At 37.8% G+C, this 115343-nt stretch carries 89 protein-coding genes, 4 tRNA genes and 1 pseudogene (1 of these 94 running past the window's edge); 29 read left to right on the top strand and 65 right to left on the bottom strand.

Going from position 1 to position 115343, the window contains the following annotated elements; translation table 11 throughout:
• From H4J69_RS08400 to H4J69_RS08380, 5 genes are all read left to right on the top strand, one after another.
• Nucleotides 1-147: the end of an S-(hydroxymethyl)glutathione dehydrogenase/class III alcohol dehydrogenase gene (locus H4J69_RS08400; protein WP_220465933.1), read on the top strand. It extends 984 nt beyond the left edge of the window; 147 of the gene's 1131 nt are visible here — the last part of the coding sequence; its start codon lies beyond the left edge, outside the window; it ends in the stop codon at nucleotides 145-147.
• 56 nt (nucleotides 148-203) lie between these two features.
• Nucleotides 204-1043 carry an S-formylglutathione hydrolase gene (gene fghA / locus H4J69_RS08395; protein ID WP_182214263.1) on the top strand — a complete coding sequence of 280 codons (840 nt, stop codon included), beginning with the start codon at nucleotides 204-206 and terminating at the stop codon, nucleotides 1041-1043.
• A gap of 123 nt (nucleotides 1044-1166) precedes the next feature.
• Complete coding sequence (gene gshA / locus H4J69_RS08390; RefSeq protein ID WP_182214261.1) at nucleotides 1167-2732, top strand: glutamate--cysteine ligase; 1566 nt, start codon at nucleotides 1167-1169, stop codon at nucleotides 2730-2732.
• An 80-nt stretch (nucleotides 2733-2812) separates the two neighbouring features.
• A complete protein-coding gene (locus H4J69_RS08385; protein WP_182214260.1) occupies nucleotides 2813-3739 on the top strand; it encodes a bestrophin family protein in 927 nt (308 codons plus the stop codon).
• A 33-nt stretch (nucleotides 3740-3772) separates the two neighbouring features.
• Nucleotides 3773-4297: a YqhA family protein gene (locus tag H4J69_RS08380; RefSeq protein WP_182214258.1), complete on the top strand. Its 525-nt coding sequence runs from the start codon at nucleotides 3773-3775 to the stop codon at nucleotides 4295-4297.
• 830 nt (nucleotides 4298-5127) lie between these two features.
• Here H4J69_RS08380 and H4J69_RS08375 read toward each other — a convergent pair.
• Both H4J69_RS08375 and H4J69_RS08370 read right to left on the bottom strand, forming a co-directional pair.
• Nucleotides 5128-6345, bottom strand: a complete 1218-nt coding sequence (locus tag H4J69_RS08375) for an IS110 family transposase (protein WP_182214256.1) — start codon at nucleotides 6343-6345, stop codon at nucleotides 5128-5130.
• 486 nt (nucleotides 6346-6831) lie between these two features.
• On the bottom strand, nucleotides 6832-8019 hold the full coding sequence (locus H4J69_RS08370; protein ID WP_182244942.1) for a YbfB/YjiJ family MFS transporter: 1188 nt from the start codon (nucleotides 8017-8019) through the stop codon (nucleotides 6832-6834).
• A 385-nt stretch (nucleotides 8020-8404) separates the two neighbouring features.
• Here H4J69_RS08370 and H4J69_RS08365 point away from each other — a divergent pair, with 385 nt between their 5' ends.
• Nucleotides 8405-9178: a sulfite exporter TauE/SafE family protein gene (locus tag H4J69_RS08365; RefSeq protein WP_182214253.1), complete on the top strand. Its 774-nt coding sequence runs from the start codon at nucleotides 8405-8407 to the stop codon at nucleotides 9176-9178.
• A 202-nt stretch (nucleotides 9179-9380) separates the two neighbouring features.
• Here the strand turns inward: H4J69_RS08365 and H4J69_RS08360 are convergent, their stop codons facing one another.
• The 3 genes from H4J69_RS08360 to H4J69_RS08350 all read right to left on the bottom strand — a co-directional run bounded on the left by H4J69_RS08360 (nucleotide 9381) and on the right by H4J69_RS08350 (nucleotide 12139).
• Nucleotides 9381-10028 (bottom strand): DsbA family oxidoreductase, encoded by a 648-nt coding sequence (locus tag H4J69_RS08360; RefSeq protein WP_182214251.1) that lies wholly within the window; start codon nucleotides 10026-10028, stop codon nucleotides 9381-9383.
• A gap of 133 nt (nucleotides 10029-10161) precedes the next feature.
• Complete coding sequence (locus tag H4J69_RS08355) at nucleotides 10162-10668, bottom strand: DUF6436 domain-containing protein (protein ID WP_182214249.1); 507 nt, start codon at nucleotides 10666-10668, stop codon at nucleotides 10162-10164.
• A 4-nt stretch (nucleotides 10669-10672) separates the two neighbouring features.
• The gene (locus H4J69_RS08350) at nucleotides 10673-12139 is read right to left on the bottom strand and encodes a methyl-accepting chemotaxis protein (protein WP_182214247.1); all 1467 of its coding nucleotides are present in this window, start codon (nucleotides 12137-12139) and stop codon (nucleotides 10673-10675) included.
• A 389-nt stretch (nucleotides 12140-12528) separates the two neighbouring features.
• On the opposite strand from H4J69_RS08350, the gene H4J69_RS08345 reads away from it, so the two are divergent.
• Nucleotides 12529-13002: a DUF2947 domain-containing protein gene (locus tag H4J69_RS08345; RefSeq protein WP_182214246.1), complete on the top strand. Its 474-nt coding sequence runs from the start codon at nucleotides 12529-12531 to the stop codon at nucleotides 13000-13002.
• A gap of 28 nt (nucleotides 13003-13030) precedes the next feature.
• Here H4J69_RS08345 and H4J69_RS08340 read toward each other — a convergent pair whose 3' ends face one another.
• From H4J69_RS08340 to H4J69_RS08330, 3 genes are all read right to left on the bottom strand, one after another.
• Nucleotides 13031-14080, bottom strand: coding sequence for an AI-2E family transporter (locus H4J69_RS08340; RefSeq protein WP_070377248.1), 1050 nt, complete (start codon nucleotides 14078-14080; stop codon nucleotides 13031-13033).
• A 105-nt stretch (nucleotides 14081-14185) separates the two neighbouring features.
• Nucleotides 14186-16759, bottom strand: coding sequence for an ABC transporter permease (locus H4J69_RS08335; protein WP_182221723.1), 2574 nt, complete (start codon nucleotides 16757-16759; stop codon nucleotides 14186-14188).
• Nucleotides 16760-16761: 2 nt separating this feature from the next.
• Nucleotides 16762-17496: an ABC transporter ATP-binding protein gene (locus tag H4J69_RS08330; protein WP_182230382.1), complete on the bottom strand. Its 735-nt coding sequence runs from the start codon at nucleotides 17494-17496 to the stop codon at nucleotides 16762-16764.
• Between H4J69_RS08330 and H4J69_RS08325 the strand changes: the two genes are divergently transcribed.
• Both H4J69_RS08325 and H4J69_RS08320 read left to right on the top strand, forming a co-directional pair.
• Nucleotides 17495-18133: an arylesterase gene (locus H4J69_RS08325; protein WP_182214241.1), complete on the top strand. Its 639-nt coding sequence runs from the start codon at nucleotides 17495-17497 to the stop codon at nucleotides 18131-18133. The genes H4J69_RS08330 and H4J69_RS08325 overlap by 2 nt on opposite strands.
• Nucleotide 18134: 1 nt before the next feature.
• Nucleotides 18135-19709 (top strand): cation:proton antiporter family protein, encoded by a 1575-nt coding sequence (locus tag H4J69_RS08320; RefSeq protein ID WP_182245169.1) that lies wholly within the window; start codon nucleotides 18135-18137, stop codon nucleotides 19707-19709.
• Between the two features lie 423 nt (nucleotides 19710-20132).
• On the opposite strand, the gene H4J69_RS08315 is transcribed toward H4J69_RS08320, so the two are convergent.
• From H4J69_RS08315 to H4J69_RS08300, 4 genes are all read right to left on the bottom strand, one after another.
• Nucleotides 20133-20208: transfer RNA gene (locus tag H4J69_RS08315), tRNA-Glu, on the bottom strand.
• 185 nt (nucleotides 20209-20393) lie between these two features.
• Nucleotides 20394-20469 (bottom strand) — tRNA-Glu (locus H4J69_RS08310).
• A gap of 186 nt (nucleotides 20470-20655) precedes the next feature.
• A tRNA-Glu gene (locus H4J69_RS08305) sits at nucleotides 20656-20731 on the bottom strand.
• A 105-nt stretch (nucleotides 20732-20836) separates the two neighbouring features.
• A tRNA-Ala gene (locus H4J69_RS08300) sits at nucleotides 20837-20912 on the bottom strand.
• Between the two features lie 411 nt (nucleotides 20913-21323).
• On the opposite strand from H4J69_RS08300, the gene yvcK reads away from it, so the two are divergent.
• Nucleotides 21324-22232 (top strand): uridine diphosphate-N-acetylglucosamine-binding protein YvcK, encoded by a 909-nt coding sequence (yvcK, locus tag H4J69_RS08295; RefSeq protein ID WP_182214237.1) that lies wholly within the window; start codon nucleotides 21324-21326, stop codon nucleotides 22230-22232.
• An 87-nt stretch (nucleotides 22233-22319) separates the two neighbouring features.
• Here the strand turns inward: yvcK and dcd are convergent, their stop codons facing one another.
• Nucleotides 22320-22916, bottom strand: a complete 597-nt coding sequence (dcd, locus tag H4J69_RS08290; RefSeq protein ID WP_182251933.1) for a dCTP deaminase — start codon at nucleotides 22914-22916, stop codon at nucleotides 22320-22322.
• A gap of 51 nt (nucleotides 22917-22967) precedes the next feature.
• On the bottom strand, nucleotides 22968-24065 hold the full coding sequence (gene apbC, locus H4J69_RS08285) for an iron-sulfur cluster carrier protein ApbC (RefSeq protein ID WP_182214235.1): 1098 nt from the start codon (nucleotides 24063-24065) through the stop codon (nucleotides 22968-22970).
• Between the two features lie 105 nt (nucleotides 24066-24170).
• On the opposite strand from apbC, the gene metG reads away from it, so the two are divergent.
• The 4 genes from metG to tsaA all read left to right on the top strand — a co-directional run bounded on the left by metG (nucleotide 24171) and on the right by tsaA (nucleotide 29700).
• Entirely contained in the window at nucleotides 24171-26288 is a 2118-nt protein-coding gene (metG, locus tag H4J69_RS08280) for a methionine--tRNA ligase (protein ID WP_182214233.1), read from the top strand.
• 127 nt (nucleotides 26289-26415) lie between these two features.
• Nucleotides 26416-28542 carry a cation:dicarboxylate symporter family transporter gene (locus H4J69_RS08275; RefSeq protein WP_182214231.1) on the top strand — a complete coding sequence of 709 codons (2127 nt, stop codon included), beginning with the start codon at nucleotides 26416-26418 and terminating at the stop codon, nucleotides 28540-28542.
• 13 nt (nucleotides 28543-28555) lie between these two features.
• Complete coding sequence (gene rcsF, locus H4J69_RS08270) at nucleotides 28556-28972, top strand: Rcs stress response system protein RcsF (protein WP_182214230.1); 417 nt, start codon at nucleotides 28556-28558, stop codon at nucleotides 28970-28972.
• Nucleotides 28972-29700, top strand: a complete 729-nt coding sequence (tsaA, locus tag H4J69_RS08265; protein ID WP_182214228.1) for a tRNA (N6-threonylcarbamoyladenosine(37)-N6)-methyltransferase TrmO — start codon at nucleotides 28972-28974, stop codon at nucleotides 29698-29700. Before rcsF ends, tsaA begins: the two co-directional genes overlap by 1 nt.
• 91 nt (nucleotides 29701-29791) lie before the next feature.
• Here tsaA and H4J69_RS08260 read toward each other — a convergent pair whose 3' ends face one another.
• Nucleotides 29792-30283 carry a peptidylprolyl isomerase gene (locus H4J69_RS08260; protein ID WP_182170177.1) on the bottom strand — a complete coding sequence of 164 codons (492 nt, stop codon included), beginning with the start codon at nucleotides 30281-30283 and terminating at the stop codon, nucleotides 29792-29794.
• 66 nt (nucleotides 30284-30349) lie between these two features.
• Entirely contained in the window at nucleotides 30350-31258 is a 909-nt protein-coding gene (locus tag H4J69_RS08255; RefSeq protein ID WP_259364617.1) for a DMT family transporter, read from the bottom strand.
• Nucleotides 31259-31388: 130 nt separating this feature from the next.
• Between H4J69_RS08255 and H4J69_RS08250 the strand changes: the two genes are divergently transcribed.
• A complete protein-coding gene (locus H4J69_RS08250) occupies nucleotides 31389-31802 on the top strand; it encodes a hypothetical protein (protein ID WP_182214227.1) in 414 nt (137 codons plus the stop codon).
• A gap of 40 nt (nucleotides 31803-31842) precedes the next feature.
• Here the strand turns inward: H4J69_RS08250 and pyrD are convergent, their stop codons facing one another.
• The 20 genes from pyrD to H4J69_RS08150 all read right to left on the bottom strand — a co-directional run bounded on the left by pyrD (nucleotide 31843) and on the right by H4J69_RS08150 (nucleotide 59299).
• Nucleotides 31843-32853 (bottom strand): quinone-dependent dihydroorotate dehydrogenase, encoded by a 1011-nt coding sequence (gene pyrD, locus H4J69_RS08245; RefSeq protein ID WP_182214225.1) that lies wholly within the window; start codon nucleotides 32851-32853, stop codon nucleotides 31843-31845.
• Nucleotides 32854-32988: 135 nt separating this feature from the next.
• Nucleotides 32989-37839, bottom strand: a complete 4851-nt coding sequence (locus H4J69_RS08240; RefSeq protein WP_182214223.1) for an NAD-glutamate dehydrogenase — start codon at nucleotides 37837-37839, stop codon at nucleotides 32989-32991.
• A 310-nt stretch (nucleotides 37840-38149) separates the two neighbouring features.
• Nucleotides 38150-40459: an RND family transporter gene (locus H4J69_RS08235; RefSeq protein ID WP_182214221.1), complete on the bottom strand. Its 2310-nt coding sequence runs from the start codon at nucleotides 40457-40459 to the stop codon at nucleotides 38150-38152.
• Nucleotides 40460-40517: 58 nt separating this feature from the next.
• Nucleotides 40518-41528: a YCF48-related protein gene (locus tag H4J69_RS08230; protein WP_182214219.1), complete on the bottom strand. Its 1011-nt coding sequence runs from the start codon at nucleotides 41526-41528 to the stop codon at nucleotides 40518-40520.
• 134 nt (nucleotides 41529-41662) lie between these two features.
• The gene (locus tag H4J69_RS08225; RefSeq protein ID WP_182214217.1) at nucleotides 41663-43039 is read right to left on the bottom strand and encodes a DUF1329 domain-containing protein; all 1377 of its coding nucleotides are present in this window, start codon (nucleotides 43037-43039) and stop codon (nucleotides 41663-41665) included.
• A 23-nt stretch (nucleotides 43040-43062) separates the two neighbouring features.
• Nucleotides 43063-45111: a DUF1302 domain-containing protein gene (locus tag H4J69_RS08220; protein WP_182214216.1), complete on the bottom strand. Its 2049-nt coding sequence runs from the start codon at nucleotides 45109-45111 to the stop codon at nucleotides 43063-43065.
• Nucleotides 45112-45434: 323 nt separating this feature from the next.
• Nucleotides 45435-45650 (bottom strand): DUF2835 family protein, encoded by a 216-nt coding sequence (locus H4J69_RS08215; RefSeq protein WP_182244657.1) that lies wholly within the window; start codon nucleotides 45648-45650, stop codon nucleotides 45435-45437.
• Between the two features lie 7 nt (nucleotides 45651-45657).
• Nucleotides 45658-48222 (bottom strand): aminopeptidase N, encoded by a 2565-nt coding sequence (pepN, locus tag H4J69_RS08210; RefSeq protein ID WP_182244658.1) that lies wholly within the window; start codon nucleotides 48220-48222, stop codon nucleotides 45658-45660.
• A gap of 112 nt (nucleotides 48223-48334) precedes the next feature.
• Nucleotides 48335-49837 carry a Na+/H+ antiporter NhaC gene (gene nhaC, locus H4J69_RS08205; protein ID WP_182244659.1) on the bottom strand — a complete coding sequence of 501 codons (1503 nt, stop codon included), beginning with the start codon at nucleotides 49835-49837 and terminating at the stop codon, nucleotides 48335-48337.
• A 237-nt stretch (nucleotides 49838-50074) separates the two neighbouring features.
• Entirely contained in the window at nucleotides 50075-52111 is a 2037-nt protein-coding gene (prc, locus tag H4J69_RS08200; RefSeq protein ID WP_182214210.1) for a carboxy terminal-processing peptidase, read from the bottom strand.
• A 17-nt stretch (nucleotides 52112-52128) separates the two neighbouring features.
• Complete coding sequence (proQ, locus tag H4J69_RS08195) at nucleotides 52129-52932, bottom strand: RNA chaperone ProQ (RefSeq protein WP_259366774.1); 804 nt, start codon at nucleotides 52930-52932, stop codon at nucleotides 52129-52131.
• A 28-nt stretch (nucleotides 52933-52960) separates the two neighbouring features.
• On the bottom strand, nucleotides 52961-53251 hold the full coding sequence (locus H4J69_RS08190) for a hypothetical protein (RefSeq protein WP_070376584.1): 291 nt from the start codon (nucleotides 53249-53251) through the stop codon (nucleotides 52961-52963).
• A complete protein-coding gene (locus H4J69_RS08185) occupies nucleotides 53251-53727 on the bottom strand; it encodes a GAF domain-containing protein (RefSeq protein ID WP_070376583.1) in 477 nt (158 codons plus the stop codon). Before H4J69_RS08185 ends, H4J69_RS08190 begins: the two co-directional genes overlap by 1 nt.
• A gap of 145 nt (nucleotides 53728-53872) precedes the next feature.
• The gene (locus H4J69_RS08180; RefSeq protein ID WP_182230375.1) at nucleotides 53873-54661 is read right to left on the bottom strand and encodes an SIMPL domain-containing protein; all 789 of its coding nucleotides are present in this window, start codon (nucleotides 54659-54661) and stop codon (nucleotides 53873-53875) included.
• Between the two features lie 46 nt (nucleotides 54662-54707).
• A complete protein-coding gene (locus H4J69_RS08175) occupies nucleotides 54708-55337 on the bottom strand; it encodes a DUF2057 family protein (RefSeq protein ID WP_182230374.1) in 630 nt (209 codons plus the stop codon).
• A gap of 111 nt (nucleotides 55338-55448) precedes the next feature.
• Nucleotides 55449-56345, bottom strand: coding sequence for an FAD:protein FMN transferase (locus H4J69_RS08170; RefSeq protein ID WP_259366382.1), 897 nt, complete (start codon nucleotides 56343-56345; stop codon nucleotides 55449-55451).
• Between the two features lie 79 nt (nucleotides 56346-56424).
• Nucleotides 56425-57750 (bottom strand): DUF3570 domain-containing protein, encoded by a 1326-nt coding sequence (locus H4J69_RS08165; RefSeq protein ID WP_182221713.1) that lies wholly within the window; start codon nucleotides 57748-57750, stop codon nucleotides 56425-56427.
• Nucleotides 57741-57965, bottom strand: coding sequence for a DUF4266 domain-containing protein (locus H4J69_RS08160; protein ID WP_070376578.1), 225 nt, complete (start codon nucleotides 57963-57965; stop codon nucleotides 57741-57743). The genes H4J69_RS08165 and H4J69_RS08160 overlap by 10 nt, the downstream gene beginning before the upstream one ends.
• A 32-nt stretch (nucleotides 57966-57997) precedes the next feature.
• Complete coding sequence (locus H4J69_RS08155; protein ID WP_310733598.1) at nucleotides 57998-58525, bottom strand: TlpA disulfide reductase family protein; 528 nt, start codon at nucleotides 58523-58525, stop codon at nucleotides 57998-58000.
• 93 nt (nucleotides 58526-58618) lie between these two features.
• Nucleotides 58619-59299: a glutathione S-transferase gene (locus H4J69_RS08150; RefSeq protein WP_182221712.1), complete on the bottom strand. Its 681-nt coding sequence runs from the start codon at nucleotides 59297-59299 to the stop codon at nucleotides 58619-58621.
• Nucleotides 59300-59410: 111 nt separating this feature from the next.
• Here H4J69_RS08150 and H4J69_RS08145 point away from each other — a divergent pair, with 111 nt between their 5' ends.
• On the top strand, nucleotides 59411-61723 hold the full coding sequence (locus tag H4J69_RS08145; RefSeq protein ID WP_182221711.1) for a peptidase U32 family protein: 2313 nt from the start codon (nucleotides 59411-59413) through the stop codon (nucleotides 61721-61723).
• 102 nt (nucleotides 61724-61825) lie between these two features.
• Here the strand turns inward: H4J69_RS08145 and H4J69_RS08140 are convergent, their stop codons facing one another.
• The 9 genes from H4J69_RS08140 to H4J69_RS08100 form a co-directional block, all read right to left on the bottom strand.
• On the bottom strand, nucleotides 61826-62467 hold the full coding sequence (locus H4J69_RS08140; protein ID WP_182221710.1) for an RDD family protein: 642 nt from the start codon (nucleotides 62465-62467) through the stop codon (nucleotides 61826-61828).
• An 18-nt stretch (nucleotides 62468-62485) separates the two neighbouring features.
• On the bottom strand, nucleotides 62486-63025 hold the full coding sequence (locus H4J69_RS08135) for a DUF924 family protein (protein ID WP_182221709.1): 540 nt from the start codon (nucleotides 63023-63025) through the stop codon (nucleotides 62486-62488).
• Between the two features lie 45 nt (nucleotides 63026-63070).
• Nucleotides 63071-63322 (bottom strand): hypothetical protein, encoded by a 252-nt coding sequence (locus H4J69_RS08130; RefSeq protein WP_182221708.1) that lies wholly within the window; start codon nucleotides 63320-63322, stop codon nucleotides 63071-63073.
• A gap of 20 nt (nucleotides 63323-63342) precedes the next feature.
• Nucleotides 63343-63600 carry a DUF2999 family protein gene (locus tag H4J69_RS08125; RefSeq protein WP_182170121.1) on the bottom strand — a complete coding sequence of 86 codons (258 nt, stop codon included), beginning with the start codon at nucleotides 63598-63600 and terminating at the stop codon, nucleotides 63343-63345.
• A 167-nt stretch (nucleotides 63601-63767) separates the two neighbouring features.
• Complete coding sequence (locus H4J69_RS08120) at nucleotides 63768-64682, bottom strand: hypothetical protein (RefSeq protein ID WP_182214193.1); 915 nt, start codon at nucleotides 64680-64682, stop codon at nucleotides 63768-63770.
• A 242-nt stretch (nucleotides 64683-64924) separates the two neighbouring features.
• Nucleotides 64925-65386, bottom strand: a complete 462-nt coding sequence (locus H4J69_RS08115; protein ID WP_182221707.1) for a nuclear transport factor 2 family protein — start codon at nucleotides 65384-65386, stop codon at nucleotides 64925-64927.
• 180 nt (nucleotides 65387-65566) lie between these two features.
• Nucleotides 65567-68155 (bottom strand): EAL domain-containing protein, encoded by a 2589-nt coding sequence (locus H4J69_RS08110; RefSeq protein ID WP_182244660.1) that lies wholly within the window; start codon nucleotides 68153-68155, stop codon nucleotides 65567-65569.
• Nucleotides 68156-68582: 427 nt separating this feature from the next.
• Nucleotides 68583-69911, bottom strand: a complete 1329-nt coding sequence (locus tag H4J69_RS08105) for a DEAD/DEAH box helicase (protein ID WP_182214188.1) — start codon at nucleotides 69909-69911, stop codon at nucleotides 68583-68585.
• 171 nt (nucleotides 69912-70082) lie between these two features.
• Nucleotides 70083-71357 (bottom strand): S8 family serine peptidase, encoded by a 1275-nt coding sequence (locus H4J69_RS08100; protein ID WP_182214186.1) that lies wholly within the window; start codon nucleotides 71355-71357, stop codon nucleotides 70083-70085.
• A gap of 543 nt (nucleotides 71358-71900) precedes the next feature.
• On the opposite strand from H4J69_RS08100, the gene H4J69_RS08095 reads away from it, so the two are divergent.
• The 4 genes from H4J69_RS08095 (at nucleotide 71901) to H4J69_RS08080 (ending at nucleotide 78643) form a co-directional block, all read left to right on the top strand.
• The gene (locus tag H4J69_RS08095; protein ID WP_182244661.1) at nucleotides 71901-72767 is read left to right on the top strand and encodes a putative selenate ABC transporter substrate-binding protein; all 867 of its coding nucleotides are present in this window, start codon (nucleotides 71901-71903) and stop codon (nucleotides 72765-72767) included.
• On the top strand, nucleotides 72767-73465 hold the full coding sequence (locus H4J69_RS08090; RefSeq protein ID WP_182244662.1) for an ATP-binding cassette domain-containing protein: 699 nt from the start codon (nucleotides 72767-72769) through the stop codon (nucleotides 73463-73465). The genes H4J69_RS08095 and H4J69_RS08090 overlap by 1 nt, the downstream gene beginning before the upstream one ends.
• A 9-nt stretch (nucleotides 73466-73474) precedes the next feature.
• The gene (locus tag H4J69_RS08085) at nucleotides 73475-74974 is read left to right on the top strand and encodes an ABC transporter permease (RefSeq protein ID WP_182214181.1); all 1500 of its coding nucleotides are present in this window, start codon (nucleotides 73475-73477) and stop codon (nucleotides 74972-74974) included.
• Between the two features lie 351 nt (nucleotides 74975-75325).
• Nucleotides 75326-78643 carry a DEAD/DEAH box helicase gene (locus tag H4J69_RS08080; protein ID WP_182244663.1) on the top strand — a complete coding sequence of 1106 codons (3318 nt, stop codon included), beginning with the start codon at nucleotides 75326-75328 and terminating at the stop codon, nucleotides 78641-78643.
• 201 nt (nucleotides 78644-78844) lie between these two features.
• Here the strand turns inward: H4J69_RS08080 and H4J69_RS08075 are convergent, their stop codons facing one another.
• Together H4J69_RS08075 and H4J69_RS08070 are read right to left on the bottom strand one after the other, a co-directional pair.
• Nucleotides 78845-79948, bottom strand: coding sequence for a GGDEF domain-containing protein (locus H4J69_RS08075; RefSeq protein ID WP_182214177.1), 1104 nt, complete (start codon nucleotides 79946-79948; stop codon nucleotides 78845-78847).
• A 159-nt stretch (nucleotides 79949-80107) separates the two neighbouring features.
• Nucleotides 80108-81517 carry a CorA family divalent cation transporter gene (locus H4J69_RS08070; RefSeq protein ID WP_182214176.1) on the bottom strand — a complete coding sequence of 470 codons (1410 nt, stop codon included), beginning with the start codon at nucleotides 81515-81517 and terminating at the stop codon, nucleotides 80108-80110.
• Between the two features lie 402 nt (nucleotides 81518-81919).
• Here H4J69_RS08070 and H4J69_RS08065 point away from each other — a divergent pair, with 402 nt between their 5' ends.
• Nucleotides 81920-86290 (top strand): PAS domain S-box protein, encoded by a 4371-nt coding sequence (locus tag H4J69_RS08065; RefSeq protein ID WP_182214174.1) that lies wholly within the window; start codon nucleotides 81920-81922, stop codon nucleotides 86288-86290.
• Between the two features lie 174 nt (nucleotides 86291-86464).
• Here the strand turns inward: H4J69_RS08065 and H4J69_RS08060 are convergent, their stop codons facing one another.
• The gene (locus tag H4J69_RS08060; protein ID WP_070376559.1) at nucleotides 86465-87703 is read right to left on the bottom strand and encodes a response regulator; all 1239 of its coding nucleotides are present in this window, start codon (nucleotides 87701-87703) and stop codon (nucleotides 86465-86467) included.
• A 248-nt stretch (nucleotides 87704-87951) separates the two neighbouring features.
• The gene (locus H4J69_RS08055; protein WP_182244664.1) at nucleotides 87952-88608 is read right to left on the bottom strand and encodes a PilZ domain-containing protein; all 657 of its coding nucleotides are present in this window, start codon (nucleotides 88606-88608) and stop codon (nucleotides 87952-87954) included.
• A gap of 423 nt (nucleotides 88609-89031) precedes the next feature.
• Here H4J69_RS08055 and H4J69_RS08050 point away from each other — a divergent pair, with 423 nt between their 5' ends.
• On the top strand, nucleotides 89032-90612 hold the full coding sequence (locus H4J69_RS08050) for an MCP four helix bundle domain-containing protein (protein WP_259367732.1): 1581 nt from the start codon (nucleotides 89032-89034) through the stop codon (nucleotides 90610-90612).
• 98 nt (nucleotides 90613-90710) lie between these two features.
• Here H4J69_RS08050 and H4J69_RS08045 read toward each other — a convergent pair whose 3' ends face one another.
• The 6 genes and pseudogenes from H4J69_RS08045 to H4J69_RS08020 all read right to left on the bottom strand — a co-directional run bounded on the left by H4J69_RS08045 (nucleotide 90711) and on the right by H4J69_RS08020 (nucleotide 96986).
• Nucleotides 90711-92312 carry a diguanylate cyclase domain-containing protein gene (locus tag H4J69_RS08045; RefSeq protein ID WP_182244968.1) on the bottom strand — a complete coding sequence of 534 codons (1602 nt, stop codon included), beginning with the start codon at nucleotides 92310-92312 and terminating at the stop codon, nucleotides 90711-90713.
• Nucleotides 92302-92733, bottom strand: coding sequence for a hypothetical protein (locus H4J69_RS08040; protein ID WP_259364614.1), 432 nt, complete (start codon nucleotides 92731-92733; stop codon nucleotides 92302-92304). Before H4J69_RS08040 ends, H4J69_RS08045 begins: the two co-directional genes overlap by 11 nt.
• A complete protein-coding gene (locus tag H4J69_RS08035) occupies nucleotides 92733-93992 on the bottom strand; it encodes a hypothetical protein (RefSeq protein ID WP_220467907.1) in 1260 nt (419 codons plus the stop codon). Before H4J69_RS08035 ends, H4J69_RS08040 begins: the two co-directional genes overlap by 1 nt.
• A gap of 367 nt (nucleotides 93993-94359) precedes the next feature.
• Complete coding sequence (fghA, locus tag H4J69_RS08030; RefSeq protein WP_220467906.1) at nucleotides 94360-95211, bottom strand: S-formylglutathione hydrolase; 852 nt, start codon at nucleotides 95209-95211, stop codon at nucleotides 94360-94362.
• A gap of 110 nt (nucleotides 95212-95321) precedes the next feature.
• A complete protein-coding gene (locus H4J69_RS08025) occupies nucleotides 95322-96452 on the bottom strand; it encodes an S-(hydroxymethyl)glutathione dehydrogenase/class III alcohol dehydrogenase (RefSeq protein ID WP_220465253.1) in 1131 nt (376 codons plus the stop codon).
• Between the two features lie 208 nt (nucleotides 96453-96660).
• Nucleotides 96661-96986: pseudogene (locus tag H4J69_RS08020) on the bottom strand (DMT family transporter).
• Nucleotides 96987-97157: 171 nt separating this feature from the next.
• On the opposite strand from H4J69_RS08020, the gene H4J69_RS08015 reads away from it, so the two are divergent.
• The gene (locus tag H4J69_RS08015; RefSeq protein WP_182214163.1) at nucleotides 97158-98024 is read left to right on the top strand and encodes a LysR family transcriptional regulator; all 867 of its coding nucleotides are present in this window, start codon (nucleotides 97158-97160) and stop codon (nucleotides 98022-98024) included.
• 183 nt (nucleotides 98025-98207) lie between these two features.
• On the opposite strand, the gene H4J69_RS08010 is transcribed toward H4J69_RS08015, so the two are convergent.
• Both H4J69_RS08010 and H4J69_RS08005 read right to left on the bottom strand, forming a co-directional pair.
• Nucleotides 98208-99260, bottom strand: a complete 1053-nt coding sequence (locus H4J69_RS08010; RefSeq protein WP_182244967.1) for an NAD(P)/FAD-dependent oxidoreductase — start codon at nucleotides 99258-99260, stop codon at nucleotides 98208-98210.
• Nucleotides 99261-99478: 218 nt separating this feature from the next.
• Nucleotides 99479-101434, bottom strand: coding sequence for an FTR1 family protein (locus H4J69_RS08005; RefSeq protein WP_182244966.1), 1956 nt, complete (start codon nucleotides 101432-101434; stop codon nucleotides 99479-99481).
• A gap of 391 nt (nucleotides 101435-101825) precedes the next feature.
• Here H4J69_RS08005 and H4J69_RS08000 point away from each other — a divergent pair, with 391 nt between their 5' ends.
• Nucleotides 101826-102335: a regulatory protein RecX gene (locus H4J69_RS08000; protein ID WP_182244965.1), complete on the top strand. Its 510-nt coding sequence runs from the start codon at nucleotides 101826-101828 to the stop codon at nucleotides 102333-102335.
• 129 nt (nucleotides 102336-102464) lie between these two features.
• On the opposite strand, the gene H4J69_RS07995 is transcribed toward H4J69_RS08000, so the two are convergent.
• Together H4J69_RS07995 and H4J69_RS07990 are read right to left on the bottom strand one after the other, a co-directional pair.
• Nucleotides 102465-103232, bottom strand: a complete 768-nt coding sequence (locus H4J69_RS07995; protein WP_182244964.1) for an ABC transporter substrate-binding protein — start codon at nucleotides 103230-103232, stop codon at nucleotides 102465-102467.
• Between the two features lie 461 nt (nucleotides 103233-103693).
• Nucleotides 103694-104596: a LysR substrate-binding domain-containing protein gene (locus H4J69_RS07990; protein ID WP_310733596.1), complete on the bottom strand. Its 903-nt coding sequence runs from the start codon at nucleotides 104594-104596 to the stop codon at nucleotides 103694-103696.
• 236 nt (nucleotides 104597-104832) lie between these two features.
• Here H4J69_RS07990 and H4J69_RS07985 point away from each other — a divergent pair, with 236 nt between their 5' ends.
• Both H4J69_RS07985 and H4J69_RS07980 read left to right on the top strand, forming a co-directional pair.
• Nucleotides 104833-105528, top strand: coding sequence for an SDR family oxidoreductase (locus tag H4J69_RS07985; protein WP_182244963.1), 696 nt, complete (start codon nucleotides 104833-104835; stop codon nucleotides 105526-105528).
• A gap of 160 nt (nucleotides 105529-105688) precedes the next feature.
• A complete protein-coding gene (locus tag H4J69_RS07980; RefSeq protein ID WP_182244962.1) occupies nucleotides 105689-106672 on the top strand; it encodes a Gfo/Idh/MocA family protein in 984 nt (327 codons plus the stop codon).
• A 157-nt stretch (nucleotides 106673-106829) separates the two neighbouring features.
• On the opposite strand, the gene H4J69_RS07975 is transcribed toward H4J69_RS07980, so the two are convergent.
• The gene (locus H4J69_RS07975; RefSeq protein ID WP_070376549.1) at nucleotides 106830-107498 is read right to left on the bottom strand and encodes an OmpA family protein; all 669 of its coding nucleotides are present in this window, start codon (nucleotides 107496-107498) and stop codon (nucleotides 106830-106832) included.
• A 309-nt stretch (nucleotides 107499-107807) separates the two neighbouring features.
• Between H4J69_RS07975 and H4J69_RS07970 the strand changes: the two genes are divergently transcribed.
• Nucleotides 107808-108125, top strand: coding sequence for a hypothetical protein (locus H4J69_RS07970; RefSeq protein WP_182244961.1), 318 nt, complete (start codon nucleotides 107808-107810; stop codon nucleotides 108123-108125).
• Between the two features lie 127 nt (nucleotides 108126-108252).
• Here H4J69_RS07970 and H4J69_RS07965 read toward each other — a convergent pair whose 3' ends face one another.
• The 3 genes from H4J69_RS07965 to H4J69_RS07955 all read right to left on the bottom strand — a co-directional run bounded on the left by H4J69_RS07965 (nucleotide 108253) and on the right by H4J69_RS07955 (nucleotide 110504).
• Entirely contained in the window at nucleotides 108253-108960 is a 708-nt protein-coding gene (locus tag H4J69_RS07965; RefSeq protein ID WP_182221691.1) for a pirin-like bicupin family protein, read from the bottom strand.
• A 64-nt stretch (nucleotides 108961-109024) separates the two neighbouring features.
• Nucleotides 109025-109975: a glutathione S-transferase family protein gene (locus H4J69_RS07960; protein WP_182244960.1), complete on the bottom strand. Its 951-nt coding sequence runs from the start codon at nucleotides 109973-109975 to the stop codon at nucleotides 109025-109027.
• Nucleotides 109976-110039: 64 nt separating this feature from the next.
• Entirely contained in the window at nucleotides 110040-110504 is a 465-nt protein-coding gene (locus H4J69_RS07955; protein WP_182244959.1) for a DoxX family protein, read from the bottom strand.
• A 129-nt stretch (nucleotides 110505-110633) separates the two neighbouring features.
• Here H4J69_RS07955 and H4J69_RS07950 point away from each other — a divergent pair, with 129 nt between their 5' ends.
• Together H4J69_RS07950 and H4J69_RS07945 are read left to right on the top strand one after the other, a co-directional pair.
• Nucleotides 110634-111521: a LysR substrate-binding domain-containing protein gene (locus H4J69_RS07950; RefSeq protein ID WP_182216423.1), complete on the top strand. Its 888-nt coding sequence runs from the start codon at nucleotides 110634-110636 to the stop codon at nucleotides 111519-111521.
• A gap of 173 nt (nucleotides 111522-111694) precedes the next feature.
• Entirely contained in the window at nucleotides 111695-111901 is a 207-nt protein-coding gene (locus H4J69_RS07945) for a hypothetical protein (RefSeq protein ID WP_182216421.1), read from the top strand.
• A 109-nt stretch (nucleotides 111902-112010) separates the two neighbouring features.
• On the opposite strand, the gene H4J69_RS07940 is transcribed toward H4J69_RS07945, so the two are convergent.
• Together H4J69_RS07940 and H4J69_RS07935 are read right to left on the bottom strand one after the other, a co-directional pair.
• Entirely contained in the window at nucleotides 112011-112880 is an 870-nt protein-coding gene (locus tag H4J69_RS07940; RefSeq protein ID WP_182244958.1) for a toll/interleukin-1 receptor domain-containing protein, read from the bottom strand.
• 66 nt (nucleotides 112881-112946) lie between these two features.
• Nucleotides 112947-115319 (bottom strand): hypothetical protein, encoded by a 2373-nt coding sequence (locus H4J69_RS07935; protein WP_182244957.1) that lies wholly within the window; start codon nucleotides 115317-115319, stop codon nucleotides 112947-112949.
• Nucleotides 115320-115343: the final 24 nt, after the last annotated feature.

Here is a 115343-nt window from a genome sequence, read left to right as displayed (position 1 = left end):
CCTGATTACGTTGAACGTTATTTAGCCGGTGAATTCAAATTAAGCGACTTTATTACCCATACCATGGGTCTTGAAGATATTAATGAAGCGTTTGAGCTAATGCATAAAGGCGAAAGTATCCGTACTGTAATTCATTTTGATAAGTAATAGTTAGTTTTGCTGCCCCACCACTTTGTAACGGGGCAGCATTTTGAGGTTCAAACATGACAATTGAAAATTTAAGTGCAAGCAAAAATTTTGGTGGCTGGCACAAGCAATATAGCCACCAATCTAAAACGCTAAATTGCCCAATGCGATTTGCTATTTACTTGCCGCCACAAGTCTCCAATGGAGAAAAAGTGCCAGTGCTATATTGGCTTTCGGGTCTTACTTGCACCGATGAAAACTTTATGCAAAAGGCAGGAGCACTGCGCATGGCTGCCGAATTAGGTATTGCCATTGTTGCGCCTGATACTAGTCCGCGTGGTGAATACGTAGCTAATGATGATGGTTATGATTTAGGTCAAGGCGCTGGCTTTTATGTAAACGCAACCCAAGCTCCTTGGAATCGCCATTACCACATGTACGATTACGTGGTGAATGAGTTACCTCAGATAATTGAAGCGACGTTTCCTGTATCTGATAAACGCGCCATTAGCGGTCATTCAATGGGCGGACATGGCGCATTGACTATTGCGATGCTAAACCCGGAACGTTATCGCTCAATGTCAGCCTTTAGCCCCATTTGCAATCCAGTGAATGCCCCTTGGGGGAAAAAGGCTTTTACCGCTTACCTGGGTAAAGACAAAGCAACTTGGCACAATCATGATGCCAGTAACTTAATGCGTCGAGCGACCACGCTTATCCCGGCCAAAGTTGATCAAGGTGGAGCTGATGACTTTCTGAAAGAGCAGTTAAAGCCTGAAACACTAGAAGCGGCAGCAAACGTCAATAATTATCCATTAGAGCTGTCAATTCATGAAGGTTATGATCACAGCTACTATTTTATTTCGAGCTTCATTGAAGAACACTTGCGCTTCCATGCAAAGCACTTAAATAAGTAGTTATCAGACTGTCTTAGATAAAACTGCCGTGTCATGGATGACATCGCAGGAGTTTTTATCCGTTATATTTTTCATCAGTCATATTGAGCTACATCAATCCTCCCTATTTTAAGGAAAACTGTCTTGTCCGATTTATACCAGACTCGTCTTCAACGACTATCAGCCTCAGAAAACTTACCCCTGTTAATTCGTATCCAGCGTGGTATTGAAAAGGAAGGTTTAAGGGTTACGTCGCAGGCAACAGTGGCTCAAACCGGACACCCACAGGCACTCGGCTCACCGTTGACTCATGGCAGCATCACCACAGATTATTCTGAAGCCTTGCTGGAATTCATTACGCCAGTGTCTCAACAAGTTAATGACAGCATCGATTACCTGACTGATTTGCATAAATTTACCTTGAGCCAGCTTGAGGGGGAATACATTTGGCCTGCGAGTATGCCATGCCAACTGGCAGGGGATGAAAGCATTCCTATTGCTGAGTATGGCAGCTCTAATATTGCTCAGATGAAAAATGTATATCGGCAGGGCTTGGGGCATCGTTATGGGCGCACCATGCAATCTATTGCTGGTATACACTATAATTTTTCTATGCCGGATGACTTTTGGCCTTACTATCAGCATCTTTGGGGCGATAAAGGTGATATTCAGACATTTAAATCACAACGTTATTTTGGTCTTATCCGTAACTTTCGCCGCCACTCTTGGTTATTAATTTATTTATTTGGCGCTTCTCCAGCACTAGACAGTAGCTTTATCGGCGATAATAAATCCGACAAATTAAGCAAGCTAGGTAAACATACCCTAGGATTACCTTTTGCCACCTCCTTGAGAATGAGTGACCTTGGATATCAAAGTAAGGCGCAGAGCGAACTAAATATCAGCTATAGCAATCTAGAAAGTTATATTGAAGGTATGGAACAGGCAATGAACCGCCATTATCCAGAATATGAAAATATAGGTGTTAAAGTTGACGACGCGTATCGCCAACTCAATGCAAACATTCTGCAAATCGAAAATGAATATTACAGTGAAGTACGCCCCAAACGTATAACTCTGCCGGGAGAAAAACCCGTGGCAGCACTGAGCAAAAGAGGCGTTGAATATATTGAAGTTCGTATTCTTGATACCAACCCCTTGTTACCTGTTGGTATTGATGAACAGCAGATCCGTTTTCTTGATACTTTTTTACTGTATTGCCTGTTATCAGATAGCCCTGAATTATCTACAGTGGAGCAGGAAGACATTAAATTTAATCAACAACAAGTTATTCTACAAGGGCGTAAACCATCATTGTCGTTGAAGAAAAACGGCGAGCTTACTGGTTTTGATATCAGCGCTAATAGGCTATTGGTTGAGATGACAGCTATTGCAAAATTACTCGATAATGCACATGGGAATGAGTCATACAGTAAAGCGCTCACTGTCCAAGTTAATAAGGTGGAAAATAGCGAATTAACACCGTCAGCTATCCTCATGCAAGCTATCGAAAAAGGTAATGAGTTTACTGATTCAATGTTATCTCAAGCTAAAGAACATCATGCTCACTTCACCAATAGTGGCTTATCGGCTAAAAAGGTTGCTCATTTACAACTTGCCGCGAAAAAATCATTAAGGCTGCAAAAGCAGCTGGAAGCGAGTGATGAAAGTTCATTTGATGTCTTTCTACAGAGTCACAATGCGTCATAAAATTATTTATAGAGGGCTGACTTGTATCGGCAAACTATACTCAACCTAACTAATTCGGAAACATCGACTTCGAGGCAATAATGATTGTTAGAAATAAACCCAATGCATTCCAGCTGTTTTTTATTATACGCGGCTCTGTTGTACCACTTATTTTTCCACAAATAGCTTTTATGACTATTCTAGGAGCAATGGTAGCGGCGACTCAATATTATTATCCAGCAGTATTTCCAAATTTTACCTTGGCTCCGTTAGCGCTCTTGGGCATAGCATTGTCATTGTTCCTTGGTTTTAGAAACAATGCCTGTTATGACCGTTGGTGGGAAGCACGCAAGCAATGGGGACAACTCATCGTTGATTCTCGTAGCTTATCCCGTCAGGTGACTTCATATATCGATGGGGAAGCTAAAGGCGGAGTAGAAGTACAAAAACGCATGATACATTTAACTATCGCTTTTAATCATGCCTTACGACATCAACTTCGACAATCAGATCCTTGGCATGATATAGAAAAATATCTTGAACCAGAGGATATTGAACCGCTACGTCAGTCGAAAAATTTACCTGATGCTTTGCTACGTTTGATGGGGAAAAAACTAGGAACCTGCGGCCATAAAAAATTACTCTCAGACTTTTTAATGCAAAGTCTCGATGATCATATTACCTCAATGGCCTCAGTTCAGGCAGCATGTGAGCGTATTCAGAACACACCACTGCCGTTTGCTTATATGCTGCTAGTTCAGCGTACCGCTTATCTTTATTGTTTAATATTACCTTTTGGTATTGTTGCTTCACAGGGGTTAGTTACGCCGTTATTTTGCGCAATAGTGGCTTATACGTTTTTTGGTTTAGATGCCTTAAGTGAAGAGTTAGAAGATCCATTTGGCCTTTCTGCTAACGATTTAGCGTTAAGCGCAATGTCTCGTACTATTGAAATTAACCTATTAGAAACTTTGGGTGAAACCGATTTACCCACTCCTATTCAACCCGTAAAACACCGACTTGAATGATCTATATGAAAAAGCTATTGAAGGATTTAAAAAATGAAAGAAACATTTAATGTATTTAGATTTATTAGTTGGATAGCGATTATCTGTTCGCTATTGGGATCTGTTTTATTGTTTATCGTTGGGGCAATGAAGACTTATTCGGCCTATACGACGGTGTTGTTTGGGCAAGTGGCCAATGAAAGCTTGACCCACCTTGATACATCGGAAGTAGCAACGACTTATTTAATTAAATCGTTAGACACATTCCTCATTGCGCTTGTCTTGTTTATCTTCGCTCATGGTGTATTTACCTTATTTATTTGTGATAAGAAAGTTACAAATAAAACCTCTGTTCTCAGGTGGATAAGCACACCAAATATTGGTCGTTTAAAGAACATTCTGGGTGAGGTTATTGTTATCATCTTGTTTGTTAAGTTTCTTGAAATCATTTTGATTAACTTAAATAGCCTCACATGGGAGATATTAATACTCCCTGTTTCTATTCTCTTACTTGCTTTGAGTTTAAAGTTTTTAGGATTAGGTCGTGAAGAGAGAAAAATTGAAAATAACAGTGATTAAGTAATACTCAGTGAATCTTATCGATAAAATAGTACCCTATGAGAATGTATAAGGTGACTTGTACGTTCTCATAGCAGTTTGTTAATTGTGATCTTGTGATAGTTATACCTCTTTGAAATATAAATTCACCATCGGATCTATAATCCCCTCATCCCCCCAGCAAATTAAATTTTCCATTTCATTTAAATATAACTTTGTCCTTATCTTTTTAACCTGCACTAAAACTCAATTACCCATGCGCTTGGTTGTTACAGTTTAGTAATTATGTTTTGCAAATAATGCTATTTATCCCCTTTGGGTAATTGTGTATTATGCTACCAACAAATAAACTTCTGAGTAAAAACAACATATATATGCTAGTGACTACCCAGCAGTATCACCTTTTATGGTAATCGACATTAAAAATATTGAGGTATAAAACATGATGGAAGCTACTTTACTTAGCATGGGAGTAATAGGAAAAGATGATCTTATGACAATAGAGACAACACAGAAACTCCTCAAAAGAATGTTAGTTTGGTCAGCTTCACTTATGAATAAGAAATGCAGAACAAGTAGCAGTCAATTTGATTAAAAATGAAGGAACAAGAAAGGCCGTTGTCTCAGTTATTGTAATAGCTAATAGTTTGGCCACTCTTTTGTGTTTTTCTACGACGGAATAGAGGTAAAACGTCATAGAATCAATATTATATTTCATCTGAATCTTCAAAATATCAGTGACCCCTAAGGTTGCTTAGTTATCTGTCAAGATAAGATAGTTCTACGCTTTTAACACTACAAATAGCTCAAAAATCTATCGATGCTAATGTCAGCTCTACGCCCTGAGACCTTTAACAAGCTTTTTCTTTAAAAAGTAATGGCGAATTTCTGTCGCTCAACGCTTTTAAATACTTGGCTTCATTGTATGGCTCTTTAGTTTTCCAGCATCGAAATACGATCCGTATCCACTTAAATGCTAATGAACGCACAGCTGCCTGGTGGGTATTACCTTTTTCCCTTTGTTGCTGATAATAAATTTCCGCCCAATAAGATTGCCTTATGCTTTTAGTAGCCCATTCTATAAATGATTGGCGAGTAAATTTAGAACACTGATATCGCCAATGAATCCAGCTCTTTTGACCACTACGCACTGTTACGGGTGCTATCCCTGCATACATTTGAATTTCCGATGCGCTATTGAATCGACTACGGTTTTCCCCAATAGCCACTAGTAACCTAGGAGCTAAACACGGGCCAGTACCCGGTAATGAGTTGTAAAGCTCTGCATCGGGCAAGGCATTAAACAACTCACTAATTTCTCTATCAAAGACCTTAATAACCTTCACAGCAACAAGTAGTTGGTGTGACTCGATAACTGCGTTATCGAGAGTGAGCGGCTCTGCTTCACTAATAGATTGAATTCGCTTAACGCTATATGCCGCAGTACGTCCAGGGTATGAGCAAAAAAACTTTTTCAACGTATCCGGTCTGGCTCTTTTAAGTTTTTGTAGGTTGGGCCAACGTGTAATGAAATCACAAAATATCCCCGATCCTCGGTGTGAAAACCAATCGAGTAAGTGAGGGTAATATTCTTTAAGAGTAATGATTAGTCGGTTGCTAAACCGCCTTTTATCATCGACTAACTTACGACGCTTTTCGACTAGATACGTCAATTTCCTAACCGATTCACTTTCCATTTTTAATGCTTTAATTTTATTCGGATATCTCAGCATTAAATCTAAAGCAAGCTCTGCGTCCGTTGGGTCGTCTTTTGCACCGCTGGGTGAAAAAGCTTTACGGTATTGAGCTAACATTGAAGTGTTAACTGGGTGAATAGTGACAAAATCAAACTTTTGAAGTGCGTAAACTATAGGCCCTTTGGATAGTTCAATAGCAACAGCTATTTGTCCTTTGTATTGCTTATGAAGACTGCTTATCCATTCGTTGATCGACTTAGGTGAGTGCTTAATTACTTCAAACTTTCGTGTACTTGAATTAGCCACTTGAACGCAGACATCGTGTTTATCATTTGCCCAATCAATACCAATATAAACTGAAAACTTAGTCATAATTACCTCCAATTGTCATTGTCAGCATGTATGCCAAAGCTTTTCGAAAGCGATATAGATAGCGTTTATGCGCAAGCCCTGAGTATTCGTTTTTAAGCTAAGGCGTACCTATGACATCGAAAGTAAAGCGGTAACCATCGAAATGATATCGTATCAATATTCGTATGAAATAGGCACATGGTCTGAACACCCTAATTATAGGTTTATTCAGACTGAAAGGACTATATCGTATCTAAGAAGACCTTAAGTTTTTCAACTCGTTATGTAAAGCGCACAAAGTGATCCTAAATATTCCGGTTGAATCTCAAGTATTATGATTGAAAAGTCGTTTTTCAAAAAAGCCACCTTAACTGCATCCCTTTAAAAAACCACCAACCGTAAATGAGACTAATATCAATCGTTATGCGCAGTAACACTTGATAATAAACTTACCGTTAACCTACAGTGCGCTTTATCTGTGCCTGCAGATAAAGCATAAACTAAAATCTACAGCATGGTTTGATTGGCTTCTTTGAAGTTTAGCTTGGCATAAGTCAATAACAAAATACCACCCGCAACGATAATAGCCGTTAAATATAAGGCATAGTTATAAGTAGTAAATTGTTCAATAAGTGCCACACAATACAAGGGGGCAATAATTTGGCCAAGGCCGTAAGCTGATGTGATTGCGCCCATGATAAAAACTGGGTTTTTATTGGACAGTTGGCCAGCAAAATTCATAAACAAAGCAACTAAACCTATAAATGTTGCGCCAAAAAAAAAACCACTAATAAGGTTCATAATAATATTATTCGAAAAAGTAGGAATTAAAATACCAACAATCTGCAACAACATAGCGGCCATCATAATATTAATACTGCCAAAGCGATGTGCTAAACGCATCCATATAATGCAAGAAGGGATGCCAGCAACACCAACGGCTAACCATACATAGCCGCCATATCCTGCTAATCCGTCTAATGAATTGACGATATCAGGCAGAAATGTTGCTTGTACCACCATACCGATACCTTCGGTAAAGTAAGCCAAAATTAAGACAATAACCATAGGTGAAAAAAGCGTTTTATCAAACTTGTGTTTCACCACTTCACTGCTTGGTTGCCTATCAAACCTTAAGATATAAGCCGAATAGCAAGATAAAAAAGCGCCAAGGATAGCGAGTACTAGCCATGCATCTTTCCAATCGCCACCAAAATAAAATACCGCTCTCATAACTAAATCAGTAATGACAATTGAAAAACCTAAACCGCTAAAGTGGATACCCATCGCCTTAGTCTTATTGGTGTCTTTTAGCTTTAACATAACAACAGCAGAGCCAACAACGAGCGCCATTGCCGCACCAAATCCCGCCAATAATCGCGCAATAATCCATAGAGTATTATTTTCGGTAATGCCTAAAACAAAAGAAGAAAGCACACAAAGGCACAAACCAAATCTAAAATACCTAACCTTGGCATGTATATCTTTAATAAAAATAGAAAAAACAGAGCCCATCAAATAGCCAAGATAATTGATTGAGGCAAGTACACCAGCGAAGGCGATGCTGATTGACTCCTCTAGCATAGTCGGTAACAGCGACGTAAAAACAAAACGAGCGACACCTACCCCAACCACAAGGGCTAAGATACCTGCTAATAAAATTGAGTAGTTACTGTCTCGGTGAAATTGTGGCATATTTGTCCAAAAAACATTTCTTCGCTATATCTTACACTGTATAACTAAAGGGGTAGATAGGTAAATCACCAATAATGATAAATGCTATACAAGATAGTCATATAAATAATAATGACCAGAGACTTTATCTTTATAGATTATTTGGCACAAAAAAAATGAGTGCCAAGGCAATGATAATATTTAGTGCAATGAACAATTTTTCACGTAGGTAAATATTATCTCAATGTGCAACGTAATAGCCCCTTTTTATATAGCTTTACAGCGCTCCCGCCCCTTTATAACCCCCTTTAACTTTTAGATTATCAGTAAACTATATGTTGCTATTGGACTCAATTTAAATATGTTATCGTCTAGCTAATTTAATCGCTCAGGTTTATTATTTTTAATGTCATTTGAATTGATTTTTCTGTTCTTTGCCGGTTTTTTTGGTGGTGTGCTTAACTCAGTTGCTGGTGGCGGGAGCTTTATTACCTTCCCCGCACTTATTTTTGTTGGCCTTCCTCCCATTATCGCAAATGCGACCAACACTTTTGCCTCATGTGCCGGCTATATGAGCGGTACTTATGCTTTTCGAAAAGAGATTGCTGCTAATAAAGCTCAACTGCCACTTATTATAACAATCAGCGTGATCGGCGGTATTATCGGTGCATGGTTATTACTAAAAACACCTGAAGTGTTGTTTCGTGAGGCTATCCCTTGGTTACTGTTATTTGCGAGTGTATTGTTTGTTTTTGGCGGCAAGATTAATGCTGGACTTAAAAAATTGGCAGTCAATCACCAACATGCCTCATCAATAGGTAGTTTATTACTGGTCATTGTTCTGTTAGGTATCGCTATTTATGGTGGTTTTTTTAATGCCGGTTTAGGCATAATTACCCTTAGCTATCTGGCATTAGCTGGTCACACTAATATCAATACAATGAATGGCTTAAAGCTATTGATATCCTCAGCAGTATCAATAATTGCTATCACAGTGTTTATTTACAATGATGTGATTGCCTGGTATCAAGGAACTATTGTGCTATGTGGCACATTAGCTGGAGGTTATATTGCTGCAAATGTTTCACGCAAATTGCCACAAGCTAAGGTCAGGTATTTTGTTATTTTCGCGAGTATTATAACCACTCTGTATTTCTTTTATGATAGTTATGCGAGCTAACGTTTAGATAAGCTTTCGCCCCGCAACAGCCGGTGATATCAATGAGATGGTAAGTTAAGTGGCAGCGTTTATTGGTTAAAAATGTAACCAAAGCGCATTCGAATAAGAACCTTGTAAAACTAATAGCAGTTTATGTAAGGCCGATTAAATCCACTTAAATACCATTTGAACGTTTATTTATAAAGGGTTGTTAGGCCGTTTCTTAACTTTCTTTAGCTATTTCACGTAATGCTTGTTCAAAAACATCCGCTGGCTGACCACCACTAATCAAATGCTTATCATTGACTATCACGGCAGGCACTGAGCTTATGCCCATTGATTGATAATGGCGTTGCAAAGTACGCACCTCTTCTTCGTATTCATCAGACGCTAATATTTGTTGAGCCTTTTCTTTATCTAAACCAACACTTTGCGCTACATCGAGTAGCTTTTGATGATCACTGGGATCGCCACTCTCTTTAAAATACAGATCAAACAAGGCGAGTTTAAGTTCAGTCTGCTTATTATATTCTTTTGCCCAATGAAGCAGCCGATGTGCGTCAAATGTATTATATATTCGACCACCACCACGGTTACCAAATTCATAACCAAGCGCTAAACCTCGTTGCTTGATCATCAGTCTATTTTGCTCACTTTGTTCAACACTAATGCCGTATTTTTCGGTAATGTGTTCGGTAATATCCTGACCTTCTTTTGGCATATCAGGATTGAGCTCAAACGGTTGCCAGGTGATATCAACTGAAATATCATCCGCAAGTTTGGTTAATGCTTGATTTAAAGACTGGTAACCAATAATACACCAAGGGCAGGAAACGTCGGAGACAATGTCTAATTTAAGGTGTTTACTCATATTTTTTCACTTGAAATTTGTTGGTAAAATAACTTAAATTATTTGCAGCGTTTAAGCCGAGTAAAAAATAAGCTAAGTAAAGAAAACTAACCATGACAGTAAATGGTTAGCGATAGATTAACATAAAGTAGTTTTATACATTGCAATAACAACCTTTCGCTTCTTTAACAACAAGATTAGCGGCATAACCTTTTAAGTAGTTATTTAACATAGTCTGGGCATAGCCTGACGTTTGCGAGCAAGCTAAACCTTGCCCATAAGGACCAAAATAGACAACCTCTCCTGATTCATCTATTAGTGCTACAGAGGGCGTGGAGGGAATAACATTGTGCTCATTAATGACAACATTCTTTATTAAAAAATCATTAGCACCCGCCAGTTTATTGAGATCTTTAATATGTTTTTCACTGTACTGTTGGCATTTACAACTCGGTGTAGAGAAATGGAGTAGTGTTTTTTGACCCGTCATATTGGCCGGCTTGGCATAAGGTAACAAATAACCAGATAGCTCCTGATTTCCTACACCCGCTAACTTATTACTCTCATCAAACTCGACAAGCCTATCTTTTATCAGGTAACCAAATGCAGATAGCGTAAAAGCTATCCACACGGTAAGTACTCCCCACTGAAGTTTCGACATTAGTTTATTTAAAACGAGCAATATTAAGTGCCATTGCATTCGAGGTAACACTAACACTATCGGCCTCTGAAGCTAATGCTTGGACTCTTTCTCTGTCGACTAAAGCTGTATCTCTTAACGTTTCGGCACTTTTTGCTATATCTGCAGTGGTTACTGATTGTTGCTCAACCGCTGCGGCGACATTAATCGATATAGCACTGGCATGCTCCACGAGTGCTGACGCTTGAGCTATTTGTTTTTGAGCTTTATCAGCACTTTCAATGACCGATTGAACAATCCCAATACTATGGGTCATTGAATCTGTTGTTAACTTAGAGTAACTTTTTAACAGGGAAAGCGTTTGACCTATTTTGTCAGTACTTTCTTTAGTGCGAGTTGCTAACGCACGGACTTCATCGGCAACAACAGCAAACCCTCGACCTTGCTCTCCTGCTCTCGCTGCTTCTATTGCCGCGTTTAACGCTAATAAATTTGTTTGCTCAGCAATACCACTTATTTCAGATAATACCTTCGAAATAGCTTCTGTAGAGTTAGCGAGATCGTTCACTTGTTCGCTGGTCTTTTCAAGTGCAGATGTTAAGTTTTTGTTTTGATTATTAATGCTAATAATTTCTTCATTGGATGCCTTCGTAAAGTCAGTAGCTTCTTTCATCTGATCACTTAACTGAGTCGTTTCTTGCGCGATAGATGCTACTGTTACTGCCATTTCTTCTGCCGATGTCGCAATCACTTCAGTTTCTTGTTGACGCTGTGCTGTCGAGCTTTCAAGTTCTTCTTTGGTTCTATTTAAATTTTGTGAGTTAGCATTTAATTCGACAACTTGCTCTTTTACCCCTTGAATAACCTTTGATAATAAGTCTAATAATTCATTAAAAGACAATAAGGTTGTATTATTATTTGCTCTTGCCTTGATGCTCAAGTCAATCGCATTGACATCAACCGTTAATGAAGTCGCCACTAACGATAATTCTTTACCTGCTTCACTTTCTACTTTCATGGAATGTGCTATGTAGCCAGCAATAATAGACTCAGTAATAGCATAAACAGCATGTATTATAACGGTTGAGAAGAGCAATCTATCTTCGTCAAAGATATAAACACCCGTATCATTTACCTGCAAGTAGTAAAAAGAAAAATGGTGTACGGCAACAACAAGAATAGCCGTAATGAATACCCGCCAATCTTGAAAAATAATTAAAAACGCTAAAAGGATAAAAATTTCGAAATGAACTTCAATTAAGCCCTGTGCTTGATGAATATGCAAGGCTGCAAATATCATGACTGCGAGCGCTGAAACATGACCTGAAATAGCACCATCTCCGGCTGTTTTGTAGAAGTATATCGGCACAAGTAATGCAGGTAGGCCAATAATAAGTGCTGATAGGTATGAATCATAGATGAAAGCCAAGAGCAAACTTTCAGCAAATAAAATACATAAAAGGTATGTAAATAGTGTGTTATTTTTATTCATTTTTATCCCGTTATACAGACATAATTAACATCAATTTCACTATGGTTAAAGTTCGACATATTAGGGTTCAATTGCTACCATCGCAAATAAAACCTAGCCCTGTAAATCTCTGAAATCCCTGTAAATCGCGCTTTAAATCAAGATACCATAACTTTAGTTCAATAAAATTGACAAATCAATATCATAAGTATTTAAGTCAGTTAATTTAATAGCTATTGGCTTAGTTAGATAATACCTAAGCGGTTAAATATTTATAAAAATATGTTTTATTTAGCTTGGCTATACAGGCGATATAAAAAATAACCCAGGTTCAAGATAAAAAACTCAATCATAATGGTGTATCATCTGCCTACTTCTGCTTATAACATTAAACCAATACTAGTGAATTCATGAATTATATTCCTTTAGATGACCTTAAAAATGCTTGGATTTTTAGACATAAAAGCCTGCCGATCAATGATAAAGATAAAACAAAAATAAAACCTATGGTTCAAGCACGAGCACAAGTTGTTTGGGATACCTTTATTAGTCGACAAGTCGACCATCCTGATTTTTTCAAAAAGGGTGATTGGCCATTTGAAGAAACAACTTGGCAGAAAACATTGGCATGGGAAAGTATTTGGGATAGTGAACAAGCAGAATTGCCTGCAGAAGTTGTTGCTCATTTAGCGTGGGACAATAATACCGTGGTTTATTTTTGTAGTGCAAAAAACAATGTTATTGAAACAACTTGGGCTGTTTTCCAGCGTTGTTGGAAGAACTTTCTTTTTATGGATGATGGACCACTTCTTATCGGCAAAAAGCGTAAAGAAGCGGTGCAATTTTTATCTAATGGTCAATGTAAGCTTGGTTTAAAAAAGTAAAGACAGATACAGCCAATTAAATTTAGGCTTAGCGCTTAACATGTTCAAGTTCGTTAATATCGTCTTCACCTGACAATAGCACAGCAAACCAACGACCTTCTTCTGCGTTCTCTAAGCCTATTTTAATGATCATGGTTAATGGCACCGAAAGTAACATCCCTACTGAGCCGAGTAACCATCCCCAAAAGATTAATGACAGAAAAATCACTAAGGTTGACAACCCTAAGCCTTTTCCTAAATAACGAGGTTCAACAATATTTCCCATCACCATATTAATAGTGATATAGCCTAAACCGATAAGACCGGCCTCAGGCAAACTCAATTGTAATACGGCCAGTGACATCGCCGGAACCGCTGCGATAATAGAGCCAATATTAGGAATATAATTAAGCAGAAAAGCAAGCACACCCCAAAGCAAGTAAAAGTCTAAACCAAACGCCCAGAGCATTATTGACACTATAATACCGGTAGCAATACTCACTAAGGTTTTAATCGCTAAATAGTTATTTACCGAGGTAAGAAAACGGTCTATTTGCTTTAAGCGCATTTCGGGATCCGCTAAAGCAAAATGTAACTTTTTAGGTAAAGACGAGGCTTCAAAAAGCATAAATATAACCGTGATGATAATAAGAAATAAATTGGCCATCACACTGCCTAATCCGCTAAGCATATCGGCTGCTAAGCCCATGGCTGCAGCGGGGTCAAAATATTCCATTAATAACGCTGACGATATAATAATATTTTTATCGGCTAACTGCTCAGTTATCCAAATAAACTGTACTCTTAATTGCTCGCGATATTCAGGTAATTTAAGGGATAGTTCGGTGAGTGATTTTCCAACTAACCCCGCAAGAGATAAAGCAACAATAACGAACAAGGCTATGACTAAAAGTACCGCTATTACTTTTGGTATTTTATAACGGCTAGCGCGGGCAATAAGCGGGTTACAAATAATAGCGATGAAAACAGAAAGTAAAAAAGGTACTAAAATATTAGCAGCCGTTTTTATCCCTGCAAAAACAATAAACAGTGCTGCGGTTACTACTAGCATTTTTACTGCACCGCCTGATTTTTCCATTAATCCCATAGTGTTAACTTTATCATTTAAAAAACCTTACTATACCCGAAACTTAAATCTAGTGTTAATAAACTTAAGTTTCGATTGTTAACAAGCAAGCGCGGTTTACATTGTTCGACGGATCAAGGTCAAACTTGACATATTCAATAATCGCCAACAACTTAGCATGCCCATGATACCAACAAATCCAGCGCCAGCAGCGATACCCACTAACCAGTAATTGAAATGAAAGCTCGCCGACATTTCAAAGACTTGCGTTTGCAAGAAAAACACCGCTATTTCCATCGCAATACTCGCCATTAACCCCGCAACAGCGCCAAGTGCAACAAACTCAAACAATACGCTATTTCGCAGTAGTGAACCTTTCGCGCCTAAGGTACGCAATATCGCTAACTCTCGCTCACGCTCTTCCATACTTGCTTGCACTTGTGCAACCAACACTAAACTACCCGCTAAAATAACTAACACTAAAATAAGTTCAATCGCGATTGAAACTTGCTCTATCATGCTGGTCAGTTGTTTCATAATTGCACCAAAATCCATAATTGAGATGGTAGGATATTGGCTTAAAAAGCGATAAACTTCATTTTTTTGTTGATCTGATATCATCCACGCCGAAATAGAAGTGGACTCTATATCGATAACGGCAGCTTCATTGAAAATCATAATAAAATTTAACTGTCGACTCTTCCAGTTAACGTCGCGAATACTAGTAACCGGCACAGTGAATTCGTCAGTACCAATAGTAAAAGTGAGCTCATCGCCAAGTTTAACATCTAAACGTTCAGCCATACCTTTTTCCATAGAGACTTGTGGTAAAGTATCCTCTATTTGCCACCATTGCCCTTCGATAACTTCATTGGTCAAAGGTAATTGCTCTTGCCATGTTAAGCTTAATTCACGGCCAGCACCTTTTCGCTCTTTTGGCTTTTCTTTATCCTCTACCTTGGGTTTGTCTGTGTCGGTCGTTGCTGAATCTTTATTCTCATCCTCGTCAATTTTGACTGTTTTTTCACCATTAATCGCTGATAAACGTCCTCGAAAAATAGGATAAAACCCCTGATTATCGAGATTGAGCTGCTCGGTAAAAGCTTGCAGTGGTGCAACTTCTTCATTGGCAATATTAAGTAAATAATGATTAGGCGTGTTTTCCGGGAACTGTGCTTGCCACTCATCAATAATTGAACTTTTCATTACCGTTATTAGTAGTAATAACTGAATAGCGATAGTAAAACTGACTAATTGCACACTATTTTCATTGGCGCGGCGCTTTAAGTTTGCTAAAGCCAGATGCCAAGCTTTACCGGCTTTAGCACCAGCACTTCGCCCTGCCCCCATGATTAATCGCCCTAAAAGCAATAAAACACCAGAAACTAATATACCACCTAACAACAATGACAAACTCATAACGAGATCGCGACTAAATAACATCAGTAGCGCAAAGAGTGCCAGTAGTGGGATCACTTGATGCCAACCAAACCTTGGTAATTCATTTTTGCTAAAACCGCGAATAACATCGAGTGGTTTCGTTGAAATTAATTCAGTAATAGGATGAATGGCAAAGGCAACCGCACAAAGCACTCCCGTTATCACAGCAGTGATAAATGGTTTAAACGTTAGTTGGCTTTCATCTAATGACAAGTAGCTTTCTATAGCACTCACACCGGCGAGCATCAGCATATAACCAACAACAAGCCCTACTATGATACTTATTAAGCTAAGTAAGCCCCAGTGCAGCATATACAATTTTTTTACATGAGACGTTGAAGCGCCTAACGCTTTAAATACTGCAACCATAGGTTGATGACGTTGCCCATACCGTCGACTGGCAACCGCAACAGCAACAGCAGCAAGCACAATACCTAACATACTGGCTAACGATAAAAACTTCTCTGAGCTGTCTAAGACCTTTGATAGACGGTTTTTTGCTGATTTAGCATCGTACCAATTTTGAGTTTCATTGAGTTGTGGCTTTATCCAGGTTTCAAATGTTTCAATATCGTCACGCTCCCCCGCAAACATATATTGATAATAAACGCGACTGCCGGGCTTTATCAACTGGGTTTTCTCAATATCTTTAATATTAAGAAATATAGTGGGTCCGGCAACAAACATACGGTATGAACGGTCAGGAATTTCTACAATAACACCGGCAACAGTCAGCGGGAGAACCCCGACTTCTATTGTGCCACCGATTTTAACATCTAGACGGCTAAGAATACTTTCTTCTACATAAGCCGTTCCTTGTTGTGGCGCGCCAACCGAGCTGGGTATTTCTTGATCTAGCGACGTTTTAACAAGAAGCTCGCCGCGCAAAGGATATTTTTCTGAAACAACATCAAGTTCAGATAACAGCATGTTATCACCTGAAAACACCATAGAATCGAGTAATATTTTCGAGGCGACATTGAGCGATAAACTATCACTTTTATCAAGGTATTCGGTCGGTATTACTCGGTTAGAGCCCAGCACACGATCGGCTGCTATGGTGTTAGCGCTGTTGGTGATGATAGCTTGCTTAATTTGCTCTGAAAAACCCGTTAATGAAAATACTGTGCCGACTGCGAGAACAATCGCTAAAAATATAATGGTTAAGTCACCGCGGCGAAACTCATGATGTAACAGTCGTAATGATTGTTTAACCCAAGTCTTTGATGGTTTTACCCTTAATTCAGTCATCGTTAACCTACTTTCATATGAGCAGGAAGTTCATCTTGATTGGCGTTGTTGAGATTAACCTCTTGTAAAACGCCGCTGTCCATTTCAACTTGACGTTGACAGCGCTGGGCTAATTTTGGATCGTGAGTGACCAATATTAAGGTGGTGCCATGTTTTTCATTTAATTGAAAAAGTAAATCGGCGATATGAACGCCTGTTTTGGTATCTAAATTGCCGGTAGGTTCATCGGCGAATAATACGTCGGGCTTGGTAATAAAAGCGCGAGCAATAGCGACCCGTTGTTGTTCACCACCCGATAATTGTGACGGATAGTGTTCAGCACGTTCACCAAGGCCTACAGCATCAAGTAACGCCAGTCCTTGTTGTTTTGCATCAGGTAAATTTGCTAATTCAGCCGGCAACATAACATTTTCAAGTGCAGTTAAACTGCTAATTAATAAAAATTGCTGGAAGATAAATCCAACGTGATCTGCTCGTACTTGACTACGTTGCTCTTCATTAAACTGGTGCAATGGGTGGTTTTTAAGATAAACTTCACCTGATGTAGGTAAATCTAAGCCCGCTAAAATAGCTAACAAGGTTGTTTTTCCTGAGCCTGATGAACCTACTATTGCTAATGTTTCACCTGTATTGACCGTTAGGTCAACAGGTTGAAGTAGATCAAGAGTTTTCTCTTCTAACTGCACAGACTTAGTTAACGCACTTACTTTTAATATGGCTTCGGAATTTGACTTCATGAATAAACATCCCATTTATATTTTGTTTTTAAGCTTAATAGCTTTAATTTCTATATCTTTTTCGACATTGGCTAACCCTTCAGCCAAGCATTCTATTTTACTACTAGGTGATAGTGTTAGTGCAAGCTATGGAATGAAAGAAAACCAAGGCTGGGTTCACCTGCTAAATACACAATTAACTACGCAAAAAAGTCCTTATAAGATCACTAATGCTAGCATTAGTGGTGAGACTACAACAGGCGGTTTATCAAGGTTACCTGGGATATTAGCCAAAGAAAAAGTTGACCATTTAGTGATAGAACTTGGTGGCAATGATGGTCTTAGAGGCTACTCACCAAAGAAAATTAAAAATAATTTGTTACAAATGATAAAGCTCGCTCAAGATAAAAACATTCCTGTGTCACTCTATCAAATCAAAATCACACCAAATTATGGGCCTCGTTATAATAAAATGTTCGAACAAGTATTTATTGATGTTGCCGCTGAAACTAACATTAACTTGTTACCTTTTTTTGTTGAGCCCTTAGTCACCGACGCCAGTTTAATGCAAAAAGATGGCATTCACCCAAATGTTAAAGCTCAGCCAATTATTGCTGAATTTGTTGCTAGTCAGTTTACAGAAATCATGGAAGAATAATATGGATTTTATTTGGATTCTATTTGCCTTTGGTTGCGGGATGGCAGCAAAGTCATTTTCATTACCACCATCAATTGGTTATCTCTTTGCAGGGTTTTTACTAAATTTTCTCGGTTTTCAAGCCGACGACAGTATCAATACATTAGCAAACCTAGGCATCACCTTAATGTTATTTACTATTGGCTTAAAACTCAATGTTAAAGACTTATTAAAAAAAGAAGTTTGGTTAGGTAGTTTGTCTCATAGTGTCACTTGGGTGTTAATCGGTGCTTTGCTGCTAAAATTACTCGCCCTTGCTGCTATTGGCTACTTTGCTGACTTGTCTTTCTACACCTTAGGGTTAATTATTTTTGCCTTGAGCTTTAGTAGTACGGTTTGTGTCGTTAAGCTGATGGAAGATCACGGCGAAATGCGCACGCGCCACGGTAAATTAGCCGTGGGAATTTTAGTGATACAAGATATTGTCGCGGTAATATTTTTAGTGGTGGCGACCGGTAAGTCTCCAACATTATGGGCTTTACTGTTGTTGAGTGCCTTTTTTATAAAGCCGTTAATCAATAAACTTATTGACCAAGTAGGTCACGGTGAGCTTATTCCGCTAACCGGATTTTTCTTAGCCTTTGGTGCCTATGAACTTTTCGAGTTAGTGAGCATTAAAGGTGATTTAGGCGCCCTGCTCGTCGGGATGTATTTGGCTTCGCACAGTAAAGCCAGTGAAATTAATAAATCATTGATGGGCTTTAAAGATCTCTTTTTAATTGGTTTTTTCTTATCTATTGGTTTTACCGCATTACCCACAGTAGAAATGCTTGCTATGGCAGGCTTACTAACTTTACTTATCCCTGTAAAATTTTTCTTATTCTTTTTCTTATTCACACAATTTAAATTACGTGGCAGAACCTCTTATTTAACGGCACTAGCATTAAGCAATTTTAGTGAGTTTGGTTTGATCATCGCTTCGCTATCAACAAAAAATGGCTGGTTAACAAATGATTGGTTGGTCATTTTGTCCTTGGCCGTTTCCTTATCGTTTATTATTACTAATATCACTTATAACTTTGCTCATCGGATTTTCACCCGACATAAATTGTTTATTTGTAAATACGAAAGAAAAAGTAAACTCAGTGAAGATAACTTTATACAACCTTGTGATGCACCGATTGTTGTAATTGGTATGGGTCGCGTTGGTATGGGCGCTTATAAAGCTTTAGACAGCCAGGCTACGGGTCAAGTATGGGGATTAGATGCCGACCAAGGTAAGATAGCTTGGTTGAATGATAATGACGTGCAAGCATTTTGTGGTGACGCGGAAAATATTGATTTTTGGGAAAATATAGAAATAGAGAAACTAGAGTTAATCTTGCTCGCCCTGCCAAAAATTCAAGATATTAAAAATATAACCTTACAATTAAGACATGCAAATTATCAAGGTCAAATAGCGGCTATTGCTCGGTTTGATGATGAGCGCCAAGAAATTGAAACCTTTGGCGTAGATAAAGTGTTTAACTTCTATACTGAGGCTGGCGTTGGTTTTGCTGAGGAAAGCTTAGCGATGATCAAACCGAATAAGCAGTAATATAATGACTTCAACCAGTACTCTGGCCACTAAAGATTGATTGCTAATAAGTAACAGATCATCCTGTTACTTTGCTTTTACTATCGCCTTTAGGCTGCTCAGTAAACTCATAAGACTGTCAGATGGTGAACCCAGCGACTAAAGATCACTGGGTTTGATCGACGATGTTCGATAAAATAGTGGTACCACGACGTAAAAGCTAAAGCATCTTAGCAGACAAACTCGAAAAAGGTGATCCTACGTCACTTTGTATGTTACAAGCTTAGCAATGTAACACAGGATTGCTTAAATGCTTAAAATAGACTTAAGGTAATATTCTTATTGAAACATCAAATTTCAGGCATAAAAAAACCGACAATAAGTCGGTTTTTTTATATCACTTATAGCACTGACTCTTTAGTAACTGGTTACATAAAAAATAAGTGGCATCCCTAAGGGGATTCGAACCCCTGTTACCGCCGTGAAAGGGCGGTGTCCTAGGCCTCTAGACGATAGGGACACTAAAACTATTGAGTAAGTAAACATTGAATAAACAAGGTTTAGCTACTTAGAAAAGCATCAAACAAGATTTTCATCTCGCTTTTATGATTGAAACATTCTTCAATCAAAGGAAACAACAAGACCTAGTTTGTTATACCCTTTTTACCTATTCATTAACTTCCAATAAAGGAAATAAAAAATAAGTGGCATCCCTAAGGGGATTCGAACCCCTGTTACCGCCGTGAAAGGGCGGTGTCCTAGGCCTCTAGACGATAGGGACACTAAAACTATTGAGTAACTGAATATTGAATAAACAATTTTCAATTACTTAGAAAAGCATCGGACAAGATTTACATCTTGTTTTTATCATTGAAAACATTCTTCAATCAAAGGAGATAACAAGACCTAGTTTGTTATACCCTGTTTACTTATTTAATTACGGCCAATATGGCGATAAAAAAATAAGTGGCATCCCTAAGGGGATTCGAACCCCTGTTACCGCCGTGAAAGGGCGGTGTCCTAGGCCTCTAGACGATAGGGACACAAATACTATCGTGAAAAGTAAACTTTTCTATTTTAAGTGATAAAAAAAACTTAAAACCAATATTATTTAAATAAAGATTAACTTAATTAAATAACTTAAAACTTGGTGGAGCTATGCGGGATCGAACCGCAGACCTCTTCGCTGCCAGCGAAGCGCTCTCCCAGCTGAGCTATAGCCCCGCTACAAATTAATAACATGGCCTAATATGCTATAAATTCATTGCCTAACAAATGATTAATCACTCGTTGAAAGCGAGGCGCATTCTAAGCACCCGTCCTAAAACTGTCAACTATTATTTTAGATAAAAAGGTGTTTTTTGCAAAGTTTTTAGTTAAGTGTTTACTTAAACATCAACTTGACTATTTTTTGTTTAATCAGTGATTTATCAATATCAACTTTTCGAAAGCGCTTTTATTTATCTGCAATTAAGCGATGTCACTAATGTTAAACGATTATTTATCTACAAGGTGCTATTTTTTCCCAATTTCAAAAAATACATCTAGGCAAGCTCAATGAAATAAGGGTTTATAGTTTCTTTATGACAAAATTGGGGTTAAAGTTGTACTAAGATATAATAATAAGAATTTTTCATGCAGCTAGAAAAGCTAAATGTTGTCGCTATTGGTGGCGGACACGGTTTAGGTCGTGTGTTATCTACTCTCTCTTTTTTAAAAAAGCAGTTAACGGGTATAGTAACCACAACCGATAATGGAGGCTCTACTGGCCGTTTACGCAGGCGCAGTAGTTCTATTGCTTGGGGTGATTTACGTAATTGCTTAACATTGCTTGTTGATGAGGACTCTGTTGGCAGCCAGTTATTTGACTTTAGATTTGATGGGCAAGATGAACTCGGTGGTCACAATCTAGGTAATCTTATTTTATATGCCTTGGGGAAATTGCAATCTCGGCCACTTGATTCGATAAAGCTTGTAAGACGTTTATTAGGGGTTAGAACGCCTTTATATCCGATGTCAGAGACACCAACCGATCTAATGGCCTTCTACCCTAAGGGACGTTGTAAAATAGGTGAACTCTCGGTTGATAAAATGCCGATAATGCCAGAAAAATTATTATTGGCCCCGTTGGTTAAAACCTTGCCTTTGTGCATTGAGTCAATAAGGTCTGCTGATTTGATTATTTTAGGCCCTGGGAGCTTTCTTACCAGCGTTATTCCACCCTTGTTAGTGCGAGATATTACTAAAGCGATTCAGGCAAGCTCAGCTCATTGTGTGTTTATTGAGAACTTAGCTCCAGAAGACAGTCCTGCCGCAGCACTATCATTAGATGAGAAACTTAATTGGATCAAAGAAAATATTGGCTGCTTACCTATTGATAGTGTTATTTGTCAAAATGAAACGGTTACATCTACTATTTTGCCCGTTATTCATTGCGATCTTTCTAATGGTTCAGACAGTCATAACCATGATAAAGAGAAACTGTTACAGGCATTAAAACTTTGCATAAGTGGTATTGATAAACAAAATAGTATTTCTGCCTAGTTTCTAGACTGCTGATAAAAAGCCGTAAAATGATCGTTCATTTTACGGCTTTTTTGTTTTTAGTTTTGAGTTTTTAGTTTTTTATTTTTAGTTTTTAAAAGCTTCGTCTTGACTATTACGGCAAGCAACAGCACCTGTTTGATTTTTATATTTTGCATCTTCACGTTTATTATAAGGACGTGCAGCGCTTGAAGACATAGTTTCAAAGTTTAGTGCCGCTATCTTCATTTTAGGGCGAAGTGCCAAGGGAAGCTTACCACTATTATAAAACTCTAAAACAATCTGCCCAGACCAACCAGGATCGATGCGATGTGCGGTAACATGGACCATTAAGCCCAAGCGCGCTAATGATGAACGACCATCCAACCAACCAACGATATTATCAGGTAGAGTGACCGACTCATAGGTAACCGCTAGCGCTAATTCACCTGGATGTAAAAAGAAAGCCTCGCCATCAGCGATAACAATTTCATCACTCATCACTGAGTCCATCGCTTTTTGCATTTCAGCTTTGGGACCACTTAAGTCGATATAAGGTGCGGTATGATCTTGAAAAACGCGAAATTCGTTACCTAAACGAATATCAACACTTACCCCTGAAATCATACTGCTATCGGGTGCAGGGGTAATAATAATTTCACCTCTTTCAAGCGATGTTTCTATGTCTTTGTCGGACAATCTCATGTTAGTTCTTCTTACGTTATTACTTTAAGGTTAGGGAATTAGCTATAAAGGCTAATCTTCAATCAATAGTTTTGCGGTATTTGGACTGCGTGAATCCAACTGCAGATATAACTGTGCAGCGATAGTTCGCGCTATCTTACGGTATTGCTCACTGATGTTACTAGTGTTATCTGTTAATAATGGCGAAACCCCTTGGTCTGCATCACGACGAATACTGACATCAAGCGGCAGTTGTCCTAAAAGTTGCGTATCATATTTATTGGCAACCCGTTGACCTCCACCTTCACCAAACAAGTGTGATTGATGACCACAATTTTCGCATTGGTGATAACTCATATTTTCAATAATACCGAGCACAGGTACTTTTACTTGTTCAAACATCGCAATACCCTTTATCGCATCAGCCAGTGCTATATCTTGTGGTGTGGTAATAACCACAGAAGCTGCCACGGGTACTTGTTGTGATAACGTTAATTGAATATCACCGGTGCCTGGGGGCATATCAACAATTAAATAATCTATACCTTGCCAATCAGTTTCGTTAAGTAATTGACTAAAAGCTCTGCTTGCCATTGGACCTCGCCAAACAGTTGCATCATCTTCATCGACTAAAAAACCCAGCGACATTGCGCTTAAACCATTAGCATTTATTGGCGTGAGTAACTTACCATCATCAGAGCTAGGCTTTGCTCCTTTTAAACCCAGTAATGTAGGAACTGATGGGCCATAAATGTCAGCGTCTAAAATGCCAACCGAGGCTCCTTCTGCGATTAACGCATAGGCAAGATTAACCGCTGTCGTCGACTTCCCTACTCCACCTTTTCCAGAGGCAATAGCAATAATATTCTTTATACCTAAGAGTTCATGGCGGCGAACCGGCTTAACATTGTACTTAACATCAAAACGAACGGTCTGCTTAACTTCTTTAGTAAGCATTTCAGTTAATAATTGTATTTCACTATTGCAAGGGAAAGGTAAAGACAATTTAATGACAATATCATTACCTTTTTCTAAGGTAATTTCAGGGTCAATATCAGGATATAAAATTCCTTGAGGAAAATTTTCACTTCGATAACGATTTAAGCTATCAACAAGCGTTTGTTTAGCGTCACTGGGGAGTGTTTTTGACGAAAATATCTTTGAGAACATTTTAAAAGGCACTTTATCGCGTTTAGGCAATAATTATTAATGAAAAGTAATTACAAATTCTGTACCATTCCCCTCATAATTACCACCAATAAATGTAAACTTTATATGTCGTTATCAGAGTCATCATCAACTGCTAAAAATAAACGTAAAATTCTTGTAACTTGTGCGCTGCCTTATGCCAATGGCTCTATTCATTTAGGTCATTTACTCGAACATATTCAGACCGATATTTGGGTGCGTTTTCAACGTATGCGCGGCCATGAAACTTATTTTGTTTGTGCTGATGATGCCCATGGCACGCCTATTATGCTTAAAGCGCATGAGTTAGGGGTAACACCTGAAGAAATGATCAATGGTGTCCGTGAAGAGCATATGAGCGACTTTGCAGACTTTCATATTAGTTTCGATAACTATCATTCAACGCATAGTCCAGAGAATGAAGCGTTTGCTCACGAAATTTATAATCGTTTGCATGCTAAAGGTCATATTAAAACTAGAGTCATCTCTCAACTATACGATCCAGAAAAAGGGATGTTCTTACCTGACCGCTTTGTAAAGGGCACTTGTCCTAAGTGTCAGGCAGCCGATCAAAACGGCGATAGCTGTGACGAGTGTGGCGCGACGTATTCGCCCACTGAAGTGCTAAACCCGCGTTCAGTTGTTTCTGGCGCAACACCAGTATTAAAAGATTCAGAGCACTACTTCTTTGACTTGCCTGCTTTTAGTGAGATGTTGCAAGATTGGACACGAAGTGGCGCATTGCAAGATGAAATGGCTAATAAGTTAGCTGAATGGTTTGAGTCTGGTTTACAACAATGGGATATTAGCCGCGACGCTCCTTATTTTGGCTTTGAAATACCCAATGCTCCGGGCAAATACTTTTATGTCTGGCTAGACGCTCCTATTGGTTACATGGGCAGTTTCAAAAACTTATGTGATAAAACCGGTATCGATTTTGATGCATTTTGGGCGCTTGACTCGGAAGCTGAGCTCTACCATTTTATTGGTAAAGACATTATATATTTTCATAGTTTATTCTGGCCAGCTATGCTCGAAGGTGCAGGTTTTAGAAAACCAACGGCAGTGCATGCTCATGGTTTTGTTACTGTTAATGGCGCAAAAATGTCTAAGTCTAAAGGTACCTTTATTAAAGGTCGTACTTATTTAGATCATTTAAACCCTGAATATTTACGTTATTACTATGCCGCTAAATTAACCCATAAAATTGATGATTTAGACTTAAATCTTGAAGATTTTGCGCAACGAGTCAATTCAGACTTAGTGGGTAAAGTGGTTAATATTGCCTCACGTTGTGCCAGTTTTATCACTAAACGCTTTGACGGTATGTTGTCAGAAAACATCGACAACCCAGCTCTCGCTGAAGAGGTCATGGCGGCAGGTGACTCTATTGCCGCTCACTATGAAGCGCGTGATTTTGCCCGTGGTATGCGTGAAATAATGGCATTGGCCGACAAAGTTAACGAATATATAGCCGTAAAAGAACCATGGCAGTTAGTGAAAGATGAAACTAAGCAGCAAGAAGTGCAAGACATCTGTTCGCTAGGTATCAATATGTTTCGTACCTTAATGATTTATTTAAAGCCGGTATTACCCGTATTAGCCGATAGCACAGCAACGTTTTTAAATGATGAATTAACCTGGGAAGGACATAAGAAATTATTGACGAGCCACAAGATCAATAAATTTAAAGCCTTACTACAGCGTGTCGACATGGATAAAGTTAACGCAATGACAGATGCATCGAAAGACAATTTACTTGTTAAAGATGACGCTGAAAAACCGGTAAAAAAAGCGAAAAAAGAAAAAATCGTCGATAATAGTGCGGCTCTTAATGACCCATTAGGGTGTGATCCTATTAGCGAAGAAATTCAATTTGACGATTTTGCTAAAATTGATTTGCGTATAGTAAAAATCATTAATGCCGAGCATGTAGAAAAAGCTGATAAACTGTTACGTTTGACCCTTGCTCTTGATTCAAAAGAAGAAGGTGGTGAAACACGCCAAGTGTTTGCCGGTATTAAGTCAGCGTATCAACCAGAAGATTTAATTGGTAAACATACCGTGATGGTTGCTAATTTGGCGCCAAGAAAAATGCGTTTTGGTATGTCTGAAGGCATGGTGCTTGCGGCAGGCCCTGGTGGTAAAGATTTATGGATATTAAATCCTGACGACGGCGCACAACCGGGTATGCGGGTGAAATAACAACCCTCAGTCAGCTGTTAATACCAAAGAAATAAAAGCAGTGAACGTTCACTGCTTTTTTGTATTATAATTTTCAAATAGTTCGTTACAATCATTATGGCAAAATACTTATGAGTACAATATTTTAATGTTGTTTGTTAAACCACCGTTATTAGTACAAATTATCTTAGCGATGTTTCTTGGGTTGTTGATGGGGTATTACTTTTCAACCGAATATTCAGTGATTGATAACACCGCCAATGCTTTTGTTACTGCCCTGCAAATGACCGTACTGCCTTATATTGTGCTGTCACTGGTTGTTGGTATAGGTGGGCTTACCCCGAGTAAAGCCAAAAAGGTCTCTAAACAAAGTTTATTGATTATCTTAATGATGATAGCGGTCGTACTATTTTTTATTTTTAGCACCCCTTTGTCCTTTCCTCAATGGCAACATGCCGAGTTTTATTCTAATAACACCATACAATCTGTGCCAGAATTTAGCTTGGTTGACTTATTTATCTCGGCAAACCCTTTTAATGCCTTAGCAAATACTTTAATCCCTGCGGTAGTCTTTTTTAGTATCTGCATGGGGCTTGGTTTAATGAAGATTAAATCTAAAAGACAAACCTTGTTAATGCTTTCAAACTTACAACAAGCAACCGCAAACATTAATGGTTTTATTATGAAATTTGCCCCCTTGGGTATATTTTGTATCGGTTGGCGTGCCGCTGTTACTCTTGATGCAAGCCAACTCGATGGTTTAGTTGTTTACATGCTTAGTGCAATAGTTTTGGTAACTCTGCTTTGTTTTGTGGTATTCCCCGCCATTGTTGCAACGGTCACCCCTTTTGGTTATCGAGAAATAGTTAGTGTGTCTCGCGAGCCAATGATCACTGCTTTCGCTACGGGCAGCTTCTTTTCAGTATTGCCCGTGATTGTTGAAAACACTAAAAAATTACTTAAGCAAAAATATCCTCAAGATAGCGATCTTGAAAAAATATCAGAGATTATTGTGCCAATATCTTTTAGTTTACCCGTCGGTGGTAAGCTACTTGCTTTACTTTTTGTGCTCTTTGCCGCTTGGTTCTCTGGTGCCCATATTTCTTTTACTGATCATATCAATCTAGTCGTTGCTGGCTTGCCACAGTTATTTGGTAGCACAACATTAGCGATGCAAAATTTACTAGAATTGTTTAATGTTTCCGGTGCTATGTTCGACTTTTATTTAGTGGCAGAGAACCTTATTGGCGCTCGGTTAAGTGCTATTTTTTCAGTGGTATTTTCTAGCTGTTTACCGCTATTAATTGCCACGGCAATGTTAAAGCGCTTTACTATAAAATGGCGTGTACTGCTGCGTAACTTAGCGATAATTCCGCTTGTTTCTGTATTGGCATTTATCTCCTTACGTTTCAGTTTTGACACTATAAGTCACCAGTATCAAGGCTATACCAAATTTATAGAGCGAGACTTTTTGTTCACTGGTGTTGAAAGCAACTACCTCGAAAACAGCCCTGCGAATGTTGTTACCAAACCTACATTTTCTCCTGTGCTAAAACGAATTCAACAACGTGGTTTTATTAGGGTTGGCTATTTCAGAGATGACTTACCTTACGCCTTTCATAACAATAACGGTAAGTTGGTCGGTTTTGATATTGAAATAATGAATCAACTCGCCATTGACCTCAACGTAAATGTTGAATTTGTAAAAATATTTCATCATCAAGCAGAAGCACTCTTACAATCAGGCTATTTGGATATCACGACAGGTATTCCAGTTATCCCAGATAATATGACTAAATTCACCCTTACGGTGCCTTATTCTCAGCAATCACTAGCCTTTATTGTAAAAGATGAAAGACGTGTAGAGTTTAAGCAATGGTCTAAAATTATTGAAAATAAAGCGCTGATTATCGGTATACCTGAAACTTTCTTTTACCAAACAGCTGTTGAACGCAACTTTATTCATAATAAGGCCTGGAAAATATCAACACCCAGATTATTCTTTAAAGAAAAGCACCAACATTTTGATGGTATGCTATTTGGTGCTGCAGCAGCTTCTGCCTGGACATTATTATATCCTGAGTACACAGTTATTGTGCCTAAACCTGTCTTAGCACCTATATCTATGGCATTCCCGATTAATCATAACGATCAAGCTTTTGAACTGTTTATGCGTAATTGGATAAATATGAAACAACAAAGTAACGTTATTGATAAATTATTTAATTATTGGATCAGTAATAAAGCCCCTGTTAAAGCAAATATAAGTAAGTAACCTAGTGATAAAAATGAAGACAATAAGTAAAACCAACAATAAATTAATACTAATGCTGACTTTAATCGGATTATCAGCATGCTCATCTCAATATACTGTTTCAACAAATTTGGACAAAGAAAATTTTCAAACATACTTTAGCCATGCACAGGTAAAAGTTTTTCAAGATGAAAGTGAATTTCCTGGCCGCTACAAACTTATTGGCTTAGTTGAGGGTGAAGATTGCCAGGCAAAAAGTCATCATGCCTTACCAGATAAAATAGCGGCAAGAACTGAAGCACGTAGACAAGCAGCTCAACAACAAGCGAATGCGATAATTTTTAGTGGTTGTGCGTTGATTGATGACGACCAAGCAAATAAGCAATGTATTGCAACGCTTGTCTGCTATGGTATGTCTTATCAAGTTGAACCGCTTAAAAAGATTAACTAATGACTGTATCACCTGAAAACCAGGTAACCTTCAACTATATTGGTCGCGTTAATTCTCCCTACAAAGAAAAATTCGCTATTCCTCGTCAACCGGGTCTAGTGAGTGCAGCACAAGGCTCAATTTTATTACTTGATGATGCCAATAACCAAGAGTTGCTTCGTGGCATTGAGCAATTTAGTCACCTGTGGGTATTGTTTATATTTCATGGGACGCAGCGCCAAGGTTGGAAACCGCTCGTGAGACCACCTCGCTTGGGAGGAAATAAAAAACTGGGGGTATTAGCCACTCGTTCTACATTCAGACCTAATCCGATTGGTATGTCGGTAGTAAAGTTAGAGGGTATTACGCAAAACAACAAACAAACTGTTATTAATATTTCTGGACTAGACCTGCTTGATCAAACGCCCGTAGTTGATATTAAACCTTATATTCCCTACTCTGATAGTATTGATGGTGCACAAGCCGGCTTTGCACAACAACCCTTGCACGCAGTAACCACCAAGTTTTCTCAGCAAGCACAAGATGATATGCAAAAGTATCAACGAGAGTATCCAGAGCTAGCACTTTTTATTGAACAAGTCTTAGCGCAGGACCCTAGGCCCGCTTATAAAAAGCGACAAGGCGATGATAAAATCTATGGCATGAAACTCTACAATTTAAATATATGCTGGCAAGCAAATTTAAATAATGAGATGTATGTGCTTTCAATAAATAAAGTTGATGATTAACTTTAAAACACACTCAGTATCTCAATATAAAAAAGGTCAGCAGAGCTGACCTTTAACATTCAAAATAAATGACCACTTTAACTAAAAAAATTTAGTGGTGATGACCGCCAGCGCCATGTGCGTGACCATGTTCAATTTCTTCATCTGTAGCAGCACGTACATCAATGACGTCTAAGTCAAAGGTTAATACCATACCAGCAAGGGGTGGGTTAATATCAACAGTGACCATAAACTTACCCGCTTTAACAATAGTCACTTGACGTTGACCTTGCTCGGTTTCAACAGAAGCTGTCATGCCAGCTTGCCATTTAGTGGTCCCTTGACCGTCTTGTAGATGTTTTGCTGGAACACGTTGGATCATATCTTCTTTACGCTCACCGTAAGTATCTTCTGGTTGTAGCGTGACTGAAAATTTGTTGCCTACTTCTTTACCCACTAAGGCATTTTCAACACCGACTAACATATTTTTATAGCCATGAAGATAGGCTAAAGGATCACCCGCGTATGATGATTCAATTTCATTGCCAGCTTCATCTTTTAAGGTGTAGTGAAATTGAACAACGGTTTTATCTGCAATTTTCATTTTAAATCCAATTTAATTAATACAATAATAATTTTCTGCGAGTGTAGCAAAAACAGACGCTAGCCACTATGCCCAAAGTAATAAAATAACCACACTAACAATAATTAATAACATACCTAGGTATTCAATTCGACTAATACGTTCCTTAAAAATTCGGTAAGTTAATAATAAAGTAATAAAAAACTCTACTTGTCCTAGTGCCTTCACATGAGCTGCATTTTGAAAGCTAGCGGCAGTAAACCAACCAATTGAACCAATAACGCTGGTTATGCCAACAAATAAACACATACGCCAATGTTTAGCCATTAAGGTAAGTTGCTTTCTATCTTTTAAACTAAGATAAATAATTGATATGACGGACTGTACACCAACCATAAACAACAAAGTAACAGCGGCACTAACCATTAAATCTGTGTTTAGGGCCAAGCTTGATTCTCTAATTAATAAGGTCGTAATGGCTAAGGCTAAGCCTGAAGATAAGCCAAAACCAGCGCCAGGGTTTTTAAATATATCAGTAACCGTAAATTTTACTTTTGAGACAATTAACACGCCTATCACACCAATAAAAACAGATAACCACGCTAGCAATGATAAAGAAACTGAAAAGAACAAGGCTCCCACGACAGCAACTTGAATAGCTTCAGTTTTAGCTAAACTTGTCGCTACCGCAAAATTACGATATTTAAAGGCCGCAACCAAACAAAAAGTCCCAATAATCTGCATCAGACAAGCGATAAGCGCGTACATAAGAAAATGACTGTTAAGCACAGGTAAAGTCACTGCTCGCTGTTCGGTAATAAAGAGCAAATATATAAAAGCAAAAGGCAGCGCATAGATATAGCGCACACCTGTCGTCGCCATGGCACTTAAATGTCCCGATAGCTTCTTTTGTCCAGCGGTGCGAATAGCCTGCATAACAGCGGCAAGTAAAGTGAAATAAACCCAGAGGTCTAAAGAAAAGAAAGAAAAGTCCAAAATCAATCCTAATGATGAAAACGACCAGCAAAATAATGTTAGGCAAAGGCAATAAAAAGCCTTTTATGCTTTATGTTACTAATTAATATTGATAATGTTTAAATTTGAAATTCAAAGTAACCTTAAAACTATGACAGAACAGCTACCGATCGCTATTATGCCGGGTAACGATTTAATAGAACAGTTTACTCAGATAAAGTCAGTGTGTAATAAGCTTGAAGCACAATTTAATTTTCAAACATTGACCGCAAATTGGTATGGTGATGAAAAAAATATTTTATTAATCAATCTCTATCTAGAAACTCAGCAATTTGTTGATGAAGAGATAACTAAAGATCATCAGGGAGAGATTAGCTATTTTGCTGATGATGTTTTCAGTGTTTACCAAAAAGAACATCAGCAGGTAAAATGTTTTATTGCGATAACGCCAGCTGAGTTAACTCTGTTAGCGCAAGAGAAAAAATTATTACCTCGCTATATTCAAGTAAAACTGCACAAGGTACTGAATTTAATTGCCAATAAGTTAACGCTACCCCATATATAAACAAGTGTAAGAAATAGCGTTAAACCATTGAACTCGTCAGTTAAAGGCTATTCACTATGTCTTTAACCAATTCAGGACCTTGGTATATAAAGCCAGTATAAACTTGTACTAATTTAGCACCCGCCGCTATTTTCTCTTGTGCATCACGGCCACTCGAAATACCGCCAACACCGATTATAGGTAATTTATTATCTAGGGCTATTGCCAATAAACGAATAACCTCGGTACTTTTGTCTTTTACTGGCTCACCACTGAGACCACCCTGCTCTTCTCCATGCTCTAAGCCAACCACACCTTCACGTGAAAGTGTGGTGTTAGTGGCAATAACGCCATCAATATTATTGCTGATCAAACATTGGGCAATCGATTCAATCTCTTCTTTGCTTAAATCTGGTGCTATTTTTACGGCTAACGGTACATATTTACTATGCAGTTCGGTCAGTACTTTTTGTTCCGCTTTAAGCGCGGCTAATAGCTCATTTAATGCATCACCATATTGTAATGAACGTAAACCTGGCGTATTAGGTGATGAGATATTTATGGTGATGTAGGTTGCGTAGTTATAAACTTTACGCATACAAATAAGATAATCGTCTTTAGCTTGATCATCTGGGGTATCTTTATTTTTACCAATATTAATACCCAGCACGCCTTTAAAATTTGCTTTACGTACTTGATCAATTAAATAATCAACGCCTTTGTTATTAAAGCCCATGCGGTTTATAACTGCATTTGCTGTCGGTAAACGGAAAATACGCGGTTTTGGGTTACCCGGTTGTGGCTTAGGTGTCACAGTTCCTATCTCAACAAAGCCAAATCCCATGGCATCAAACGCGTTAATGCATTCGCCATTTTTGTCTAATCCAGCCGCTAACCCAACCGGATTAGGAAAGGTAATACCCATGGCTTCGACTGGTTTATCAGTAATGTTTTGTTTATAAAGTAAATTTAATGGTGTTGAACCCGAGGCTTTAAAGCCTTTTATTGTCAGCTCATGAATAGCTTCAGGATCAAACTTGAATAATACTTTACGAATTGCGGAATAAAACATATTGCCTCTGGACGGATAAGTTAACGCGAAAAAACTTTAATCAAAATCGACAACGACCTAAAAAAAATCCCCACTTAGTAGTGAGGATTTTATCAGTTAAATCAATCTCGTTAAAGCTTGATTAATGGCTTTGACTTATTTTGCTGGATCGCAATTTAAACTCAGTAACATTAACTCTCTTAGTGCAACAGAGAACTTTGCAAACTCATGCGTGCGACCAATTCTAAAGTCAGCTAAGATTTGGTTCCAACGTTCAAGTGGTTGAGCATTCGTCTCAATCCAGTTATTAAGTAAGGCTTCGACTTCAGGTTGTTCAACACCACAATCGCAGCGTAAAACGACTTGTGCTAATGAACGTTGCTGCCAATCAAGTTCCTCTCTAAATGAAGCTCTAGCAAGCGCTTGCCAGTGATTAGATACCGGTTGGCTAGTGATCTGATCTAAGAACCAATGTAAGTCTAAACGAACACCTAGCTTGAAGTATAAGTCAGCAACTAATTCAATTGGACGATTATCCGCTATTGAAATATCAGCAATATCCATTACCGGGAATAATGAACTTAACTGTGAAATACGTTTTGCGATTTTCACTGGAACGCCTGTTCCAACAAGATCTGTTTCAACACGTTGTAGTTGTTCAACTTCTGCGGTTACCAATAACTTATCTAAATTGTTGGCTAAATTTTCAAACGTTGGACGATACATAGCGATTGTTTCAGCAATACCTAACGCTTTATTACGATGGCGTAAGAACCAACGTGTTGCTCGTCGTACCGTACGACGCATTTGAAATAACATTTCAGTTTGAATAGAAGTCGAAATTTTATTATCTAATTCGGTAATTTCGTTCCAAATGGTTGATAACTCAAAAACTTCACTGGCCATAACATAACAATTGGCGATTTCAGCAACCGTTGCACCTGTTTCTTCATGCATGCGATTAACAAAATTGAAACCCATATCGTTACCAATATCATTGGCTAATTTTGTCGCTATAATTTCAGCACGCAGTGGATGCAGTTGCATTTGTTCTTGATACTTAACCTGTAATTGTGGAGGGAAAGCTTCAAGTAATAAACGATCGTGATAAGGGTTGTCCGTGATACCTGGACAAACCAAATCTTCTTTTAAGACCATTTTACCATAGGCAAGTAGCACTGAAAGTTCTGGGCGAGTTAAGCCTTGACCTTTAGATAAACGCTCAGAGATTTCATCATCCGTTGGAATAAATTCTAAAGCACGATCTAATTTACCCGCTTTTTCTAAGCCATGGATAAAACGCTCTTGCTCTTTTAATTGTTTAACGCCACGCATTGCCGTAATAGACAATGAATGGGTTTGGCGATAACAATCTTCTATAACAATTTTACCGACATCATCAGTCATATCATAAAGTAACTGATTACGTTGTTTAACGGTTAAGTCACCATTTTGTACTAAACTGTTTAATAATATTTTAATGTTGACTTCATTATCAGAACAATCAACACCGCCGGCATTATCAACAGCATCAGTATTAATTCGTCCACCACGTAAACCAAACTCAACACGACCCAGTTGGGTGAAACCTAAGTTACCACCCTCGCCAACAACTTTGGCTTGTAATTCTTTGCCATTGATACGCAATGAGTCGTTCGCTCTGTCGCCAACGTCAAGATGGCTTTCTTTTGAACTTTTAACATACGTGCCAATACCGCCATTCCACAATAAATCCACCTTCATTTTCAAAATGGCTTGCATTAAATCAATCGGTGACATGGTTTGTTTTTGCGTACCGAGCATTCTCTTAATTTGTGGTGTTAACTTGATAGATTTCACATGACGGCTGAAAATCGCACCACCTTCAGAAATTAATTCTTTGTTGTAATCTTCCCAAGTACAGCCCGGCATATTAAATAAACGTTCACGCTCTACATAAGAGCTTGCTGCGTCGGGATTAGGGTCAATAAAAATATGCATATGGTTAAATGCAGCTTGTAAACGGATGTGCTTTGACAACAACATACCATTACCAAATACATCACCCGCCATATCACCAATAGCAATACAGGTGAAATCAGTTGTTTGACAATCAATATCCATTTCGCGGAAATGACGTTTAACAGATTCCCAAGCGCCTTTAGCCGTAATTCCCATCGCTTTATGGTCATAGCCAACACTACCACCAGAAGCGAACGCATCGCCCATCCAGAAGTTATATTCGTCGGAAATCGCATTAGCAGTATCTGAGAAGGTTGCCGTGCCTTTATCGGCAGCAACAACCAAATAAGCGTCATCGTCATCAAGACGAACAACATTCAGTGGTGGCACAATTACGCCATCAATAATGTTGTCGGTAAGATCTAACAAACCACGAATGAAGGTACGGTAACATTCTTTACCTGCTTCAAATATTTCTTGTCTAGTACCGCCTACTGGGAGTTGTTTACAAACAAACCCCCCTTTAGCGCCAACAGGAACAATAACCGTATTTTTAACTTGTTGAGCTTTAACTAAGCCTAAAACCTCAGTGCGGAAATCTTCTTGTCTATCTGACCAACGTAAACCACCACGGGCGACTTTGCCACCGCGTAAATGAACACCTTCAAGTTGTGGTGAATAAACAAATATTTCAAATTCAGGAAGCGGTAGTGGTACGTCACTTATCTGGCGAGGTAAAATCTTAAATGAAATGTAAGATTTTTGACCTGTTATCGGATGAGGTTGAAAATAGTTAGTACGAATGGTGGCACTGATCATTTCAACAAAACGGCGGATAATACGGTCATCATCTAAGTTAGCGACATTATCGAGAGATTTTTCAATATCAGCACTGACTTTATTCAACGCTTTTTCTGAAATTTTCGTCGTTGGATCAAAGCGGAAAATAAAGAATTTAATCAATAACTCAGCAATATTAGGGTAACGAGCAAAAGTATCTTCGATATAACTTTGGCTAAAGGTACCACCGATTTGACGCTCATATCGTGCATAAGCACGGATAATAGAAACTTCGCGACCACCAAGCTCGGCACCTAAAATTAAACGGTTAAAACCATCATCTTCTAAATCACCCGCCCAAACTTTTGCAAAGGCGTCTTGGAACAAGTTTTGTACTATTTCAAGGGTGAACTTACCTTGTCCGGTCAGTAACATCGAAAAGTCTAAGATCCAACAATGTTCACCCGTTAATGTTTTAACTAAATAAGGGCTTTCACCAATAACACGTAAACCGAAGTTTTCAAGGATAGGTAAAATATCTGACAAGTGGATGGGGTCGCCCGTATGGAACAATTTTAATTTTACGTGACGGCTGTTAGCACTTTCTTCTTGTGGTTGATAAAACAACATTTCCAGTGGGTTTTCTGCTGATAACGACTCAAGTTTTTCAATATCAACGATTGCCGTACCCGGTAACACTTCATCTTTGTAAGATTGTGGAAAACTACAGTATTTACGACTTAATGTTTTACCTTTAGCTTCACCTTTGTGAGAGTTCAGAGATGCTGCGAGTTTATCATCCCAGCTTCTTGCTGCTTCATTTAAGTTCTTTTCAATTTGTTTCACGTTGATATCTGCTTTAGTTGATTTAACACGAACAATATAGTGGGTACGCGCTTGTGCTGATTCAGAAAAGTAAGTGGTAAACTCGACTTCTTGACCGCTACCAAATGCTTCTTTGAGTAACTTTTGAGTATTAACACGTAATTCAGTGTTATAACGTTCTCTGGGTACATAGACCATACAAGAGTAGAAACGATCAAAGGCATCACGGCGAACAAAAAGTCCAGAGTAATCACGCTCTTGCATTTGGAAAATGCCTAAAACATTTTTTAATAATTCATCTGTGCTACTTTGTAATATTTCGTCACGTGGGTAGGTTTCTAAAATATTAATCATCGCTTTATAAGCGTGAGTACCACGAGCAAAACCAGAGCTTTCACAAACGGTGGTAACTCTAGACTTTATTAACGGTAAATCTAAGGCACTATTGGTATAATAAGCAGAGCCAAATAAACCAACAAAGCGTTCCTCACCAATAACATTACCTTTAGCATCGAAACGTTTTACGCCAATATAATCTAGGTGGGCAGGACGATGTACGCGTGACCGAGAATTGGTTTTGGTCAAAATTAACGGGTTAACCCCTAAAGCAAGCTCTCGAGCAGAACTAGATAATGTTGAAATTAAGCGTTCTACTGTGCCATCAGAGCGCTTCATTAATCCTAAACTTGATTCAACATTGGCCGAGAGTGCCATATCACCTGTTAATGTTTTAACATTGTATGAACGATAGCCTAATAAAGTGAAATTATCGTTTAACATCCACTTTAAGAACTCTAATGCGTCATCATGATCATTGATTGAACAAGGTAATTTTGCTTCGGCTGTTTCGGTGATCACTTCACCAAGACGTGCACGCATTGCTTGCCAATCGTCAACCGTTATCGCAATGTCATTAACCACTGAATGAAGCTCTTTGGTTATTTTATCAAGGACTTTTTGATCGGTTTGACGGTCAACTTCAATAAAGAAAACAGCGACAGCCGTTGCCGATTTTAACGATTTATTAGCGGCTGCTGATAAACGTGTAATTTGATTTTTGTCATCACGAATAATATTAATAGGACTATTTAACATTAAATGCGGTGATAAGCCTAAACGGTTAAGGGCAATTCGCAATGAATCAACAAGAAATGGCATATCGGCGATAATGACTTCGATAATAGTATGACTTGATTTCCAGCCATGCTTAGAAACTTGAGGATTAAAAACTTTAATCACCGGTGCATTATTTTGGTGACCATTTAACGAATTCCACAGACTTAACGTCGCACCGTACATATCACTATCGTTACGATGCTCTAAATCAAGCGTAGAAATATTGCTATAAAGGAGCTCTGCAAACTGCTCAACGAGCGGAGCTGTCTTAGCGGGAACTTTTTGCTGAATTAACTGTGCTACATTCGAGAGTATCACTGAGGGTAAACCGTCTACTAACGCCATGCCGTTTTCCTTTTTGGATAAAACGCTGTTGTACTGAATCATTTCAAAATTGATTATTTAAAACAATTAACAGGGTAATTTGTATAATTTTTTATATAAATATTTATTATTGTCTAAAAGAATAGACTATATATGCGATTTTATTAAGAATTTTAGGCTATTGCGAGGAATATTTTACTATTTATGGTGATTAATTATTTACAGCGGCTTGTCAAAATTACTGAGAGTAATTGTTTATTCACTTGTTATAAATAGAAAATGACCTTTCGGTCATTTTCTTGTTTATTTATGCAGGTTTAACGTATTAACCTTATTTTTTATTAGGCCATAAAAAAGCAGCAATAGCAGGTAGGACCAGTACTGCAGCGATCATATTCACCAAGAACATGAAGGTTAAGAGTATTCCCATATCGACTTGAAATTTCAAATCTGACCAAAACCAGGTTGAAACGCCAATCGCTAAAGTAACACCCGTTATTAAGACTGCACTGCCTCGCTCTTTCAAAGCGAGTAAATAAGCTTCTTGAACTTGGTAACCCTCACGTAATTTTATACTCATCGTTGATAAGATATAAATACCGTAATCGACACCAATACCAACACCTAAAGCAATAACCGGAAGTGTAGAAACCGTTAGGCCAATATCAAGTGCGGTCATTAACCATTGCGCTAACGTTGACACGACATAAAGCGGCACGATAACGACAATCGTGGCACGCACACTTCTAAAGCTAATGAAACACAATAAAGTTACCGCGCCGTAAACGTAAAGCATCATCGGCGTTTGCGCTTCAGCAACCGCTTCATTAGTCGCTGCCATAACACCAACAGGGCCAGAGGCAAGTTTAAACTTAACCTCGTCTGTTTCTAATGCCTGAGTAACAACTTTTACTTTATCAACAACTCGATTAATGGTTTCAGCTTTGTGATCTTCTAAGAAAAGAATCACGGGCATAACGCTACAATCACTGTTCAATAGGCCACTTGTTGAAGGTATTCGGGCAATTGATTGCACTAATGTTTGTTGGTTGCGTGATAGAACACGCCATCTAGCATTACCTTCGTTATAACCAGCATTAACAATTTTAGCAACTGACGCTAAACTGATTGCTGATTGCACACCAACCGTATTTTCCATCTGCCATTGAAAGGTATCTATTAAGTCCATTGTCTCGTAAAAAGTACATGAATCAGCAGGGCTTTCAACGATCACTGACATATAATCAACACTGATGGCATAACGGTCAGTAATTAAAAAAGTGTCTTGATTATAACGTGATGTCTCATGCAAAGATGGAGCGCCCGCATGAAGCTCTCCTATTTTCATGTCTTGTGAGTAATAGTATCCAGCAGCATATAAAACAGCGGTTATAACAAGTATAACTGTTGCAATTCGCTTGGTAGCAAACGAAGACATTACATCCCAAACAGTGACTTTGTTCTTATCTGCTATTTCAGGCTCAACTTTAGGGACATGAATAAAAGAAACCAATAAAGGGAGTAAAATTAAATTGGTTAAAATAATCATAGCAACACCCAGAGATGCAGTAATAGCCAATTCACGAATAATACCGATATCAATAGAAAGTAACGTTAAGAAACCGACCGTATCAGACAGCAAGGCGATACCGCCTGGTATCAACAACAAGCGAAAGCTCATTTGTGCGGCTTCTTTGGATGTTGCTCCCTTACTAACCAGTTTGGAGACCGAGTTAATCATTTGTACACCATGGCTGACACCAATGGCAAACACTAAAAACGGCACTAGAATCGACATCGGATCGAGTCCAAACCCTAAGGTAGATAACATACCTAACTGCCAAACAACGGCAACCAGCGAACATGCTATCGGTAAAAGGGTTAGAGAAATAGAACGACAAAACCAAAAAACCATCAGCGTGGTAATAACAATCGCAATGGCAAAGAAAGCAACAACGCCTTTCGCGCCCTCAGCAACATCGCCAACCATCTTACTAAAACCAATAATATGGATGCTGATATTATCTTTTTCGAATTTTCCTCTAATTTGTTGCTCAAGTTGCTCAGCAATAACAAGTGTATCTAAGCGTGCCCCTGTTTGTGGGTCTGTATCCATTAAGGACGCTTTAACCATGGCACAACTGTAATCGTCGGCAACAATACTACCAACGATACCTGCTTTCTCAATATTGGCTTTAACAACAGCTAAACCTTGTGAATCAGGCTGAAAATTTGCCGGGATAACCGGACCACCAGCAAAACCGTCTTCAACAATTTCAACAAAACGGGTGCTCGGTGAATATAATGATTTAACTTGAATACGGTCAACACCAGGAATGAAAAATAACTGATCATGAACACCTTTTAGCGCGCCAAAGAAAGATTCATTAAAAATATCTCCTTCTGTGTCACAAACTGAGATAAGCACGTTATTAGCGCCACCAAAGTTTTCTCGATATTCAAGATAGGTTTTCATGTAGGTATGATTAAGGGGAATGTGCTTTTCAAAAGCCGCATCAAGCTTTATTTGGCTCGCTTGAAAAACAAGAAAAATACTGGCTAGTACGAAAGCAACAAGCACCATGACTCTTTTACGGAACATAGTGGCTTCGATAACATTAATAAGGGATTCTATTTTCATTTAATTTACTTCATCTGCTTCAGTGGAATTGGCGGTAAGCGTATTTATCGATTTACTTTTATTTTAACTTAGTCAGTGCAATGACTTTAAGACCAACTTCAGAAACGATGACTAACTGGTTATTAAACCAAACACCGCTAATTAACGCTTTGCCGTCAGCTTGAATATTCAAAGAGAAGCTAGCGCCATCATCGTCACTTTTTAAAATAACACCATTATTTCCTAAGACAAAAATACTACCGTTATCACCGAGCACTATCGAATTTAATAAGGCTTGGGTATTGGAATTAATATGTTGCCAAGGCGTGCCACTTTTTAAACTGCGAAAAATATTACCGCGCAAACCAACAACTAATAAATTTCCTTGTTGAGTGCGAGCAATATCATTAAATGAACCTTGATATATTTTGTCAAACGGCAACCATTTTTCGGCAAAATCATTGCTTTTAGCAATTAAACCTACTTCACCCACCATATAAAGCGTACGACCGTCTTTAAAGATGCTATTGAAGTGAGCAAGTATACTGCCTTGTTCATCTAAATAAGCCTCTTCATCTTGTTCTTTTAATTCTTCTAAGTAAGCGAGGTCTTCAGGGAATAGAAACTCACCATGAAATTCAAATGTCCAATTTTCACCGCCATCACTGGTGCGGTATTGCTGACCGTATGCGCCTATCGCTATGCCTTCATTTTTATCTTTGAAAATAATATCGAGTAAAGGTTTTTGCTTAACGGGTAAGTATTGTTGTACTTGCCAATTTTCGCCGCCATCACTAGAAAACAATATAGTGGCGTCATGTCCAACAGCCCAACCATGAGTAGCATCAATAAAATATACTGCCGTTAGGGTTGAACGAACGGGAACGTTAGCTTGACGCCATGTAATTGCGTCGTTTGAAAGTAAAATATGACCACGTTCACCTACAGCGACAAGCTGCTTATCGTTGATTTTAAAAATATCAAGCATAAGTGATTTACTGGCTAAAGGTGCTTGCATAGCAGGAAGTTGCTGTGAAAAAGCATTAAGGAAGAATAAAGTGCTAAAAAGGAAAGCCAACAGACGTTGCATAAAGAAGAATTCTCATTCGTTAATAATTAAAGTGTTACTTTTATCATATCATCCATGACATTGTTAAAGTTTCTTATCTTTTAAAGTATAACGGCTGACAGTTGTCAGCCGTTATAAATGTTTAAACCTAGCGGTTATCTGCGCCCTTCACGTCTTAATGCAGAAGAAGTAAATGATATATCATCTAACTCAGCTGAAAAGTCATACATTTTAGCTTCATTATCTAAGCCCATTGCTATGTAGCGACGAGACTGTAAATCATGGAACACTTCAAGTGTAGACCATTGTGTAGGAACTTCGTAATAATTCAAACCATGGGCAACACCAACACGATATAACTCGTCACGGTTATCGTAAATATCGGTTACCGCAATTTGCCAGCTATCTTCATCAATAAAGAAAACACGTTTTTTGTAAGTATGGCGTGTATCTGATTTTAAGTTAGCTTCGACAACCCATACACGATGTTTTTCATAACGAACATGTTCTGGGTTAATGTGGCCTGGCATTAAAATATCCGCATATTTTAATGAGTCGCTGTGTAAACGATAATCATTGTAAGGGATCAATAATTCCTGTTTCCCTTTTAATGTCCAGTTGTAACGGTTTGGTGCGCCGTTAAACATGTCGAAATCATCTGTGGTACGTAATCCATCAGACGCTGTACCTGGCGTGTCATAAGCAACATTTGGTGCACGGCGAACACGACGTTGTCCGGTGTTGTATGTCCAAGCTTGGCGTGGTGTTTGTATTTGGTTCATTGTTTCATGAACTAATAATGCGGTACCCGCTAAACGTGCTGGTTCAGTTACTTTTTGCTTAAACTTAAACAAAATATTTGTTTCTTTAAGTTTATCTGCTGAAGCACCTTTAACCCCATATGGGATCATAAGCTGATCGTCAAAACCTAAATAAGTATAATCACCAGAAGCGGTCGGAGCTGCTTGACCCCCTTCTCGTGTTAAAGATTCACCACGATAACGTAAAATGTGATTCCAAATAGCTTCTAAGCCATCTTTTGGTACCGGAAATGGGATACCAACAGCCGCGTTAACAATACCATTACCGCCTTCAACTAATTCTGTACGTCCGGCATTATCAATACTTGCTTGATAAACATGCTCAGGGTAAGAAGCTGAACGTCTTGATTGGTAAACATTCATTTTATAAGTATCAGGATATGTTTCAAATAACTTGACCTGACCCGGCGTTAACATGGCTTTATATTCACCCACGTTAGCCGCAGTGATCGTGTATTTTACTTTGTCGGTAGAAAATGGGTCTATATGGTGATCACCAACGGTATAGCCAGCAGGAACAGAAGTAATACCACCGTTCCATGCAGGAATAGAACCGTCTTTATTGGCCGCACGCACTGCGCCAATCGGTGTTAGTTCTTTACTTAACTTTGCGACCTCAGTCGATGAAACTTTAGCTAAAGTTGCTGTTGACACAATAGCCAAACTTACTGCAACTGAGGCTAATGTTAATTTTTTTAGTGAATTTTTCATAATATTGCTCATTAACTTAGCCCTTATATAGAATATTTAATGCTGAATGAAATGTAATCGCGGTCTGCTATTTGATTGGTTGTACCTACGCCATCCCAAAAACCGTTATAGTTAATGTCTGCTGACCAGCGACTTTGGTAATTAAAGTTAATACCTAAGGCGACAGACTTACGTTTTTCAACAAATAAGAATAATGGATCTGGTGTGGTACCTTTAACATCATGAGAGAAAACCACACGTGGTGAAATGTTAATACCAGCGATAACGTTATTAAAGTCTAACTTAGCAATTGCACGGTAACCCCAAGCAAATGCGTCTGGGAACGGGTTAGTTTCAACACCGTCCTGAACTGCCATTTCTAAACCTTCTTTACCGGCAATGCCACCGTTACGTGCAGTACCTGGACCATTTAATCGTAATACGTCTTGGTCAGGCATGTCTTGCAGGTTAATACCACCCACTTCAACTAATGTTGTTAACTGGCTGGCGCCAAATGAAGGACCCCAAAGATGCGTTAGCGTTGTTTGTGCTTGTAAAGTATCTGATAGAACAAAACCATCAGCATGTTCGCCGCCCTGGAATATTGGCATTTGAGAAATACCATCAAGCTCAGTGCGACCTTGATCATTCGCTAGTTGCTGTGGCATCGCCGCAAACAATAACTCAACATCATCAATTTGCAACGGTTCATCTTGGCGGTAAGTAATTTCACCGGCAACAGAAGTTGTGCCTAAAACGGTGTTAAAGCTCATTGCATAAACTTTAATGTCTTCTACGTAATCAAGTTCTACACGAGAGAAGGCTTTCAAATTTGTATAATTTTCTTCAGTAATAGCGCCTGAAAGTAACATACCAATATCATGACCAATAGCTTCATTACTAAAATCAGCAGTAACACCAGCAAATATTGGGCGACGGCTATGGTAATTCATGTGGTAAAGACTGATTTCGGTGTCGTTGAATTCAGGTAAAAACCATGATAAACGAAGACCATACTGGCCACCATCTTCAGGTTCATTTTCTGCATCAGCTTGACGAAGTGTAACCTTCGTTGGAAAAGCGCCTAAATAAGCTGCGCCGATACTTTCAGCAGGAACAGCGCCAGCAGCAATAGCACCACTAAGGGTATTTAGACCTTCAATAAGATAATCTAAGTCCATATCAGGGTTACTACCAAAGCCTAACTGAACATTATTAAACTGACCACCGTCACCAGCAAAGTCATTAGTTGAGAAGTAGCTACCCGGTGCTGGTAACACTGTTTTTTCCCAGTTGTACTGGTAGAAGGCTTCAATATTGAAATTCTCAGAAACACCAAGTGAACCCCAAATTGCACCGAAAGGAATAAAGGCTTCTTTCAATTCTGAACCAGGAGCACGAAGACGAGCGATATCAACAGGGTTTAACTCACTAATACCGTGAGAGATTAAAGTACTTTCACCCCAGCTGATCACTTGTTGGCCGACACGAACAGAAAGCGGCATGTCACCTACAACGAAATCACCATAAACGAAAGCATCAAGTAATCTTACGTCATTACATATTTGATCACTTGCTTCACCGTCACGACAAGGATCGTTTCTAACCTCTGATAAAGGATTAGTCCACGCTCGGTCGCCGTCACTCATTTCAAAATCATAGAAATACATGCCACGAACGAACAAACCAAAGTTTTCATAACGAACTTCTAGTTCGTGTGAACCTTTGATTATCTGAGAAAAGCTATCACCGGCGTTATAGTTAAGGTTAGCGTTATCACCATTGGTTGAATAACCGCCTTTTCCATTCCATACCGTTGCAGGATCAGGATTTGGATTTAATGATGGATGATAATTACTAAAATCAAAACCATTATTTAAATTGTTTGACTTACCAACATTATCATTCCAGTTGCGATCTTCTACACGCCAACTTTGACCGTAACTAAACGTTGAATCAAAAGTAACGTCGAAGTTGCCTAATGTAAAATTCTCTGCTTGTGCTTGGCTTACTGTCGCTAAACAAACAAGCGCAGCGGTTATACTGGCAGCTAAAGGTTTTTTATAAAACCGATTGCGAGGGCTATATTTCATTTATTCTCTCCCCAGAGCGTGTAGATTATATTTTATTTTTATCATCGCTACTTACTATTTGAAATAAGTGGTCTAAAACAATAATTGCATCATTTTATCAATGGTGCAAGAGGTAAAAACAATTGATAATACCCTGTGTTTTAATGACTTCTAATCAATAAAAAGCGAATCAGACACTAGCGTTTTAAACAAGCGTTTAAAACAAAAAATTCTTCATATAGATTTTAACAAGTAGTTACTTGTATTAAGTGTTACAGCGAAACAGGCCAATAGCCTTCAAACACATCAAATGGTCCGACCACTGTTTAAAGCTAATACTCTAATCATGCCATTTTTGTCACAGATGAAAATTTATTATTTTCAGTTTCTAGACAAAAAAGCCCCTTAATACCTGTAGATAATAAATATTTTCGCATATGCATTGCCGGAAATTGTACCCGCACTCCTTGAGTTGTAGTAACAACCATCTGCTGAGCTTTACCTTCATAATAAGGGAAAAACTCAGCAGTGGTCATATTTATTGAAAAGAAATATTTCATAAAAGAGTTAGCTCGCTAAGGCCGCATCAAGTTTTTCTTTTAAGTCTTTTGATAAGTTTTTAAGTGTAGTCAACTTCTCTAATTCTGCGCGCATCAATTCCTGTCTAGATAAATCAAAAGATCTAAATTGAATTAAAGGCGTAATGAGCCTTGAAGCCACCTGTGGGTTTATTTCATTCAACAAAGCGATTTGCTCTGCGAGAAACCGATAACCCTGGCCTGACTGACAGTGAAAATAACGCGGATTATTAACGCTGAAGCTACCCACTAATGAACGTGCCCGATTTGGATTCTTTAAGCTAAATAACGGGTGAGTTAATAAGTTACCCAATGAAGTAAAAATATCTTCGCTACATTGTTGAGCCGCAAGACTAAACCACTTATCCATGACTAATGCTGTACTCTGCCATTTTTTTTCAAAATGCTGTAACTGCCCTGCTAAGTCAGCTGAGTTGTTTTCAGCTGAGCAGACTAATGCTGCCAAAGTATCAGTCATGTTATCTGACGATTGATATTGTTCTACTACCTTGCTCTTTTGATGCTCAAGTAAAGAGAGGTAAGACAAACAAACATTTTTTAGTGCGCGTTGGCCAACTTCTTCACCGTCATATTTATAGGTAAAAGATTTATTGGCAGTAAAGGCTTTCTCAAAACTAGCGGTTAAGCCGGTCACTAAAAATAACTTCACTGCGGCAATAGCATTAACTACTTTGATGGGATCAACCTGAGCTATTTCTGCGACAACTTCGTCAAAGCTAGGCAATGATAATTGTTCGGCTTTAAAGGAATTATCGGTATTTGCGTCAAAAATAGCTTGATAAGTCGTTAATAAACTCTGTGGCAGAACAAAGCTACTGTCATCGACTAGCGCTTTAATATAATTCAACATCAATTGCTGACCAGCGTCCCAACGACAAAACTCATCATCGGCAAAAGCCATAATGGTTGCCAGCTCTTTATCTGTTTGCTTAATCGTAAGCTTCACCGGCGCTGAAAAATCTGCCAATATCGCTAGCACAGGTTTATCAGCAAGATTGTCAAAGGTCCATGTTTGCTGCGCAGTGGTTAACTCAAGTAACTCACGTCGGATCACTTTATTGTTTTCGATAAGTTCAATAGCAACAGGGATATGTAATGCTTTACCCTCGCTACCGTCTTTTTGATTTGGATTTTTCTGGGTTAAGGTTAATTGATACTGTCCCTTTGAATAAAGCTCATTTACAGATAATGTCGGCGTACCCGACTGATAGTACCAGCCTTTAAATAAATCAAGGTCAACACCCGAGGCATCTGACATCGCATTAATAAAGTCATCACAGGTCACGGCCATACCATCGAAGCGAGCAAAATATAAGTCCATGCCTTTTCTAAACTTAACTTCTCCTAATAAGGTGTTAATCATGCGGATGACTTCAGCACCTTTTTCATAAACGGTTAAGGTATAAAAATTATTCATCTCTAGTACTTTTTCAGGACGAATAGGATGAGCCATAGGTCCGGCATCTTCAGCGAACTGTTTTGAACGCAGCAATCTCACATTTTTAATACGGTTTACTGCAGCACTGTGCATATCAGCGCTAAACTGCTGATCGCGAAATACTGTTAAACCTTCTTTTAGACTTAACTGGAACCAATCGCGGCAAGTTACCCGATTACCCGTCCAGTTGTGAAAATATTCATGACCGATCACAGCTTCAATATTAAAGAAATCAGTATCGGTGGCACTCTCATTATCTGCTAAAACAAATTTCGAATTAAAAACATTTAAGCCTTTATTTTCCATCGCCCCCATATTGAAGAAGTCGACGGCTACAATCATGTAGATATCGAGGTCATAAACTAAACCAAAGGTTTCTTCATCCCAAAGCATCGATTTTTTTAGTGATGCCATAGCATGGTGAGCTTTAGGTAAGTTACCTTTATCCACAAATATCTCTATTGCCACATCGCGTTTATCTTGGGTGGTAAAGGTATCAACAAGTAAGTCAAAATCACCAGCAACAAGAGCAAATAAATAACAAGGTTTTGGATGAGGGTCATGCCAACAAGTAAAATGTTTCCCTTGCGGTAAATCACCCGCTGCAGTTTTATTGCCATTTGATAACAAATAAGGGTAACGCTTTTTATCAGCAATGACTTTGGTTGAAAAGGTCGACATCACATCAGGACGATCTAGGTAATAGGTTATACGTCTAAAGCCCTCGGCCTCACATTGTGTACAAAAAGCGCCGCCCGACTTAAATAAGCCTTCGAGTGAGGTGTTATTAAGTGGGTCAATTTCAGTCACTATAGTTAGTGTAAATTCATCAGCGCTAATATCTAGGGTTAACTGTGTGTCACTGACCTGATAATAACTTTCAGGCAAGTCTTGATGATCAATTTGCAGTGAAATAAGTTTCAATTGCTCGCCATCAAGCACTAATTGCTTAGCCTCTTTATTTTCACGTTTAATCGCCATAGTGCTGGTTACTATGGTTGCCGTGTCAGCAAGTTCAAAGGTCAGATCGACGGTGGTAATAGAAAAATTTGAAACTTGGTAATCAGATAAATAGCGCGCGGTAAAGTCAGTCATGAGCGTTTCCTTTTTGAAAATATAAAGCCTGTAAAAACAGGCTTTATATTAAGTCGATATGAAGCGTAAATAAAGGATGAATATCCTCTTTTTATCGCAATGTTCTTTGATGTTAGCTCTTTATCGCTTCGTCACTGTTTGTTGCTAACATTTTAATTTTAAAACCGGTGTAACCATAAACGATGGCAAGCACCGGGTTAATTAAATTAAAAAAGCAATAAAAAATATAATCGTATGATGTTAATGCCAACGCGCCAAACATAAAGGCACCACAAGTGTTCCATGGAATTAACGGTGAAGTAATAGTGCCTGAATCTTCTAACGTACGACTTAATAGTGTTGGATGAAAACCTCGGCGTTTGAATTCAGCTTTAAACATACGACCAGGCATAACTATCGCCATATATTGATCGGCTGTTATTAAGTTAGTACCAATACAAGTTGCAACAGTGCTGGCGATTAAGCTTCCCGTTGATTTAGCTGTTGAGAGAATGGCTTTAACAAATTTATTTAGCATACCTAAATGCTCTAACACGGCACCAAAACTTAAGGCACACATTACCAACCAAATTGTGTTTAGCATACTCGACATACCGCCACGACTAAGCAATTCATCAATTTGTTTGTTGCCGGTGTTAACCACTACGCCATCAAAAAATGCTGTCCAAACCACGGTTATATATGCTTTAACGCCACTAACACCTTCTGCAGCCATGTTTAAAATAAGCTCTTGCTGAAAAACTAACGCCCAAACAGCGCCAATTAAAGCGCCAATCGCCACAGCAGGAAATGCCGGTACTTTTTTGAAGGCTAAATAAAGTAAGATAAAAAGTGGGATAAGATTAAATATAGAAATATTATAAGTTGCATCTAGTGTGGTCAGCAAGGCATCAATACTTGTGGTGTCTCCAGTTACATTTGAAGAGTGATCAAAGCCAATAATAAGAAACAGCACCAAGGCTATGCTAATAGAAGGTATGGTGGTCCATAACATATATCGAATATGTTCAAATAATTCACTGCCTGCTACTGCAGGAGCAAGGTTAGTCGTTTCAGATAACGGCGATAATTTATCACCAAAATAAGCACCTGAAATAACAGCTCCCGCCGTAACCGCAGTCGACATTTCAAAACCGTTCGCAATGCCAATAAAGGCAACACCGACCGTTGCCGCTGTAGTCCAAGAACTGCCAATACTCATTGCGACAATACCACAAACTAAACAGGCAGCGGCGTAGAACCAACTAGGGTCAATAATTTGTAAGCCATAATAAACCATCGTAGGCACAGTACCAGACAGTAGCCAAGTTCCTATTAATGAGCCAACTGCTAACAGTATTAAAATTGCCCCCAAAGAAATAGAAATACCACCGACAATTGACTTCTCAATCGACTGCCACGAATAACCATTCTTGATACCAATAACAATCGCTATACCCATAGCGAGTAATAAAGCAATTTGATTTGGACCATAAGAGGAGTTGTCAGCAAAATACCAAACGGCTGTTGTTAACATAACAACTAATGCAAAAATAGGAATTAACGCATCTAGCATGCTCGGTTCTTTGTGGGTGTTGATTACTACGGGTTGATTGTCTTTTTCTGGCTCTGTCATGTGCGATGCCGACCTTAAGTTTTTTATAGTTATAATTTTTAATGTTTATATCGTTTTTATTAACGAGTTATCTTATTTTTCATTAGGAAAAATAGTACAACGCTAATCAAATTGATATTAATCACAAACCCCTAAAAGTCAGGGTAACGCATATAGGCTAATCTATAGAAGAAATTGAGTTTAGCTTTTTTCTTACATAAAAGCCGCAATTAAGCGGCTTTTTTGGGTGGGTAATCATTATTTTTTAGCGACTTTACCCAGCGAGATTAAATCAAAAGTTATCTTAGCCGTTTCATCTAAAAATGGATCCAATTCTTCTAACTCATCAGGTAAGTCTTCAAGTGATTTCACTTTTTCTTTACCCATAACAACTAATCGTTCATTAACACGAATAAGTTGCTTCGCTTTTCGTTCTTCGCGTTTTGCTTTACGTTCATCTAACTTAAGGGAAATAGTTTTATCGTCTTTCTCTTTTTGATAAACCGCAATATCATCAAGTAAGTAGTTAAACTCACGATTGCCTTTAACACGCTCACTATGCAGTGAAGTGAGGTACGTTAAGTCAGCCGATAAGTTACCTAAAGCTTGATATTTTGCCTTAGGGATTTGATCCCAAGGTAGTGCATTTTTCTCTCGACTTTCTCCCCAGTCTTCTGGGTCAACAGCCGTTGGAAAAGAAATATCGGGTAAAACACCTCTATGCTGAGTACTACCACCATTGATACGGTAAAACTTAGCGATGGTAAATTGAATACTACCTAATGGATTGTCATAAAGGTCATAAACTCGCCCTAGTCCACGATGTTGCTGAACAGTACCTTTACCAAAGGTATGTTCGCCTACGATTACCCCACGACCATAATCTTGAATCGCTGCGGCAAAAATTTCAGAAGCAGAAGCACTGTATCTGTCAACCATCACGGTTAATGAGCCATCATAAGAACTGACTCCATCATCATCACTATTAACTTGTACTCGGTTTGCACCATCACGTATCTGGACAACGGGGCCTTTATCAATAAATAAACCCGTTAATAATGTTGCTTCACGTAATGAACCACCGCCATTACCACGTAAATCAATAATAATACCAGCGACTTGTTCAGCTTTAAGTTTATCGAGTTCTTTGTTCACATCGCGCGATAAATTATTATAAAAACTAGGTATAGTGATAATACCTAATTTTTTAGACTTTTCATCACCTTTAGTTTCAAAATACACTTCAGACTTTGCCGCTCTGTCTTCAAGGACTATTTTATCACGAACAATCGTAACAACTTTAATAACGGCATCATCTTCCGCTTCCGCTGGTAAAATTTGCAAACGAACTTTGGTGCCCTTAGGTCCTTTAATGAGATCTACAACATCATCTAAACGCCAACCGATAACATCTTCAAATTTATCATCGTCTTGCGCAACACCGACGATTCGGTCTTTAGGTTTTACTTCGTTTGATTTGTCTGCCGGTCCACCGGGAACAACGCTATTGATAACCGTATAGTCTTCTTCAGCTCTAAGTACCGCACCAATCCCTTCAAGAGACAGATTCATGTCCATTTGAAATTTTTCAGCATTTCTTGGTGATAAATAAGAGGTGTGAGGTTCAACAACGCGAGCAAAGCTATTCATGACGACTTGGAAAACATCTTCACTTTCACTTTGTTTTAATCTTTTAATCGCATAACGATAGCGTTTGCCTAAAACTTCTTGCACTTTAGGCCATTCTTTACCCGCTAAGGTTAAATTTAGGGCGTCGTACTTAACTTTTAAGCGCCATAACTCATTTAATTCTGCACTATCTTTTGGCCAATCAGCTTCTTCACGGTCGAAGTTATAAACTTCGTTTACAGTAAAGTCGAAAGGTTCTTTTTCTAAAAGGCTTAATGCATATTCATAACGCTCGGCACGTCTTTGAAGGTTTAAGTTAAATATGTCATAGGCTATATCTAACTTACCACGAGCGATTATTTGATCAAATTCAAGACGATGCTTTTGAAAGTCTTCTATATCGGTCGCTAAAAAAACATTTCGAGCATAATCAAGTTGTTTTATATAACGGTCAAATATTTTTTCAGAGAGCGCATCATCCATGTCAACTTTCGAGTAATGGGCTCGAGTAAACTGCGCAGTAACGCGTTTACTCGATGCAGCATGCTGGCTTTCAGGAGCCAATATGGGTAGCGATTCTACCTTATCAAGATTTTCGACAGCAAAGATGTTCATTGCTGATAGCGACAAAGAAACGGCAATTGCGATACGACAAATTTTTAGCATGCCCAAAACACTCCAATTTATTCAGTAAATATATTTTTAATTTGTGTCTTAACAACCATTCCTGAATTTAATTGTACACTCACATCTTTACCAGCAACTTCAGTGATAACAGCGTTCATAGGCGAGTTGCCTAATTTAACTTTAACGCTTTTACCAACAACGACTGCGCTGTCTTCAACAGGAACAAGTTTAACTTCTGCTTTAGTATGCGTCGATTTAGTTGATTTTACCGACTTAAACTTAGCTTGTTTTTCTTGCTTTGCTTCTAGGTTGTGAGCAGACGGTTTTGCTTCAGTAGGATTGTCTGACTTATTAAGCTTAGATCCTTTATAAGGCTTTTTGCTTGCTTTGTCGTGTTTGTTTTTGTTACCAAATTTGTCTTGGCTTTCTTTTAGTGTCTTACTGGCATAGTCAGCTTGCTCTTGATCTATCTCAGCAGAGTCATTGCCATCGATATCAACACGAAAGTTACCCAACTTAACCGCTTTCAAATAACGCCAGCTGCTAGTGTAATGTCTTAATGCTTGACGTAAGCGAGTTTTACTTACAGTGCCATCTTCCGCTAAATTTACAGACAAATCTTGAAAGATGCCGATTTTAAGCGCTTTAGCTGGACCATCAACCGAGAAACACTTTGGAAATTTATCCGCTAAATAAGCAATAATTTCTTTTGTGCTTAACCGTTTAACTTCAGTTTCTTGCTCTGCTGCTACTGGTGTTTGTTGTGCAACGTCAGTATCAACTGCAACGTCAGTAGTTACTTCAGTTTCAGTATTACTCATTTCTGTTTTGCTCACTTCGTTTACTATTTTAGTGTCCATAAATACAACTTTTTAAAAATTCTTAAATCTAAGAGGTTAAATCTTGAAGGTACTGTTCACGGTTATCCAACAAATGTTGGCACCAGTCATAAATATCTTCACTATCTATGTCAGGTAGTGATTCTTGGCAAATCCAAGTGTCCCAAACCAAAGATAATAATTGCGCTAATATCTCTGGTTCAATATCTTCTTCGGCTAAATCATAAATCAGATGATAAATTTCATTTATTCGTTCGGCAACGAATTCTTCTTGGCCATCCCAGTCACCGACAATACTTTCGCTAACGAGATAATCATGAATAACGATAATTTCTTTCATTAGTTTAACACGCCATGCTTGATGATCATATTTTCAAATAAATTAATTATTGCTTCCAAACCTTGTTGATCAATTTCATCAAAATGATCATAGGCTGTGCTATCTATATCAAGGACAGCAATAATATTGTCACCGACTTTTACCGGAATAACAATTTCTGAATTACTACTTGCATCGCAAGCAATGTGACCATCAAAAGAATGAACATCGGCAATACGCTGTGTGGTGCTTTGGCTAACTGCTGTGCCACAGACCCCTGTGCCAACAGGAATACGAATACAAGCCACTTTACCCTGAAAAGGCCCTAAAACTAGTTCATTATCAATTAAACGATAAAATCCAACCCAGTTTACTTGTGACAAGTGCTCAAAAAGTAAGGCGCTGATATTTGCCATGTTAGCAATAATATCAGGTTCATCGCTGATTAAGGCATCAACTTGTTGGTAAAGTTCTTGATATAAATCATTTTTATTCATAAATACCGGTATTCTTATGTTTATCAAAGATAAGTGATGGTCAAAAAACGCATAACATAACCCGATAACCCGCGAAGTTAAAGCAATTATTACAGATTTTATGCACTTTTAACTTATATTGCTGCAAATTAGCTTAACTGCCGCTTTATTTCTCGGTTTTTATAGCAAAAGTAACATTCACTTGAGCAACAACATTACTTTCTGCTACTTGTGAATTAAAACCGCCGTTACTTCTACCTGCCACACCATAAGTGTTTGGTGTGTGATAAGCAGACTCAGTCAAATTTGAAATCTTACCTAAGGTAACGCCCATTTGCTTGGCAATAGTGATGGCTTTTTGGTGCGCATTTTTTAAGGCATTGATCAGCGCTTGTTGATACAAAGCTTCATCGTTTATTATTGAAGTTTGCAAAGCAGAAATGCGATTAACACCGATTTTTACAACATTATCGAGTAATTGGTCATAGCGCGAAAAATCGCTAAAAGTCACTTTTATGGTACGAGAGACTTCAAAGTAAACTTTTTCTTGCTGAGCCGCTGAGTTATCTGCTAATTGATGACTATTAATAACCGCTTTCGTGTTGCTTTTTTCGAACTCTCCTTGATTAGGCAACTTCTGATGAACGATTATCGCTGGCACATCAGCCGGTATTTCATAGCGGGGAATTAATTCTAATCGAGCGGATTCAATAGCAGACTCAGCAATGCCAATTGATAAATACATCTGGGTCACTAACTGGCTTTTGTGGTCAACCAAGGCTTTAGCTTTGCTGGCAACATTGCCGCGTTGGCTAACCGTCACCGTAAAAGTAAACTTGTCAGGCGTTGCACTAACCGACCCTTTACCAATGACTTCAATACCCTGAGTCGTGTATTGCTCTGCTGTGATAGATAATGAAAATAAACTGATCATAATAACGAGTAGGTATTTCATCTTATCCCCAATAGTGAGTTGTTTGTAAAAAGGTACATTAACTATTTTACTTCTGTTGAATAGATTCAACAAATCGTTTTTGTTGTTCTTTATTTGCTTTATGCCACCAAAACTTTAATTTATTTAAAGCATCGTCTGATTTTTTAATATCGCTACTTTGTTTATTATTTTCAGGCGTTTTAGCCAGCTGTTTTTGATGTTCAGCTATTTTTTTAAAGGCTAAGCCCGCTTCAAATTCAGTTAAACTTTGATTATGCACAAATATAGCGTCTTGTTGAACTGAGTTTTCATTAAAAGACTTTATTTCAATGGTCGGGGATTGGGCAAATTCACGTGCGTTAAAGCTGTCAGATATAACGGGGGTGACCATAATGTACTTCTGGTGGACGGTTTCTTTTAAAGTAAATAAAATAACTTGGGGAGCAGACTTTATCGTTACGTGGTCGTCGTCATCATAATTTTCAAAAAGCTCGCTATATTGCACGATTAAAATATTTTCACCGCGCTTTATATCAACGACAGTATTTCGGCTAAAAAAATCACTACTTGCCTTTTCACCATTAACTTTTATCAATTTATAAACATCAGGCACCACCAATTGTGCAGCAACAGCATCGTTAACATTTATAAAACAAAAAAATAAACAAGCTAATAAATTAAAAGACCAAGGTGTCATCAGTAAAACCTACACAAAAAGAATTAACGAAAGCTTAGCTTATCGTTAATTCGTACTATTTGCGATTTAACTTATGATAAATTCTGTTATTAATAAGCGTATTTGAAGTAACTAACGAATAGCCCAGTGCTTGATGTCTTGTTCGGTTAAAAACTGTTCTGCATTTTCGCCCTGCATTTGAGCTAACGTCGCCAATATACCCGCTTGAATGCATTGTGGTGCTGAAACAGTCATTGACCGCGGTGCATGCTCAATTGGCCAACCCGTTTTAGCATTTAGAATATGGCTGTAACGTTGACCGTTTTTCTCTAAAAAGCGCTTTGCATCGCCACTCGTTGCCAGTGCACCTTTAAATAATGAGACGACTATGGTTTTTTTGTCGACAAAACCAGGGTGCTCTACTCCAACTTGCCACGGTTGACCATTTTTTCTTGATGAATTTGTCGCTAAATCGCCACCTAAATTCACCAATACGGGTTGTTGTGTTAATAAATTTATTAAGACTATGGCGCGATCAACTGCATACTCTTTACCAATACCACCGAAATCAATTTCCATATTTATCGGTAAAGTCACTTGGCGATTATCGTATTTTATTTTATGCCAACCCACATTCTCCATGGCCTTTTTAACCGCCAGCGAAGTAGGAATATTGTCAGAGCAATCAAAACACCAGACTTTTCTTAGCACGCCTGAGGTTATATCAAATATCCCATCGCTAAGTTGATAACAAGTATCGGCAAAGTTTAATAAAGCAAAAGTCTCATCGTCAATAGCGATGGGCTTACCCTGACTTTGATTTATCTGGCTACAAAGGCTATCGGAGTTGTAACGGCTATACTTGTCTTCAATGCGCCAAACTTCTGTACTGACTTGTTCACCAAGCTGTTTGGCAAGCGCGGGGTCCGAGGTTTCAATAATCACCTCACACAGACTGGCCATAGCATCAAATTGAATACAGAATCCGTCTGAGCGTTTGGCCAGTTTTATTTCTCTAAGTTTATTCAATTGTCACCTTGATAAAAAGATAAAGCCCCTATTTATGTAATTAAATAAGGGCTTGTATTATTTAGATTATTACTACACTTTAGAACGAATAGCTAACCTGCGCAATTATTGCATCAATGCTTTCATATATATCTATGTTAGCTAAAGCACTAGGCACTTTATGTCCGGCACTTTTTGGGTCTTGGCGATAATATTCAAGTCTAAAAGACAAATCATTACCATCTGCTAACTTCATACCATATTTTAAACCAACCGTATAAGCGGTCATTTCACCAATACGGTAATCGGCACTGGCAAACTCAGGTGTTGCATCATCTTCCATTAAGAAAGGTTGATAAAATTGGGCTGCGCCTTGTTGATAAAAACGTAAATGAGGCTCTAAATAGCTACCGTTACCTAACGGAATATAAAAGCGAGTATCTACCGTATGAGACTTTATATCCCAGTCATCCCACATATACCGATATGACACATCTAAAATAGTTTCATCAAAATGATATTTTGTTTGTGCAAAAACACTTTGTTTGGTCCGTTCATTTGGGCGATTCTCATATAAATAGTCTTGTGCAAGACCTTCGTTATTTAACAAACTTAAGACTTTAAAGGGGTCCGTCAAATAGCCATCAACAACCGAATAGGAATAATTAAACTGTGTGACCATACGTCTATTAATGACTTGGGTAAAACCTACCATAATATCCGAGGTGGTTTTATCATCATCTCTGCCCATTCGAGTAGCATCATGAGCACTTTCGTCTTCGCTGTCATTATAAGCTGACGCCATAGAAGCAAAAGGTTTAGGTAAGCCCCCTTCTGGTGTAAAGGTGTCTTGAAAATGACTTAAACCAAAAGAAATAGTCGAGTTCTTCTTATTAAAGTCATAAGCAATATTGCCATTTACCCCTAAAGACAAGTAATCATATTCTTTTGATAGATGCCCACCGACACTGCCTGTAAAATTAGGTGCTAGTGCTTGCGTCCACTGAGCATTCAGCTGTACACGCGTATCATGAAAAGTGTCATCAAGGGGTGTTTCACCTGCTTTAACTTGATAATCTCCTTTACCAGAGGGTCTTGTAAACGTTTGAACATCGGGCTGAGCAACGGCGCCATTGGCTGAAGCCCCCGTTAATGCATCAACCGTTAACTTCAAATTTAAAATACTATCGTCGCTGTAAGTTTTTTTAGCATTAAAAACAGCTTCTGCTGCTGAAACACGATCAGCCTCACTGTAATATAAAAACGCGGAGTCAAAAGACCAAGTATCTTTATCTGCTGCTACTGATGTTGGGGCAGCACTAACTTGAACACTGCCTAACAAAGCGGTAGTTGCTAAAGTTAACGCAGCCTTGAGGTTCTTTTTATTGATGGTTTTTTTCGATTTACTCTCGTTAATTAATTGCATCCACAACCTCCGCCACCGAAGCTTTTACCGCCGCTTGACGCTTCTTTGCTGAAATAAATATGATCATCAAGTGCCGAATCAATTGGCGAAGATGTTAAGGCCATTTGCTCTTTTGCTAACAGATCACGTTCCCAAGGTTCGACACCTAAACTTGAGCAACCTGATGCCAAAGTTACCGCAGCAAAAACCAGTGAATATTTAAATTTATTGTTCATTGAAAACCTCATTATTCTCTTTATATTATTCGTTAGAGAGCAAGTAACTGTTGAATTTCTTGTTCGTATTGTGAAACTTTGTTGGTAAAAAAACCACTATGTGCGTATTTAATCTCACCTAACTTGTTGATGATCAAACTACTGGGCATCCCCTGAATTTTAAAAAAGCGCGCGAGCTCACCGTTAGGATCATAAATTACCGAAAAGTTTGCTGGGTTCTCTCGTAAAAATTCAGTGGCTAATCTTTGTTCCGTATCGAGGTTAATACTAATAACAGTAAAGCCTTGTGCTTGATGCTCATTCTGCATTTTATTCATCCACGGGAATGATTTACGACAAGGACCGCACCAAGATGACCAAAAATCTACATAAATAACATCACCATGGTGTTGAGCTATTAGGGTATCTAATTGCATTTTAGCTGAACTTTCAGATAGATTATTCGCTTGGGCATGACTCAGTAATGCTAAAGACGTTAGCATCAAAAAGAAAAAAAATTGCAATCTTTTAATAGCCACTCTTGCTGTTAGATAAGGATGTTGTACGTTAAGTATGTTCACTGAAATACCATCAAGAAATATAATTGACGCTATCTTAGTTAAGTTTTCTTAAGGAAAGCTTAAGAAAAATTAAACAAACTTAATAATGACTTTTTAACGGTCGTCGCCAAAAGTTATCACCGCTTTATTTTCCAACCACAAGGGGTATTGGGTCATCACTTTACTGAACATCCGGCTTTGTAAATAGTTATTTAGCCATGCCCTAAGTTTCGGATACGGTGAATGTAAATACCATTGCCGCTCGACTTTTGAAAACTTACGAATAAAAGGCAATAAAGCGATATCGGCCAAACTGTTTTTGTCTGACATAAGAAATTCAGTGAGTTGTAGACGTTGCTCTAAATCGGCTATGTATTTTTCACACGCAGCTCTGTCACTGGCCAGTGAAGTTTCATGATAACGTTTTGCACACTGATATTTATCAAAACATTGTTTAAATTCATCATCAAATGTTGAAATTAACGATAACATTTCCGGTAATAAATCAGGTGTATCACTATGCAGAAGATTATCGGGATCGCTTTTATCTAATGCCCACAGCATAACCTCCAGACTTTCTTCAATAACCCGTGGCTCTCCCGTATCAAGTTCGGTGACTAAAACTGGGACCGTGCCTTTTGGTGATACCGCAATCATTTCATCGGGTTTATCGGTTAATACCAGGTCACGTAATGCAACTGTCTGTTTTGCATAATATATTGCGATTCTTGCGCGCATTGCATAAGGACAGTTTCTTAAGGAATAGAGTACAGGTAACGACGAGTTTGGCTTCATGGGCGTTTATTTATAGAAAATATAAAATAATAAGTTACTTTAACGGTATTCATTAAGGAAATATATCGGTAAAATCGCCACCTTTAAATTTAAGTGAAAATAAGTGACCCCATGGATCAAAAAATAGAGTTATTAGCACCCGGCGGTGATGTCGAAGCAATTAAAGCAGCGATTATTGCTGGAGCCGATGCCGTTTACTGTGGCCTAGATACTTTTAACGCCCGTAATCGTGCGACTAATATCTCCTTTGATCAACTTGTTGGCGTTATTCGTTTAGCTCATCAGTATCAATGTGAAATATTTTTAACCTTGAATGTGGTGATCTTAGAGCGTGAATTTGCTTCACTGGCTAAATTATTAACTAAACTTGCCAACACCACACTTGATGGTGTTATCGTGCAAGATATTGGCATGTTCTATCTGCTTACCCAGCATTTTCCAACCTTAGATATTCACGCATCAACGCAATTAACCACCCATAACGTTGGTCAAATACCTTTTTTGAAAAAACTCGGTGCATCACGAGTGAATTTATCAAGAGAGCTAGATTTACGTGAAATTACCGCAATGGCAGCAGCAGGCAAAGCACACGATACCTTAACAGAAGTTTTTGTGCATGGTTCACTCTGTGTGGCTTTCTCTGGTCTTTGTTATTCAACCTCAGCAAGTGTTGGCAATTCAGGAAATCGTGGTCGTTGTAGCCAAGCTTGTCGTGAAGAATATGAACCAACAGCAACCGGTAATAAATTCCCGTTAAATATAAAAGATAACTCGGCCTTTTTTGATTTACCTGCGCTTATCGAAGCGGGTGTGCATTCCTTTAAAATTGAAGGACGTATAAAAGGTGCAAGCTACGTTCATACTGTTGTTGATAGCTTTCGCAAACAAATTGATGGTTTCCTTAAAACGGGTGAATTACTCGAAGATGGTGAACGCCTTTATAAAGTTTTTAACCGCGACTTCTCCAACGCCTTTTTACGTGGTGATTTAAATCAGTCAATGTTTATTGAAAACCCACGGGATAACTCTAAATACCACGCTGTCGATAAAAGTAATGCAATATCAGTTGTACAAATTCAAGAAGTTGAACAAAAACTTAATGATGAAAAACAGCTGATCAATGCCTCTGTTGACGATAAAATAAAACATTTAACCATTGGAAAAATACCGCTAACACTGGCTATTTCCGGTACATTAGATAAACCACTTACCTTGACCGTAACGACAAAAGAACTTTCTCAACAGCAAGCTTTTGTTGATGCTAAAGACAGCGAGAAAGGGCTTGAGGTTAAAAGTTACGCGCTTAAGTCACAAAGCAACTTAGTAAAAAGTGGCAAACTGAGTATTGACAGAGAAACCCTTGAAAAGCGTTTTAAAAGCTTTAACAATGCCCATTTCGATTTGATTGAAATAATAACCGATGACTTAGAAGATGGCTTAAGCATTCCTTTTAAAGAATTAACGGTATTAAAAAATGAAGCCGCCTTTTTGTTGAATAACTCTAAAGCTGTGTTACCTGAGGTTCAATTACCTAAGTTAGCCAATCACCCTAAACATACCCCGACTGGTGATGCAAAAGCCGAGCTATCAATTCTTATTTGTGATGAAAGTGATGTTGAATTAGCAAAATTAACTTCGGCAGATATTTACTTTAAATTACCCGATGCATATAAACGCGGTTGTACTAAGTATGTCGGTTTTCTTAAAGAAAACCCTCGCTTGATCCCTTGGTTTCCTTCAGTATTAATTGGCAAAGATTACGACGTTGCGGTCAATATTTTACAACAAGTAAAACCACAACTGATTGTAACCAATAACACGGGTATCGCTTATGAAGCGAACCGTTTGGGGATTCAGTGGATAGCAGGGCCTTTCTTAAATACGACTAACTCTTACGCTTTACTTGCAATGCAAGAAGGTTTTGATTGTAAAGGTGCGTTTATTTCTAACGAAATAAACCGTCAACAAATTAGAAATATTGCTCGTCCGGAAAACTTCAAACTTTTCTACAGTATTTACCACCCTATTTTATTGATGGCCAGCCGACAATGTTTCTTCCAACAAAGTGTTGGCTGTGAAAAGCCACGCATTGATAACGGCTGTATGCTGTCGTGTGATAAATCTACCAGTATCACTAACTTGAAAGGTGTTTCGTTTGCTATCGATAAACAAAAAGCCGGCTATCCAAGTATTTATAATCAAGACCAGTTTTTAAATACTGAAATTATTGAAGACCTAAGTGATTTATTTGATGGCTTTATGATTGATCTGACTAACATTGGCTCAGGTGATAAAGAAACACCAGACAAAGCGTTATTAATTAGTCAATTTGAAGCATTACTTAACGGTAATATTAACGTACCTGAGACACTTAATATCATGGTACCTGAATCAACGAACAGCCAATATCATAACGGCTTATAAGATAATCGCGAGCAAATAATACCAAAACGATGCTTATAAAATAACTGCATGTTTATCACCAGACTAAGTCAGTAAACATGCAGGTTTTATCATTAAATAAGTTTAGTTGTTGGTATAACAGACTTTTGTTTTTGCGACATAATCATGCAAACAACGCTTTTCTTTACCAAAGATAAAGAGTGGATTAACCAGGCCTGAAATAATTTGACCACCAAAAGGAACAAGAGAAAGTAGTTGCATCGGTATCATCCGCTTAACGTAAATTGTCGTTAAACTTGCCTTACTGTCATCTAAATTTTCAATTCGAATAGACATGAAATTCTTGCCTATGGTTTGTCCATAATGGTAAAGCAGGTAACCATGTAAGACAAGGCCAGCAATAAGTCCATAAGCGAGTAACATCACTGTTAAAGAAAAAGTGGGTTCCGCTAATTTATCAAAACCGACAGTGATAAAAATAGGTACAGCAGCAAATATACCAATAAGACCATCAATTAATGCCGCATAAAAACGGTCTAAACGTGTTGCTTTTTCACCCACTCTTTTCACATTTTGTTCTATCGCCGGTTCAGCGACAGTTTGCTCGACTGTTACAGCTACAGGTGCGGGTTCAACAACTGTTTTCTCAACTATTAACTTATTAATTTCTGCAGCTCGTTCTGGGTATTGCTCACTGTCGATTTGTTCTGCTGCTGAGTATAATTCTTCTAAGGTATATGACGTAAAATCGATTATTGGATCCATGTAGACTATGCTTCCTTTTTAAAAAGGTGAATTGGCTTGTGTTAAGAACTCACGTTCTTCTTGACTAGACTTCCTGTTAAGGATTTTATTGCGATGCGGATAACGGCCAAATTTTTCAATGATTATTTTATGTTTATTTTCAAAATCGATACTTGAAGCAACGCCATTATCGACAAAGAGCTTAACAGCGATATCATGTATCATTAATGACTCACTATGCATAAACGGCATATACAAAAAATTTCTTTCTAAATGATTTAACTCTTGATCAGCGCCAACGGCTATCGCTTCTTGAGCAAGCGCTAAAGCTAAAGGGTCACAGGCAAAAGCACCTGGCGTATCACGATACATATTTCTAGAGAACTGATCTAGAATAATAATTTCAGCAAGTCGCCCTTTAGCTGTAAGTCGCCATTTGAATAACTCACCACTATTTGCCGCCAGATGCACAGCCGAAAACTTGCTAATAATACACTGATCAAACGCGAGGTCTTTTAGCCACCACTGTGATTGATCAATTTCTTTAAACCAAAAATTTAAAACGTCATCTGCATTCATTTACCCAACCTCCATCGCTGTAATCAATCTATCGGCTAAGCACTTTTATTTATACGTCACTTTGCCACCAATCATTTTAAAGGCTGGCATACCCCGAATTAACGTCTCCCGAGCAAAGACACTGGCACAGCTTGGGCACACACAGGGTGTCATGGTAAAATTTTTAACTATCCGAGCTTTAAAACATTTAACTAATGCCCCTTTACCGCCTTTTTTGTATTTATACAGAGGTGCTCGACACTTACTGCAATAAATATCAACAGACTTTTCAGGGGCTTTTTTATTGGGCTTAGCCATCAATAACAGTTACTAAACTATTATTTATTTTCTTTAAGTTTAGCTTTAGCCGCTTCAACTTTAGCAAAATCTAAACCTAGCTCTTCTACCGCTTCTTTAATGAGTTCTGGGCTAGACATGACCATCATCATAATTGATTGCAACTTCTCCGGTGGTAAACCCAATGACTGAATATTCATCATCGCCATCATTGGGTTTTCGGTGAGTACTTGAAAAAGTTCTTTAATTTTTTCTTCACTTACATTTAATTCTTTTAGTGCCTGAATAATAGGATTCATTACCTTTCCTTAAAACATAAAACTTAGCTAAACAGCATTGTCGCTATTTCAACTGACATTTACCAATCTAATTTTCTCATTCATTGGCACTATTTTCAGTAAATGTTATTTACCTAGTGACTAGATGATTAAAAAATAGCAAGAATTGATAACAATATTTAAATGGCTCACTCTTGGAGTGAGTGAACGGGAATTTTTCTTTGTTTATCAAGTTTAATTAAGTAAGCATTTCTGCCAATACCCATAAATTCTTCGTCCGTATAAACAACGGTATTATCATCAAAAAAAGTCACTGACTCTTTTTGGGTAATAGTCCCTAGATTAATTTCATAAGCATCGCCTGAAAAAAAGTCATCCCCTTGCCAATTTTCAAATAGCCACAACCTTTGTGAGTCTAATAACACCAGTTTCTTTTTATTGGGGCTTAACGCCGCAGAAGTTATCCAACAGAGTTTTTCATGATGCGTACAAGTCGTGAAAGAGCTGAGCTTTGTCGCCTGATGATTAGCCGCATAAGCCCCTATTCGGTACAAATTAGTTTCGCCGTCAAATGGCACGGATCTGTTCTTTGTAAACAAGTACAATTTCTTTTTGTAAAAAACAAAAGCTTCTAAATCATATTTTTTCTGATGTTCTTTTGGCGGATAACTATTTTGCTCTGGATACATAAATTTAATTATCTCAGCGCTAGTGCTATCGCCCTTAATATCTATGGGATTTTCTATTTTATAGATGGTTAGCCATTTTCGCTTATTGTCGTTATTACCAAAATCACCTAAAAAGAAATGGCCAAAATCGTCTTGGGTCATATCTTCCCAATCAATATTTTTAGCATTAGTGATCAACACCGTTTTACTTATTTTACCATCGGCTTCAACCCGGTATAAATTCGGCTTATCACCACCATCATTTATTGCCCAAAGTTTACCTTTTTTATCAAATTCAATACCCGAAACTTCCGTGAGCCTCTCATCCATTGAAACCAGTTTATTGTTATAATGATGTTTAATTGATGAACCCAGCGCAATAAAAATAAACAATGATAAAAATGTAGTTAACCAACGTAGGTTTTTCTTGAGCATAGGGTTTTTAATTTTCCGAAAATACTAATCAAGGAATTAAAATAAAGACTTATTTTAATTCAATAGAAAATGGATAAAGTTTAAGGAGATCACTTTGAATGTTCAAGATCAGCTGCCAGTCGAATTTTTCGACGCTATTATAAACTGTTTTAGCGCTTTTAGGAAAAGACAGTTTGTCGCGACTGCAGGTCATTATTTTTCAATTTAAATACTTAGTCACATCTGAATCTGTTGTTCGCAGGTTAATCAACATATTCAGACAATAAAATATCTTTAGGAATACTCTCAGCTTTTATTCGCGTTGAATGCAGCATTTGCATTTTCCATTGCCCCGCCACTTTCACCATGACGGCACTTTCTAACCAAGCTACAGTACTTTCTTCCTTGCCATTATTGAAAGTTGCTTTATTCCAATAACTCACCCATGCAACATCACTATAAACCCTTGTTTTAATGACACTAAAATAGTTTCTTCTCTTATACTCTGAGGGTTTAACAACGTTAATCAGGTCGGTTAAGCTCCAATCTTCGCCGGCTTCTAACAACTGAAAATCGTCAGTGACCACGGCTTTCATTTTAAGATGGTCTGCTGCTGACATCGCAGAAAATAGTGCTTCAACCGGTCTAAAAACGGCTTCATTGGCCAATGAATTAACGCTTACTGATAAAGTAAGAATAAGAATAAGTAAATTTTTATTGTTCATGGTTTTCCCTAGTAATCAGTTATTTTATAATTATGCCTAGCTAAATTGATAGACACTTTGTTAATAAACTTTATAGCAAAAACCTAAACTCTGATTATCTTTGAGTAATAGTTTTTAATAAAAATTAACCGTTACGTACCAAGATAAGTTTTTATTACCATTACCTTGCACGTTCGATTGCTAAATATTGTCGTTGAGATACGCAATAAAGGCGTGCTCTTCGAGTGGGCGACTAAAAAAATATCCTTGAATATAATCGCATTGATGCTTAGTTAGTAATTGGCACTGAGCAAGATCTTCAACCCCTTCGGCAACCACTTTTAAACCTAAACTTTTTGCCATCGACAAGATAGCGCAAGCCAAAGCTTCATCTTCAGCATTAAAGGTAATATCTTTAATAAAAGCGCGGTCTATTTTTAATATGCTAATAGGAAACCGCTTTAAGTAGCTAAGTGACGAATAACCGGTACCAAAGTCATCAATCGACAGTTCTATACCCATAGCTCTTATAGCTGATAACTGAATTAGGGTTTGATCATCTTGTTGAATTAATAAACTTTCAGTCATTTCAAGGATCAGTGAATCTGGAGCAAGTTGTGTTTTTGCTAAGATAGTTTCAAGTTTACTGATAAAATCCTGACGTTGGAACTGCACACTCGAGATATTAACTGATATCTTTGGCGCAAGGTCAAATTGGCTTTGCCAGCATTTAGCTTGTTTACAAGCTTCTTCTAAGACCCAATCTCCAATTTCAGTAATAAAACCAATATCTTCTGCCAATGCAATAAAGTCAGCCGGTGGAACCAAGCCTTTTATCGGGTGTAGCCATCTAACTAAGGCCTCAGCAGAAACAACTTTATTACTACTAACTTGATGGATAGGTTGATAATGTAAAATCAACTCCTTGTTAACAATAACCTTGCGTAGTTCAACTTCTAGATGCCTTCGTTGTTGGGCTTTAATATCCATTTCTTTGGTAAAAAATTGCACATTATTTTTACCCTTTTCTTTGGCTTTATACATAGCGCTATCGGCTTTACTCAATAGCTCTTCATAGGTACTGCCATCATCTGGAAATATTGATATACCTATGCTTGCGGTAACATAAGCTTCTATTTCTATTAAATGAAATGGCTTAGCTATTTTATCAAGTATCTGGCTGGCAATTTTTTCAAAACTAAAGACATCATTGTCGCCCGACAAAATTATTGCAAATTCATCACCACTCAAACGACTGACCGTATCGGCCTTTCTTACCGACTCTTTGATACGCTCTGTGGTTAATTTTAACAGCATATCTCCCTTAGCGTGGCCAAAGGTATCATTAACATTCTTAAAGCCATCTAAATCAATAAAAAATATAGCAACTCTATTATTGTCCCGTTGGGCAAGTTCCAAAGTATGCTCAAATCTGTCGACAAACAGATTTCTATTGGCGAGTCCGGTCAATGAATCGTAATTAGCTTGGCGATAAATTTTATCTTCGGCCTTTTTACGTTTAGTAATATCACTAAATAATGAAACATAAGACTCTAATTGCCCAAACTCATCTCTCAAAGCAGTAACAGATAACCATTCATAAAACACCTCACCATTTTTACGTCGATTGCAGATTTCACCTTGCCACTGCCCCAAGCTTTCCAAATCTGCCGCCATGCGCTGATAAAATTCTGTGTCATGATGCCCAGAGCTTAATAATGTGGGGTTTTTACCTAAGACTTCTTTTTCCTCATAGCCAGTAATTAATATAAACGCTTGATTAACCGCAACAATATTATTATCAATATCGGTAACCATTACAGCCTCTGTTGCGGTTTTAAATACCGTTGAAGCGAGTCTCAACTGTTTTTCATCTTGCTTAATTTGGGTAATATCTTCTTTAATCCCTACATAACTGGTGATTCTATTTTTAGCATCTTTGAGGGGATATACATTGGCTTTCTCCCAAAAATTATCACCATTTTTTCGCTGATTATAAAACTCCCCGATCCAGTGTTTACCTGATGTTATTGTTGCCCATAAATTCTCATAGAGCGGAGATTGATGAAAACCAGATTTAAGAATATTTGTTTTTTGACCGATCACTTCTGTTGCTTGAAACCCAGAACTTTTAACAAATTCTTTATTAACATAAGTGATAATACCATTAAGGTCTGTGGTTTGAATTGAGACTGGGCTTTGCTCTACAATTTGAGCAATTAATGAACGCTGAGCTTCAGCTTCATTTTTTCGTTTTAACATAAAAAGTAAAAACAGACTCAAGGTCGATAATAACAAGAGACCTATCACTAATAGTTGTATTAAGTTTTTTTTAGTTTTATCGATTTCATTAACTTGCTTGTCGACCAAGTTCTCTAAATTACTTTGATAATGCCAAAGCGCTTGCTGATATTCCCTTTCTGATGTCACATCTTGGATAATAGAAAAGAGCACAGCTTTATTATTATAAGTTATCGGAATGGAATGTGACGACACGGTTTTAATATCGCCATTACTGGTTTGATGTCTAAAAATAAAATAATTTCTATCTTCTGATTTAGCTAAGGCTCTTTCTGAAGCGACTTGCTCTACACTCAACAGGTTAATGTCTTGAATAGCCAGTGACTCAAGTTTTTTTTCTGCGAATCCATAGAAATGTTGAGCGGCTGAATTTGCCTGAAGAATATTACCGGTTTTAGGCTCAATGATTAACATAACTGCGCTATGTTTTTCAAAAATAGCGCTAAAGTCACTCATTGAAAAAGTATCATTTGAAAATAATAACAGCATAACAAAAGCGCAAAGATACCGATATTTTTTGAACGAAACCTTGATCGCCTTTAGCAGGCAGAAGCGCTTAACATTGAACATATGATCCTATTATACTTAAAAAGAAGGTTAAATTTTATTCAAGTAAAAACTGCATTAAGATAGTTCGTTAAATTAACTTAATTCCATTTAATACTAAGATAGTAACATAGGGTGAGATTAATAACAGGAAGTCAAAAAGAGTATAGAAGATTAGAAGTTACACTTTATAATTTAGCGATTATTGACCGTCAATAAAAGTGCATTAGCACTTATTCTATTGGGCTAAATCTTGCTAAAACACCATAAAAAAAACACCAAGCCAATAAATGACTGATGTTTTTATTTGCTAAGTAAGACATTAGCTCATTAGGCTGAATATACATTCAGCCTCTTAGTTTAATCACTGTTATTCTGTGTCGCTATAACCGGCCCAAATATCAGCGTTTATGGTATTCACCGCCCCTTTCTTTTTACGCTTTTTCTTTCCTGTGCCTTCAGGCTTTGCCATGGGTTTTTCTGCGGCAGTAATTGAATCATTACTGACTTCATCGGCTTCAAAACCTTTGACTTGCTCACGTTCAAGACGAATTTTATTTTTCTTTTCGATGATACTAAAGTGATGAAAGTCTTCATGGTCAATCAATGATAAAGCTAAACCTACTTCACCAGCACGGCCACTTCGACCAATACGATGCATGTAGTCTGACGGACTTCTCGGTAAGTTGAAATTAATAACCACCGGCAGTTTTTCAATGTCTAGTCCGCGAGCGGCTATATCTGTGGCAATGAGCACGTCAATCTCGCCAGCTTTAAAACCATCAAGCACCCTACTTCGTTCGCCTTGACCTTTATCACCATGAAACACTGCCGCGGTAATACCACGTTTAGCAAGTTTTTCAGCTAAATGCTCACAGTGGTGTTTAGCATTAACAAAGATGAGCGCTTGTCGCCATTCATTTTCTGCAATTAAATGTGCTAACACTGCGGTTTTTTCGCCTTTATTAACGCTAAAGACACGCTGGACTAGCGTACTTGCATCAGCACTTTGAACTTGTATCTCGATCGGGTTGTTAAGTAATTCTTGGGTTAACGTTTTTACTTGTTCAGGAAAGGTTGCTGAAAATAATAATATTTGTTTTTTCTTAGGTAATAAAGCTAACAGCGCAGATAACTCTTCGGTAAAACCTAAGCTTAACATCCTATCGGCTTCATCAAGGACTAAGGTCTTAACCAAATCAAGCTTAATGGCATTACTTGAAATTAAATCGAGTAATCGACCCGGGGTTGCCACCAGAATATCGGCGCCACCTCGTAATGCCAACATTTGTGTATTCACAGATACACCACCAAAAACAGCAACCGTTTTTATCGCACCATTGAAATGCACGGCATAAGATTTAATGCTCTCTGCTACTTGTTTAGCAAGTTCACGCGTAGGTACTAAAATAAGCCCAGTAACATAATTCCCCTTGTTACTCTTGTTACTCTTGCTATTTGAGGCTGTATCAGCAGACAGTTGTAAAAAAATGTGCTGCAAAAGTGGTAATGCAAAGGTGGCTGTTTTACCTGAACCGGTATTTGCCCCTGCAATTAAGTCACGTCCTGCTAAAACACTTGGAATAGCTTGTGCCTGAATAGGCGTCGGCTGCAAATATTTGAGCTCAGTTAATCGAGCTAATAGGGGGGGAATAAGACCAAGTTCTGTAAACTGGGCTGGGGTTGAAATAGAGGTCATTAAGATAAAGGGCTCAAGGCTAAAATAAGTAAGTATATTTTAGCCTATTTTTGCCCCAGTAAGTTAATAAAATTGACTAACCCTAGCAGAAAGCCCTTAACGTGAATTAAATTCAGGTTAAGGGAACACCCTGACAAGATAGTTAAATTTTACTAATAACTCTTTACTTCTTTATTTAGATATTTCGGCGTTAAGAAAATCTTCTTGGTGAGGCTGACCCGTTGTATTAGTTAAATTAGCATTAGACTCACTGTTGTAAAGTAACCAATCTCTTGCTGCGCCAAAAGCGCTGCCATCAGGGTTTAGTGATATAGACTCCAAGTAAAGCGCTAAAACACCCGCAACATGTGGAGCGGCCATTGATGTGCCGCTCATCGTTGTTGTGCCACCGCCACTTTTAGTCGATAAAATATTAGCTCCAGGGGCTGCAATAGCTACTGGCGCAGATTGATGACTAGTCCAGCTAGCTGAGCCATTACCCCAGTTAGAAAAGCCAGCCCAATCATCATTTATATCGGTTGCACTAACGGTTATCACCGCATCGTCATAAGCTGCTGGCGTTGAACCATAAGCATCTGCGCTGTCATTTCCTGCCGCCACAGCAAAAATAACCCCTTGATTTTTCGCATTACAGATAGCGCGATGAAAGTTATCATTACCAATAAAACCGTCATTGGTACAGGTACCTGTTTTAGAGCCATCACCGCCCAAGCTCATGTTAGCAACAACCGCTACGCCTAAAGATTCAGCCTGCTGTGTTACCCAATCAATACCAGCAATAACCCCAGAATTAGAGCCACTGCCAGCAGCATTTAATACTTTAACGGCATGTAAAGTAACGGCTGGTGCTACGCCAATAACATCAAGGTTATTATCTAATGCACCAATGGTGCCCGCAACATGGGTGCCATGGCCTTGATCATCATCCCAGTTATTTGAACAATCTAAACCAAGACACATTTCAACACTATAACCATTAGCGACATTACTAGCTAAATCTGGGTGATCAGAATCTATACCCGTATCAATAACATAAACATGAACCCCCTGACCGGTGTTTTCATCAGTATTTGCCCCTATGCGACTAATTCCCCAAGGAGTTTCTTGCTGGCTAGTCTGGCAACCAAATAAGAAACTGCATGCTGCCACTTGATTGGAAGTACTTTTTGTTGCGTGAACTCTGCCATCTTTTGAAACACTCAAAACACGTTGATCTTGACTTAGCTGGGCAAGTACTTTTGACGGAACCGTCGCAGAAAAACCAGTAAAAACATGGCTGTAAGTATATTTACTTGCTATAGCGTAATCGTCGATAAAGTCTGCAACACTGGCGATTTGATTAGCATCTAGGCTAACGATAATATTGCTAAGTGCGTTGTCTTCTGCAGCAATAGCTGGCAGTGCAATACAAGATGAAATCATTAAGCTTATTAATTTCTTTTTCATTTTTGGCTCCACATAGTATTAAGTTTCTCAAGTTACTCTAGGATAGAGCACTTAATTATTGTTTTTGGTACACATCTAAAAGTAAACGTGTTGTTACCAATGTAGAGTCTTGATACTGGTATGACCATCAGGGGAAACCCCTACTTTAATAATATTAACCCCTCACTGGAGGCATTGTCTTGTTAACAAACAAGTTAATATCGAAAAAAACCGAGCAAATAAACACGGCTGTTAAAACGCCGCTAATAGTAAATGTTTAAGATTTAGCTGAGGAGCGTAAAAAGGTAGGATTTAATTATGATTTCAGTATTATTGATGTGTGTATTGAGTTTCAAGTAAACAGAAACAGCTAGATATGTTAAATAATAAATATGGCTAAACGGTATTTTATGCAGAGTATCGATTAAATTGCGCAAAAGCGTGTGAATCATTATTTTTTAAGTAATAATACGCCATCAAACTTCCATAATTTTCCTGCATCAATATAACATCGATTATCATCATATTGACGTTACTATTGGGTTAAAAATAACTAGAGATACCATGAAAATACTGACCACTTTAATCACATCATTAACGTTAATACTAAGCACCTTAGTAAGTGTCAACGCTATCGCCACAACCTTTACTTTTACCGCGATCCCTGATGAAGACGAATCTCAATTAAGAACTCGTTTCGAAAAAGTAGCCTTGTATTTAGAAAAGGAACTTGGCGTCAAGGTTAAATACGTACCGGTAAAGTCATACTCTGCCGCCGTAACAGCCTTTAGAAACAACCAAGTTCAACTCGCTTGGTTCGGTGGTTTATCTGGCGTACAAGCCCGACTTTTAGTGCCTGGATCACAAGCGATTGCTCAAGGCTATGAAGATCAGTTTTTTAAGAGCTATTTTATCGCTCACCACAGTACGGGGTTAAAGATGAACGACAATTTCCCTGATATAAATGATAAAACCTTCACCTTCGGCTCAAAAGGTTCTACATCAGGTCGATTAATGCCACAATATTTTATTGAGCAACATTTAGCTAAAAAGCCACAACAAGCGTTTAAACGCGTAGGGTTTTCTGGTGACCATAGCCGTACTATTGCTCAAGTTCAAGCGGGCGCTTACCAAGTTGGTGCTGTTAATTATAAAGTATGGGAAAGTGCACTTAGCGCAGGAAAAATAGACACCAATAAAGTCAGTGTTATTTGGGAAACCCCTACCTACCCTGATTACCAATGGACGATACGCGCCAATGTTGATGCGGAATTTGGCAAAGGCTTTGCGAATAAAGTGCAGGCGGCACTTCTCAATATGAATAACCCAGAGCTACTTAGTAGCTTTCCACGTTCTTCTTTTGTCAATGCTGAAAATAAAGATTTTGAGCCAGTATTAACAGTGGCTAAAAAGATAGGACTTATCGATTAATGATAACCCTCGACTACCTAAACCTTTATCATCATAAAACAACCAGCAATAATACAGGTAAGCGTAAAGGGGCTGCTCAAGTCATCTTTGATCTAAGTCTGACGATAAATAAAGGTGAAAAAGTTGCGATTATTGGTCCCTCTGGTGCAGGAAAAACCTCGCTACTGCACCATTTTTATCAGTGTTTACAAACCAGCGCAGCGCTTTGTTCTCAGCGCCAAGGCTTAGTCGATAACTTAAGCATCTTCCACAATATATTTATGGGTGCTTTAGCTCGCCACCACTGGTTATTTAATCTTATTAACTTAATGAGACCTTTTAAACAAGACTTACACGATATTGGCCTACTTTGTCAGCAGTTAGAACTAGATGAGCCCTTAGACAAGTCAGTAGATAAACTTTCAGGTGGGCAAAGACAACGAGTCGCATTAGCAAGAGCTTTATATCAGCAGCAAGATATATTTCTTGGCGATGAACCTTTTTCAGCACTTGACCCATTAATGGCGTCAAGATTACTTGAAATAATATTAGCTCGCCACAAAACTGTCATTATGGTTGTACACGACCGTACCTTGGCAATGAACGCTTTCGATCGTGTTATCGCCTTAGATAAAGGTCGGTTGGTACTCGACAGCAAAAAACAGTCCATTAACCAACAGCAGATCAGCAAACTTTATCAAACTGACGCAGTCGCGTAGGTTTATTTTATGGCGTTGCGACAAAATACAGTTTACCCATTAGGATATTGGCAAAAAGTCACCTTATCAATAGGGTTTATCGCCTTAGTTATTATTCCTTTTGCTGATATAGAAATTGTTACTTTCGACCCTTTACTTGAGTTATCGCTTATGGCTCAAGGTTTTATTCACGCTGACTTTTTCGCCACTGAATACCTGTTTCAAGCGATAATTCAAACCCTTAACTTTGCCATTATTGGTGTATCTTTAGGACTGCTGCTCGGCGCTCCTCTCGCACTCATCTACCCACACCCTTTAGTATCTGGCTGCTGCGCTTTTTTACGCGCAATTCATGAGATTTTTTGGGCGCTGTTATTTTTACAAGTTTTTGGTCTTTCTCCAATAACAGGCATTTTAGCGATCACTATTCCCTTTGCCGCCACTTTTGCTCGGGTATTTCACGATATAATCAATCAATCGTCAGACAATCCATTAGAGAGTATTGACAGCAGAGCAGATATTATTAGCCGCTATACCTATGGCAAAATAGCTCAAGTTTTACCGCAACTTATCACCTACACACGCTACCGTTTTGAATGTGCGCTGCGCAGTAGCGCTGTGCTGGGATTTATTGGTATGCCAACACTGGGTTATTATTTAGAAACCGCTTTTAAACAAGGAAACTATAGCGAAGGCGCTGCATTACTGATGATATTTATTGCGCTTATTGGCACGATTCGTTATTGGTGCCCTCCTAAGTTATTAGGGGTTTACCTTATTATTGCTTGTATAACATTGGTAGAAATTCCTACGCTAGATAGCAGTTTACTGATACGCTTTATTAGCCAAGATATTATTCCTCCTGCGTTAGTAAACACCTTAAGTTTTGCCGACGTGCAATGGTCATTACTTTATACTTGGTTTAGCGATATTGTTACGCTACAGGCTTTCCCTGGGGCGATATCGACCCTAACTTTAGCCTTATTAGCATTAGCGGCTAGCCACTTTGTTAGCTTAAATGCCCATGTCATTGCAAGTAAGCATTTATGGCCCGCCCCGCTTGCGTATTTTGGTCAGTTCATTTTACTTATTGGTCGTTCAGTACCTGAATACATATTAGCGTTTATTTTTTTAATATTACTTGGCCCGTCGATGTTACCTGCTATTCTTGCCCTAGCCATACATAATGGTAGTGTTATAGCCTACTTAACGGTTCGACAAAGTAACGCCATAGCGCCCCCCCTGATGCAGATAAGCACGTTAAATAAGTTTAACTACTACATAATGCCAAGCATTTATCCCAATATGATGGCTTTATTGTTTTATCGATTCGAGATTATCGTCCGTGAAACTGCCGTGTTTGGTATTTTAGGTATTATGACATTAGGTTTTTATATCGACAGTAATTTCAGTGAAATACGCTACAGTAGTGCATTAATTCTTATCATCTGTACCGCTTTACTTAATGTCGTCATCGATCATATTTCAATGCGGCTACTTAACTCCCACAAACAATCGTTAACGACATAAGCTAAAACCAACACTTATCGATTTTGCCATTTTATTACAAATAATTAGCTATTCAATAGTCCTTAAAAAAAAATGATACCTGTGTTTAAATTAAACCTTGGCGCTTAATATGAGCTTCCATTAAAAATATTACCCTTTAATTACAAGTATTAAGACAAATTGAAGGTTTTAATTCTCAGTGATACTATTGAGATGATATAATAAATGATTAACGATTAGCAGTAAGTCCTGAAAGTGCTGTTGAATTAATGTATATTTATCATCCTCTTGATATTTTTATTCTATTGAGAAGTGATATCAAACTAATTTATCCATTCACAACCTATTTGAATTCTTAATAATTAAAAACTTATGGCTACAAACACTTTTACACCTGAATTACTTGAAAAACACTTTGCCAAAAATGAATGGAAAAAAGGAACGCGTATTTTTCAGGCGAATGGCATTAAAACCTGCGCCCTTGATGGTGAAATAATTCGTGGTGTCGTTTACAGTGAACGCTCTCGCCAAAGCACTTATTTGACTCGTTTAGTGCTAAATATTAAGAATGATGGTATTGCCAGTTATTGCGATTGTTATATTGGTCGAGATTGTAAGCATGGCGCAGCGTTAGCGCAGTGTTTTATTCACGAACATTTTGACCAAAACAGTATTGCGACTTCTGAAAAGGTCATTGATAAATGGCTTAGTCGCTTTCAAGCACAGCCCAGTAGATATCAGCCCAATAGCCAACAAAAATCGCTATTGTACTTTTTAAAGCCTAACAGTTATAACGAAGATGACTATTTCACTTTAGGTATAAAATCAGCTCGCCCCAAAAATAGTGGTGGATGGAGTAGTTCACTTGGCAGCGAGTTTTCTGCCAGCTCGTTAATAAATAGTGCTTATGCTAATAACGATGATGTTGCTGTACTTACCGAACTTATCCGTACTAATCAGTATGGCGATAACATCAAGTATTTTGATTTGTTCGAACGTATTATCAAAACTAATCGCTGTTTTTGGCAAACAAGTTACGACTTAAATGAAGCGATCACTTTGGGTGATCCCATAGAAGCCCAGTGGCAGTGGTTAGCCCTTGATAACAAGTTACACACCTTAAAACTTGTTTTCATGGAACCCTCGACCAATATTCTTATCATCAAAGCACAGCCACTTTGTTATTATGATGAAAAGAATAATTGCTTTGGGAAAATCAATACCAATACACAATGTAATTTTGAGGCAGACTTACTCAATTCACCTATTTTCGAAGAAGACAAATTACCTTGGGTCATGAATAAGTTATCTATGTCGTTAGGTGATGCTGTGCAGCGTTTACCTAAACCCAAAACAGAATACTCACAAGAGTTGACCAAACCAGAAGTACATTTGCACTTTTCAACCCCCCGTGAAGCAGATCCACAATCAGGTTTTGTAAAGGTTAACTTTTCCTACCAAGGAAATTTAGTCAACCCACATAATGAGAGTGTTACGGTTACCCCCAAAAACTCAAGTGAAAATGATAACGAAACTGAAACTGATAAAAAAATAAAACTGTATCGAGATTTAACGTTTGAACAAGCGGTTATCGATAAGTTGACGACGTTAAAATTTACCGTTCAGCCCAAAGCTAAGCGTTATACTTTCACCAATGAAGACTATTTAAATAAAGATAAAACGCCTAAATTTTCGATGCTAATGCAAGGGCGCTACCTTTGGCATCACTTTTTGCATCAAGAAGTACAACCACTTAAGAATTTAGGCTGGCATATAACTTTTACCGATGATTTTTATTATAAGGCGCTCGCTACCGACAGTGTTTTTGATGCTGAAGTTATTCAAACCGATGACCATGACTTTTTCTCATTAGGGTTAAACTTAACCATTGATGGTAAAAAAATGCCGGCATTTCCTATTTTGCTTGGCGCGATTGAACAACTCCCTAAATCGGCGTTAGTTGACCGCGAAAAAGAAAAACTTATTTCGCCTGATTCACCTATTTACGTTGACTTAGATAATGGTGACTTCGTTGCCTTGCGTTATCAAAGCGTACAACCGATATTGAAACAGTTTATTGAGCTGTTTATGCCCAATGCTTTAAATAAAAATGGCACTATGGAGCTATCACGTTTTCAAGGACATCAAACATTATCAATGTTAGATGACCAAGGAATGATAGCCACGGGTACCAGTAAGTTAAGAAGCTTAGCTGACAAACTCAGAGACTTCCAACAAGTGACCACGGTTCCTGTGCCAGAAGGATTGAATGCGACCTTAAGAATATATCAGCATCAAGGGCTAAATTGGTTGCAGTTCTTACGCGAGTATCAATTAAATGGTATTTTGGCTGACGATATGGGTTTAGGTAAAACGATTCAAACCTTAGCGCACCTATTAATTGAAAAACAACAAGGCCGCCTTACTAAGCCCGTGCTCATTGTGGCACCAACCAGTGTTATTTTTAACTGGGCAAATGAAATAGAGAAATTTACCCCACAACTTTCTTATCGCGTTTTACACGGCAGTAAACGCCAGCAGCATTTTGATTGTTTTGAAGGACTTGAGAATCAAGTTGATATTATCATCACCAGCTATGCATTGATTACTAAAGATTTAGCGCTTTATAGCCAGCAAAAATTTTATTATCTAGTGCTCGATGAAGCTCACTATATAAAGAACACTAAAACAAAATTATACCAAGCCTTTTTGACCCTCAAAGCGCAACATAAATTATGCTTGACCGGTACACCTATGGAGAATCATTTAGGTGAGTTTTGGGCACAATTTAATTTCTTATTACCGGGCTTTCTTGGTGGCCAAAGACAATTTACTAAACTCTTTAGAACACCGATAGAGAAGCATGGTGAGCAAGAGCGTAAGCAGTTATTAAACCAACGCATCAAGCCATTTATTTTACGCAGAACGAAAGATAAAATAGCCACTGAGTTGCCGCCAAAGACTGAAATCATTCAAAAATTGCGTATTGAAGGTCAGCAAGCTGAGCTTTATGAATCAGTGCGTTTAGCGATGGACAGTCGTTTAAAAGATATCATTGCTGACAAAGGCTTAAAGCGCAGTCAGATAGAAGTATTGGATGCATTATTAAAACTAAGACAGGTTTGTAATCACCCTAAATTATTATCGCTTGAAGGCGCTAAAAAAGTAAACCAATCAGCCAAGCTTGACTACTTAATGGAAACGCTACCTGAGCAAATTGCTGAAGGTCGCAAAATATTAATTTTTTCTCAGTTCACCAGTATGCTTGCTTTAATAGAAGATGAGTTGGTGGCAGAAGGTATTGATTTTGTTAAACTAACTGGTTCAACGACCAACAGACAGGCCGTGGTAGACAAATTCCAAGAAGGTGAAGTGCCGGTATTTTTGATTAGCTTACGTGCTGGTGGTGTTGGCTTAAACTTAACCGCTGCCGATACCGTGATTCATTTTGACCCTTGGTGGAATCCTGCCGTAGAGAATCAAGCAACTGACAGAGCGTATCGAATTGGACAAGACAAACCTGTTTTTGTTTATAAATATATTATAGAAAATTCAATAGAAGAGAAAATCCAAAAAATACAGCAAAATAAAGCAGAACTTGCTAAAGCTTTATTGTCTGAAGAAGTCAGTGATAATAAGCTGAGTTTAACAGATGATATTTTAGGCTCGTTGCTAGCACCGCTAAGCTAATTTGAAATAATAGCCATTACATTGCATAGAGTTGATGAGAATAAGTAGAGTCATCAACTCGCTTTTAATGACACGTCATTGCTTTGAATACCGCTAACTTGCTATCTTACTTATCGGGGTAAACTACTCTGTCTCTTGATATTACGGGTTTGGTTACATATTGAGCAGGGGTTACTCAGGTATTAAAAAAGCGCCTCAAAATTAAATATCATTAGACTGTCTGAGGGTAGCGTCTAATTCAATCACACTTGAAACTTGGTTTCTTCCTGCTTTTTTTACGCTATACATGGCTTTGTCAGCAGCTTCTAGTAGAATTATTCTATTAGATTGACTATCGGGAATAGTTGAAGCTAAACCAATACTTATCGTGACATTAAATGTATTACCCTCATAATCTAAAGGAGTACTTTCAATTGAAAGTCTCATTTTTTCTGCCAGTTCCTTGGCATCTTTAGCGCTATATCCTGAAAGTAATACCACAAACTCCTCACCTCCAAAGCGCGCAACGAGATCTGTCGACCGCTTAATATTTTCTTTAATCACTTTAGCCACATGTATTAAGCAAGCGTCTCCACATAAATGCCCATGGTTATCATTAAATACTTTGAAGTGATCAACATCTATCAGCATTAATGCTGTTGATATTTTATGTCGGCTACCCATTTGCCATTGGCGTTCAAATTCACTGTTAAAATATCCCCTATTAAAAATATTTGTCAGTGAGTCAATTTTGTTGAGTTGTTCTAAAATTTTGTTCTGTCCATCCAGTTGAGTTTCAATTTCAAAAGAGCGGTTATATTCACCTGAAGAGCGAATGCCCATTAAACCAATGAAGGTTACATAGACGAGGATCATAATCGCATAAGGGAGTTTATCCTCAATGATAAAACCCGCTATTATTGATGGAACTAGAAGTATCCCTAAATTCAATAAAGCTAAAGGTATTCTTGGTGTCAGTGCAACAATGGCACTGCTGGCAATACCACCGATAGCCAACATAGTGACATGTAAAATAGGGGTGAAACGCGGGTCATATATCGCTAAACCAAAGAATAGGCTTAATACACTTGCCTGTAACAATGATAAAAAAGTAAAGCAATTGCGCCACACGTTAGGAGAATAATTATAAATAGCATCGCTAAAAAACCAGTGAGCAAGGCGCACTATACTAATTGCCAGCATGCTTAACGCAAAAGCTAAGGTCAAAGCAGGCTCTTCGGTGTGAAAATCAAATGGCCAAAATACAGCCGGTAACATCACCGCATAAACAAGGATGCCTGTCATCGAACGACGTCTAAGATCCATATCAATACGTTGTTGAATGTCTGGCAGTTTTTTGATGTTTAGCTCCTGTCGATAATTAGCTTTATATGTAATCGTCTATTAATAAAAAGCTAATAGTTATTTTTTGTTAATAAATTTAAGTGTATACGCTAGGATAATAATGGCGAAACTTTTTATCATTTAACGAAACCAGCCCTTACTGGCAAAAATATAAATACCACAAGACATCGCCACACCAACAAAGAAAGTCACTTCATAAAGGGTAAAATTCCACGGGCTGTCAATTAAGTTCATTCCCATTAGACCACCAACCATGGTGGGGATTAAGGTTATGGTGGTGATAACAGCCAGTAACCGCATTACCTTATTCATTTGAAATGAAGACATATTAATGCGCAGTTCAACTAATGCTGCCAGTGTTGTTACTAAGTCATCGGCACTATCAAATAATCCATCAACGTCATCGGCTAATACCGTCAGGATAGGTCGAGGCATCAATTCAAAACTTTTAATTGCAAGAGGCTTTTCTGCAAGTTGGTGAACCACTGACGCTAAATGCTTAAGGTTACCCCTAACATTGGTAATTTCATTACGCAGTCGAAACGTTTGGTCTAAAAAGCTTTTATCACCTAATTGTTTTTGATGCTTATCTAGGTATAAAAGCGTCTGTTCTAATGTGCCAATAACATCGGTGTATTGTGCGACAAGAACACGAATAAGCGCACTTGTCGCTTGCATCAGAGGCGGTGCAGGTATTCTTACCTCCATTAAATCAACTGTTATTTCATCTACTAACGATGATTCTGTCCCAGACAAGGTAATAATATTATTATTCGCGCCCAATAAAAGAATAGGACTTCGTTCTATGGTCGGCACACTATCATCGGACTGTTTTACCACCTTGGGACTCCAGAGAAAAATGGCGGTGTATTCATCCATTCGCTCTATTCTTGGGTACAACGAATGTTTAAAGAGCATATCTAAGGCAGACTTAGGGGCTTGAAGAATCTCCGCAACCTCTGTGAGTTGCTCAGAGTTGAGCCCTACAGCAAATAACCAGTCATTACTTGACGACTTTAATCGCTTTACAACATTACCCCAAGTTAATTCAGTGTAGCCACAAATATTTTTATCTACTAACGAATAGGCGCTAAAAGACTGTATTGGTGGTGACGATACTGTCGAAACTTTATTGTTATCTAAGGACATAGCAAATTTCATTCGAACACCAAATAAAGCCATTCGGATGAATTTAAGCAGTCTTAAAGCAGGAATATTACGTAAATGTTCATTAGCCATAGGGATCAAAGATAACAAGCCCGTACAGATGATGAATAAATCTAAGATACGCCACGGATCCAGTAAAAACACACGGCGACTTGATGCTAAAACAAAGTTAACGCCGTATTCAACGATGAAAAGGGCCAGGATCCCCCATTCCAAAAAAACTTTCGCTTGAGAAAAGCGCTCATTAGTCGCAACGACTGTTGGCGCAAGAGCAATGAAAAGTGAAATAAGCGCTAAAAAGCCCATGACACGTTCATTGAGCAACAAGCGAATTTTTGATGTTATAAAGATACTCTCATCCACCTTAGAATTAATTAAGTGTTAATTGTATTATTAAGGCTAAAATGTGTAAACACATTTCAAAACAGAACAGTAAGTGCATTTCAAGTTCCCTCTTTTCGTTGTGATTTTCACAGCAAAGTTATCAGTAATAATTTAAATTATGGGCATCTATTTATCTTGAAATAACCTATAGTCATAGTCTTAAGGATAAAATAATGTTTATTAATTAATTGGTTAACATACATTAACCGTTTCATTAATAAATATATAACAACATCATAAGCAATTAACTAAACGATAAAGAGTGTTTAAAAGTTTTTCATCACAAAGTGATATAAACGCTAACAAAGCTCACTATTTAAAAGAAAGTATCACGGGTGAAAGACTGCCAAAATAAAGATTATAATAATGGATTAAGTAATTATGTCACGATACGCAAATTTATATAAATCTCCTCTATATCTAATCACTGCAGCCGTAGTGCTATTTTTAATTGGCTCAACAATAATAGCTTGGTATAGCCTTAACAAAGTTGAAAATACCCTAAAAACACAAGCAATAGAAATTTTAAAGGCCAGAGTGAATGTCAGTAATGACTTACTAGAGAATGGCTGGGTTAGGTCTCATTTTAACAAGGTAAAAGCTTGGTCAACCTCACCGATTGTTGTCAAACAAGTCAAACAGTTAGTTGCGGCCCAAGCAATTGGCGACTCTGCTGCGGTGACAAAAGCCACTGGTAATTTAACTGCTTTTTTAGAACCTTATCTTCTGGCTGAGGAAAATGAAGGGTTTTATGTTATTTCCCCTGACTATAATAACCTCACTGCCAAGGTTGCTGGCTTAATTGGGCAACCCAACATAATCGCTAAACAATACCCCAAAAAGCTTGTTGAAGTTTTCAATGGTCAGCTCGTTTTTATTCCTCCGCTTTTATCAGAAACCCCTTTAGTCAACATTCAGGGAAAACTACAGCAAAAATATCCAACAACTTTTATTATTGCGCCAATACTTGATAATGAACAACAAGTTATTGCTGCGCTCGCCATACGTTTAAATCCGTTTGGCGCTTTTTCTTCGACAGTACAGCAGCACAGTTTTTGGAAATCAGAGCAAACATACTTCTTTGACACCAAAGCTCGTTTATTAACCGCCAGTCAATTTGAGCCAGAACTTAGGTCCGAGGGAAGACTAACGAAAGAGCAATCTAGCGTCTTAGCGATATCATTAACGCTTCCGTTGAAACCAACGACTAGTGAACAAACGCAAGCCCCCATTTATACAAAATTGGCTCAGTCGGCATTAGAAGGCAACACAGGTTACAGCGAAGAAAGCTATTTAGATTATCGTGGCCAGCCCGTATTAGGCGCTTGGTTGTGGAACAGTACTTTAGGCTTAGGTATCGGCGCAGAAGTCAGTGAAGTGGATGTATTGCAATCTCAACAGAAAATAGTACATGGCTTTTTCTGGCAGCTATTGCAAACGGTGTTATTGAGTTTGTTTATTTTAGTTATTGCTTTTTATTGGCAAAAACGCAGCGCAGCTGCCATCTTCGATTCAGAGCAGTACCTTTATTCTATGCTTAATAACGCTCCTGATGCCATTATATCCTTTAACGCAAAAGGGGAAATAATACGCTTTAATAAAGTCGCTGGCTTACTGTTTTTGGTTGATAGGAAAGGCGCGGAGTCGATGTTTTTCAATGACTTTTTTATGAAAAACGAACAAGAAAACTTGCAGGAATGGATCAAAAACATCATTAATGATAGCAGTGTATGTGACAGCTTCAGAATTATGCGGGCTAAGGCTAGTGACAGTCGGGAATTTTCAGCTCGTGTTGCGATAAGCAGTCATAAAACTACTCAAGATAATATTTTTACTGCCATTATTTCTGATTTAAGCACAATACAACAATTAGAAGGAAGACTGCTGGTACTAGAAAGTGCTGTTGAACAAAGTCATTCAGCGATATTGATCACCAATTTGATTGGTAAAATTGTCTACGTCAATAAAGCCTTTAGCGAAACTACCGGCTATTCAAAAACAGAAGTTTTAGGGAGAAATGCCAACCTGCTAGATTCTGGACACAAAAACACCGATAAATATCAGCAGCTCTGGCAAAAAATTATTGAAGGCCAGCATTGGAGTGGTCAATTATACAATAAGAAAAAAGACGGTAGCTGTTATTGGGGCACTACCGACATTACCCCCATTAGAGACCGTAATGGTAAAATAGATCATTTTCTTGCGATAAATCAAGATATAACAAGGCAAAAGGCCAATGAAGATAAGCTACTAAAACAGCAGCTTTTTTTAAAAGAGGCTGAACGTATTGCTCATTTGGGGTGTTGGGAGAAAGATCTTAAAAACGATATCATTTACTGGTCAGACGGCATGCACAGATTAATAGGTATTGAGAAAAATTCTACGCCTTTGACTTCAGAGCTTATTGTAAACCTTGTCCATCCAGAAGACCGTTATCAATTTAGAATACACCAACTAAAAGCCTTAAATAAGTTAGAAGTTTATAACTATGAATGCCGAATAATATTAGCTGATAAGCAATTAAGGTATATCAATACATCAACTGAGGTTACCCGTGATGAAAGTGGCGAACCATTAAGTATGCTAGGTATTGTCAGAGATATAACCAACATTAAACAGAATGAAATAGAGCGTGAAATACTTGATGCTGAAAAAGAACAATCTCGTCAAGCGACACTCAATGTGCTGCTTGATGTTAAATACCAACGTAACAGAACAGAAAAGACATTAGCTGACTTAAAAGAATCTCAGCAAGAATTAGAACAAGCACGTTTAACAGCAGAAGCGGCAAGCGACTCTAAGTCGCAGTTTTTAGCAACAATGAGCCATGAAATTAGAACACCGATGAATGGTGTTGTTGGTATGTTAGAGCTACTGCAGCAATCAGAACTAGATGATGATCAATACCATTTAGCCAATGTTGCCAAAGATTCAGCATGGGCGTTATTACAAATCATTAATGACGTGCTCGACTTTTCAAAAATAGAAGCGGGGAAAATGACTTTAGAGTCAATACCGTTCACCTGGACAGAGATTATTGAAGGCGCTGCAGAGTTACTATCATCGCAATTACAAAGCAAAAGATTATTGTTGGTTTGTTCATCTAATCATCATATGACTGAGTCAATGCTAGGCGATCCCATTAGGTTAAGGCAAATTGTACTTAATTTATTAGGTAATGCGATTAAATTTACTCACAACAATGAACAGCCGCAAAGCCTTATTGAGGTTAAGCTTGATTATTTAGATAATAGCCAAAACAAAAAATTATTTCGATTAACGGTTAAAGATAATGGTATTGGTATTAGTGAGGATCAACAAGTTCATTTATTCGATGCTTTCACACAGGCAGACAGTAGCACTCATCGTCAGTTTGGTGGCACAGGACTCGGCTTATCTATTTGCTCAAAGTTAACCACTATGATGGGAGGACAAATAAGTTGTCAAAGCGTGATAGGTGATGGTACAGAATTTCATGTCGATTTACCTTTAATAGCAACTGAAAATAAAAAGACATCGACCCTGAGCGTAAAACTCTATCATTTAAATATTTTACTCATTGCTTACGATGGAATTACCGATAATATCTTGCACAAAGGTCTAACAGAGCTTGGCGCACATTGTCATTTAGCACCAAGTTCGCCAACAGAATTAAGCAAGCTTATTTCTGCTGAAAATTATGATCTTATTATTATTTCAGCAGAACAAGTTATTAGCCTTTGGCCAGAAGTTAAAATGCAGTTACCCAACAACAGTGATGAGGATATTAATATACTGATCCTTGAAAGGTGGCATGACTTCGACTTACCCTTTTACCCTGAACACGCGACAACTATTGCCAGTAATCCGTTTTTACCACAAAAAATATACTGGGCCATTGCCCGTATTATGGATCAAAAAAATCCACTTATAAGTTGTCTAAAGCAAGATATTAAGACGTTATCTATACCCAGTGTTACTGAAGCACAAGCCAGTAATAAACTAATTTTGATTGTTGAAGATAATGTCTTTAATCAACAGGTATTAGAGCGTCAGCTAAATCTATTTGGTTATGCTGTGATCATTGCCAACCATGGTGAAGAAGCCTTAACTAAAATGACGCAATATTCATTTTCCCTGATCATGACAGATTGTCAAATGCCGATCATGGATGGTTTCGAATTTGCCCAAAAGGTGCGAGAGAATGAACAAGGCGGCACAACACAGATACCTATTATAGCAATCACCGCTAACGCGATGCGAAATGAAGCCGAACACTGCATTAAACTTGGCATGAATGACTACGTGACTAAGCCAATGAAGCTAGATAGCTTAAAAGCTTTACTCAGTAAATGGTTAGTTGAAGAAGAACTCGAAGATGAATTTAAAATAGAATCACCACCTGAATTGACCGATGAACAAGTCACTAAAATGATAGCAAAACCGGCAATAAACATCTCAGCATTGGTTGAATGCTTTGGTGATGATAAAGAAGCGCAACAAAGCTTTTTACAATTTTATCAACAACATAGCAAACCATTATTCGCTGAATTAGCCGTGCACATTACCGATAAAGATTGGCAGAGTGTAATGGAACTGGCACACAAGCTTAAATCTTCAACCCGGGGCGCTGGAGCGATATTACTAGGTCATTATTGTGAGCAATTGGAACAATTCGCTAAAGAAGAAAATACACAAGAAATTATAACGTTAAGCCATAAACTTTATGCTGAGTTTATTCGAGTGTCTGACGAGATAGCGGCAAACTTTTAGGCCATGTTATGGCGTTTGTCAGTGATTATCTATAGCGGTGACTGAAAATATTGTTATAAACGTTTTCATCAATCACACGTCGCTACTGAATACTCTTATTATTTAGCGTATTAATTGCTGAAAACGTCGGCCACTTACCCACGGCACGAATAGTTAACGGAGGGTTGTGATTGTTTATCTTTTTTCAATTAAAGGAATGTTATTTTCCTTAAATAGCTTAGCAACAACGCCTTGCGTTAAAGGTTTAATGAGATAACCTTTTGCGCCTAGTTCAATAGCTTTTTTTACTATTTGTTTATTTTTATTACCGGTTAACATAATAAGTGGCGTATCTACATTTTTGCCGTTGCCCTGTTTCATTTGTCCTAAAATATATAAACCATTGGTATCGGGTAGACTTACGTCGAGTAAAACGATATCAAAACGTATATTATTAAGACAAATCAAGGCCGTTCTACCGGTACTAGCGGTTTGAACGTTGAGTTTATACTTGTGCAACAGTGTATTGGTTAAATGTATGCTAATGGGATCATCTTCAACCAATAGAATATTAATAGCGGCTGCTTTATTATCCCCTTGTACCTTATCTAATTCTTTTACCGCATCAGCGTTACTTGCATTATAAAGCTTATTAAAAGAAGCTGGCGGATGTACTTGCTCGTTTTTATCAGATTGAGCCGCTTCATTACTTTCTTGTGCTATATTTTCCACGTCACTGATTAATCCGCTGAGCAAGTCTAATGCTTTACTTTGCAGTTCCACCAGCCTAGGTCGAATTTCGTTTGAACGTATCGACGCTAAAATATTCTTGACCACATCAAGATTAATATTAACATTGTGTTTGAGTTTAATTTGCTCTGTTGCTTTACTGATAGAGTGTTCAACGTCGGTAATACTCTCTTCAAAAGACAACCTAAGTCTTTCTTTCAGCTCTAGGCCGTGCAGTACCGTTTCTCTAATTTCTTTTGCATATGACTCTTTGTTATAAATATAATCTAAGGCAGCATTTTTTTTGAGACCAATGCCCAGCTTAGTCAGTAAATTAGAACAAACAACAACTGCACGTTTTTTCTCATAAAGCGGATTGGTAATTATATAGTCATCAATAATATCGTTATCATAAGCTTCATAAGCTTCGTTTTCTTCCCTTGCAGAAACAACAGAAACAATAAAATGTTCGCACGTTTGTCCTACTAAAACTGATTTTAGCGAGCTGTAATAGATCATTAAAGATCGTTGAAAAGAGGTTGCGTCGATTAAAATTATTTTAGGCGTTTCATCTTTAAGCTGTTTCTCAAGCTCCGGCAAAGCAGTAACAACAAGTACTTTATCAAAATGTTCAATCAACACCTTAATTAACAGCTCGCTATCTTCACGTTCGGTCGTGTATAAAATAATATTATGATGCTGCACTATAACTCCTTGACTCAACTATCTAATGCTAACCTTGTAAGTGTGTAAAACTTGCTTAGCAATATTGGCCACTCGACTTTATCAAAGTATAAGTGAGTATGTAAATTTCCCTGCTCAGGTCAATACAATCTAACACTGTTGAGCATGCTTTGGATACATTTCATCTTATCAATTAGATTAATATATAAATAAGCTAAATCAAGGATATAAAAGCAGCAAAAGTGTGATTAACAGCTAAGGTGTACGGATTAATTTGAAAACATCACTTTCATCAGCAAATTTTTAATAACATCATAAGATTCATCTTCAAATTTAACGCCAAAATAATCAATCGTCGGCGATGACTTAATATTGCAAACAATACCTTTTATTGATGTGATGTCACTTAGGGCCTTGTCAGTAATAGCGAAGGTAATGGTATCGTCTTTGGTGATAACAACATTTTCTTCCTTCTTGGCACTTAATAAACAGCCTTCTAATGAAAGATTAACCATAATACCTTTTAATAACGAATTATTGACCGAAGCTTCAATATTTAATTGCGTATCAATTCGCGTTTCTTTTCGTAGCGGTCGAACGGCTACCTGTTGCGGAATGTTCAAGACAATCATTTTTGCTGGAACAGTTATCGTGCGCTCTATACTGGTAACAAAAGCAACAACCGCGCCTTCATGCTTTTCTACGATACTTCTAACGGTGCAGGCTACCCCTTGATTAATATTGCCAGTAAGCTCAACATGACGATTTAAATCGGGTAATTGGATCAACATAAATTGCTTGGGTAAAAAACCAACAAAAACACTTTTAAATTTTATTTTTTTACTGGGGGGAATTGAGACTTCGACAATAATGGCAGAGCCAGGGGTTAGCATTGATAATGACTTTGTTACATCTTCTCGAATCATTGATAGTTCTCCTAATAAGCCATGCCCTGTAGAGTCTTAAATTGATAAGTTACCTTATCAACTCATTCATTGCAGGTTATTAAATGTGTTAAAATTAAATATATCATCGATTTTCATACTATCAATATTTATTAGCCACAAAGCGAAAAAGTTTTAATAAAAATGTAATTGGCTGCAAGTTTTTAACACTATTAAGCGCAGCAACAGGTTAAAAATAGGCTTCATAGCCTATTGTAACCGCTGATAGCTTTTAAACTATCGGCAAAAGGTTATTTACTGATGTTTTTAACCTTCATATTAAGCTATTGTTAAAAGGTAATCAGCACACCACTATCGGCTTTTAATAAGCTAATTAGTTAATATTTATTAGTATTTTTATTAGCTAAACCGTGAAACATGTAAATTTTATAAAGAGTCTTATTGATGATTGAACTTTTTCGCAACATGAAAATTTCACAAAAAATCCCATTATCTATTAGTGTTTTTATTATATTACCTTTAATCATCTCCCTTATTGCAATAAATTCAACGAACACCATTAACAAAAACGGTCAAGATATTTATGATAATTATTTTGTCAGTTTTGTTAATCTTACCGACGCTCGAAAATATTTATATGAAGAGTTTGTACTAATAAAAAGTCATATTATTTCTCCTAACGATAAGTCTATGAGAGACACTGAGCAAAAAATTAGTAATGCATCCTCCAACTTCCGTGCTTCACTGACTAAATTTGAACAAACATTAGACAGTGGCGAAGAAACCAAGCTTCTCTATAAATTCAAAACTCAATTAACAACGTTTGAGTTGTTAACCGAGCGAATTATCACTTTAAGTAAAAGCAACCAAGATATTGCTGCAGATAGACTAGCTAATGAAGAATATGGTGTGCTTTTTAATGACATGCAACTCAATATGGCGGGCATGTTAGAAACTAATATTGATGGAGCTCAAGCCCTATACAACAGTAATCATCAACATCATCAAACTACGCGATCTCTTATTATTTTGGTTACCGCTATTATTATTGCCATTGGCTTATTTATTGGTTGGCTATTGATCAGCACAATATTAGAGCCACTGCTTAAAATACAGTGCCATATAGCAAGTCTGACTCATTCAGGTGATCTTCTCCTTCAACTCGACATTGAAGGTAAAGATGAAATTAGCGAATTAGCTGAGTCATTTAATACTATGATTGAGTCATTATTTCATGCACACAACAAGCTCATCCAAACAGAGAAATTGACCGCTTTAGGTTCTCTAGTTGCAGGAGTTTCTCATGAAATTAATACGCCATTAGGCATAGCTGTCACGATAGGCAGTACAATCAAAGATAACTTTCAAAAGTTTTCAATTCGTTTTAAAGAAAAAAAAGTAAAACGTTCTGACTTGGAAAGTTTCGAAATAGAAGTCAATGAATGCTTAGATATTTTACTGAATTCTTTAGACCGAGCTGTTGTCCTCATTCAGAGTTTTAAGCAAGTGGCTGTTGACCAAACGAGTGAGGCAAGACGTATATTTTTCTTATCTGATGTCGCAGACGAAGTGATCCGTATACATCACCATAAAATAAAACGCCTAGGGATAACCTTCGACTGCGTAATTGATAAAAATATAGAGATGGACAGTTTTCCAGGTCCTTTGGGGCAAGTGATGACTAATTTATTTAATAACGCCATTATTCATGGTTTTGAAAGTACAGACTCTGGCATTATCGCTATATCAGCTTATCTGAATAATTCAATTGTCATTATCAAAATAGAAGATAATGGTAAAGGCATACCAAAAGCGTTTATTGACAAAATTTTTGAACCTTTTTTTACTACTAAGCTTGGTGAAGGGGGTTCAGGTTTAGGCCTGAGCATCATCTTTAATATTGTCGTCAATTTACTCGGTGGTAAAATTAGCGTGGCCAGTACGTTAGGAAAAAACACCTGCTTTACCTTAGAGTTACCCTTGGTTTCGCCCCAAAAGATAACAAAAATTAATGATAATTATTAACAGTACTCGTTATAATCTTAAACACGTTTAAAACAATCAGCTAATTTTTTCTCTATCTAAAACAGGTTAACCGCACAAGATTATCAATGGCACGCTAATTATGGTTTTTGATAGAATGCTACTTGGCCTCGTCCTGATGCTTTAACTTGGTACATCATGTCGTCTGCCTTAACCATCAATTCGTGGAGTACCTTAGCGTCTTTAGGGGCAACAACAATACCAATACTTGCGCCTACCTGGCATTGCATGTTATCTGAAATATGAATGGGCTGTTCTATCTCAGCAAGAATATTATTAGCTTGTTCAAGCATTAACTCTTGGTCAAAGTTCGTCAACTGACGGGCAACAATAAATTCATCCCCTCCCCATCGAATACAGAGGTCTGTTGCCAAGTTAAAATGTGCTTTAAGACGTTTTGCTATTGCTATTAATACCTTATCCCCCGCTTCATGGCCATAACTGTCGTTAACAGGTTTAAACTTGTCTAAATCAATCATCATCAACACTAAGCTTTGTTGATTTTCTAAACAATAAAGTAAGGCATTATCTAATTTTTTGTCGCCGGAGCGTCGATTAAGTAGATGGGTTAAAGGGTCATGATCCGCTTCAAAACGTGTTTGAAATTCCCGTTCTGCTCGTTCAGTAACGTCATGTATTATTACTTCAACTAAATTACCTTGATCACTACTGCGTTCATTGCTGCGCTGCTCCGTTAATTTTGCGAATAAACAGTGCAGCCACAGCGTTTTATTGCCGATGCGGCATTCTATGTCTAGAGTGACTTGTGGACGATTCTTGTCGGCGCGAATACTCAATAACAACTCTTCGAGTTTGTCGACATTATTTAATAAGGTTGGAAAGTGTAAAGAGACCAAGTCTGTCTGTCCTGCAACACTGAAGTATTGTAAAAATGCCGGGTTGAAAGTGGTAATGGTGTTTTTTTCATCGAGCAAACAAATTCCAGCACTCGCTTGTTCAAAAATAAGCCTGAATTTACGCTCTAACTCTTGAGTTTTTTCGCGCAATGCTCGCTCATTACTAATAGTAAGGTGTAACTCATGCATCAAAGAGTTTATGCCTTTTGTTAATTTACCAATTTCATTTTTGGCACCTTGCTTCACCAACAACATCCGCATTGTTTTAGGTATACTAGGATTGATGGTAGTAAAGCTATCGGTTAACTTTTGAATCGGCTTAGTTAGCCATCTGTGCACGATCAAAGAGACAAAAAAAGCAATAATGATAGATTGTATTAGTATCAATGCCACTTCTTTTTTAAGTGAGTTTTCTACCTGTTGTTGAATATAATTATTGTCTGGATAAACAGTAAGTGTGCCAACAAGGGTATCATCAATAAAAGGATGGATTAATTGGATAACTATGCCATCTTGTGGTTTGTTAATAGCACCACTGGAAATGCTCATTTCGCCCTCGCCGGAGAGTCTAGCCCCTTGAACTAAATCATTACTCAACAAACCACTAATAATTTCCTGTCCGAGCTCGCGATCATTTAAATAGGCAGATATCGTCGCAGTTTTTGCCATCGTTTGGGCTAATTGTTTAACAAGCAAATAGTTAGTATCTTTCTTTTCTTGAAGGCCAGCATAATAGGACAACGTTGAAGAAACCAACGCAACTAGCACGGCAACAATAGCGATCGCCAATGGAACTCTGACATAAAGATTTTGACTAATTTTCATTAAATCGATAAACCACTTTTACAGCATCAGTGAGCTGGTCTTTAGGTATATAACCAATTGAATATGGTGAACTGTATAACTTGTTCAAAGCATCTTCAATTGAAATAGCCGCGATCGGCGGTTTAGCTCGCCCAGAGAACAGTAACCTTGCCCAGTAAGCGTTTATTTTTTGCTCATTTTTATTAACTAATTGCAGATAAAAGTCATTCTTCAATAGTGATTCAGAGGGCAAATCTAGTGGCTGTGCCATTTCACCGTCAGGAAAAGTTAAATAACGCCCCATATAAATGTCAATCACTTCGCGCTTAGATAATGAGTTAATCGCATTGTCTTTATTGACCACAACAACAAACTCGGTACTCACAGCATCAAAGTTGAAAATAGCCAATCCAATCATTAATAACAGGGGGTTTTTCATCATTAAAACACCATGTTCGCACTAACAGTAAACACATTAATTCTATGCTCTTTTTCAACATTTTCCGGATCACTTATCCCCCATAACCCACCACCAAAAGGTTGAACATCAAAGTGATCAATTTGCGCTTTAACGATCAAATTTTCTGACGCCTGCCATTTTACGCCAACATTAATTGAATGTTGGTGCACCACTAATCGGTCTACAGCCTCTTTTGAAGCAAGTGCTAACTGTTGTAATGGAAAGGTTACTTGTATTGGCGTACCAGGAAGAAATTGGGGCGCAGTAACTGTGGTTATCTTATGGCGGTTCTCTGAAATAGAAACACTGGAAAAAAGCGTCACTTTATCTAAACGATAACCGACACTCACATAGCCATTAATATTTGATGAAGCGACCAACCAAGGAGACTCTGAAATAGCTATTTCAGATTGAATTAACCAATTATCACTATCGTAGGTTAATCCTAAAGCAGCATATTCAATACTATGGTTTTTTGTGTCAAAACTTGCTGATAGCGACGCTGCTTGTGGCCACACAGGAGCTGGCACAGAGTTTAATAAATCAATAAACTCATTTAATGCCTCGAACTTATAGTCTCCGACATCAGCTTGTGATACAGAAAATCGCATGGTCCAAGCATCAAGTACGTAGGTTGCGCTAAAAGTCATTAAATGGTCAAAATCAATAAGAAAGTCTTGGCCACTCGCTTTTAATTTTGCAGTCGTGTTACCCGCAGCTAATTTTAACCGTAAAAAACCATCATTAATTGATTGGCTGTATTCAATATCTACACCATCAAATTTCCCCGCTGTACTTGCAAAAGAGTAATACTCATGTGGCGGACGTACCCACAAATAAGCGTATCCCACGTGCGGGTATTCTGAAAGTAAATAAAGGTCACTGTTTAATCTGCCCGCACGAATAGCCCAATTACGAGAAGGACGGTAGCGCAAAAAAGCTAATTCGAGGTAGTTTTCAAAGTCTGTATTCGCGTGATCTTCTAGGACAAATTGCACAACAGAATCCCAGTTATTAGCCAAGGATATATTGGCTTGCCCCCCTAAAATTGAGTCACGGGTAGCTGACCAGCCTGTATCGTCAATATTCAAATAATTGGGACTAAAAGCAATATCAGGATCGTCACTATAACTAAGGGCTAAAGAGGCAAAACCACTAAATTCAACTTTTATGTCATCGGCATAGGCATTATAAGTAACGCCTGTGAAAATTAAAGCTGTGGCGAAAATAAATCGATACAAGGTAGCAGCCTTTTTTCGTTTGATAATATTGAAGATATTAATGATAACAGATAGCTCATTTATTTGCCTATTGTTCGACCATAAAATACCACGACTTCTTTAACGAGTGCTAGACTAACGTCTGTGTTTTGAATTAATAGACTTTTGAGGTTCGTCTCAGGAGGATAACGCATAAACCTGTGCTTAATCAGCAAAATAAATGGCGAATCTTGGACTGCGAAATAATGGCTTGGTATCGGCTTGGCTATTGGCTTGGCTAATGTTGGATAATATATTTAACAAACACTTGTCCTAGCAAGAACAACATTATTTTGGTCTGGTTAAGTGTAATCAACCGATTGCCCCTTAGGGCATTTTCCCTTAATACTTATCTTTCTAAGTGCTCGGCATGAAAACGCAAATGCGCTTCAATAAATGAAGAGATGAAATAGTAACTGTGATCATAGCCTTCATGAATAGTTAACTCTAATGGGTAACCACTCATTTTTGCTGCAGCCTCTAGCGTTTCTGGTTTTAATTGCTCTTTCAAAAAGTCATCTGCACCACCTTGATCAACTTTGGCAGGAATAAACTGTTTTGCTATACGCATTAATTCACTGGCATCATGCTGGTACCAACTTGCTTGGTCTTTCCCCAAGTAAGCGCTGAAAGCTTTTTTGCCCCAAGGCACCTTAATCGGGTTACAGATAGGACTAAAGGCTGACATTGAACGATAACGTTCAGCGTTTAACAAACCAATAGTTAGTGCCCCGTGTCCGCCCATGGAATGTCCACTAATAGCGCGCTTATCTGACACTGGAAATGTGGCTTCAATAATTGCTGGCAGTTCTTTAACCACATAATCATACATCTGATAGTGACGGCTCCAAGGTGCTTGGCTAGCATTAAGATAAAATCCTGCGCCCTGCCCCAAATCATAACTATCGTCATCAGCTACCTCTTCACCTCTTGGACTAGTATCAGGAGAAACAATAGCAATGCCTAACTCAGCAGCTATTCGCAGTGCGCCGGCTTTTTGCATAAAGTTTTCATCGGTACAGGTTAGACCTGAAAGCCAGTAAAGCACAGGAACTTTTTTGCCATTATTAGCCTGTGGAGGCAAAAAAATGGCAAAGCGCATGTTAGCGTTTACGGTTTTAGAATGGTGGCTATATTGCTTGTGCCAGCCACCAAAAATTTTATTTACACTGATACTTTCAATTAAAGGATCAATTGTCATAGGGTAACCTCAAGACGCTCCCCTGCTAATTACTGCAATAAAAGGGCAACGCCATATTATTAATGTGAGTGACTATCTTTCTAAAGACAGATGCTGGTTATTTATATCGCCTATTTATCAAAATGAATAACACTGCGAATACTTTCTCCTTTGTGCATTAACTCAAACGCTTCATTAATGTCTTCAAGACTCATGGTATGAGTAATAAAATCGCTCAAGTTGAATTCACCGGCTAAATAACGTTCAACATAATCTGGCAACTCAGTACGACCTTTAACACCGCCAAATGCAGAACCACGCCATACTCGACCCGTTACCAGTTGAAATGGACGGGTTGATATTTCTTGTCCGGCACCGGCAACACCAATGATCACTGATTCTCCCCATCCTTTATGACAACATTCTAAGGCAGAGCGCATTAGGTTAACGTTACCAATACATTCAAAAGAGTAGTCAACACCGCCATCGGTCATTTCGACAATCACATCTTGAATAGGCTTGTCGTAGTCTTTGGGGTTAATAAAATCGGTAGCACCCAATTTTTTCGCAAGTTCGAATTTACTTTCGTTAATATCGATAGCAATAATTCGACTAGCTTTCGCCATAGTCGCGCCAATCACTGCAGACAATCCAATACCGCCAAGGCCAAAGATAGCAACAGTTGCGCCCTCTTCAACTTTTGCTGTATTCATGACTGCGCCCATGCCGGTGGTAACACCACACCCTAGTAGACAAACCTCTTCTAATGGTGCTTCTTTATTAACTTTCGCTAATGAAATTTCTGGCAAGACTGTGTATTCAGAAAAAGTTGAACAGCCCATATAGTGAAAAATAGGCTGACCATCTTTGTAAAAGCGGGTCGTGCCATCTGGCATCAAACCCTTGCCTTGTGTCTCACGAATTTTTTGGCAAAGGTTGGTTTTACCCGATAAACAGAATTTACATTCACCACACTCTGGTGTGTATAATGGAATAACGTGATCGCCTACCTTAACACTGGTTACACCTTCACCTATTTGTTCAACAATACCACCGCCTTCGTGACCTAAAATAACGGGGAAAATTCCTTCTGGATCCTCTCCAGATAAGGTAAAGGCATCGGTATGACAAACACCAGAGGCAATAACCTTAACTAACACCTCTCCTTTGCGAGGTAGCATGACATCGACTTCTTCGATAGATAGTGGCTGATTAGGGCCCCAAGCAATAGCCGCTTTCGATTTTATAAATTTATCTGACATCGTTATTCTCACTTTTCAATTAATAGATATTTTGATGGGATTAGCATCTAGTCGAATTTGTTACAGTAACATTAGTTTACTCAACTTATTTAAAGATGATAATACGCCTAATACGTAATTAACTTTTACCCCTTGGTAACAATCTAAAGGACATAGTTACCAAAAAGTGAAAGCATTTTGTTAAAAATTTTGATCTACATTGTTCATCTTAATGACTGTGTCCTTGGGCAAGATTTATCATAGCAATACCAACAGCAACTAACCCCATGCCTAGCCATGTTGTTAAATCAAGATGCTGACGGTAAATCAAAGCAGACAATAAAGTCACGGTTATAATGGCAAGCCCGGCCCATAGCGCATGGACGATACCAACTGGCATGCCTTTCATTGCTTGACCTAAAAAAATGAATGCGGCTAAATGTCCAAGTAAAACTAAAGCACTTGGCAGTGGTTTACTAAAACCATCAGTCTCTTTTAATGCTACATGAGACATCGCCTCAGCAGCGACACCTAAAAAAGGAATAACCAACTCATCTTTATTTCCTATAATGTTATACGAACGGTCACTGTTAAAGGTCTAAAGTAATTTTAAATAAGCTACTTTTGTGGCCACTAACAATGTCTTGTTGGCGGCTAGTATAGTTATTTCTATATAAATGATAATATGCTAATTTGTAAATTCACTTGTACATATAGGTAATAATCATGCAGTGGGATGGCATTAGCGAATTTGTTTACGTTGCGGAAAATGAAAGTTTTACCCTCGCCTCAAAGAAAATGGCGATATCTACCGCACAGGTGAGTCGACAGATAAGTGCATTAGAAAAACGCCTTAATATTAAGTTATTTTATCGAACAACTCGCAAAGTATCATTAACAGAAGAAGGCCGTGTTTTTTATCAGCATTGTCGCAGTGTTCTCGATGGTCTCGATGCTGCTGAGCGGGCTATCACAAATTTGCAGTCAAAACCCCAAGGCAAAATTAAATTAACAGCGCCTGTTGCCTATGGTGAAAAACAAATATTACCGCTAGTGAATAATTTCATAAAACAATATAGCGATGTTGAAGTGTCGGCTTATTTAAGCAACCGCCAAATAGACATTGTTGAAGAAGGCTATGACCTAGCAATTCGCCTTGGTAAGTTAAGTGACTCGACCATGATGGCAAAAAAACTTGGCAAAAGAACAAACTACCTTTGTGCATCACCGCAATACTTAGAAAAACAGGGAGTACCCCATTCTATATCAGAGCTTAATAAACATAGTTGTTTGTTGGGTACATTAGACTACTGGCATTTTAGAGAGTCTGACCGAGAAAAAAGTATCCGCGTAACCGGTAGATTAAGATACAACAATGGCTACAGTCTGATGGACGCCGCATTAAAGGGCTTAGGGATAGTTCAGTTACCCGATTATTATGTTCAACAACGCATAGAAAGTGGTGAACTGGTGACCCTATTAGATAATTACCGTGCGCCTGATGAAGGAATATGGGCAATTTACCCTCAAAATCGCCATTTATCGCCTAAAATAAGACTGCTGGTTGATTACTTAGCTGAACAGTTACTTTAATCTTCAGCTTTATTAAATTACCGAACAAGACTGTAAAGCTTAAGTCATAACATAAAATAATAACGGTTAGGTTTGCCGCTATTATCTTACATGCACTCCACCTAAGCTTCCAAAGTCACGCCGCGCAGATAAAGAGACAGCAATAAAAGGAAAGTAGTAATGATCAATCGCCTGTTTTATCCGTTAATCATCCAACAGGCTTTCGAGTGAATGTGTAACGCCCATTCGTTGATGTACTACTGGACTTGTTGTGGTGTATAACGTTGGAATACGGTCTTTTTCTAAAACAGTTTCCGCAATCGAAAAGGCCGCTAAGGCCGTTTCGTGGAAGCCACTTAAAATCAACTTTCGTTTACCCGGGTAATAATTAATATCACCAACGGCATAGATACCCGGCACTGAGGTTTGAAAAGATTGTGTATCTACTTTTATCTGGTGTTGGTGCATGGCAAGTTGCCAATTTGCTATCGGGCCAATCTTGGGTGACATACCAAAGAATATAACAAGTTCATCAAGTTCCACTCTACGTTTGATGCCATCTTTTGAATTTACTGTTAGGCCAGTTAGCTTATTATCTTCTTGCTGAAAGTCGCTCACTTGACCACATAAAAATTGCATTTTGAGTTCTTCACACAAGGCGTACATTTCATTCACGCTACTTGTAGCGGCTTTAAATTTTGTACTACGATGAATAAGCAAGACACTATTAGCCGTTTTTTGTAGGCTTAAACTCCAATCAAGTGCGGCATCTCCGCCACCTAGCACAACGACGTTTTTATCTTTAAAGTGTTCTATATTATTGATTCGGTAGAACAGTTGTTTCTCTTCAAATTTATCAATTAAGGGTATTTTTAATTTAACGGGTGAGAAGGCACCATTACCAGCAGCAATAATCACCGCGCGACAGTGAATAAGCGTATTCTTGTGCGTGGTAACTGAAAAAGAAACATCCGACAATTTATTAATGTCTTCGACCCGCTCGCCCAATAAAAAAGTTGGCTTAAAGGGAGCCGCTTGCTCATAGAGATTTTCTATAACTTGGCTTGCCTTAGCATTAGGCAAAGCAGGAATATCATAGATAGGCTTATCTGGATAGAGTTCAGTGCATTGGCCACCAACTTCTGGCAAGCTGTCAATAACAACCGATTTTAATCCTTGTAAACCAAGCTCAAATACTTGAAACAAACCAACAGGGCCTGCACCAATAATTACAACGTCTGTCGTTAAGGTTTTCATAAGTACCTCCTCAGTACCATTAGCTTATATTTATGGCGGTTCTAGCGCCTTGAAATATCAGTCTATTGTCATTTTTATAATCAATATAAATCACTACGGGCTTTATTGATTTACCCTTAGCAGGGTTAGCATTTAACGAGTTAAAATCACCTATCATCCATACTCAAAATGGTTCGCTACTGCTATTCTATAAATTTTTTTTCAAGTCGATGCTCAATTTATTCATCTACCCTGCTCGTCTTTTTTAACCAAGGCTTAAAGAATAACGCACTGGAAAAAAACAAGATAAAAGCTTGCGTCGTGATGCCTTGCCACGTTGAATTAATACCTAGCCACGCGAAATGAAAGTCAATAGGAAAGCGCGTAATACTAATAATAGCGGCTTCTTGCAGCGCTGTTATCGCTTTACCCGCGAGAATAAATGACAAGGCTAATAGTAAATACGTTGTTATTGAAAAGAATCGCGCTATTGGTAATTTAATAGAATATTTAATCATTAACCAGGCCACGACAACTAGCATAGCCGCTGCTGCCCCAAAGCCACTAAAAAGAACAAATTGCTGTGAGGGGTTTGTCTGGGTTAACAATGATTGATAAAACAGTACTGTCTCAAAAACCTCACGATAAACCGCAATAAACGCTAAGCCAGATATTCCCCATAAAGCACCTGATTTTAAACTTTTATTAATATTTTGTTGAACATAACGTTGCCATTGATCGGCTTGCGTTTTACTGTGCATCCAAAAACCAACATAAAAGAGCACAATTGCAGCTAACAGCGCGGCAACCCCCTCCATAGTTTCACGGCTAGCACCGCTAATCGTTACTAATTTTTGTGCCACTAACCAAGTTAACCCACCCGCAATTAAGGCTGCTATCCAGCCAAAATGAAGATATTTAATGGCTTCTTTTTTATTGGACCGTACCAGTATGGTAAAAAGCACCAGCACAACCAATAGCGCCTCTAAGCCCTCTCGTAACAAAATAATAAAACTGGCACTAAATAAAGCTGTGTCTGATATAACTGAGTCATTGAGTAAAAATTCAGCTTGTTCTATTTGCAGCAAAATTGCAGTAACAGATACAGCAAATTCACCCGAGCCTTCCTCGTTGTTAATTTCATTGCGCAAGCCTAACAAGTTAAATTCAATCATTTTACGTAACGAACTATCATAAGCGTCGAGGTTATTTTCAACAAGCTCGAACCCATCTAAGTAGGCACTCACCGCAAATTGTTGGGCAAGTATAACGTCATTATTTTTGTAAGCGGCAAGTGCTTTTTTAAGTTGATCACGCGCGATTGTTAATGGCGCCTTAGTTGCAGAAAACAGTTCCTCAGGGTTAGATCTAAGCTGCTCAACAAAACCTTTTTCCAAGTCAGTTTTCGCCCTATACAATTCGTTAGGGCTATACTGAACAAGTTCGGCGAGTGAGAGTTCAAGTGCATTATTTTCTTGTCGTTTTTCATCAAAAACAAAAGCTAAACTACCCGTATAAAATGCTAACGACCAACGTTGTTTTGCCGTTAAGCTCTTAAATGAAGGCATAGCAGTGCCGTCAAGACCGCCGGTTACCACATCATATAATCCTAGAATAGAACGGTCTAAAGCACGTGTTCTTTCGTTAAAATTAGTAGGCTGTGGACTTAGTTGCCTTGCAAGCTTCCCGTCTCCTTTACCCGTTACACCATGACAACTGGCACAATTATTTTGAAATAATTGCTTTACCCTAGATGCTGAAAGTAAAGATGTTGGTAACGATAACTGCGGAGAGTTATTTATCAACAGGTTTTTTAATTCACTGGTCAGCATTTGTATTTCGACAAGTGTTTTTTTCGCTTGTACCGCAGAGAGAAGTGATTTCGATAACTTAATCATGGCTTGTTCACCCGGCTCTCTCACCGATCTTTCAGCAATAATGTTAGAAAAATCAAGCATTTCTTGATACTCACCTTGATCAATAACTTTGCCATTACTGATGGCAGAAGCATAATCAACACTAATATATTCAGTGAGTTGTAAAAGTTGACGTAATCCTTCTGTATCGCTGCTCGCCGATGTTTGCGTTGAGATAAGATAACCAATAACAAAAAAAACATGAATAAATTTGCGCTTTAATGAGCGCATTGAAAAAGTCATTAATTTTTGAAAATAGCGAGAAAAATAATAAGTCATAAATAACCCTGTAACGCAATTGAGAATGATTCTCATTATACTACATAAGATAAGGATAATGTTAAATATTTATAAAAATAAAGTACTATAGTATCGGTTTAAGTTCTAACGGTTAACGTATGTCCCCTTAAATTAAATGTTCGCTTTTAATAAAGCACAATAATAGTTTATCGACTAATGAACCTCCCCCTTTATAGCCAATAATCTCCTCAAAGAGATAACAGTAAAGTTTGACCCTAAAGCAGGTCAGGCGTTACTATGATGAAGTTCTAGTAGGCTTTAGCTAAAATAGCTTGGCCAATTTACTCACCTAGTCGTAACATAAACATCCATATTTGAAATATTTACACCAACGCTGAACGGTTATACGTTCCTTAACAAAAGTGGCCGTATGTACAAAACTAAAAAAAGCACCAAACCCCAAGAAATTTCTTACAAACGTGTTCAATCATACATGATGTGGATGATCGAGAGATACGGTGATTACTCAGCAAAATCTTTATTGCAAAAAGCCAATTTATTATTCAAAGACGATACTCAATATAATCAAACTGCCTTAGATTATTTAATTGAACACGAAATTATAGATGATGCTCGTTATGCTAAAAGACTAACGCTTAGTCTGGCCGAAAGTAAAATAGGCCCAAATAAAATAAAAGAGAAACTTTATGCTAAGGGTTTTCAATCAACAACCATTAATGAGTGTGTCAATGAACTTGAAACGTCAGAAGAGGACTATTTTGATAAAGCGTTGGCGTTAAAAATAAGAAAATTTGGTGAAGAGCCTATTACCGATATAAAGTTGAAGCAAAAAGCTTTACGCCATTTAACGGCAACCAAAGGATTTTCATATGCCATTGCCAATAAAGCGATTACTTATAACCCTGAGCAAGAAGAATAGGTAGTCTGTCATTAAGGCTTTATTTTATAACAAACAATAAAATAAACTTAAGATCCTGTGCTTTATATACAGCTTACACCACAAGAATAGTGCGTTAATATAAGATCAATATCTTCGCCAGCTTTATTGTTAGTAATCATCAAATACTTTTTTAAATTGACCATTATTTTTCAATACAGAGATGGCTTGGTTGATTCGAGGAAGTAAATTTTCGTGTTCTTTTCTTAATCTAATAACGATATCACCTTTAGTATGTAAAGAAGCGAGTGCTATAGACGTTTGATGTTTTTCAGCCCAATATTGAGCCGCTCTTTCTTCTATAATAGCAACCTTAAAGCGCCCTTTTACCAACCCTTTGACTAATTCACTTTCTGATAAAAAATCAGCGCGAATAAACTTGTCATCATCAAAATAAGCATAGCCTGCTACTGTGCCGACTAACTGCCCATAAGCCATTTCTGGTTGATTGAACTCTATTGCAACATTAGGCAATGTAACAAAGTATTCTGTTACTTCAAATAAAGGAACACTGCTAACATAATCAACACCAATAATTTTATCTTTAAACCAATTGGGGCTAACAACATCGAAGTCAATTTGTCCTAATTCCAATGCGGTAACCGCTCTTTTTCCCGGGAGATAACTGGTATCAGTAGGAATGGCTGCTTGCATCATAATAAGCTCAATTAACGCGATAATAATACCAGGTTTTTGTTTATTTCCACTATAACCAAATGGCACCCAAGCCTTGGTGCTGCCTAGATCATATTTTAAAGGACTAGCAACAGTTTCTGTCGCACTAGAGACAAAAGATCCAAGCGTCATTGAAGCAGCGATTAAAAATATCGCCACATTAACCGTACGTTTCATCTTTGGTATTATCAATTGAAAATTCACTAAGTAGCCCCCCAAGAAGAGTTGTTTTAACTAAATAGAGTGTAAAAAACAAATCAGATACATTTTTAAAATTAACAGATAAAAAATCCAGTAGGCTAGTCGCGTAACCTTCATCGTTTTCGCAGCGCTAATAGCGTTAGCTATAACATAGCGCGATTTACGGTCTATTTCGACTGTCTATTTACATAGTCAAACTATAACGATTATTCACAGAAACGCTTATCCAAGAGGCGTAATTAAATGTTAATAAAAATCTGAAATACGGTTAATAAGATGAGCTTATTAACATTAGTTTTAATGATTTTATCTCTTTATTAAATATTGTTAATTATCCAAATAAGTTAATAATATTTCAGACCATAACTTTAATTATTTTTAAATCTTAACGTAATGTTAGGCACATAAAAATATGCCGTAAAGGTAAAGACTTCTTGTAGAATTTAGATTATTACTCATATAAATCAAGGTCCATAAAGAGAATAATTTAGTTTATTAAAATACTCTTTAGTAAACTCAATAAAAGCGTTCAGTTTATTCGACTGGTGAATTAATTGTGGATAAATCATAAAAATGGTCTGCCCTGCTGGCATTTCACTTTCAAGTATAGCGACTAACGTTCCCTCCTTAATCTCTTGGTCGACTAAATAGTCAGGCACCCTAATAATACCTTCGCCATTTAATGCTAATGTTTTCAGCATATGGTTATCGTTTATTTTTAACCAACCATCTACAGGCACCTCAGCGTTTAAGAATGACCAAGTTAATTGCTCTTGTCCCCTTAAACATTGATGCGTTTTTAAATCGCTGGGCACCTTTGGTTTACTGTATTTATCTAAATATTCAGCAGAAGCACAACAGCAATGTTTATAGGGCAAAATAGCTTTTGCAACCATATTTAAAGGCGGGGAGTTTGTGGCACGAAAAGCCAAGTCAAAATCACTACGATTTAAATCAAAACGGGTGTAACTGGTATCGATAGAAAACTCAATGGCGGGATGTAAGGCGCTAAACTTAGAAAAAATGTCGAGTAAAAACCTTTTAGTAAAGAGGCTTGGTGCTGTAATTTTTATAACACCTTCAATAGCATTGCCCTTATGACCAGCATTTCGCTCTAGTTCTAAAACAGAATGACGAATTTTATTTACACCCGTTAAAACACTTTCACCTTCTGCGGTTAAGCGAACACTCCGTGTCGAGCGGATCAACAAAGCAAAACCCATCTCCTTTTCTAATCGACGAATTTGAGCAGATAGATGCCCTCTAGATATTTGTAAATGTTTTGCCGCGACCGTAAAGCTTAAATGGCGGGCAACTTCACTAAATAACATTAATCGCTCAAGTTTTTTATGCTCTTTATTCATCATCTTTTGCGCTTATTGTGTGTTATATAAAACAATGAATTTTATTTTGTTATATATTCATTTGCAAATTTTTAGTGAAAAATACCTAGTCTTGTTATTACCTGCTTTATGCATGGCTGTAATTAATTTCACCAGCAGACGCTAATGCAGTAACTAAAGTATTACGGCATAAAATAGTAAAACAAAAAACGACAAATCAATAACTTGATTAACCAATTTGAATAAAAATAGGCATAAGAATGTTAAATATAGAAAATAAATGGGCGCTAGTAACGGGAGCTAGTCGAGGGATCGGTCTTCGTGTTGCGAAAGAGCTTGCTAAACAAGGCTGTAAACTCATCATTCATTCTCGACAATTAGCTGGTACTAGAGATTTACTTAATGAATTAACCACAGCGGGTCATGAAGTTTATGCTGTAGCGGCTGAACTTAATTCAATCTCTCAAGTAGAGCATTTAATTACCGAGGTGAAAGCCTTGAGTAATAACCACCTAGATATACTGTATAATAATGCAGCAATCATGACGACATACCAGCCGCTCTTTGCCCCGACGGCAGAGGAATACCTTCACAGTTTTATGGTTAATAGTATTACTCCGGCTAAATTATGTGATGCTTTTCTTCCAGGAATGCTAACGCGTAATTGGGGACGTATTGTTAATGTTTCTTCAGGTATTAGTAACCAACCTGAATTGATGGCATATAGTTGTTCAAAAGCCGCTCTTGAAAGGTATGTGCGCGACATGATGCCAACGCTATTAGGCACTAACGTCTTAATGAACTTGCTCGACCCTGGTTGGTTAAAAACAGACCTTGGCGGCACATTTGCCCCTAACGATGTCGATTCAGTAATGCCCGGCGCACTTATTCCCATACTATTGGAAAAAGAGCAAGGGAGTGGTATTTTATTTTGCGCCCAAGATTATGTTGGTTAACATTATACTTAGTATCAGGCTTAAGTATCGAGCTTAACTATCGAGCTTAAGCATCGATGGGCTAATGACGCTTTATTGTAGATAGCTAGTCAGTGGAACAAAGAGCATGAGTTCGATGAAAAAATAATTTTATTTGTACTTTTATCTTGAGTAATAGTTAATGAAATCACTAAAAAATAGAAACATACGTTGGGGAATTATCGGTTTAGGTAACATAGCCAATAAATTTGCAACAGACTTATTAACGCTGAAAGATGCTGAGCTATATGCCGTTGCTTCAAGAACACAGCAAAAAGCCAATGATTTTGCCGATAAATATCACGCGACTAAAGCTTACAGCAGTTATAAGGCGCTCGTAAATGATGAAAATGTTGACGCTATTTACATAGCAACACCACATTCAATGCATAAAGAAAATGCGCTGCTGTGCTTAGAGCAGGGTATCGCGGTGCTATGTGAAAAACCTTTTGCCATGAATACAGATGAAGTGCAATGCATGATTGATGCTGCAACGGCAAATAATACTCTGCTAATGGAGGGGCTCTGGACCTATTTTCTTCCCCATTATAATTTTGTTTTAAATAAACTGACTGATAAAACTTACGGCAATCTACGTAAAGTTGAAGCAGATTTCGGTTTCGCAAGAGAGTTTAACCAAGAAGCTAGGCTGTTTAATAAATCATTAGGCGGAGGCAGTCTTTTAGATATTGGCATTTATCCTATTTTTGCAGCACTAACTACCCTTGGCGTGCCCGAGACCATGACCGCTGATGCAACATTTTTTGCTAATGGCGCAGATTCTTCCTGTTCCATGGTCTTTAACTATAAAAATAACGTGGTAGCCTTGTTAAAATCGACACTCTTGGAGTCGACGCCAAGTGAAGCTGTGTTTTATTGTGAACAAGGCAATATTAAAATTAACAGTGGCTTTAACAGCCCTTCAACCGTCACTTTAATAACTGATACAAAAGAAGAAGTTATCTCTTTTAATGGCAAAACATTTGGCTATGATCACCAAATCAACCATTTTAATGAACTGTTACGTCAAGGGAAAAAGGAAAGCCATATCATGACCTTTAATTTTAGTCGCCAGCTTATCGAGACTTTAGATAGCGTTAGAAAACTTATTGATTTGAAATATTAATTGTAGATATTGACTGTAGATATTGATTTGAAATGTTGATGGTTAGCACTAATAAAGTCATGTTAATGGTATCGCCCTTTTAACGCCAAGCGTCTTAAGCAATAAGCCATTATCAATGCATATAACACGGTGATAATGGCTTTATTTTATTGACGCTTTATGACTGTTCTATCGGTAACAAAGTTATTTCAACACGGCGGTTAAGCTCGCGACCTGCAGCTGTTTTGTTCGTTACTGCCGGTTGTGTTTCGCCAAAGCCAACAGTTTCTAAACGATCACTAAGGATTTTTTGTCCACGAAGATAATTAGCGACTGAGCCAGCTCGGTCTTCAGACAATTTCTGGTTATGCTGGGCAGAGCCACTAGAGTCAGTGTGACCAGAAACAACAATAATGGTTTGGTTATATTCTTCAAGCACCAAAGAAACAGAATCTAATACGCTAGTAAAGTTGCTGTTAATGTTTGAGCTGTTCGAAGCAAAAGTAATGTTGCCTGGCATAACAAGGTTAATTTTGTCGCCGTCACGCACAATACTCACGCCACTGTCGCGTAATTGCTTACGCAATTTAGCTTCTTGAGTGTCCATATAGTAGCCAATACCACCGCCGATTGCAGCGCCACCTGATGCTGCTGCTAAAATACGTTTGTTACGTGTTCTGCTGTCTTTGTCTTTATTGTCTATAAAGGCAATGACTGCTGCTAAGCTTGCGCCTGCAGTTGCGCCTATAGCTGTTTTACTGGTTTTACTTTCACCTGTGTAGGGATCAAATGTTGTACAGGCTTGTAGCAATAATATCGCAGATGCGGTGGTGATTATTTTTTTCATGGTGAATTTCCTTTATTGGCCTTATTGCTTATTGTACAAAGCTTGGGCTATTAATAAATTACTGCAGGGGCAGTCTTGCCATTATTGCTTTTCGTCTATGTATTTTAAGGCACAAAAAAACCCGATGGAGACTCGGGCCTGAATATATAACGAAAATACACATATCTAAAACAGCACTAATTTTATACTTAATATTTATAACATTCAAGCTACCTAAATTAATTACTGATGTTATATTTACTGAGAAGTGTTGTACCAAGAGCGTTAACTACTATATCTTAGCGGCATGAGTATTCTATGGAAAAACCGATGACGTTAGCAGCAGATTTTAGACATTTTATTGACGACGAGGGCAACGTTCTCGAACTTACTGACCAAGCAAAAGTAGTTTTTATTTTTCTGAGTAAAATTGTATTAGCCCTTTCTGAAAATATTGAGCAACCGCTCGTTCACGTTAACTTAAAATGTAATACTCGTGCTAAACAACTCTCGTGTTCTGGAGAAATCAAAGCTAAATCAATAACCTTAGGGCTAATTGAATGGCATTGCGACACTTGCCAAGCTTGTGGAACGATTACTCATTGGCAAGGAAGTCGTTGGGACAAGCAGCAACGCGTTATACATTAGGTCTACTTTAGTAATAAAATATTGCTAGATAATAAAAGAGCGAATGCTAGACACGAACGCCAGCGCTTAAAATGTTCAGAACATACGATTTTAAGAGAACGTTCGTGGTTTACATTACTTGATTTAGCTAATTAATCGTGTCGATAATAATCACTTCACAGTCAATTAACGCCCTGAGTAAAATTGTCGTTGACTGAGTGACTTCAGCGCCATCTCCTGCGTTCATGGTGATAATTTTTGAGCTATCCTCTACTTTAAACATACCTGCTGAAGCTAATATATAAGCTTGATGGTCAATGTTATGCTCAATAACGGTTCCTTTCGCTAATTTCCCTCCATATATGCGCGTTTCTTGGTTAATAAACAGCGCCTTATTTTTATCTGCTGGGTAGCCTGATACTAACAATGTCAGTGCTGATAGCTGCTCAGTAGGAAATCTCTTACTTTCCCAGCGAGGTGCCACATCGATTTTATTAGTTTCAATCCAAATTTGATAAAAAGTTAATGGATTTTTAGTGCGATTATATTCTGAATGCACAAGACCTGTACCTGCACTCATCACTTGAACTTCACCTGCTTTCGTTGTGCCTTTATTGCCGGTACTGTCTTGATGAGTGAGCGCACCTGAACGAATAAAACTGATAATTTCCATATTACGGTGTGGGTGCGAAGGAAAGCCCATGCCCTGTTCAACCCAATCATCATTAACAACACGTAACTTTCCAAACCCCATCCGGCTTGGATTGTAATAATTAGCAAAGCTAAAATGATGTTTAGATTTAAGCCAGCCATGGTTAGCGCTACCTAAGCTTTTATAAAGATAATGTTTTATCATCAAATTTCCTCAGTATTTATTTATCTAACTTCATTTACCAGTCAAACCTTTAACCTATTAACCCTTAGTATTGACGATTACGGTCATGTGGCGCATCAAAGTGTTCCGCGGCGCCTAAAGGGACAATACCTGTTGGATTAATCGTTAAATGACTCGCGTAGTAATGAGTCTTAGTGTATTCCAAGTCAACCGTCTCTTTAATGCCAGGTACTTGATAAAGTTCATTAACATAGTTCTTAATATGATGAAATTCGCTGATTTTTTGGCGATTACACTTAAAGTGCCCATGATATACCGCATCAAAACGGATCAGTGTGGTGAACAAGCGCCAATCCGCTTCGGTTATTTTGTCAGCCACTAAATACCGCTGTTTTGATAAGAGTACCTCTAGCCAATCTAAGCTGTCAAATAAGCTGTGGTATGCGTCATTATAAGCCGCTTGTGTCGTCGCAAAACCTGCTTTATAAACACCATTATTAATAGTGTCATAAATACGCGTATTTACCGTTTCTATGGCTTCTCGTTGCTCAACGGGATAGTAATCATCAACATTACCTGTTAACTCGTTGAATGCTGAATTAAACATTCTACTGATTTCAATGGATTCATTATTAACAATCGTCTGAGTTTTTTTATCCCATAAAATAGGGACTGTCACGCGTCCTTCATAGCTAGGATCTGCTTTTAAATATAATTGGTAGGCATAATCTAAGTGATAAAGTGGATCTCCCTTATCACCAAACGTCCAACCATTTTCCATCATTTTAGCTTCAACAACACTCACCGAAATAATTGTTTCAAGTTGTTTTAACTTTCTAAATATTAGCGTTCTGTGTGCCCAAGGGCACGCCAACGAAACATATAAATGGTAGCGGCCCGCTTCTGGTTTAAATTGACTATTAACATCTGATGAAATTTGACTTCTAAAACGACTATCTTGACGAACAAACTGCCCTTTACTTTTATTGGTGTCATACCATTGGTCGACCCATTTACCGTTAACAATTAATCCCATAACAAACCCCTTAAATTTATTGATTTAGCCATTAGTACTATTAATGGCAGATAATTTAGCTATCTTACATTTTACGTATTTTAATTAGCTTTCGAGATACGTGACGATCAATAGAGTACTTTCCGCCACCTTGCACAAATAGCGCAAGCGTTATCGCTAGTAACGATAAGGCAAACTCATAACCGTTATTACTCATAAATAGGCCATTACTGATATGAACACTAAAGATGGCCACTATCATGGTAATAGCCAAGACAAAACTGACAGGTCTAGTGAGAAAACCAATCAATAATAATATCCCACCAAAGAACTCAGCACTACCGGCCATTAATGCCATAAAGAAACCCGGAGTAAGCCCTATAGATTGCATCCACTGTCCGGTTCCCTCTAATCCATAACCGCCAAACCAAGCAAATAACTTTTGTGAACCATGAGCGGTAAAAATTAACCCAGCAATTAATCGCAGCGGTAAGCTTGATAAAGATTGTTCAGTTTTAGTGATACTATTGATGGTATTTATAAATGACATTTTAATACTCTTTAATGACTAATGATTTAATATGTAGCTATTGTAAAGGTTGAGTTGATATCGAATAACCCCTATTATTTGTTTGTTATGTTCAAATAATTTGAACAATTAAATATCTGGATAATAGCCATGAAAACGCCACCTATTAGTATTGAAGCATTACTTGTATTAGATGCTATTGAAACGCGTGGCACTTATGCGGCCGCAGCAGAACAATTGAATAAAGTTCCTTCAGCGCTTTCTTATATCGTTCAAAAGCTAGAAGAACAGTTAAACGTGACACTCTTTCAACGACAAGGCCGTCGCGCCGTGCTAACGCCAGCCGGCAAGCATTTATTATCAGAGGGCCGTAAAGTACTAACAGCCATTAATACCCTTTCAGAACAAACTCAAACAATTGCTAATGGCTGGGAACCCAAGATCCGTATTGCTTGCGATTCCATTATTGATATAAAAACTATTTTTAAAGGCATAGAAGCATTTTTAATCGCCCATCAAAATATTGAAATTGATGTGCGAGAAGAAGTAATGAACGGCACGTGGGAGGCATTAATTGAAGACAAGGTTGACTTAGTTATTGGCGCTCCTTCACCTGTGCCCAATCAAAAAGGTATTAGGGCAATAAAAATTGCAATGTCTGAAAATGTTTTAGTGGTTAACAAAGTACATCAATTAGCCTTTCTTAAAGGGCCGCTTGAATCAGCACACTTATCAAAATATAGGAATGTCGTCGTTCATGACTCAGCCCAACATGAGATCCCCTGGTCAGTTAATATTATCCAGGGCAGTCAACATTTCTTTGTCAGCTCGATTGCGATAAAAATTGAAGCGATTATTGCAGGGATTGGCATCGGATACTTACCCAAAAACCTCATCCAACATCATATTGAATCAGGCCAGCTGGTAGTTATTAAATTAGCAGAAGAGCGCCCACTGCAAGACTTATTTATGGCATGGAAAATAACCAACAAAGGTAAAGGATTAAAAAAATTAATCGCTATCTTATCAGCACAATAAACTAGCAATAATAGTTAACCTTAAGCCTTTAATTATTAATATAAATATCATTAATACAAGAGTAGACGTTTTTATCTATTTCATTTAAAGTCGCCTCCACAATTTGTAGCTTAAAAGCTAATTTTTTCTGCCGATAACTTTATTTACGGCATCAGTGTGTGAGAGACCTTTCGATGAATAATAACCTTTGGGAACAACTATTTTCTATCAGCGATACCTTAAATGAATCTGCAGAATCAAAAGAAGAAAAACTCAAAATATTAATCAAGCATTTAGCCTCTATTAATATCACCCATGAACGATCATTTGATCCAGCGGAAAATTTTGAAGCCTATGTCGCAGTAAATTTATGTGAAGCTATACATAAAATTTTAAAGTAAAACTAAAATGTAATGCAGTAATGTGACCTTGCAAATTATTATTAACTGAGCCTATTTGTTATTTAAGAACAATTAGGCTCATGTTGCTCATCTTTTGATATGAAAGTAACTATATTAACCATTCAACGGCAAACTGACTATCTGCTGGTAACAATTTATCTGCGACAAATCGATATTTAACATCTATTGGTTTGCATGACTTCACTGAATTTTTTAAAGTAGCGAAGTCTTCAATATTATTTTTAAACCCCTTTGGTTGATAACAATATAGTTTCAATATCGCCAGCATATATGCTGCAGAAGATGCCATATGGGTATTACGTAATCGTTGAAATTCAGAAGTGAAGTCGTCTGCTTCACTAATATTAAGGTTTTTTATACCTTTACGTAATAAGTTTGAAATTAACCTTATAAATTCTACTCGCGGAACATATTTATCTAAAAAGCTGTATTCACCCAGTGCTCGAACAGATTGCTCAAAGTCACCGATAATCAAATCGATTTCCGCTTTTTCTATGTACTGCATATCCAAACTTTTAGTTTCAATGTTATCCGCTGTTGCTATGATTTGCTCTACAATTGGAGCAAAGTCACCAGATTCTAATGAGACAACAACATCGATCCATTGCTTACGAATAAAGTGATAATTGTTTCCACCTGCAGCCCCTGAAACTATACTGTCATCTAACTTTAAAGGAATTTGTTTTAAGCCATGTTTTTTAGCGAGTTGTATTTCGTTACTAACTTCTTCTGAAGCTGCAACCTTTAATAATTTATTTCCAATAGAATGCTTTGAAGCTAATAGTACAAAAAGCTCACACTGTTCGATACCCTCTTCAATATTTTCAGCATAATTCTCGCCACCTAAAATTTTATTGGGTGCAAACCAAACTTTATGACCTGCTGCTTTTAAGCCTTCTACAATCTTGGTTGCTGCGTCTGAATCTTTGGTGCTGTAACTTAAAAATATGTTTCTCATCTTTAATTTTCCGTATTTAAATTTTTAAAATGTTCCGATGCGGTTAACTTCATGTGTTGTAATAAATTAACTTAAGACGGCTTCAGACCTTTTATGACTTTCTATTTGTGTACGGATATTCTTATAAGCTAAATCAACTAAACTATCTTTAGATTGAGACTTTGCTATTGAGTCACCTGGATCATAGTTCTTGGCAATATCACATTGTTCTTCGATATAACTCATTAATTTTTGTTGAGTGATATCTAACAATTTCACTAACTCGCTCTTGTTTTCTTCTTTAGCACGAGCGATTTCTGCTTGGTAGTATACGGTTAACTCTTCTGATTCAACTTCAAGTCGTTCTTTAACAGCAGCAATTCCACCGGCGGTGTCTTGCTCGATACTATGTGCGTCATTCTCAGCTAAGGTTTCAGAAAACTCTCTAATACTCTCATCATTCATCAGTGTTAGACTAATTTTTGCCCCACTAGTGACTGAAAGTGTAATTTCACTTCCCGTTAATTCTTGACCAAAGCGATTACGATGAACGTCTTTACGTGTGACATTGCTGACATCTTTGTAGTAAAAAGAGTTTGACTCACGGCCAATGTATTTATCAGCAATAAAATCATAGTAGGTGGAGAAAACATCAACTTTTTCTTTAGTTAAGAAAATATATTGTATTGATCTTACCGCACAAACTAATTGCCCATTGCTATCAAAACGAACCGCTTGTTCATTTTGCTTATTAAGTCGAGGATGACTATTTTCTTGGATATACGACCAATCTTGCAGAACAATCGACTCACTTTTTTGACCATCACTTCGTTGATAAGTAATATCTGACTGATCGATATTACACTCTTGCATGGCCGCTTGCTGAATTTCATTTTCGATTTTTTGTTCAATAAGTTTATTTATTTTAACACCGCTAAATAACTCATTATCTTGATGACTAGGTAAATTATTGAGTATCTCAGAGCGGTGTGTCTTAATTGTTTCAATCAAGTTACCGTAGGTTGTTAACATCACTTCAATAAGCGAAAGGTTACCCACGTTTTTAAACTGCTTACTTTTCTGGCGTCGATTGCGAATAAACCAGAGCAAGGAAATGAACAGTAACGCCCCTGTACCTATAGCAAATATAATTTGTAAATCTAGTAGCTTGATATGTTTAAGTGTGTTCTTGGACTCAAGCATTTTATCTACTATTGGACTGATTGATTTGACAAGCATGTCAAAGTTATCAGTTAAAAACAGTGCTACCACACCAATTCCGCCAAGAGTAATGGCGAGAAAAAAGAAAAATAAAGCTGTAAATTTAGCAAATTTTCGCTTACTACGATGTTTTTCTATGCTTTTTTCGGTTTTAGATTTTTGTAGTGTTAACTCTTCTTCAGCTTGACGCGCCAAATCAATATTTTCTTTTAATGCCGTTTTTATATTTCTTTCTATTGGCCGGTAAAAGAAATCCCAAATGATGCGATTACCGCTACTTTTTTTGAACAACAATTCTTGGTTTTCAATCTCTTTTTTACCACTTTTTAAGTGGAAGTCTCCAAATTCAAAACTATTACATGTTAGTGGATAATCATCAGTACTGGCATGTGATTCAATCCAATTCTCGCTTTCCTTACTTGCGGTCACTAACTTATCGAAGTAATCTGTAATACCAACATCTTTAACATGTTTCTCTAACAATTCCCCATCTTTAGACCACAACTGAAGTATATTATGAGTATCTTTAATTAACAGTTGAAGATTATCTAATTCAAGTACATCGGTACGAGGAGAAAAAGAGAATTTATACTGATGAATCAATTCACCCTTAGCAGACCATTGACTTGGATTTTCATTTTCAGGTTTGACAATCCAAGTGTCTGATTTAAACCACTTGATGTACTCTACAGTTTTAGTAAATCCCGTTAATTCAGCGAGTAATTCACCCGTTAATCGCCAGATTTTTGTGTCCAACTTATTCTTAATAATAAGTGTTTTCGCATTAGCAAAATCAACATCATCTAAGCAGCTAACATCAGCCTCAATGGTTGCAATACATTTATAACTTCTCATGTCCCAATGCTTAATCGTTCCATCTAAGCTGACAGACAGTAAGTTACCATTAGGAAGTTCAATTAAACCAATAACTTTACCCGTATGACCATTAAGCCTTTTAACTAATCGACCATCTTTGTTGCTCGAAATTTGAATAGCATGCTCTAAATCAACAGTCAAAAAATGATCTTTATATTCTATATTTATTAGCGCCATGGTACCTATGATACGTTCATTGTGGCGAGCAATGGTTTGCTTTTCATCTTGTTCTTTACAAACCCAATTAAAGCTATTGTCTAAGCCCCACTCTATCTCATAGATACCCAAGTCTAATCGTCTAACTTCTTCTGTTTCTAGCTCTTTATCCGTAAGGGTTTTATAGCGCTGGTAACTATTGGCCATTGAATTAATATCCTATTTTATTCT

The sequence above is a fragment of the Colwellia sp. BRX10-9 genome, from assembly GCF_014077405.1.
GTDB lineage: Bacteria > Pseudomonadota > Gammaproteobacteria > Enterobacterales > Alteromonadaceae > Colwellia_A.
The sequence above is the reverse complement of the archived record's forward strand: the minus strand, read 5'-3'. Positions and strand labels throughout refer to the sequence as shown.

Bases quoted from the DNA above. Each gene is read 5' to 3' on its own strand.
- fghA (WP_182214263.1), top strand. From the start codon at position 204: ATGACAATTGAAAATTTAAGTGCAAGCAAAAATTTTGGTGGCTGGCAC.
- H4J69_RS08385 (WP_182214260.1), top strand. From the start codon at position 2,813: ATGATTGTTAGAAATAAACCCAATGCATTCCAGCTGTTTTTTATTATA.
- H4J69_RS08380 (WP_182214258.1), top strand. From the start codon at position 3,773: ATGAAAGAAACATTTAATGTATTTAGATTTATTAGTTGGATAGCGATT.
- H4J69_RS08375 (WP_182214256.1), bottom strand. From the start codon at position 6,345: ATGACTAAGTTTTCAGTTTATATTGGTATTGATTGGGCAAATGATAAA.
- H4J69_RS08370 (WP_182244942.1), bottom strand. From the start codon at position 8,019: ATGCCACAATTTCACCGAGACAGTAACTACTCAATTTTATTAGCAGGT.
- H4J69_RS08365 (WP_182214253.1), top strand. From the start codon at position 8,405: ATGTCATTTGAATTGATTTTTCTGTTCTTTGCCGGTTTTTTTGGTGGT.
- H4J69_RS08360 (WP_182214251.1), bottom strand. From the start codon at position 10,028: ATGAGTAAACACCTTAAATTAGACATTGTCTCCGACGTTTCCTGCCCT.
- H4J69_RS08355 (WP_182214249.1), bottom strand. From the start codon at position 10,668: ATGTCGAAACTTCAGTGGGGAGTACTTACCGTGTGGATAGCTTTTACG.
- H4J69_RS08350 (WP_182214247.1), bottom strand. From the start codon at position 12,139: ATGAATAAAAATAACACACTATTTACATACCTTTTATGTATTTTATTT.
- H4J69_RS08345 (WP_182214246.1), top strand. From the start codon at position 12,529: ATGAATTATATTCCTTTAGATGACCTTAAAAATGCTTGGATTTTTAGA.
- H4J69_RS08340 (WP_070377248.1), bottom strand. From the start codon at position 14,080: ATGGAAAAATCAGGCGGTGCAGTAAAAATGCTAGTAGTAACCGCAGCA.
- H4J69_RS08335 (WP_182221723.1), bottom strand. From the start codon at position 16,759: ATGACTGAATTAAGGGTAAAACCATCAAAGACTTGGGTTAAACAATCA.
- H4J69_RS08325 (WP_182214241.1), top strand. From the start codon at position 17,495: ATGAATAAACATCCCATTTATATTTTGTTTTTAAGCTTAATAGCTTTA.
- H4J69_RS08330 (WP_182230382.1), bottom strand. From the start codon at position 17,496: ATGAAGTCAAATTCCGAAGCCATATTAAAAGTAAGTGCGTTAACTAAG.
- H4J69_RS08320 (WP_182245169.1), top strand. From the start codon at position 18,135: ATGGATTTTATTTGGATTCTATTTGCCTTTGGTTGCGGGATGGCAGCA.
- yvcK (WP_182214237.1), top strand. From the start codon at position 21,324: ATGCAGCTAGAAAAGCTAAATGTTGTCGCTATTGGTGGCGGACACGGT.
- dcd (WP_182251933.1), bottom strand. From the start codon at position 22,916: ATGAGATTGTCCGACAAAGACATAGAAACATCGCTTGAAAGAGGTGAA.
- apbC (WP_182214235.1), bottom strand. From the start codon at position 24,065: ATGTTCTCAAAGATATTTTCGTCAAAAACACTCCCCAGTGACGCTAAA.
- metG (WP_182214233.1), top strand. From the start codon at position 24,171: ATGTCGTTATCAGAGTCATCATCAACTGCTAAAAATAAACGTAAAATT.
- H4J69_RS08275 (WP_182214231.1), top strand. From the start codon at position 26,416: ATGTTGTTTGTTAAACCACCGTTATTAGTACAAATTATCTTAGCGATG.
- rcsF (WP_182214230.1), top strand. From the start codon at position 28,556: ATGAAGACAATAAGTAAAACCAACAATAAATTAATACTAATGCTGACT.
- tsaA (WP_182214228.1), top strand. From the start codon at position 28,972: ATGACTGTATCACCTGAAAACCAGGTAACCTTCAACTATATTGGTCGC.
- H4J69_RS08260 (WP_182170177.1), bottom strand. From the start codon at position 30,283: ATGAAAATTGCAGATAAAACCGTTGTTCAATTTCACTACACCTTAAAA.
- H4J69_RS08250 (WP_182214227.1), top strand. From the start codon at position 31,389: ATGACAGAACAGCTACCGATCGCTATTATGCCGGGTAACGATTTAATA.
- pyrD (WP_182214225.1), bottom strand. From the start codon at position 32,853: ATGTTTTATTCCGCAATTCGTAAAGTATTATTCAAGTTTGATCCTGAA.
- H4J69_RS08240 (WP_182214223.1), bottom strand. From the start codon at position 37,839: ATGGCGTTAGTAGACGGTTTACCCTCAGTGATACTCTCGAATGTAGCA.
- H4J69_RS08235 (WP_182214221.1), bottom strand. From the start codon at position 40,459: ATGAAAATAGAATCCCTTATTAATGTTATCGAAGCCACTATGTTCCGT.
- H4J69_RS08230 (WP_182214219.1), bottom strand. From the start codon at position 41,528: ATGCAACGTCTGTTGGCTTTCCTTTTTAGCACTTTATTCTTCCTTAAT.
- H4J69_RS08225 (WP_182214217.1), bottom strand. From the start codon at position 43,039: ATGAAAAATTCACTAAAAAAATTAACATTAGCCTCAGTTGCAGTAAGT.
- H4J69_RS08220 (WP_182214216.1), bottom strand. From the start codon at position 45,111: ATGAAATATAGCCCTCGCAATCGGTTTTATAAAAAACCTTTAGCTGCC.
- H4J69_RS08215 (WP_182244657.1), bottom strand. From the start codon at position 45,650: ATGAAATATTTCTTTTCAATAAATATGACCACTGCTGAGTTTTTCCCT.
- pepN (WP_182244658.1), bottom strand. From the start codon at position 48,222: ATGACTGACTTTACCGCGCGCTATTTATCTGATTACCAAGTTTCAAAT.
- nhaC (WP_182244659.1), bottom strand. From the start codon at position 49,837: ATGACAGAGCCAGAAAAAGACAATCAACCCGTAGTAATCAACACCCAC.
- prc (WP_182214210.1), bottom strand. From the start codon at position 52,111: ATGCTAAAAATTTGTCGTATCGCAATTGCCGTTTCTTTGTCGCTATCA.
- proQ (WP_259366774.1), bottom strand. From the start codon at position 52,932: ATGGACACTAAAATAGTAAACGAAGTGAGCAAAACAGAAATGAGTAAT.
- H4J69_RS08190 (WP_070376584.1), bottom strand. From the start codon at position 53,251: ATGAAAGAAATTATCGTTATTCATGATTATCTCGTTAGCGAAAGTATT.
- H4J69_RS08185 (WP_070376583.1), bottom strand. From the start codon at position 53,727: ATGAATAAAAATGATTTATATCAAGAACTTTACCAACAAGTTGATGCC.
- H4J69_RS08180 (WP_182230375.1), bottom strand. From the start codon at position 54,661: ATGAAATACCTACTCGTTATTATGATCAGTTTATTTTCATTATCTATC.
- H4J69_RS08175 (WP_182230374.1), bottom strand. From the start codon at position 55,337: ATGACACCTTGGTCTTTTAATTTATTAGCTTGTTTATTTTTTTGTTTT.
- H4J69_RS08165 (WP_182221713.1), bottom strand. From the start codon at position 57,750: ATGCAATTAATTAACGAGAGTAAATCGAAAAAAACCATCAATAAAAAG.
- H4J69_RS08160 (WP_070376578.1), bottom strand. From the start codon at position 57,965: ATGAACAATAAATTTAAATATTCACTGGTTTTTGCTGCGGTAACTTTG.
- H4J69_RS08150 (WP_182221712.1), bottom strand. From the start codon at position 59,299: ATGAAGCCAAACTCGTCGTTACCTGTACTCTATTCCTTAAGAAACTGT.
- H4J69_RS08145 (WP_182221711.1), top strand. From the start codon at position 59,411: ATGGATCAAAAAATAGAGTTATTAGCACCCGGCGGTGATGTCGAAGCA.
- H4J69_RS08140 (WP_182221710.1), bottom strand. From the start codon at position 62,467: ATGGATCCAATAATCGATTTTACGTCATATACCTTAGAAGAATTATAC.
- H4J69_RS08135 (WP_182221709.1), bottom strand. From the start codon at position 63,025: ATGAATGCAGATGACGTTTTAAATTTTTGGTTTAAAGAAATTGATCAA.
- H4J69_RS08130 (WP_182221708.1), bottom strand. From the start codon at position 63,322: ATGGCTAAGCCCAATAAAAAAGCCCCTGAAAAGTCTGTTGATATTTAT.
- H4J69_RS08125 (WP_182170121.1), bottom strand. From the start codon at position 63,600: ATGAATCCTATTATTCAGGCACTAAAAGAATTAAATGTAAGTGAAGAA.
- H4J69_RS08120 (WP_182214193.1), bottom strand. From the start codon at position 64,682: ATGCTCAAGAAAAACCTACGTTGGTTAACTACATTTTTATCATTGTTT.
- H4J69_RS08115 (WP_182221707.1), bottom strand. From the start codon at position 65,386: ATGAACAATAAAAATTTACTTATTCTTATTCTTACTTTATCAGTAAGC.
- H4J69_RS08110 (WP_182244660.1), bottom strand. From the start codon at position 68,155: ATGCTGTTATTATTTTCAAATGATACTTTTTCAATGAGTGACTTTAGC.
- H4J69_RS08105 (WP_182214188.1), bottom strand. From the start codon at position 69,911: ATGACCTCTATTTCAACCCCAGCCCAGTTTACAGAACTTGGTCTTATT.
- H4J69_RS08100 (WP_182214186.1), bottom strand. From the start codon at position 71,357: ATGAAAAAGAAATTAATAAGCTTAATGATTTCATCTTGTATTGCACTG.
- H4J69_RS08095 (WP_182244661.1), top strand. From the start codon at position 71,901: ATGAAAATACTGACCACTTTAATCACATCATTAACGTTAATACTAAGC.
- H4J69_RS08090 (WP_182244662.1), top strand. From the start codon at position 72,767: ATGATAACCCTCGACTACCTAAACCTTTATCATCATAAAACAACCAGC.
- H4J69_RS08085 (WP_182214181.1), top strand. From the start codon at position 73,475: ATGGCGTTGCGACAAAATACAGTTTACCCATTAGGATATTGGCAAAAA.
- H4J69_RS08080 (WP_182244663.1), top strand. From the start codon at position 75,326: ATGGCTACAAACACTTTTACACCTGAATTACTTGAAAAACACTTTGCC.
- H4J69_RS08075 (WP_182214177.1), bottom strand. From the start codon at position 79,948: ATGGATCTTAGACGTCGTTCGATGACAGGCATCCTTGTTTATGCGGTG.
- H4J69_RS08065 (WP_182214174.1), top strand. From the start codon at position 81,920: ATGTCACGATACGCAAATTTATATAAATCTCCTCTATATCTAATCACT.
- H4J69_RS08055 (WP_182244664.1), bottom strand. From the start codon at position 88,608: ATGATTCGAGAAGATGTAACAAAGTCATTATCAATGCTAACCCCTGGC.
- H4J69_RS08050 (WP_259367732.1), top strand. From the start codon at position 89,032: ATGATTGAACTTTTTCGCAACATGAAAATTTCACAAAAAATCCCATTA.
- H4J69_RS08045 (WP_182244968.1), bottom strand. From the start codon at position 92,312: ATGAAAATTAGTCAAAATCTTTATGTCAGAGTTCCATTGGCGATCGCT.
- H4J69_RS08040 (WP_259364614.1), bottom strand. From the start codon at position 92,733: ATGATGAAAAACCCCCTGTTATTAATGATTGGATTGGCTATTTTCAAC.
- fghA (WP_220467906.1), bottom strand. From the start codon at position 95,211: ATGACAATTGATCCTTTAATTGAAAGTATCAGTGTAAATAAAATTTTT.
- H4J69_RS08025 (WP_220465253.1), bottom strand. From the start codon at position 96,452: ATGTCAGATAAATTTATAAAATCGAAAGCGGCTATTGCTTGGGGCCCT.
- H4J69_RS08015 (WP_182214163.1), top strand. From the start codon at position 97,158: ATGCAGTGGGATGGCATTAGCGAATTTGTTTACGTTGCGGAAAATGAA.
- H4J69_RS08010 (WP_182244967.1), bottom strand. From the start codon at position 99,260: ATGAAAACCTTAACGACAGACGTTGTAATTATTGGTGCAGGCCCTGTT.
- H4J69_RS08005 (WP_182244966.1), bottom strand. From the start codon at position 101,434: ATGACTTATTATTTTTCTCGCTATTTTCAAAAATTAATGACTTTTTCA.
- H4J69_RS08000 (WP_182244965.1), top strand. From the start codon at position 101,826: ATGTACAAAACTAAAAAAAGCACCAAACCCCAAGAAATTTCTTACAAA.
- H4J69_RS07990 (WP_310733596.1), bottom strand. From the start codon at position 104,596: ATGATGAATAAAGAGCATAAAAAACTTGAGCGATTAATGTTATTTAGT.
- H4J69_RS07985 (WP_182244963.1), top strand. From the start codon at position 104,833: ATGTTAAATATAGAAAATAAATGGGCGCTAGTAACGGGAGCTAGTCGA.
- H4J69_RS07980 (WP_182244962.1), top strand. From the start codon at position 105,689: ATGAAATCACTAAAAAATAGAAACATACGTTGGGGAATTATCGGTTTA.
- H4J69_RS07975 (WP_070376549.1), bottom strand. From the start codon at position 107,498: ATGAAAAAAATAATCACCACCGCATCTGCGATATTATTGCTACAAGCC.
- H4J69_RS07970 (WP_182244961.1), top strand. From the start codon at position 107,808: ATGACGTTAGCAGCAGATTTTAGACATTTTATTGACGACGAGGGCAAC.
- H4J69_RS07965 (WP_182221691.1), bottom strand. From the start codon at position 108,960: ATGATAAAACATTATCTTTATAAAAGCTTAGGTAGCGCTAACCATGGC.
- H4J69_RS07960 (WP_182244960.1), bottom strand. From the start codon at position 109,975: ATGGGATTAATTGTTAACGGTAAATGGGTCGACCAATGGTATGACACC.
- H4J69_RS07955 (WP_182244959.1), bottom strand. From the start codon at position 110,504: ATGTCATTTATAAATACCATCAATAGTATCACTAAAACTGAACAATCT.
- H4J69_RS07950 (WP_182216423.1), top strand. From the start codon at position 110,634: ATGAAAACGCCACCTATTAGTATTGAAGCATTACTTGTATTAGATGCT.
- H4J69_RS07945 (WP_182216421.1), top strand. From the start codon at position 111,695: ATGAATAATAACCTTTGGGAACAACTATTTTCTATCAGCGATACCTTA.
- H4J69_RS07940 (WP_182244958.1), bottom strand. From the start codon at position 112,880: ATGAGAAACATATTTTTAAGTTACAGCACCAAAGATTCAGACGCAGCA.
- H4J69_RS07935 (WP_182244957.1), bottom strand. From the start codon at position 115,319: ATGGCCAATAGTTACCAGCGCTATAAAACCCTTACGGATAAAGAGCTA.